Origin of the sequence: Shewanella sp. SR43-4 (genome assembly GCF_014163845.1) — a bacterium.
Classification (GTDB): domain Bacteria; phylum Pseudomonadota; class Gammaproteobacteria; order Enterobacterales; family Shewanellaceae; genus Shewanella; species Shewanella vesiculosa.
Map to the genome: position 1 here is coordinate 115,344 of NZ_JACJEB010000001.1, position 100,417 is coordinate 215,760.

A 100,417-nucleotide genomic window follows, 5' to 3' on the forward strand; every position below is an offset into this window, starting at 1 on the left:
TAAGCGCAGGAAAGGTAATAAAGCTTCCTCCGCCTGCAATTGAATTAAGAACACCGCCAAAAACACCTGCTAAGAAGAGAAAAACCATTTCAAATAACATACTTAATAACAATCCCTTGAGCATTAAATTGGCTAGACGATAACACATTTTCATTGAGTCAAATAGGGACTAAGATAAGCCTTGAGAAGGCTCGACTCTTCATCGAAACGAACAAGCTTTGCAGCAAACACAAGTTAGGGTTCTTAACGTTAAAATGTATAAACTCGACTCAGAGCTTAAGGCCGTTGAAAAATAACATCAACGACCAATAAGCATTCAAGGGAAACGCCCCCCTTGAAAACGTTAGCACTTTCATTGTGGAATAAAATAAGCTGAAGCTGATTTTTAAGCGACGTTAAACCCTAGATTAATTTCCATCGTAATCTTGTCGAAGTGAATGTGGTTAGCTTGGAAATAACACGGTATTACCGACATCATTAAGCCAACCGAAAGGCAAACCCACTCAAAATTTTTAGCTAATAGCGTCGATAACAGTAAAAAACCATCAATTTAGCAAGGCAAAGGCTCTGAGCCTACTATCCTATCGACGAGTAATACGGATTTTTTTATTGGCATCTTTTAAGCACTCGATATGACATCGATTGATAAACTTTATCAAGTCGTGAATGTTCAAGCTGACTCTTATGCAACCACAAGCAATCAATGTAAAAAACACCTATCAGCGGTATAGGAGCCAGTTCAGTTAGCTCGTTTTAGTCAGCTTTTGGGCTAATGCTGTCGCATTTCGGGCGACAAGGCCATAAATAGACAATTGAGGATTAGCCCCCAAACTGGTTGGAAATACCGAACCATCCATCACAGATAAGTTTTCCAGGTAATGTGAATTACCAAATGTATCAACCATTGACAGCGTTTTATCTTCACCCATAGCACAGCCGCCCATAACATGAGCCGACGCAACTATGGTTTTTAGTAAGCCTAAATCGACATCATTGATAGCCTGCTTTGCTTCACTCCATGAGTTTAAAAATGACAAGCCATCGTGCATTGGTAATACTTTTTTAGCACCTGCAGCAAATTGTAACTCAGCCATCGACAAAAATGCTCGACGAGCACCATCCCAGAAACCTTGGCCTAAAGGATAATCTAATGCAAAGCCGTTATCAGTTAACCGAACCTGACCACCAGGACATTGCTGATTGAAACCATCACGTATAAGCGCAATGGTCACCTGCATTTGGTTAAAGTTAGCCATTAACTGGGCGTGACTAACGCCATAACCAATGGTTTTTGACGCGATTAATACCGGATGAACAGGGGCAACTTCAAGTTTATAACCTAGCTCTCCAGCAGCGCCATCATGCCAGACAAATTCATCGGAATAGATAGATTGTGGCGCTCCACTGTGGCCATTAATTTGCTCATCAAATATCCCGCCTGACAACAATGAAGGGTGTAAGAAGGTTTTGCCTAATTGTTTGTGCGGATCGGGGGTATTAGAACGCATTAAAATAGTCGGGGTATGAATCGCACCGGCACTTAAAATATAATGCCTGGCACTGAAAGTGATGTTCACCGACGTGGGCTTTAAGCCTTGCGTTAAAGCCTGCGCGGTTAAGCCAACAACTTTATCACCTTTATGCTCAAGCTTAATCACTCTGGCGCGTGAAATTAGCGTAGCGCCTTTATCAAGCGCTGCGGGTATGGTGGTAACCAACATTGATTGCTTAGCATTAACAGGACAACCCATACCGCAATAACCAGTATTCCAACAGCCTTTAACATTACGTTTGATGACGGTGTAATCCCAACCTAATTTTTCGCAACCTTCTCGTAATGCACCGTTATTACGGTTAGGTTCATATTGCCATTGTTCAATATTGAGGCGTTTTTCCATTAACTCAAACCACGGCAGTAACACTTGCGAAGATAACCCTTTGACCGACTTTTCTTGTTCCCAAAAAGCCAATGTTTGTTCCGGCGTTCTAATCGCTGTAGTCCAATTGACTGTGGTTGAACCACCTACTGCACGACCTTGGAATATACCTATGCCTTTATCTGCCGTTTTCATCGCAGCAGCCTGCTGGTATAGATTAGGATAAGCGTGGCGCTCTTCCATATCAAAGTCTGTCGATGATTTGAGCGCACCGCCTTCAATCATAATCACTTTTAAGCCAGCTTCTGTGAGTATTTCTGCTGCAGTACCGCCACCCGCACCGGTTCCCACAATAACCACATCCGCGTCAAAGTGACGATCGATCTCTAAGGTGCTCGCATCGATATGATGCCAACCCGCGCTTAAACCAGTAATAATAGGATCAATAATGGCCAAGGTAATACTCCCTATAAGTAGGATTAATGCGCGTTAGGCACCAAGAAAGTGGGTTTTACATAACGTAAATTTCCCCAATGCTCTGGACAGGCGTAATAGCTTGCCATAATCAATTCACGTAATCCGCCATAAGCGGTGGTTAACATGTCTAAATAGTTATGACGCCAAAACTCTAGCATGTCGATCAATTGCTGAGGTTCTCGCATTAACAGCGGCGTCATACTGCCACTGAGTAGCAACAATCCTAAACGACCTTCGAGTAAATTTAATAACTCCATCAACTCTTGCTGCTGTTCAACAGGCAGGTGGGTAATTGATTGTGAGATAGCATCCAGAGTGCGATTAATAGCAAGCTCTCTCTGACTAGGAACCTCAGGTAATGCGCCATCTAGGAATACCGGGATCAACACACCAAATAATACGCGGTGATGAATATCCTCCGAAGAAGTTGTGATGTTTGGCAAATATAAATTAACGCCTAATGCTAATGCAGCCGTTCCAGCAAAAGCACCAGTGAGAAAGGTACGCCGCTTCATTTACTTCCCCTTGAGTTTATTGTTGTCTATATTTTTTATGTGGTAGAGTGGCATGAGTAACATTTAAACATACGTTTAAATTTTCACAAACAATTACAGAAATATTCCGTCTATGAAAACCTTGTTCACTCCGCCCTGGTGGGCTGCTAGCCCCCATGTGCAAACGATTCTACCATTCCTATTTAAAGTGGCCAAACCAATAACATTTCGGCAAAGGCAAGAGCTACCTGACGGCGATTTTGTCGACTTAGATTGGTTAGGACAAGCCCAGAATGGCCAGCCTATCTTAGTCATTATTCATGGTCTTGAAGGTAACACAGAATCTCACTATGTACGCAGAATGCTGATTGAAGCCAAAAAAGCCAAGCTGGCAGCTGTTGTCCATCATCATCGCGGTTGTTCAGGTGAGCCTAATCGCTTAGCTCGCAGTTATCATAGCGGCGATGTTAACGACTTAGCCTATACCCTAGGGCAACTCAAACACTATTATCCGGACTCACCGCTTTATGCTGTAGGTTACAGCTTGGGCGGTAATGTATTGGCAAAATATCAAGGTAGCACTCAGCAACATAGCTTACTCGAACGTGCTGTAGTGGTATCAGCACCGTTAACGTTAGGAGCTTGTGCCAAACGCTTGGAGAGTGGCTTTTCAACTCTCTATCAACGTTTTTTGATTAAACGTTTGCAGCAAAAAATGCTCGATAAAATTAATACTACAGATTTAACCGAACAAATGCCGATCACAAAAGAGCAGCTCAAAATGCTCAACACCTTTTATTTATTTGACGATAAAGTGACAGCACCATTACACGGTTTTACTGACGTTAATGACTACTATCAGCAAGCTAGCGGCCTAGGTTATTTACAGTATATAACTAAGCCCACACTGGTTATTCACGCTCAAGACGACCCTTTTATGACCGCTGAAGTGATCCCGACCCAAGATCAATTATCGCCAATGGTTGAATACGAGTTACATGAGTTTGGTGGTCATGTGGGATTTATTGCTGGCGGCTGGCCTTGGAAGCCACATTTTTATCTTGAGCAACGTGTCATCGCGTTTATTTTCTCTGAAGAAAATACGCTAACCGAGCCAGACGGATCATCTTCTCCACTAAGTCATTAATAGGAATACACCATGCTTGTGCCTTATGAAGCGTTACTCTCATTACCTCAAGAAGTACTTCAACGTATGATAAAAGAGTATCTATTATCACAACTTGAAGATGGCAGTTTTAGTGATGCCAACGAGCAACAATTAACCAGAGCAATAGAACAATGTAAGCTTGCGCTCAAAAAAGGCGAGTTAGTGGTTGAATTCAGTGAAGATGATGAGTCTATTGCCATTCGGCAACGGGAACACATTTCACGTCCGTCTTTCGACTAGATACAATACAAAAACACTGATTTTGCGACAAAATGATCACATTGTTACCCTTGAAGAATTGACCCACGGGTAAAGATTACCGTATAACTAGTGACTGGTTTTTTCGCGTCCACACATTACCTAGGCAAATAACATGTCAGCAAAACATCCTATTATTGCTGTAACCGGCTCTTCCGGTGCTGGCACAACCACAACTACAACTGCCTTCATTCATATTTTTAGACAGCTGGGTATTAATGCCGCATTTGTTGAAGGTGATAGTTTCCACAATTTCACTCGCGCTGAAATGGAAGTGTTAATTAGAAAATCACAGGCTGAAAATCGTAATCTGAGTTATTTTGGGCCCGAAGCAAATAATTTCAAAAAACTCGAAGAGTGTTTTACCAGCTACGGCAACACAGGTAATGGTCAAACTCGCAGTTACTTGCATACGTTTGACGAAGCCGTGCCATTTAATCAAATGCCGGGCACATTTACTCAATGGCGTGATTTACCTGCCAATACCGATATGCTCTATTACGAAGGTCTTCACGGTGGTGTAGTAACTGAAGATGCTGATGTGGCTAAACATGTCGATCTGCTGATTGGCATGGTACCGATTGTTAATTTAGAGTGGATCCAGAAGATCATTCGCGATACAAACGATAGAGGCCATAGCCGTGAAAAAGTCATGGGATCGATTGTGCGCAGTATGGATGATTATATTAAGCACATGACGCCACAATTTTCACGGACTCATATTAATTTTCAACGCGTGCCGACCGTGGACACCTCAAACCCCTTTAGCGCAAAAGACATACCCAGCCTAGATGAAAGCTTTTTAGTCATCCGCTTTCGCGGTATTAATAATGTTGATTTTCCTTATTATCTCAACATGATCCAAGGCTCATTTATGTCACGCGTCAACACACTGGTTGTTCCCGGTGGAAAAATGTCATTGGCAATGGAATTAATTTTGACGCCATTAGTGAAAGACTTAATGGATAAACGCTTAGAGCTGCAAAATCTTAATGATATCAAACTCGATTAAGTTTGATTTAAGTCAGAACCACTAAGATAGGCCCATCGTGATTTCAAGCGAAAGAACGGCAGTTGATGTGCTTGAAGAGCTAATTCCCCCTTTTTGATCTGTTAGTGCATTAAGCACATCAACGAAACCCAATAAAGCCGATAATCAAGCGCGAGATAAGCCCTTACCTATCCCGCGACAACAAGATAACCACTGGGTTTGGCTGGTGCGTTACATCAGTGGGATAACTTCTCGATAAGCCTGCTTATTTTTATACTGCTCCAAACGTAAAATAAACTCATCGCTGCGCACAATCTCAGGGTTATCTTTTAGTGCATCAATCGCTTTTTTCTGCGTATCTATCGCTGCAGTAAAATCGCCCAGTTCTGCATAGCCGGCCGCAAGGTTATCTAATACTGTGGGATCGTTTTTATTATTCTCAAGTAACTTTAGCGACATTGATACCGCACGTGAACCATCTCGATATTCTGCTTCTGGACACGTGGCTAATATCCACGCAACATTCCCCATTGAAACCGCATCACCTGCTGCCAAAAACTGCTCCATGGCTTTGCCACAATTTCGTGCCACGCCATCACCACCAGCAGAATAAATAAACCCTAAACGAAAATGAGCCCACTTATCACCTTGCTCAATCATTTTTAGGTACCATTTTTCTGCAAGCGCTAAATCACGCGGAAATAATTTATGCCCCTCAAAAGCTAAATCAGCTAAGGTTTGCTGCGCCTTGATGTGTTGCTGCTGTGCCGCAAGGTTAATCCAGTACAAACCTTGCTCTGTGTCTTGAATAACAAATCGCCCCGAGAGATACATTAAACCCAATAAAAATTGCGCATCTGCATTGCCCTGCTTAGCTTTAATTTGAATATTGACTAATTTAGTAGCGGCCTGAGACTGAATAGAAGGCGGGATAACAAATGCGTTCACGGGCAAACTTAGCCCACTCAATAACATAACACTGACAATAACCCCGATTTGACTCAGTTTTTTCACGCATACCTCGACAACTATTTATGATGCTGATTAGATAACACTAGCTAACTCATGGATCCAATACAATAGACACATGTATTTTGCAATAATTCAATAGTCGTGATGATTAAGACAAATTGGCCAAAAAAGTCGACCGCCATCACAAACAAAATAAATTTAATCTAAAATTTAACAAGTTAATATACACTACACACACTTCTAAATACGATCTCTATCAAAGTTTTCGCCGCACCAATAGCGTAGAATGCTTAATTAGACATTACTTACTTTCATTTTTAATCAATCGAGGAATATCGTATGGCTCTGATTGGTAAGCCAAAACCTGACCCAACATTAGAATGGTTTCTTTCACATTGTCACATTCATAAGTATCCAGCAAAGAGCACCTTAATCCATGCTGGTGAAGAATCTGATACTTTATATTACATAGTCAAAGGTTCTGTCGCAGTATTGATCAAAGATGAAGAAGGTAAAGAAATGATCCTGTCTTATCTTAATCAAGGCGACTTTATCGGTGAACTTGGATTGTTTGAAGAGCAATCTGAACGTACAGCATGGGTTCGTGCTAAGCAAGCATGTGAAATTGCGGAAATTTCTTATAAGAAATTTAAGCAACTTATCCAGGTTAATCCTGAAATCCTCATGAAACTTTCGGCGCAAATGGCCTATCGTTTACAAAGTACTAGCCAAAAAGTGGGCGACTTAGCATTCCTTGACGTCGCCGGCCGTATTGCACAAACACTATTACATCTTGCTAAGCAGCCTGATGCAATGACACATCCTGATGGCATGCAAATTAAAATTACCCGTCAAGAGATTGGTCAAATTGTAGGTTGTTCACGTGAAACGGTAGGCCGTATTTTAAAAATGCTTGAAGAACAAAGTTTGATTCAAGCACACGGTAAAACTATCGTCGTTTACGGCACACGCTAAACAACTAAGGTTTTATAGGGCTAAAACGCAATGTTTAAGCCTTAATCATATAAGCTTCAGCTTGATTTAAGCCAATATACTTAAAGTGGTGTTCATACTCTGAACGCCACTTTTTTTATTTTGGAGCGACCATGAATAGCTTGTTCTCCATAGCAATAAGCAGCTTAATGGCCATCACGATTAACCAGCAAGATATTCCCACAAAAGAACTCGCTCTGGATCATGATAACGTCCAAAAATTAGTATCTTCTGGTAATATAAGGTCATTAGATGATTACTTAGCTTGGATATCACAGTATTGTGATGGCCACTTAATCGATGCGCAACTATACCAATATCAGGATAAGTGGCGCTATGACCTGCAATTTAGGCTAAAACAAGGGCATGTTGTTAATCTGCAATTAGATGCAGCCAATGGCATGCAAGATCCATTGACTCAATTACCGAGCGAATGTACTAAACATGAAACTGTTACTCGTTGAAGATAACCCATTACTGGTTGCTGAACTTGAAAAACAACTCAAGCAAGCAGGTTATATTACGGACGTCACAGATAAGGCCATTGAAGCCGATTATTTGATGAAAGAAACAGATTATGACTGTGTCATTCTCGATATTGGCTTACCCGATGGCAATGGCTTGTCATTGGTGACTCAATGGCGTGAACGTGGCATCAGTACCCCAGTCATTATGCTAACGGCCCGCAGTCAGTGGCACGAAAAAGTGGAAGGTTTTAATGCTGGAGCTGATGATTACTTAGGTAAACCTTTTCACACTCAAGAGCTACTCGCAAGAATTCAGGCACTTATCCATCGAGCTCATGGACGGGTGAATTCATCATCAAAACAACTCTGCTACGCTGGGGTTAATCTCGACGAAAATGAGCAGAAAGTGACGGTGGGCGGACAAGAGTATGAGCTAACATCAATGGAATTTAGGTTACTGAAAATCTTCTTAATGTCGCCAAGAAAACTACTATCTAAACAGCAGCTTACAGACAAGCTTTACCAGTTTGATGATGAGAAAGAAAGTAACGTCGTTGAAGTATACGTGACTCATTTACGTAAAAAACTGGGTAAAACGGCTATCGAAACCCGTCGCGGTCAAGGTTATATCTTTCATGGCATCATTGAATGATGTCAATTCGCTTTAAATTAAGCTTATGGCTGAGTGGATTGATCATCATTGCCACTCTCATCGGCTTATTTTTGTTTGAATCTATGCTGCGAGATGCGTTTCATGACTCCATCATTAACCGTTTAGAAGAAGATTTAGAACATATTATCATTGCCACTCGGCTCGATGATGGCGAACTGGTTATCGACCAAAGCCAATTATCCAGTTTTTATCGCCCAGCTTATTCAGGCCGCTATTTCCAATTAAATTTACCTGACCGTACTATTCGTTCTCGATCCTTATGGGATGCAGAGCTGCAGATCGAACCCTTACAAGCGCAGCAAAAACGCGTATGGCAAGCTAAGGGGCCAAAAAATAATGATATGCAGCTGCTCTCTATTGGTATTGGCGCGCCTAACAGTCCCAACACGGCAACACTGACAGTAGCCCAAGATCTTAGTATTGGTCGCCGCGTTTTCAGTGAAGTCTTTGGCGCTAAACTGGCAATCAATATTGGCATGTTATTGGCGATGATCGCCGGTATCTTCATTATTTTACGCCAATCGTTTAAACCAGTGAATCAAATCCAAGGCGCACTGGCTAAATTGCGCGAAGGTGAGATAGCTTCGTTAACCATGTCGCAAATACCGGCGGAGATCCGTCCGCTAGCAGAAACCTATAATGAGCTATTAGACTACACCGCCAAACAAATTGAACGCAGTCGAAATAACCTAGGCAATTTAAGCCATGGCTTAAAAACACCATTAGCAGTGATGCAGCAACAAGTTGAAGCCCTCGGGCTCACCCACCCTGACGCCGCAATAGCAATGCAGCAGCAATTAGATTTAGTGCATAAAATGATTGAGCGTAAACTGGCTGCGGCGCGAATAACGGGTGACATGCTACCCGCTGCACAACTGGCTGTTCCAAAAGATTTCGATAGCTTAATTCAAACCTTACATAAGGTGCATCATCAGCGCGTCATTGAATGCCGAGTGATTAACGCACAACATATTAGTCGCATCCCCATTCATCGTGAAGATGGCATGGAGTTGTTTGGCAACCTGCTCGATAACGCCTTTAAATGGGCAAATTCACAGGTGAACATCAGCATAGTTGATTTGCCATCAGGAGAGATATTAATCCAAATAGAAGACGATGGCTGTGGTGTCATGCAAGAGCAAATTGCATTGTTAACCGCTCGTGGAACCCGCCTCGATGAAGCAACTACGGGTCACGGACTGGGCTTGTCGATTGTGAAAGAGATCTGTGAGCAATATGGGTTTATATTAAAATTTAATCGTAGTGAGACATTACAAGGGCTTAATGTCAGCATTTTGATCAATCCATAAGCTTCCATGCTGTCCTTTTACTGAACCAAGCCTTTGCGACGGCCAACAAAAAGACCTAATTGATAACTCAATTAGGTCTTTTTTAGTTGTACACAACATTACATCATTGAATTGGTACTTTCAAAAATCTTGTCTGCAGATGCTGCAACAAAACCAGTATAAAGCTGACCATTATCCATTGGGTAACGACGGGCGAATTCATAGAAACAACTTGGAATTTCTACATCGCCATCAGTGAAGTTAACCACGACTTTATCGGCCATGGTAGAAGACTGTTCTAGCAGTACTTCTGGCGAACCTTTAATCTCACCACCTGAACTATTTAATACAAAACCGGCCTGTTTTAAGGCTTGGTTTACATCTTCAATACGCTCAAACTCTGGCAGGTCATTAATTGATACTGTGAAGTGATTAGCGCGGTAACCTAACGCAGCGACCCAAGCGGCATATTCACTTTCAGCAAGTAAGGCTTGGTAAGTGGCTTTGTCTAGATCCCAATGACGACCTGAATAAATGAAATTATCGGCAGTCGTTGCTGTAACATCCACTTGGTCGATTAAACCGTGGATAGTTTTTTGCAGTTCAGGGCTAAACTCCTCGACTAACAGCTCAGAGATAAACACCTTTGGCTGTGTTGGATCAGGATGTTCAAAATGCTTGGCTATCAGTTTTTTCTGTACAAACTGATAATCGCCACAGTCGACATAACCGATAGAGGTGAAATGCTCAGCCAATACGCTTAAATTCACTTTGGCGATATTAAACGTACGCAACGCGATATGGTCATTGATGATAGGAGCACCATGACCTAATAGTTGATGAATTTTCGCCGCTGAAGGCGTCATCTTAATGTAGTCTTGCCATAGGGCAGCAAATAAAGCATTAACGTCAGTATGCATGGTTAAATCCTTCTAAAATAAGGCTGGCGAACACGTCACCAGCACGGATCATGCGATGAATTTATCAGTTAAATTGATAAACCAGGGCTTAAAGTTGCAGGTAAGCTTACTGAATCAGCTTCCATTGAAGCGACAGGGTAAGCGCAATAATCAGCAGCATAAAATGCACTTGCACGATGGTTACCCGATGCGCCAACGCCACCAAATGGTGCCGCACCTGATGCACCTGTGATTTGCTTATTCCAATTAACAATACCAGCACGAATGCGCGCGAGGAAGTAATCGTAATCTTCACGGCTGTCAGCGAGTAAACCGGCAGATAAACCATAACGAGTCGCATTCGCTAAATGGATAGCTTGGTCAAAATCACGGTAACGAACTAACTGTAATAATGGACCAAAATATTCTTCATCTGGTAACGCTGCCACTTGAGTAACGTCAATTAAACCTGGAGTCACTAAACCCGTTCCAGCTTCAACTTGCACTAACTCAACTAACGGAACGCCACCTAATGACTTGAGTGTTGCTTGTGCAGCAACCATACCAAGCGCTGCAGTTTCAGAAATCATTGAGCCCATAAAAGGTTGTGGTTGAGCGTTCCAAGCACCGACTTTGATTTGCTTAACAGCCTTGACTAGCTCGGCAATTAACGCATCGCCTTGCTCGCCCTCTTCAATGTATAAACGACGGGCACAAGTACAACGCTGACCAGAGGAAATATATGCAGACTGAATAATGTCATGGACAGCCGCTTTAGTATCAGTAACGCCTTTAACGATAAGCGGGTTATTACCACCCATTTCAAGGGCTAAAATTTTACCCGGAAGGCCGGCATATTGTTCATGTAAAATATGCCCAGTGCGAGAACTACCGGTAAAGAATAGTCCATCAATTTGCGGGTGTGATGCTAACGCTTTACCTGTGTCAACTTCGCCTTGCACTAGGTTAATCACACCTTGTGGCAAGCCGGCTTTGTCCCAGCACTTTAGCATTAACTCTGCCACTTTAGGCGTTAGTTCTGAAGGCTTAAACACCACTGTGTTACCGGCTAATAATGCAGGCACTATATGACCGTTAGGTAAATGTCCCGGAAAGTTATATGGACCAAATACAGCCACAACACCATGAGGCTTGTGACGTAATACCGCACGACCTGCTGGCAGATCATTGGTTTCAGTACCAGTACGTTTGTCGTGAGCTTTTGCTGACAAAGCGATTTTGCCAATCATGGCACCAACTTCAGTGGCGGTTTCCCATTGTGGCTTACCGGTTTCTTGAGCGATGGTTTCAGCTATCTCGGCTTTATTATTTTCTAGTTGTGCGCGATAAGCTTCAACAATGGCTAAACGGGCGTCATAACCCAGCATAAACCAATCAAATTGCGCCGCACGAGCGGCATCTACAGCTGCGTTCACTTGAGTAGCGGTTGCAGTGTTACCTTGCCAAATGACGTCACCGTTGGCTGGGTTTTTTGAGTTAATTTCATGACCTTCGCCAGCTAACCACTGACCTTGAATATATTGTGTCATTTCTTGCTCCTACATTGCTAAAACACGAATTTGCTCGCCTTCGCTGACCATAAGACCGGCAGCAATTTCAGTACTAAGCACCACATTATCGTGTTCATCAGAGACCAACAGTTTTGCCGCCGATGCGCGATAATCAGCTAGCAAGGTGTTGGAAATAATAAAATGGTGATCGGCATGTGGCATTTTACCAATGCTCACAGTAAGTAAACGGCTCTTTTTTACCGAGCGAATATCTCCGATTGAACATTCAACCGTTGGACCACCATCAAAAATATCGACATAATTTCGGAATTTAAATCCTTCCGCTTGCAGTAACCGCAGTGCTGGCTTAGTGTTTTTATGCACTTCACCAATCACTTTTTGGGCTTTTTTAGGCAGCATACAAACGTAAACAGGGTTACGTGGCATCATTTCAGCCATAAACGCTTTTTTACCTAAGCCTGATAAATAATCAGCCTCAACAAAGTCGATACCTAAAAAATGATGCTGCAGCCATTCGTAAAATGGTGATTCACCATGATCGTCACTGACCCCTCGCATTTCTGCGATAACAGTTTCACCAAAACGATGTTGATGCTGCGCTAAAAATAAAAAACGCGAACGCGACAACATGCGCCCGTTATTACCTTTGCGATAACCGTCTTTTAAAAACAAGGTGCACAGCTCAGCCGCTCCCGTATAGTCATGGCATAGAGTCAGGGTTTCAACTTCATTACGAACTGAGATTTGTTGAGAGTGATACACCTCAGTACCTAAACGGTAATGATAAAAAGCATCTTCCATGCCGACAGCAGCTTCAATACCACAAGTGCCGACAACTTCACCGGTTTTCATGTCTTCAAGCACCATTAAATAACCTTCGTCAAAAGGTTTATCAACATGCTTGGTAAAAGATGCTTCTGCCCTAGCAATCTTTGAACGCAGTAACTCTTCGTTAACTGGTAAAGATGTAAAACCGTGGCCTGACTCGACTGCAATACCATAAAGTGCATCGTAATCACTTGCACGGATAGGACGTATGATTAACATCTTAATCTCCTCATTGCGCCACAAATAAACTGCGCTGAAATACTTTTCGGCGCAATTTCACTTTGTTGGCGTACCCAAACAAAAAAGTGCAAGCTAGGCTCACACTTTTTGTTCATTAACCTGCAACCACTTTTGCTACCGCGCGATCAAAACGCAATAGACCTTCAGCGATATCAGCTTCAGGGATAACCAATGAAGGAGCAAAACGCACTACGTTTGCACCCGCCATCAAACTCATTAGACCTTCAGCAACAGATGCCACTAAAAAGTCACGACTACGGCCTTCATATTGCTCGTTTAATACAGCACCAAGTAATAATCCCTTGCCACGGATTTCACTGAATACGTTGTATTTAGCATTAATTGCCGCTAAACCATCACGGAATAACTGTTCACGATGTTTAACGCCATCAAGTACTTCTTTGGTATTAACCACGTCCATTACCGCATTACCAACTGCACAAGCAAGTGGGTTACCGCCATAAGTAGAACCATGAGTACCAATTTTTAAGTGAGCAGCAATTTTTGCAGTGGTTAGCATTGCAGCAATCGGGAAGCCACCGCCTAACGCTTTAGCGCTAGTTAAAATATCAGGCACTATGTCAGTACCCATGTAAGCAAATAACTCACCAGTACGGCCTACGCCTGTTTGTACTTCATCAAAAATAACCAATGCGTCATGCTTATCGGCTAAGCGACGTACTGCTTTTAAGAACTCAGGGTCACCATTGATAATACCGCCTTCACCTTGAAGAGGTTCAAGCATGATGGCACAGGTTTTGTCTGAAATAACCGCTTCAAGTGCAGCGATATCATTAAAAGGTACATGGGTAATACTTTGAGGCTTAGGGCCGAAACCATCTGAATATGCTGCTTGACCACCAACCGTAACAGTAAAGAATGTCCGGCCGTGGAATGCTTTATCAAAGGCGATGATTTGATCTTTGTCTGCACCATGGTTGTCTAGAGCATAACGGCGCGCTAATTTAAGTGCTGCTTCGTTCGCTTCTGCACCTGAGTTGGCAAAATAAATACGCTCAGCAAATGTGGCATTGACTAACTTTGTGGCTAATTCAAGTGCAGGCTCGTTAGTCATCACGTTAGATAAGTGCCATATTTTTTCACTCTGCTCTTTTAATGCAGACACTAATGCTGGGTGACAATGACCTAAACAATTTACTGCAATACCACCAGCGAAATCGATGAATTCCTTACCTTCTTGATCCCACACTCGGCTACCGGCTCCACGAACAGGTATAACGGCCGCAGGCGCATAATTAGGCACCATAACTTCATCGAATTGGGCACGGGTTAGGTTCATTTCTACACTCATTGCATTTTATCCTTCAGGTTGTAAACGGTTTTAAAGCCGCTGTTTCCGCTGTTTGCTTTATATTCTGTAAGTGCATTAGCGGAAGTTTGTATTATTTATGCGACATTATTAGCGAAAATGTGATCAAAATACCAGTTCAGTACAATTAACTTCTGCAGGCCAGATCAGCATTATGCATAAAGAATTAAAAATATGAATAAACAAAGCGTTTATTGGAGGTTATGAAGCATAACTAGTCATAAAAAAAGTTATTTGGCTCCATTTTGTGTAGCTATTCATCAAAAGTGAATAATTACACAGATTTAACATTTGCTCGAAACACAAAAAACAGCGTTAAAGTAAATTGAGTTTACGGAAATTTTTCCCTTTAAGACGAATTAATTCTTGAGCTGAAAATTGATAGTAATCGAACATAATTCTTTTTTCTTGTGGGTCGATTTGTTGCTGCTCTTCTAGCAAAAGCACTTTGGCGTAACAACTCGCTTTAGCCACAATTGCAGCGTCGACGGATAACTCGGTAAAGTGGTAATCGTGATCGAGTTCTTTTAGCACTTGAGTCATCGCTGAGTCATCAAATTGCAGTAAACTGAGTAGTTGCCAATTTAAGCTATGACTATGCTGCAACACTTGTTCTAAAACGGCCTCAGCAGGAAAATCTGTTGCCATAATAGCATCATAAACTTGTTTCTCTCGACTAAGGCTGGCTTCTCGTAGCCATGTCCCCCAAGTTTTATCAAATATATGCCCGCTTTGACTGAGAATGATCGAAGTAGCAAATTGATACATTAAGGCACAACAATAAGCCAAGCTGGGCTCTTTATTATGTAACTCAGCTAAGGTTTGCGCGGCAATGGCGCTCACCATGCTATATCGCCAAAGCTTGCGGGTTATCCACAATAAATTGGCATTACCTGTAGGTAGCCAATGGCGTAAACAAAAATAAGGGATCAATAAACGTAAATTTTCAATACCAATGTAATTGAGTACCAGCTTGATATCGGTCACTTGGACATCGGAGTTTTTGGGGCGGCGGTGGCCAGATGCAGGGCTGTTAATTAAATTAATTAAATCACGCGATAACCAACTAATACTTTCAATAATTGGTCGTAGTCGATTGATATTAAGATCTGGATCTAATAATAAATCAAGCAATAAAATTTGGCCTTCACCAATTGCTGATGCTTCTAATATCATTTGTGGATTAGCTAACTGATGCTCTATTGCATTATTAACCGTATGGGTTAGCAGTGCAGACACCTCAAGATATACTTGTTTCTCTTTTGCTTGCTTATCAATGCGCAGCTTTAATGCTTGACGCTCAATATCAAGCTTATTGGCGTTTTCTTCTAAGTCTTCGCTGATCTCATCTGGCATAGCATTAACTTTATGCTTGCCCACAATAAGCTGCTTATAGAGTCGGCGCTCAATTTCGATGACTTTTCCGGGCCTAACCCCACCTGCTATTGATATTGCCACTCACATTGCCTTTTATTGTGTTAGTCGCTTAATAATAAAAATTAAGGCTTCTCAAAGGAAGCCTTAATAAATATTTATTTGTCTTTTTGAACTTAGCGCTGACTATTTCAGCTCTTGTTCAAACAACTTATAAATACGACGATACTGATCTAACCAACTAGAAGGTTGCTTAAATCCATGTGGCTCAACAGGATAGATTGCTGTTTCAAACATCGGTTTTTCTAATTCAATTAGACGTTGCACCATGCGCACACTGTCTTGGAAAAATACGTTATCATCTAAGACACCACTCATGATCAGTAATGGTTTTTGTAAACCTTGAGCATGTTCTATCGGCGAACTACGCTCATAAGCGATAGGGTCAACGTCAGGCGTATTTAAAATATTAGAGGTATATGGCGCATTATAATGAGCCCAATCGGCTACAGGACGTAATGCGGCCCCTGCTTGGAATAAATCAGGTTCATTAAATAACGCCATAAAAGTAAGGAAGCCGCCGTATGAACCACCATAGGTACCTACACGTTGAGGATCCACATTAGCATTGCTTGCCATCCAAGCCACACCATCTTTTAGATCTTCCACTTCTGGATGGCCCATATTACGATAAACCGACGTACGCCAATCACGTCCATAACCTTTTGAACCGCGATAATCCATATCCATTACCACGTAACCTTGTTGGGTTAACAAGTTATTGAACATAAATTCACGGAAGTAACCCGAGAATCCATAATGAGCATTCTGTAAATAACCCGCGCCATGATTAAACATCACTGCCGGATATTTATCAGCCTGTTTAGGATCATAACCTTGCGGCAAATAAACCCGCGCATAAATGGGCTCTGCACCATGGGTTGAAGGTAACGCAACAACTTGCGGTACTTGCCATGGATATTGTTTAAATGCAGTGCTGGTATAGTCGGTTAATTGGCTAATCTCGCCACCAATAGGCTGAATATAGAGTTCATCGGGGTGAATAGCAGATGAAGCTGTTAATAACAGTGATTGGCCATCAGGGCTTAAGCTGTAATCCAATGTCCCTAACCACTGAGTCAGTTGTTCTGATTTTCCGCTGGCAATTTCTACACGGTAAACATTATAACTGCCCGGATGGTCCTTATTTGCACGGTAATAAAAGTATTTTGCATCTGGAGATAAGGTCACATTATCAACCACAAATTTACCCTTAGTTAATGCCGATACTTTACCTGCTGCTGTTTTGGTATATAACTGAGAGAATCCAGACTCTTCAGATAAGTAGTACATGGTATCTGTACCGGTTATCCAACCGAATTGATTAAAATTATAGTTAACCCAAGCATCATCATGTAACCGATGCTCAGTGGAGAGTTTGCCTTTTTGAAGATCGACGCTCGCGATCCAGCGATCTTTATTATCAACCGCTTCAAGCATCACTAATAATTTATCGCCAGAATCATTCCACTGAATAGCGCTTTGACTCCACTCCCAATCTTGCATTAACTGCATTAAACGCGGCGCTTTGTGGCCTTCGTAGGTTTTACCTTGGGCTTTTGCATTTTCAGCTTTAACGCTAGCAAGTACATCCTCATCAAAACCGGCTAGGCCTTCAATGGTAATATCTTTTTTACTGTGTTCAGTAAGGTCGAGTAATACTAAACGCTGACCAGGGAAAACATCTTCTGCCACACGAGCACGAGCAGGCACGGGATCAACATAACCTTCTTGCCCTAAATAATTGGGCATAATGTCGTGTTCTGCACGCCAACTATAATTTTTATCCGTTAACGCCAATAGAACGTAACGTCCATCTGGCGATAAACTCATTTCTGACACAACTTCCGCATCACCTAAATACCAAGGTTTTGCTGAAAAAGTCGGATCAGCTTTAGCCAATGATTCGCTATATTCATCACGCGTCAAACTGTTATCGTGTTGCATGGCAACATATTGGATTAATCTTTGCTGCTGTTTGGCCATAAAAGTACTGGGGGCTGGCGTTTCTTTAGGCTCATTTTCCATTAGGATTGCAGCCATTTGCTCCACAAGTCCACTAGATTGGTGTAAACGAAAAATATTATTACCTTGCCAAAATGCAAGATCACCGCCGCTCAAAAAACGAACGCCGCTAATCGGATCATTTTGGCGAGTCATTTGAGTAATATCGCCATTTGATAAATCTTTTACAAATACGTTACCTTGATAAATGTAAGCTTTTTGAGTTTTAGCTTGATTCAACACACCATTACGCTGATCCGCAAGGTGTAACTGATCCAATGCCAGTTTATTCGCTTCAGACTGGCCGATGGCTTGTTGATAAAAATCACGAATAGGCGACTGGTGTGCTTGGCGACTAAAATACACCGATTGGCTGTCATCACTCCAATAGGCTCCTTGGGCAAATATTCCCATCCAATCCGGATTAGCCATGATTTGATTAAGCGTTAATAACTGATCGGCTTTTGGAGGTTGGGCTAATGGCACCATCAATGATGTAGCGGTAGGCTTTGCGATAACCATCGTATCGTCATTTTTTGCTGTCGCAGCACAGCCACTGATCATCGCCAAAGAAATTGCGCTCACCGCAAAGTTTCGCATAAAGCTTGTCATGGTTATCCCTTTTATTATTTTTTAAGCGCTCTTTATAGCATAAATATACGCGAGAATTTAGCCAGATTGGTTGCAGAAGTTGTAACAGAATAAGTGATAATGAACTTAAATAGGTAGCCTTGATTACACTTTATAACTGTAAAAAGTTATTCAGCAATTCATGTCCTTGCTGGGTCAAAATAGACTCAGGATGAAACTGCACACTGTATATACGTAAATCAGCATAGCTCATCGCCATAATTTCACGCCCATGAACAGGGTCATCAAACCATGCGTCCAGCGTAAAATTCTTGGGAACATCATTGATCAACAATGAATGATAACGCGTCACTTGCAAAGGTAATGCTAACTGAGAAAATAATCCCTGTTGATTGTGCTCAATTAAGCTGGTTTTACCGTGCATAACACGCTTTGCACGTACAACATCAACACCAAACACTTGGGCGATGGCTTGGTGGCCGAGACAGACACCTAAAATTGGCAATCTCCCAGCAAAATATTCAATGGCGGCAAGCGAGATCCCTGCTTCGTTTGGAGTACATGGACCAGGAGAAATGATTAAATGAGTGGGCGCTAATGCTTCAATTTGTTCAATGGTGATTTCATCATTACGCTTGACGAGGATCTCTTGTCCAAGCGTTTGGAAATATTGCACTAAGTTGAACGTAAAAGAATCATAATTATCAATCATCAACAACATTTGGGGTTCCATTTGAGCGATAAAAAATGGTGATACTGCAATTTTAGCTTAAAAAAAACCAGCCTTGCGACTGGTTTTATGTCATGGTAACGGATCGTTACTTCACCACAGTTAAATGGTTTTTACGCTTAGCTTTGTCACCAGTAGTAGATTTAGGCGATGGCGGTAATGTCGAAGTATCATCAACAGATTTCATTGATGGTGGCACAGATGACAACTCATCCTGCTCACCTTCGATCATATAAGCATCTTCCATATCAAATACAGTGCCGGCACCGTTTTCACGAGCATAAATGGCCACAATTGAGGCCATTGGTAAATACACATTTTGTGGAACACCACCAAAACGGGCATTAAACTCGACGGAATCATTCGACATGTGAAGATTTGCCACAGCTCCAGTTGCAATATTCAAGACAATTTGACCGTCTTTAACAAATTGCTGTGGAACTTGTGTACCGTTAACAAATGCATCCACGACTACGTGTGGCGTCAAATGGTTATCCATCAACCACTCATAGTAAGCACGCAACAAATATGGACGATTAGCTGTTATTGGTTTCATCACATGCCCATGCGCATTTCGCGCTCAGCCTCAGTTAACGATGCTTTAAATGATTCACGTTCAAAAATACGTGTCATATAAGCACTGATATCTTTCGATGTACGCGGGTCTAAGTGAATACCTAATACCGGTAAGCGCCATAATAATGGGCCTAGGTAGCAATCAGATAAACCAAACTCTTCGCTCATGAAGTATGGCATTTCAGCAAATACTGGCGCTAAAGCGATTAGACTTTCCATTAACTCTTTACGCGCAGCATCAGCTTTTTCACCTTTACGGATACGCTCAACAAGCGCATACCAATCGGTGTCGATTCTGTGCATCATTAAACGGCTTTGGCCGCGAGATACTGGGTATACAGGCATTAGTGGAGGATGAGGAAAACGTTCATCCAAATATTCCATAATAATGCGAGATTCGTACAACACGAGTTCACGATCAACTAAAGTTGGTACCGAGTTGTATGGATTTACTTCAAGTAAATCTTCAGGCATCTCACTTGGGTCTACCTGTAAAACATCAACGGTAACCCCTTTTTCAGCCAATACGATACGTACTTGGTGACTATATAAATCATCGGCACCAGAAAAAAGTGTCATGATAGAGCGTTTGTTGGCAGCAACAGCCATTGATACCCTCCAGAATGTAGAAAAAACAAAACAAACGAGGGGCTAAGCCCCCCGTTTACAATATGCGGATAATGTATATTAACCGTTATTGATGGCTAGTGCACATCTTTCCAGTATTCTTTCTTCAACAAATAAGCAATGATGAAGAAAATAAACAAGAATCCGAGTACCCACCAACCTAAAGCTTCACGCTCTAACTGAACGGGTTCAGCCGAATAGACTAAGAAACCCGTGATATCACGAACTGCTTGGTCGTACTCTTCTGCACTCATTTTGCCACCAGTAGGAGGATTCATGCCGACCAACGTCATAGTTTCAACACCATCAATGACAGTCTTTTCATATTGAGGAGTTGCAACACCTTGTAAGTCTTGTAAAACGTGCGGCATAGCCACTAATGGAAACACGGTATTATTCACACCAAATGGACGCGTTTCATCAGCATAGAAACCTTTTAAGTATGAAAATACCCAATCAGCTCCACGTACACGAGCAACCAAGGTTAAGTCTGGAGGCGGAGCACCAAACCATTTAGCCGCATCAACAGGAGGAATAGCGTTTTCCATTAAATCACCGATTTTAGCATCAGTGAACATGTACTTATTACGCATATCATCGCCACTGATGTCTAAGTCAGTTGCTACACGCTCATAACGTTGGTACTTAGTGCTGTGACAACCTGAACAATATTGCTGGAATAAATCCAGACCACGTTCTAATGACGCTTTGTCATGCAAGTTAACGTTAGCGCTTTCTAAATGAACCTCGTTTCCACCTGCAGCCATAGCGAGAGATGGCAGTAGTGTAACTAATGCAATTAATAACTTTTTCATTAGTGTGTCACCCTCGTAGGAACTTCTTTTGTTTTCTCATTCTTACTGTAAACCCATAGGGCTACGAAGAAACCAAAGTAAGTGAAAGTGAATACACGTGCCGCAATAGTTAGCTCAGGCGTTGCAGGAACCACACCTAAATAGCCAAGAATAATGAACGACACAGTAAATTGTGCGATGTTAATTTTGTGAATCAAACTACGGTAACGGATAGATTTGACTTTACAACGGTCAAGCCAAGGCAGAACAAATAGCACTGCAATCGACAGACCCATAGCAACAACACCGATTAACTTGTCGGGAATTGCACGTAAAATCGCATAGAATGGTGTGAAATACCAAACCGGTGCAATATGCGCAGGAGTCTTCATTGGGTTAGCCGCTTCAAAGTTTGGCTTCTCAAGGAAGTATCCACCACCTTCAGGCATAAAGAACAGCACATAACAGAACACGATTAAGAAGCCTGCTACACCCATAATATCTTTTACAGTGTAATAAGGGTGGAATGGAATACCATCAATAGGCCATCCGTTCTCATCTTTGTTCTTTTTAATTTCAACACCATCAGGGTTGTTCGATCCCACTTCATGTAATGCGATTAGATGTAAGAACACCAACACAACCAATACAAGTGGCAGCGCAATAACGTGTAATGCGAAGAAACGGTTTAGTGTTGCACCGGAAATAACATAGTCACCACGGATCCACAATGTTAGGTCATCACCAATAACAGGAATAGCACCAAACAAAGAGATAATTACCTGTGCGCCCCAATAGGACATTTGTCCCCAAGGCAGTAAGTAACCCATAAATGCTTCAGCCATCAACACTAAAAATATCAACATACCAAACAGCCATAAAAGCTCTCTTGGTTTTTGATAAGAACCGTAAATTAATCCACGGAACATGTGCATATAAATGACAAAGAAGAACGCTGACGCACCTGTAGAGTGCATATAACGTAATAACCAGCCGTATTCAACATCACGCATTATGTATTCAACAGAAGCGAATGCACCTTCTGCTGTTGGTACGTAATTCATGGTTAACCAAATACCAGTCAGTAACTGGTTAACTAAAACTAATAATGCTAATGAGCCAAAGAAATACCAAAAGTTGAAATTCTTTGGTGTGGCATACTGACCCACATGACGGTTATACGTTGCCGTCATTGGGATGCGAGCATCAATCCAATCAATAATATTCTTAACCATTACGCCGCTCCTGTATCTACACCGATGATAACGTTAGCGTCATCGATATATTTGTGCGGTGGAACCACTAGGTTTAATGGTGCAGGAACACCCTGGAATACACGACCAGCCATGTCAAATTTAGAACCATGACAAGGACAGAAGAACCCAGATGTTACACCCTCAACCTGCTCACCGAATGAATCAGGTAGATAAGTTGGTGAACAACCTAAGTGGGTACAGATACCGACTGCTATGAAAAATTCAGGCTTGATAGAACGTGCAGGGTTAGTTGCATATTCTGGTTGCTGCATTTCTTCGGAAGCAGGATCACGTAATTGACTGTCTAATGTTTTAAGATTATTTAGCACAGTTTCTGTACGACGAACGACCCAAACCGGTTTTCCGCGCCATTCGACACGAATTAACTGACCTGGTTCAACTTTACTAATATTTACTTCAACCGGCGCACCTGCAGCTTTCGCTTTGGCGCTCGGATTCCATGACTTGATGAAAGGAACCGCTACAGCGACGGCACCAGCACCACCTACTACGGCGGTTGCAGCTGTCAGGAATCTGCGACGTCCGGTATCGACTGGCGCATTGCTCATCCACTTATCTCCCAGAGGGTGTTGGAATTTTTATATTTCAATACTTTAGCGATCACAAAGGGTGAAGCGCTAAAATCATACTTTGAGGCGGTGCTCATTATAGCGAAAAATTAGAACTAGATCATAGAGAAAACATACATCTAGAGTGAGGATATTAACATTTTTTTCAAAAACGCTTATAAATCAGCCAGATTATAACAATTAGTCGTCCCTTAATTAGTGTTTAAGGAGGTAATAAAGACATTTAAAACAAGCAATTATTAATAAAAAGTAATCAAAAACATAATAAAAAGTCTTCGTTATGATTTATGACCGTTTTTAGAAAAACTGAATTCATACTAATTAGATTAACTTTCAGCCACAAAAAAGCTCGGTAAAGACCGAGCTTTTTGAACTAAATGATATAAATGTTACTTACCGCTAGACGATTTCATGTATTTGAAGAAATCACCTTCAGGCTCTAACACCATAATGTCATTCTTACCGGCAAAACTTGCTTTGTAAGCTTCTAGACTACGTAAAAAGCTATAAAACTCAGCGTCTTTACTGTAGGCATCAGCATAAATTTTTGCCGACAATGCATCACCTTCACCACGAATGGTAAGCGCTTTACGTTCAGCTTCAGCAACCTTTACTGTCACATTGGCATCAATAGTCGCACGGATAATTTCAGCTTGTTCTTTACCTTGTGCACGGTGCTCTTTTGCCACAGCTTGACGTTCAGCACGCATACGTTGATAAATACTAGTACTGACATTAGCAGGTAAGTTAATTTGCTTTACGCGCACATCAACCACTTCAATACCAAGATTCTCAGCACTTTCAGAAGCGTTTTGTAATGCATCGGTTTGCAACTCATCACGCTTACCAGAAACAATCTCCTTGATAGTGCGACGACCAAATTCAGTACGTAAGTCGTTGCTGATTTTGGCTTGTAATAAGCTTTCTGCATTGGCTTTAATACCGCCATTGGTAGAAAGATAGTACTTTTCAAAATCACGAATACGCCACTTAACATAAGAGTCGACCATTAAGTCTTTCTTTTCAGAAGTCACAAAACGATCCGCGGCACCATCCAATGTCTGAATACGAGAATCCAGATATCGAACTTTATCTACCAAAGGAAATTTAAAGTGAAGGCCTGGTGCAAAGACGGTTGTTACGTCATCTTCTTTGAGCACCTTACCGAAACGTGCAACGATGGCACGTTCACCTTCGCTTACCACCATTAAAGAGGAAAAACTCACCCCTAAAATGATGACAAGAATGATCACTGCTAATCTACCCATTGTTAGTTCCTCCCTTGGCGAAGACGATCTTCGCGGCTGAGACGACCATCAGTCGGCATACTAGTAATCGGCGTATCAACACCACTACTAGAAACAGAGTTGATGTGACGTTCTACCTCAGGTTCTACTTGATTACGCTGACTCTTAGAAGAATCCATCAGCTTATCCAAAGGTAAGTACATCAGATTACCGCTACTTTTGGTGTCGACAAGTACTTTATTAGTATCCGCCAACACAGATTGCATTGCATCTATGTATAAACGATTTCGAGTTACATCTGGCGCAGCTTTATACTCAGGTAATAACTTCTCAAATCGAGCGACTTTACCTCTAGCTTCAAGAACTTCACGCTCTTTATAAGCACTAGCTTGTTGTGCCATACGTTCAACTTGTCCACGCGCTTTAGGTTCGATTTCGCGGGCATAAGCTTCAGCTTCACGAATAAAGCGCTGTTCATCTTCCTGAGCTGAAATTGCATCATCAAATGCATCTTTTACTTCTTCTGGAGGACGAGCGGGTAAAAAGTTAACGTCACGAATTTCTAAGCCTAGTTTATATGGCTCAATAATACGCTCTAACTCTGTCCAAGTATCACGACGAATAGCATCACGCCCGGTGGTTAAAATGTCATCCATACGATTGTGACCAATGACATAACGCAATGCACTGTCAGTCGCTTCACGTAAACTCGAGTTGGCATCAACAGCACTGTACAGATATGAATAAGCATCTGATACGCTGTATTGAACCACAAGCTCAACATTCACGATGTTTTCGTCAGATGTCAGCATTCTGCCTGACGCAGGGATCGAACGGAACGTTTCCACGTCAACCATTGTCACCTCATCAATAAAAGTGGCTTTCCAATGTAAACCGGAACTCACTTCACCAATGTGTTGACCAAAACGGAGTAACACACCACGCTCAGCTTCCTTAACTGTATATAAACCAGACAATGCCCAGATAATGACGGCAATAACGGCAAAAACAATCAATAAAGATGAATTAAATGGCTGACCAGAGGCGCCATTGCCCCCCTTGCCACCAAAACGTTTTGATAGGTTACGAAATACTTCGTCAAGATCTGGTGGCCCTTTATCGTTACCACCTTTATTTCCCCAAGGGTCTTTGTTCCCCTTGTTACCGGGCTCATTCCAAGCCATTTAGCACTCCATAATTGGATGAAATAAATGAGATTAACAAGAGATGTCTACTTCTGAATCGTCAAAAATAAATGTCTCTAATTCCCCTTGACTCTGTTTAGCTAATCGGCGCCAATCGGCATCCGATAAACGAACAGATAAAATACAGTTCCCCAGATCGTCATACTCTTTCTGCTGTATTGCATCCAGTCGATAAAACTGGCCAAGATAATGTCCTGCTGATGCAGGTATTTTCAATGTAAGCTCGCAAATAACTTGACCGATTAATTCGGTTATCGCTTTAAGCAGCAAATCAAATCCAATGCGTTTTTGCGCAGAGACCCAAACCCTTTCAGGTTTACCGTCTTCACCGTAATCGATACGAGGCGCGAAATCTTCAAGCAAATCAATTTTATTACACACGACTAATTGCGGGATTTCATCGGCATCGATTTCTTTAAGTACACTTTGTACTTGTTCAAAATTTTCAGCCATATTGTCATCGGCACAATCAACGATATGTAAAAGGATCTCTGCTTGTCGAGTTTCTTGTAATGTGGCTTTAAATGCTGCAACAAGGTCGTGAGGTAAATGACGAATGAAACCAACTGTGTCTGCTAAAATTACCGCACCGTCGGGTAAGGATAATTTACGCAGTGTTGGATCTAATGTTGCAAATAATTGATCTGCAGCATAAACGTCCGACGAAGTTAGCGCATTAAATAATGTCGATTTACCCGCATTGGTATAACCCACCAAAGACACTGTTGCTAAATCACTTCGCTTACGAGCTCGGCGGCTTTGCTCACGTTGTTTATCCACTTTATCAAGTCGACGATTAATGTTCTTAATCCGCCCTCTTAATAAACGTCGGTCTGTTTCAAGCTGGGTCTCACCCGGCCCTCGCATACCAATACCGCCTTTTTGTCGCTCTAAATGAGTCCAACCACGGATAAGGCGCGTCGACATGTGGCGCAATTGCGCTAGCTCCACTTGCAATTTACCTTCATGAGTCCTTGCTCTCTGAGCAAAAATATCAAGAATCAGCGTAGTTCTGTCTAAGACTCGGCACTGGCATACTAATTCAAGATTACGCTCTTGAGCAGGACTCAATGCATGATTAAAAATCACTACATTGGCCTCTGTAGCAGCTACCATTGCGGCTAGTTCTTCAGCTTTACCGGTACCGATAAAAAATTTACGATCTGGCGAGCGTCTACTGCCAGTAATCACTCCAACAGAGCGAGCACCAGCAGATTCAACTAATAGCTGTAACTCAGTGAGATCCTCTCGACGTTCGTCGTCGGAAAAATCTATGTGTACTAATACCGCTGTTTCACCCGCTTCATAACGATCAAACAAAAATTGTATTCCTTTTCAAATTATTCAGCATCGCTTTCTTCACCATGGGCAGTCCCTTGGTGAGCAGTAACATTAAATGGGCGTGCTGGTACGACTGTTGAAATAGCGTGTTTGTAAACCATTTGGCTTACAGTATTTTTCAACAAGATAACAAATTGATCGAATGACTCAACTTGGCCTTGTAATTTAATACCATTCACTAAATAGATAGAGACTGGTACACGCTCACGACGCAATGCGTTCAAAAATGGGTCTTGTAAAGATTGCCCCTTAGCCATTTGAATTTCCTTTTTTATTTTAAAATATGTTGAATTAAGTTTTATTGTTTAGTTTTAGTATTATACAGCAACGGCTAATAAGCTAGCGGCTTTGTCGCATAAGCGTAACTAAATTCCCTTCGACACCACTTTCAAGCCACTGTAATTCCGGCCAACTCCTCAACCATGTTAATTGACGTTTGGCCAATTGCCTAGTGGCTGCGGTAGCTTTTTCGACCATAGTCGCATGATCAAATTCTTTATCAAGGTATTGCCAGCACTGCCTGTAACCTACACAACGCATTGATGGCATGTCTAAATCTAAGTCACCACGCGCTTTTAAGCGTGACACCTCATCGATAAAGCCTTGCTCAAGCATGATATTAAATCGCTTAGCAATTAATTCATGTAATACACTTCGATCGTTAGGTGCAATAGCAAATTGCACTACATCATACGGCAAAGCGACTGATTTAGTTTGAGTCAATTCAGTCATTGTTTTGCCGCTGATCCGATAAACCTCTAATGCACGCGATAATCGTTGTGGATCGTTAGGATGAATTCTTGCTCCAGCAACCGGATCTATTTGACATAATTGTTGGTGTAATACGTCCCAACCGTCTGTTTGCGCTTGCGCCAATATTTGCTGCCGAATACCTTCATCTGCACTGGGTAGAGGAGATAGACCTTCTAACAGTGCTTTAAAGTACATCATGGTGCCACCCACGAGTAAAGGGGTCTTACCGCGACGAATAATGTCTTCGATAGCCAATAGTGCATCACGGCGAAAATCTGCCGCTGAATAACTTTCGCTAGGATCAAGTATATCAATTAACTTGTGCGGAGCCATTTGCAACTCTTTCGCCGTCGGTTTAGCTGAACCGATATCCATGTCACGATAGATAAGCGCTGAATCGACTGAAATAATCTCGCAATTATGTTTTGTTGCCATTTCAATGGCTAATGCCGTCTTGCCTGAGGCTGTAGGCCCCATTAAAAAAATGATTTTCGGCTTATCGACACTGTTCACGTTAATTATTTTTCATCCAATTTTGCCAAGGCAATACGTGCTCTTGGTCATAACAAGTTTGTTTCGTTTCATCGTCAAGTGCACAAAATTGCTGCCATAAGACTTGTACTGGCTCAAATTGCGATAAACTTTGTTGTGCAAGCCAACCCACAATAGCATTATCTGAAGGCTGCTCTATTTGTATCCATTGCAATAATTCAGGTATCACAACAGCAAGTTGGCTTTCCCTCAAATATGGGGGCACTTTTTTAATAATCAACTGCTGAAAGCGAATTGTTAATTCAATACCCATCTTACGCAGTAATTGATCACGCTTGGCTAAGGTTTCTGGCCAATCTAAATCTGCAGCTACTGATACTGGCATTAATAGCGGTTGTGACACTAAGCCATTAGCGAGTTTGATTTCAATTTGCTGCTTTCTCACTGCCAATTGCACCTTTTTTATAGGCAACAATGACAACTTATCATCTTTGCATATCACCCAATACTCACCCGCTAACAATGGGGGGATGGCCAACTCAGTCGCGACTTCATTAACATATGATATCGCGCTATTCATCGGGGTATGCAATAACTGTCCATAGCTAGCAATGGCAGATTTGGTCTGGGCAGCAGTTAATGGGCTAGCAGGCTTTTTATCATAACTAGGCTTAATTGCAGCTGAATACCCCCCAGATAAACTATTATTCTTTCCCGGAACATGCATTGAGCCGAACGCGCTAACACTATTAATCGCTTTAGTGGAGTCACGGTTAAGTGAAAATACGTCTTCAATGCTAGCGACGCTATTGGCATCATCCATCACAGTTGGATCTTGGGGCACCATTGCACAATTATCATGTTTATCTAGTGAATTAGATTCAGGTTCATGCTCAGATAAGGCTAACGCAGGCATTTGCACTAATGCCGATTGCACCGCTTGTAATATAAAATCATGCACATAGCGAGATTGATGAAAACGCACTTCATGCTTGGCTGGGTGCACGTTCACATCAACCTGGTGTGGATCAAGTGATAACATCAACACATATCCAGGTTGATGCTCAATACCGTACTCAGCAAAAGCTTGTTTAACAGCATGATTAACCAGTCGGTCTCTAATTAATCGTCCATTGACATAAAAGAAATTCGTCTCGGTGATGACTGTATCTTGTGGTGACTGTAAATAACCATTTAGAGATAAGCCTTCATGTTCACAAGCAATGCTTAAAGCTTGCTCCGCAAACGCTCGGCCACAAATTTGTGCTAAACGTTGCTGCGTTTGAATCTCGGTATTTGCAGGACGATAATGACGCACTAACTTACCATTGTGGGTCAGGGTAAAATGAATATCGCGGCGCACAATGGCAATCCGCTTTAACCACTCATCAATATGAGTGAATTCGGTTTTATCACTTTTTAAGAAGCGTCTTCTGGCGGGCGTATTAAAAAACAAGTCGACTACTTCAATGGTCGAGCCTTGTGGATGTGCAGCAGGGGTCACTTTGACATCCATTTGCGAGCCTTCAGCGTAGGCCTGCCAAGCTTCAGACTGTTCAACTGTTTTTGAGGTTAATGTTAGCCGTGACACTGAGCTAATACTGGCTAGCGCCTCACCACGAAAACCGAAGCTTAAAATAGCTTCGAGATCATCGAGCGTATGAACTTTTGATGTTGCATGACGCGACAGTGCTAATGCCAACTCATCCCTAGGAATACCCGCACCGTTATCGCGGATACGAATCAGCTTACTTCCGCCTTTATCGATATCAATATCAACTCTAGTCGCGCCGGCATCAAGACTGTTTTCAACCAGTTCTTTCACCACTGATGCAGGTCGCTCAACCACCTCGCCTGCTGCGATTTGGTTTGCAAGTTGTGGCGGTAACAGTTGAATAGCCATATTAAGCCCTTGGTATTACGAGTTTTTGACCAATACGTACTACATCACTCTTTAAATTATTGGCTTGCTTGATACTGCTTACAGAAACACTGTAACGCTGCGCAATAATTGATAACGACTCGCCACGCTTTACACTGTGTTTAACGTTTGACGTCTTGGCCATCAAAGAGTCAGCGGGCGGATTACCTTCAAAATAACGCAGCACACCTTTATAAATGGCATTAGCCAGCTTTTCTTGATGATTACCGTTAGACAACAACCGTTCTTCACCTGGGTTAGAGATAAAGCCAGTTTCAACTAAAATAGAGGGAATATCTGGTGATTTAAGTACAGCAAAACTGGCCGATTCTGGATTTCTTTTGTGAAGGTGAGTAATCGTATCTAAGTCACGAAGAATATCACCAGCTATAGAATGACTTATCGCCATCGAACTGTTCATCGACATATCGAGTAATGTCATGGCTAAATATTGTTCACTATCGGTATTTTGAATGATCTCGCCTGCACCACCTAACAACTCTGAGTGTTTCTCTTTTTGCTCTAACCAGCGACCAATTTCACTATTAGCTCTGCGCATTGATAACACCCAAACAGACGCGCCACTTGGCTGCGGTGAAGTGAAGGCATCAGCATGAATCGATATCAATAAATCAGCTTTACTGTTTCGTGCCAGTTCAGAGCGTTTATTCAAGTTAACAAAATAATCGCCAGTACGCGTCATCACCGCTCGCATGCCTGGAGTTGCATCCACTTTACGCGCCAAACGCTTGGCAATTTCAAGCACTACCCGTTTTTCATGCATGCCAGAAGGTCCAATAGACCCTGGATCTTCGCCGCCGTGGCCCGCATCAATGGCAACCACAATGTCTCGCGATGACTGATTAGCAGAGCGGCTAACGGTTTGACCTGTAGAGGATCCACCGTCAACATTTTCTAAGTCGACTACCAGACGGTTGCCATAAGGAGCTGTCGGAGGCAAAGTAAACAAACTGGACTTTACCGGTTTAGTTAAATCCATAACCAAACGCAATATGCCTTTTTTAGGCGGTGAGCTAAAACGTATCTTTTTGATAATTTTGCTGTTATTCGCTATTTTATCTAAATTAACTTTAGCGCCAGTATCCTGAATATCAACCACCAAACGATCTGGCCCCGTTAAGGTAAAACTGTCGTATTTAGGAGCTTGAGTTAAATCAAACACCACTCGAGTCGATTCTGGAGCAGCCCAAATACGCACGCTATCAAGTTGATTGGCTGCCCAAACTAAATTAGGCAAAAACAACAGCGTGATGATAATAGGAATAAAAAAAGTTTTTTTAAAAGTCATTATTATTTATATTAATTTTATTTAAAATTGCCTGCCCTGCAGGGGATATGGCTTGTAATTCAACCTGTCTTTGAGATTCTTTATAACGTAAATGCAAATGGATGTCAGCCTTAGGAAGTAATCCATGACCATTATCAGGCCATTCAACTAGACACACACTTCTGTCAGTGAAGTAATCACGGATCCCCATATACTCGAGCTCCTCTGGATCAGCTAATCGATACAGATCAAAATGATACACATCCATATCGTTAAATTCATAAGGCTCAACCAAGGTATAAGTCGGACTTTTCACCGCGCCTTGATGACCCAAACTTTGGATAATACCTCGACTAAACGTTGTTTTACCCGCGCCTAAGTCACCAGTAAGATAAATCGTTAATGGTGGCACAATCCACTGCGCAATTTGTTGCCCAAGAGCGACAGTAGCTTGTTCATTTTCAAGGGTTTTAAGCAGCGATGTCATGGGTAAAGTCAGCTTCCATAAAAAAGAGTTACAAGAATGCTAAATATAACAGAAGTTATAGGGGAACTCCCACAGTTATGGTGGTTATTTTTTGTTAATAAAAAAAGCCAGCTACTGGGAATAGCTGGCAAACTAACACTTCAGGAAGTTATGTCAAAATTTAATATGTCGTTTAGATATCATCCATACGAATTGTGCTGTGAACTAAACGTTTTTGTTGAGTTTGCGCCACTCTGACCAAATCCATTAATGCACTCTTAATTTCATCAGTAGGACTACTCATCGCTGTTTTTTCTAGCAGCGCGATTAAGCGATTTTCTAAATCAAGATGCAGCTCGAGTACTTGGTCTTCTTGCATATTGGCGGCTAATGAGGTTTCAAGACAACGTTTGCTAAAATCTTCGAAAGTAATGTCTTTATACCAAGTATTTAAGATTCTTGAAGGCGCATCTTCTATGTAACTTTCAAGTGTTTCGTATATATGTCTCTCATGCTGTTGGAAATAAGTTAGCATCATTTTTACTCTAGAGGAGTCTGCGTTTCGATCTAAACGCTTATATAATTTCTCCATATCGAGATGGCAATTAGCAACATAATCAAGTAGCTCACTCAGTTGTTGGATCCGCATAACACTCACCTCGTTTAAAGCCCTAACTTCTTAGGAAAATCTATCTTGAGTTGATTATCAGAGATAACACCAGTAAATGATTTGAACCAGATCATGTTTTACTTCAACAATATGCTCTTACTTTAGAGATCCATGAAGAAGTGAGTACTAGATCACTTGTTTGTTGATTGCAAAAACAATTTGCTCAAAGGTAGATGATGCAAATTTATTAAAATGACAACATTCGGGATGAGTTAGATTGCAGTGGTGAGCATAAGAAAATGTGAATTTAGCTTTGGTAAGCCTTATGCAAAAGTAAACACTTCACCAGTTTTGGAATAAACAAAATTTGGAGTGACTTTTTCTTTATAAACTAAGAAAGGTTCGAACAGATGACCTATACCTTGGCAAGGTATCGCATTTGCTAAAAATAGGATTTTTAATAGACGAAGTGATTTAGAGCGACTTTTTCTTTATAAACAAAGAGAGGTTCGAACAGATGACCGATACCTTAACAAGGTATCGCATTTTCTGAAAACGCAACTGAGTCTAGTGTTGTAATAGTAATTAATTGGATTTTTAACAGAGGAAGTGATTTTGAGTGACTTTTCTTTATAAACAAAGAGGGGTTCGAACCGATGACCTATACCTTGGCAAGGTATCGCATGTTCTAAAAATACGAATTTTAACAGACTAAGTGATTTGGAGCGACATATCGGGTTCGAACCGATGACCTATACCTTGGCAAGGTATCGCTCTACCAACTGAGCTAATGTCGCATACTGTTTGCTTCATTATAAAGTTAGCAAGGTATCGTCTTTCAACCTATGCCAACTACCTAATGTCGCATTTCAAATCATGTATAATTTACAGCGACCTTTCTTTGAAAATAAAGATAGGTTTTAACCGATGACCTATACCTTGGAGCAAGATGGTTATCGACTCTTGCGATTAACTCAACTGAGCTAATGTCGCATTTCAAAAATTTCATCTAGAAATTTGGAGCGACATATCGGGTTCGAACCGATGACCTATACCTTGGCAAGGTATCGCTCTACCAACTGAGCTAATGTCGCGTACTGTTTGCTTCATTATAAAGTTAGCAAGGTATCGTCTTTCAACCTATGCCAACTGAGCTAATGTCGCATTTCAAATCATCTAGAAATTTGGAGCGGCCTTTCTTTATAAATAAAGAGAGGTTCGAACCGATGACCTATACCTTGGAACAAGATGGGTATCGACTCTTGCGATTAACTCAACTGAGCTAATGTCGCATTTCAAAAATTGTATCTAGAAATTTGGAGCGACATATCGGGTTCGAACCGATGACCTATACCTTGGCAAGGTATCGCTCTACCAACTGAGCTAATGTCGCGTACTATTTGCTTCATTATAAAGTTAGCAAGGTATCGTCTTTCAACCTATGCCAACTCAACTAATGTCGCATACTTTCAAATTTCATGACAACTTCCTATGCCTCAGAGTTTGGCGCTCTGTAGAAAGTTGAGGCCGCATTATAGGTAAATTTTACTATGCTGCAACCCCCTTTTTGAAAAAAATTGTTCAATTGCTTAAATTTTAAATACTTCACTGCGATAAAACTGCATTTCGGCAATAGACTCTTTGATATCTTCTAATGCTTGGTGAGTATTTTTCTTGCTAAAGCCATTCATTGTTTCAGGGCTCCAACGACGAACCAACTCTTTGATGGTGCTCACATCAATGTTGCGATAATGAAAATACTCTTCAAGCTCTAACATGTATTTATTCAAAAAGCGGCGATCTTGACCAATGCTATTGCCACACATTGGTGATGCGCCTTTAGGCACGTACTGAGATAAAAAATCAATCGTTTGTGTTATCGCATCTTGTTCAGAACATTTACTGGCACGAACACGCTCAATTAATCCTGACTCTCCATGATGTTTTTGGTTCCAATCGTCCATCCCAGCTAACACATCATCTGTCTGATAAATGGCTAGAACAGGGCCTTGAGCAATGATATTGAGGTCTTGGTCAGTCACTAAAGTTGCAATTTCAATGACTCGATCAACAGCGGGTTCTAAGCCTGTCATTTCCAAATCAACCCAAATTAGATTATTCGCATCAACAGCCATTTATGCCGCCTTATATTATCTGTAGCCTAAATTCAGGCATTTTTATAAAAGAGTGTGTATCATACTGTTTTTTTGATACACAAAAAAACACCTATTTAATGAAGATAAGCCTGTGAGTAAAAAGAAACCCCTAAGTCAGGGCCAATTACGCCGAATGCGCGCCAATCAGACTAAACGATTAAAGCGTAATGACGATAATAGTCAACATGCCGAATTACAGGATAATTTGTTAGGTCCTGAACAAGCCGGTGTGGTGATTTCTCGTTTCGGTCAGCATGCCGATATTGAAACTACAGATGGCATGGTCTCGCGCTGTAATATTCGCCGAGCAGTGACCAGTTTAGTCACTGGTGATAAGGTCGTGGTAAGACTCGCGACTGAAGTTCAATCGGGCTCCAGTATTGGTGGTATTGTCGTCGCCGTTCACCCGCGAAAATCCTCTTTAACTCGACCAGATTTATACGATGGCGTCAAAATTATTGCCGCTAACATCGATCAAATCTTAATTGTGTCTTCAGTTTTACCTAGCTTTACCACCCAAATTATTGATCGATATCTAGTGGCTTCAGAAGACACAGATATTACGCCGATCATCATTCTCAATAAAATTGATTTATTGGATGACACTAATCGTGATGAAATCGAAACGGCATTAACGCGTTACCAAAATATTGGTTATCAAGTTTTCCGTGTCAGTAGTCACACTGGTGAGGGCGTTGAAGACCTCAAAGCATTACTCAATGACAGCGTCAGTGTTTTTGCCGGTCAGTCTGGTGTTGGCAAATCATCTTTGATCAATGCATTAATGCCAGAAGCTGAACTATTAATTGGAGATGTATCCGATAACTCAGGTTTAGGCCAACATACCACCACGACCGCAAAGTTACTCCATTTTGTTAGCGGTGGGGATTTAATCGATTCACCCGGTATACGTGAATTTGCCTTATGGCATTTAGACGCTATCAGGGTCGGTTGGTGCTTTATTGAATTTAGAGAATTTTTAGGTACCTGCAAGTTCCGTGATTGTAAACATGGTGACGACCCAGGATGTGCTTTACAACAAGCACTAGCTGATGGAAAAATAACTCAAGACCGCTTTAGCAATTATCAGCGTATTATTGCCAGTTTAGATGAACAACGTCATGCGCGACACTTTCGTGCAATTGATGAATTAGACTCCTAGAGTCAGTAACCTTTAGGAATACTATTCCTAGTTCAACCTGCTTAGAAAAAAAAGGGAAACACATTGGACTCAATTAAAATTGCCTTGCAATACATGTTGCCAAAACACTTTCTGTCGCGCTTAGTTGGTAAGTTTGCTGCTGCTGAAGCTGGAATGATTACCACGGCAGGGATCAAATGGTTTATCAAACAATATAAAATTGATATGTCTGAAGCACAGCAACCTGAGCCCGAAGCCTACAAAACCTTTAATGCATTTTTTACCCGAGCATTAAAACCTGAACTCAGACCGATAAACCAAGACAACAGCGTTATGGCACATCCGGTTGATGGAGCTGTGAGTCAATGTGGCCCAATTGAAGCTGGCAATATTTTTCAAGCCAAAGGGCACACTTATACCTCTGAAGCATTGTTAGGTGGTGATAAATCTGATGCGGCACGTTTTGACGGTGGCGATTTTGCAACCATTTATCTGGCGCCCAAAGATTACCATCGCATCCACATGCCTATCACTGGCACATTATCAAAAATGACTTACGTGCCAGGCGACTTATTTTCGGTTAACCCACTGACTGCGCAAAATGTACCCGGATTGTTTGCTCGCAATGAGCGCGTAGTTGCCATCTTTGAAACCGAAGCCGGTCCACTTGCAATGGTATTAGTCGGTGCAACAATTGTTGCTAGTATTGAAACGATATGGTCGGGTACTGTGACACCACCAGGTGGCAAACAAGTGTTTAGCTGGGATTATCCCACTACAGGTCCAGAAGCGGTTACGTTAGAAAAGGGCGCTGAAATGGGTCGCTTTAAATTAGGCAGTACTGTGGTGATGTTATTTGCACAAGACGCCATCGAAACATTTGCCGATGGGGTCGAGCCAGGTGAAACCACGCGTATGGGCCAACCGTTTGCTAAACTGACTCAAGCATAATCAATATAATTACCAGGATACTGACTCCAGTATCCTGGTGTTATCGCTACATCAAGCCGTACTGTTTTTAAGCAGTACGGCTTTATTTTATTGCCTCTCTCCATTTTCTTTTTACCTTGTGGGGTTGCAGAAATACCTCGCATAATCACCATTAACCACTAGTTAAATAATGATGAAAAGACGATTACAGCACACTTGAGATGCCTGAGCCTAATCAAATAGCAAAGCATAGTTGCTTATATTGGCCACTGACGTATTCCCTTTTATACTTAGCTCATCATGGCAATCATCATTGCACGGCTCATCAATCAATAAACATCATACCGCTTGCGGGTGAATAATTATTGTGGAATCAACTTTGCTTGAAACGATCTAAAGTCATCAAAAATATAGATTATAATCATTCAAATTTGCTACCATGTCCTGACTCCAATCTGGGCAAAGTATTATGTTACGTTTAGCGTGTTTATTCCTGTGTTTCCTTATAGTTAATACACTGTCAGATTCTGTATTTGCTAGCACTCCCCTAACCCTTGATAAACGATTGGGGCTAAATAGCCAAGCCGAAAATCAGCCACTTGATATACCATCGCAAATTGCCGAACTGCAAAGCAGTATTGAAAAACTGCAAATAGAACAGCAAACTTATACCAATATCGAACGCTCTAACAGTGAAACTAAGCTCTCATTGACAGGACAACTTCGTGAAGCACAAATCCCATTAAGCCTTGATGATGATATCGATCTGGATCAGCAGGCTTCAATGGCTTATTTCAATTTATCAGAATTAAAAGAGACTGAGTCGAGCCTCAATGAGCAATTACGAACTATTTCACAACGTCAAAGACAACTACCTGATTTAATTGTTCAAGCAGAAAATGCCTTAACTCAGCACAATAAAACCCAACAAGTACCGATTGAGACACCTTTAGGCCAACGGAACAAGCTTCAAACCGAACTGCTCACTCAGCATATTGCGACCTTACAGGCGGAACGATTAGCGAGTCCGAAACAACTCGAGATTACCCAGCTTCAACAGCAGCTCAACCGCTTGTTATTAAGCCAACAAGAAAGCTTTATTGAGCTTATCAACAAACACAATATTGAATCTCGTCAGCAAAAAACCGCTGATACTATAGCCAATAACTTAGTTGATGCCCAAGAGCTAGCCGATCCTTTATCTCAAGAGCTGAGTAGATCAAACCAACAATATGCTGAACAATTACAAACGCTCACCAGTAATATTAAATCAGCAATAGAGAAGCAACAGCGGGTTGAGAAACGCTATCAGTCTCAAAATGCACAGCTTTCAAACGTACTAGAACAAATTACTTGGGTAAAAACCAACTCGGCATTTGGCGACCGTTTTTTGCAAATGCTGCAATCATTACCTAAACCGCCCAACCTAGACAAACTGCAAACAGAATTAGCTGATGCACGGCTGGAGCGCTATCAATTAGAGCAACATCAAGCATTAAACAGTCAACAACTTGATGACAGTGAAATGTTTAATGAAACCCAGATAAAACTCTTACAGTCACAGCAAGTACTCATAGATCAACTATTACAAAGTTATGATCAATATTTAGCTGAGTTTGCCAAGTTACGTATTGGTTATGAGCAGCTAAACCAACTGCATAACACATTAAAAAACACCCTTAATGAACATTTATTTTGGGTACCTAATGCCCCCAGCATTGGTCCATTATGGCTCATCGATTTAAGTCACAGTAGTGTATGGTTACTGCAACCTAGCCAGTGGCAAGCGTTACAACAATCATGGTCTGAAAACAGCAATTATTGGGCTTGGTGGGGCATTTTATTATTATGCTGCTTGATGGCACATGACATGCTTACCCCTAAGTTTAATACCGCAATTAGTCGCTATGCGGTATTTGTTGGTAACGTGACGCAAGATAAATTTAAATACACCATCAAAACCCTCATCATCAGCTTAGTGTATGCCTTAATAAAGCCTTTACCGGTTATTGTGGCCGGTTTTATTTTCTCCCGTTCTGAGCAAAACATGGTTCATGCCGTGGGAGTCGGTATTTTAGCTATTGGTGTCAGTTATCTGATTTATCAATTCTTTTTCTTATTAACGGTAGAAAAAGGTATTTTAATCAGCCACTTCAGACGGCCGAAAAAAATAATCAAACAAGCGCAGCAAACCTTGGCTTCATTTGTGATCATTTCCGCACCCTTAATTGGCTTAATGGGCTTCACTGAAGCATTAGATACTTCATTAGTACGTAACAGTCTTGGCCGTGGGGCGTTTATCGTTTTCTGTGTTGTGCTGTTTCTCCTGTACAAAGATGTCATGTTATTGATTGGCCAATATCGCCAAAATAAGCCTAGCGCGACGAATATGGCGATCATTCAAAAAGCCCTATGGGCCATCTTGATTGTTACGCCTATTTTTAGCGCCATCTTGGCTGCGGTCGGCTACTACTTCACGGCTTTCCAGCTTCTGTTACAACTGCAAATATCAGTATTATTAGGCTTAGGCTTTTTACTAACTTACCAGCTTATTAAACGCTGGATGCTGATTGAGCGCCGTTTAATCGCATTCGATCGCGCTAAAGCCAAACGTGCAGAGCGACTTGCGCAACGTGAAAGAGGCGAGTTGCAAAACAATGAGCCAATAGAAACCTATGAAGAACCAATTGTTGATTTAGAAACCATCTCCAGTCAGTCGCTCGGCTTAGTGCGATCGATTTTATTTTTAGCCTTTTTTGCCAGTTTATTGGGTATTTTGTCGCAGACTCATACCGCAGTATTCTCATTTTTAGATGGCATCACCTTATGGACCACCAACAGCAATGTGAATGGTATTGAGCAGCAAGTACCAATCACATTAAAATCAATTTCATTCGGCATTATGTTAGTGGGCTTCTCGGTGGTGATTGCTAAAAACCTCCCAGGATTAATGGAACTGACGTTATTGCAAAGATTAGATTTATCGCCAGGTACCGGCTTTGCCATTACCACTGTGAGCAGTTATTTGGTGGTATTTTTTGGCATACTGTTTGGCTTTTCAACTCTTGGAATGGAGTGGTCTAAATTACAGTGGCTAGTTGCCGCATTATCAGTGGGTTTAGGTTTTGGCCTGCAAGAAATTTTTGCTAACTTTATTTCTGGTTTGATCATCCTATTTGAAAAACCCATTCGAATTGGCGATACCGTCACGATCCGCGACCTATCTGGAACGGTCAGTAAAATTCAAATCCGAGCCACCACGATTGTCGACTGGGATCACAAAGAAATTATTGTGCCCAACAAAGCCTTTATTACTGAACAACTGGTTAACTGGTCGCTATCCAACCCGATAACTCGCGTCATCGTCACGGTATCGGTATCTCGTGATGCCGACCCAACCAAAGTGGAAATGCTACTGCATCAAGCGGTTCGAGAATGTGAATTATCGCTAACCATGCCAGAACCAGAAGTATGGTTTGCCGGTTTTGGTCAGCACACTCAAGATTACGAAATTCGCTCTTATGCTAAAGACATGTCGGCTCGGTGGCCGCTACGCCATAGCCTGCATAAACTGATTAATAAAAAGCTCAAAGAAAACAATGTTGAACTTGCCTACCCACAAATGGAAGTTCATATTAATCATACCCCTAAAGAATCTACTGGATTATACAAAGGCTAAGCTAGCTATTGATTAAGGAGTGCTATGCTCGTTTTTGCTCACCGCGGCGCTAGCGGTTATGAACCTGAAAACACCTTAGTTGCGATGGATAAAGCACTCGACTTGGGTGCCAAAGCCATTGAATTAGATGTGCATTGCGTTGAGGGAGAATTAGTCGTGTTCCATGATCGCCGCTTAGAAGGCAAATCAACCGGAACTGGGCTGATCCACTTAACAACAAAAGCAGCACTGGCTCAGTTTACCGTTAGCGGGCAAGCTATTCCCACCCTATGGCAAGTTCTCGAACGAGTCAGCGTTAAAAGCAATGGCTTGTGCAGTGTTAACATCGAATTAAAAGGTGTTGGCTGCGTACAGCCCTTTATTGCCTTATATCCGCAACTCCTTAAACAGTTGAAGTATGCTCCAGAGCAGCTATTAATCTCATCATTTAATCACCCGTATTTAGCGGCGATAAAACACGCCTTTCCACACGCGATTATCGCGCCATTACTCGGCGGGATCCCGCTCGACTTGGCGAAAATAATGACCACTCTCAATGCCTATTCGATCAACCTAGATCTAAGTTTTGTTAGTCAAGCCATTGTTGATGATGCCCACCAGCGTGGTGGCAAAGTGTTTGTTTATACCGTAGATAATCCAAATGATATTCAAGCGTTAAAAGCCATGGGAGTAGATGGTGTTTTCAGTAACTACCCAGACAAAGCCATTGCAGCAACCATGATGCCGATAACAATGGATTACACAGGATGGTTTGAGTAAGTAAGCTGTTCTTTAATGCATGCTAACGGGGGGAATGTGGCACATAAACTATTATTGCTCACCAGAGAGAATGATCAATATCGGCAATTGCTGGCACAACAATCATTATTCGATCTAGAGATTGTCGAAGACATAACAGATCGCATTGGTGATCGCCCAGACAACAGTATTTCAGATAACATTCATCAGGCAGATATTTGGTTAGCTGAACCTCATTTAGCGGCTGCTATGCTGCCGCATGCAACTAAACTTAAATGGATACAATCTACTTTTGCAGGTGTCGATGCCTTGATGAAGTCTTCGTTACCACATGATTATTTACTTACTAATATTCGCGGTGTATTTGGCCCATTAATGAGTGAATATGTTTTTGGTTACCTATTAAGCCATTATCGACAGCACGCCCAATATACTCAACAGCAACATCTGCAACTTTGGCAGCCAGGTCAATACCGCACTTTACAAGGATTACAACTGCTGATACTTGGTACAGGTTCTATCGCTCAACACCTTGCTCGAACCGCTCATCATTTCGGTATGATTGTCAGCGGCCTCAATCGCCAAGGCGCGCTCGTTAATGACTTTGATCGTATCGATACCATAGATAAATTAGCAGATTACATACCTGCCGCTGATGTGATTGTGAGTGTATTGCCCAATACCCCACACACCACACATGTATTAAATGCTGCTAATCTGTGCTTATTAAAAGCAGATGCCATGCTGTTTAATATTGGCCGAGGCAACGCAATTGATTTGGCAGCGTTGCAAACTGAGTTAACACTATGCCCTCAGCGACGCGCGATTGTCGATGTATTCGAGCAAGAGCCTTTACCAGCTAATCATCCCCTGTGGCATTGCGATAACGTCACCATTACACCGCATATTGCTGCACCAAGCTTTCCTCAACAAGTGGTACAAATATTCACCGAAAATTATTGTCTTTGGCAGCAATCTAAACCATTACAATATATCGTCGACGCTAATCAAGGCTATTAAAAATAGCCGAGTTATCATGATTTGATCTTTGCTCTGTGAGTCAAAGATCAAATCATCATTCCAGTTCGACTAAGTAACTTAAATTCCCGCCACTTGATCGCACTTAATAATGACATTAATACACCTTGAGCAACAATCATCAAAACCCTAGATAATTGATTTAATTAATATTCAAGCATATTTTTCTCATGCCATCTCAATATCTCATCACAGCGTGCCATTTTGATAAAAAAGTGAAGCAGATCAAACTGTATTAAAAATAATCATTCTTTGTAAAAAAAGTTATTGCCAATGATAACTGTTTTCATTTAGAATTAGATTACTTTCTTAGCCCTGGTCCATTTTGAATGAAGAGGCTTTCTCTATGTACGTTTGTCTTTGTCATGCCATTACAGATACTCAAATTAAAGCTGCCGTTAGCTTAGGTGACAGTTCACTGGCTGACGTAAAGAAACGTCTTGGCGTTGCAGACCAATGTGGCAAATGTGCCCGTATGGCAACTCAAATTATTCAGACTCAACTAGAGTACGAACCTAATTTTTATGAAGTGGCCTAATCCCCCGTCCACTTTTGTATAAAAAAATGCTGCTCATATGAGCAGCATTTTTTTTATGCTTAAACGGGGTAATTTATTAACCGGGGAGCGGCTTAATGCTTTCATCCCCGATTAAGCTTATATGCCCAGATTATCGTCTTGAGCACTCTCGTCAAGCGGTCCCATCTCGACTTCAACACTGTCTACGCGCTGTAATCCTCGTGGTAATTTAGCCCCGCGACGGCCACGCTCACCACGATAATGCTCTAAATCACTTGGCTTCAAGGTTAGCTTGCGCTTACCAGCCCATAAGGTCACAGCCTTATCATGTGGTACTACATCAAGATGCAAGAGTAACTCTTCGCGATTTTTAGCACGATCGCTAGGAATACCAATAATTTTATTGCCTTTACCTTTTGATAACTGCGGTAAAGCATCCAAGCTAAACATCAGCATCCGACCTTCTGAGGTAATCGCTAACAAAGATTGATCGCCAGATTTATTAATTAACTTTGGCTGCATAACGCACGCATTTGATGGCAGGCTCAGCAGTGCCTTACCGGCCTTATTACGACTGACTAAATCTGGATAGGCACAAATAAAGCCGTAACCAGCGTCACTTGCTAATAAGAAAAATTGTTCATCCTCGCCCATCAATACATGCCGCATTGTCGCACTCGGTGCCATATTAAAGCGCGTCGTAATCGGCTCCCCTTGGCTACGGGCTGACGGCAACGTATGGCTGTCGGTAGCAAATGCGCGACCGGTAGAATCAATAAATACCGCCGCTTGATTACTCTTACCCATCACACTACACAGGTAACTGTCGCCAGACTTATACGATAATCCTTCTACATCGACATCATGGCCTTTAGCACAACGTACCCAGCCTTTATCAGACAAGACAACAGTGACTGACTCTGTTGGGGTTAACTCCTGTTCAGTTAGTGCTTTGGCATCAATACGCTCAATAATTGGTGAACGACGATTGTCACCATAAGTCTCACCATCTTGAACTAACTCTTTTTTCACTAAGGTTTTTAAACGACGATCTGAGCTTAGCAATAACTCTAACTTATCGCGTTCTGCTGCCAGTTCGTTTTGCTCTGCAGTGATTTTAAATTCTTCAAGCTTGGCTAAATGGCGTAACTTTAATTCTAAAATTGATTCGGCTTGTTTATCTGACAAGCTAAAGCGAGACATCAGCTCAGCTTTAGGCTCATCGTTAAAACGAATAATCTCGATCACTTCGTCAATGTTTAAAAACGCAATCATTAACGCTTCTAAAATGTGCAAGCGCGCTAACACTTTATCGAGACGATACTGTAAGCGGCGGGTAACTGTGGTGATACGGAACTCTAACCATTCCGTTAACAGCGTTTTTAACCCTTTCACTTTAGGACGGCCATCGAGCCCCAACACATTTAAGTTAACTCGGAAGCTTTTCTCCAGATCCGTAGTCGCAAATAAATGGGTCATTAACTGATCGCAGTCGACACGATTTGAACGCGGTACAATAATTAATCGCACTGGGTTTTCATGATCAGACTCATCACGTAAATCAGACACCATCGGCAACTTTTTCGCCTGCATTTGATTAGCGATTTGCTCTAAAATCTTGCCACTACTGGCTTGATGCGGCAATGAAGTAATGACAATCTCGCCCTGCTCTTCACTGTAAACCGCACGCGCTCTAATTGAACCACGGCCCGTATCATAAATCCGCTCAATATCCGCTCTAGGAGTGATAATTTCAGCTTCGGTTGGATAATCAGGACCAGGGACTAACTCCATTAACCGTGCTAATTCGGTTTTAGGGTTATCGATAAGCTCAATACAAGCTGCGACTAATTCGCGCACGTTGTGCGGCGGAATATCGGTTGCCATGCCCACAGCAATACCGGTAATACCATTTAATAATATATGCGGTAATCGAGCTGGTAAGGTTAATGGCTCTTTCATGGTGCCATCAAAGTTAGCCCCCCATTCGACAGTACCTTGACCTAACTCCGACAGTAATACTTCAGAAAACTTTGATAATCTGGCTTCGGTATAACGCATTGCAGCAAATGACTTAGGGTCATCTGGCGCGCCCCAGTTACCTTGACCATCAACCAATGGATATCGATACGAAAATGGCTGAGCCATTAACACCATTGCTTCGTAACACGCACTATCACCATGGGGATGATACTTACCTAAAACGTCACCCACAGTACGGGCTGATTTTTTGTGTTTAGATTGCGCTGATAATCCTAATTCACTCATCGCATAAATAATACGACGCTGTACAGGCTTGAGACCATCACCAATATGCGGCAAGGCGCGATCCATAATCACGTACATGGAATAATTTAAATAAGCCCCTTCAGTAAAGCGCCTCAGCGGCATCTGCTCTACACCATCAAGGCTTAATTCAATCGCATCACTCATTATTTCATTTCCTGTGATTGTTCGGGTGCGTTATAAAACAAGCGGTAAATATTACCTTTTAGATCATCTGAAATGTACATGGCACCATCGGGCGCATTAATTACATCAAATGGACGTGCCACCGGAAATTCTCCATCCAAAAAACTCACCACGGTTTCACGTTTACTGACTTTGCCATCTGTAATATCAAGCATCACAATTTGATAACCGACTTTACTTGACCGATTCCACGAACCATTTTCAGCAACAAACAGCTGATTACGATAGCGCGGAGGGAATTGCTTGCCGCGGTAAAAACTTAATCCGGTTGCCGCTACGTGAGCGGGTAATTCAAATACTGGCAAGGTGATATTTAAATTTTCCGGCTTGTCATAGGCGGGTTCAACTACATCTGAGCCATGTAAATAAGGAAAACCAAAATGGCTGCCTTTAACGTCTAAACGGTTTATCTCATCAGCGGGAAGATTATCACCCATCCAATCTCGACCTAAATCGGCAAACCATAATTTGTTGGTATCGGGTGACCAATCAAAACCAATAACACTGCGAAGACCAGAAGCAATTTGTTCACTGGCTCCGGTATCGACATTAATCGCCAAAATACTGCCAAAGGGTGAAGCGGCTTCACACACATTGCATGGCGAACCAATGGATATATATAAACGTCCATCGGGTCCAAAATGCATTGAGCGAGAATACTTTTTATCTAAGCTTGGCAAGTTCGCATACACTTCACGCGCACGGCTTGGACGGCGCAAACGGGATTCAATTTCTTCAAAGCGAATAATGCGATCGTCTTCTGTGACATATAGCGCACCATCATGAAAGGCTAACGCTTCCGGATAGTCCAAACCTCTGGCAATCAAATAACGTTTATCCACTTGGCCATTTTGGTCACTATCAACTAGAGCATACACTGTGCCACTTTTTTGCGAACCGACAAAAAGAGTACCTTCATCGCCGACAGTTAATTGTTTAATATCACCTAAATCAGAAGCATATAGACTTAAACCAAAGCCCTTAGTGACTGTGATCATTACCGATTGTGCCGCAGAGGCAGCAGTAGAAAATAGGGTGAAAAATAGCACCCCAATGAAGGCTAACCGCCCACTAAAATTGGAGTAAGAGCGTAATCTAATATAATGCATGTTAATTATCTTTCGCCTTATGTTATTTATTATTGGCATTAAGAAACACGACTAAAGTAACGCTAAGTCACCTTTAGTTTCTAACCAGCTCTTTCGATCAGGAGCACGCTTTTTAGCAAGTAACATGTCCATTAATGCCACGGTTTCATCCGCATCATCTATGGTTAATTGCACCAAGCGTCTAGTATTAGGATCCATCGTAGTTTCACGCAATTGCAACGGGTTCATTTCACCCAGACCTTTAAATCGAGTGACTTGTACTTTGCCTTTTTTATTCTCGGCAGCGATACGGTCTAAAATTGCTGTTTTTTCTTCCTCATCAAGGGCGTAAAAAACTTCTTTACCAATATCAATACGAAATAGCGGTGGCATTGCAATGTACACATGACCATTATCGACTAACACACGATAATGCTTTAAAAATAAAGCACACAATAAGGTGGCAATATGCAGTCCATCAGAGTCGGCATCCGCTAAAATACAAATTTTACCATAACGTAATTCTGAAATATCATCGCTGTCGGGATCGCAACCTATAGCAATCGAAATATTATGAACCTCTTGCGACGCTAACACTTGTCCAGAATCGACTTCCCAAGTATTTAATATCTTGCCTCTTAACGGCATGATAGCTTGAAATTCACGGTCTCGAGCTTGTTTAGCACTACCACCAGCAGAATCACCTTCTACAAGAAATAACTCACCTCGCATTGGGTCTTGACCACTGCAATCGGTTAACTTACCTGGGAGTGCTGGACCAGACGTGACCTTTTTACGTGCCACTTTCTTAGCCGCTTTCAAACGACGCAGAGCATTACCAATACACAATTCTGCTAGTTGTTCAGCTAACTCAGTATTGGAATTTAACCATAAAGAAAACGCATCTCTAGCGATACCCGCAACAAATGCAGAGCTTTGACGACTCGATAATTTCTCTTTAGTTTGCCCAGCAAATTGTGGGTCTTGCATTTTTATCGACAGGATAAATGCGGCACGATCCCAAATATCTTCGGGCGACAGCTTAATGCCTCGGGGCACAAGATTGCGAAACTCACAAAACTCGCGCATTGACTCAAGTAAACCTTGCCTAAAGCCATTGACATGGGTTCCGCCAAGTGGGGTAGGAATTAAGTTAACATAACTTTCACTTAAACTGTCGCCACCTTCTGGCAGCCAAGTAATGGCCCACTCAGCAGCCTCTAATTTACCTTTAAAACTGCCTACAAACGGCTCTTCAGGTAGCAAAATAGAGTCTTTAATCGCTTCTTTGAGGTAATCGGTTAGGCCACTTTCGTAGAACCATTCGTGCACTTCACCATTGTGTTTATTAGTGAACTTAATACGTAAACCGGGGCACAATACTGCTTTGGCTCTGAGTATATAAATTAACTTGCTGACCGAAAAATTAGGTGAATCAAAATAACTCACATCGGGCCAAAAATGGACTCGAGTACCAGTATTGCGTCGCCCACAAGTACCGGTTACAACAAGCTCTTCAACCTTAAAGCCATTTTCAAAGGCCATTTCATATATCTGTGCATCACGGCGAACGCTAATTTCAACTCGAGTGGATAAGGCGTTAACAACAGAAATACCCACCCCATGTAAACCACCCGAAAACTGGTAGTTTTTGTTGGAAAACTTACCACCTGCGTGCAACTTGGTCAGAATGAGTTCAACCCCAGGCATGCCTTCTTCAGGGTGAATATCCACCGGCATACCACGTCCATCGTCGGTCACTTCAAGGGAGTTATCGTTATGGAGTACAACTTCAATTTTAGTCGCGTGCCCCGCCAGAGCTTCATCAACACTGTTATCAATGACTTCTTGCCCGAGGTGATTAGGTCTAGAGGTGTCGGTATACATACCTGGACGGCGTTTTACCGGGTCAAGTCCATTAAGGACCTCAATAGCGTCAGAAGTATATTGGTTGCTCATAGTCCACACATTTGGAGTTAAATAGAGCCAAAGTTAGCTCAAATTGATCATTGTATGTAACGGTATTACGTTACAACTGAATAAATTTACATATTTTATCTAATTGTTGTTCATAGCCGACAAAACTGTGGTCGCCATCAGGCTCTAAATGTAATTCACTGCTATGGTACTTATGCAGTGCTTGTCGATAATCTAACACTTCGTCACCAGTTTGCAACAGCACCAGGAAACGATCGGGGTGACGGATCACGTGAGTATTATACAAGGCAACATCATCTTGATGCTGCGGTAACACCTGATAATGCTCATTGGTGTAGGGATTATATTGAGGCCCGATAAACTCTTCAAATAATTCGAACGGTTTTACCGCCGGATTAATCAATACCGCTCTGCCACCATAGGTTTCGGCCAAATAACTGGCAAAATAGCCACCTAACGACGAGCCAATAAAGCGCAACACCTGACCTTGCTGTTTAGCTTGCTCAGTGATGTTGCACAGTAACATCATTGCGGCTGTGGGTGATGACGGTAATTGTGGTTGCTGAAAATCGACTTGTGGATAATGTTGCTGAATATACAGTGCGGTTTGCATGGCCTTGTCTGACCGCGGGGAACTATTAAAACCATGTATATAGAGCAGCATATTCCCTCGCGAGACGGTTAATGAGTACTAAGCGCCTCCTATTTTACATAAGATGACGCAGTAAACTAGTATCCGCTGGCCTCATTGTCTGGCGCAAAACGATTACCAGGCACGCGATATACGTTAGTACGAATGCTACCATCGCCTGCCAACTCCAGCAAACGATAACCAGGTTGAAGATGATCTAAGGCGAAATAGGATGACAATGGCTTAAATTGTATACACGTTGATGGTGTCGCCATCAATGGAATATGGCCATGAGGCCCAAGATGAGTTCTATCGACTTGCTGATGAACATGTCCCCACAGAATGCCTTTTACCTGCGGGTAACGGCTTGTACGTTGCAAAAAGTCTGCTCCATTCATCATGCAATGCTGATCTAACCAGGCGCACTGCATTAAAATAGGATTATGATGCATCACTAACAGTACATGCTTATTCGGTTCAGCCTTGATAGCTGCGTCGATTAAGGCAAACTGCTGCTCGCCCATATAACCACCAGGCTTACCTGAAACAGTGGAGTCGAGCATAAGTATCAGCCAGTTGCCAATGATAATTCTTTGCTGACCAAACACTTTTTCACCTTGCATGCGCAAGCTCATTAAGCGAGGGTCATCATGATTACCAGGTAAATAATGGCAAGGCAGATCTAACATCTCAATCTTATGCACAAAATGCTGATAAGATTCAGGTGAATAATCTTGGCTAATATCACCCGTAGCCAATAAAAGATGGGCTGGATATTGAGTGGCGATAAAGGTATTTAACACGGCTTGAAGGCTTTGCGCCGTGTTAACGCCCAATAATTGACCTTCAGGATCAGCAAAAAGATGCGGATCAGTAACTTGTACTAATCGCACAGGCTCATTTTCAGCAACAGAATAATGCACTGCGTCTTTAAGCACAAAAGATTCCTAACATGGTAAAAAGAATAAAAAAGCTATGATTGGAAACTCACTCTCCTAGACCCAATCTTCAACAGCTCCTCAAGGAATGCATTCACTTGAAATTTTTCATCGCTATGATGCATATGTAGATTAGGATAATCATACACTGGCTTTAAACGATAAATCTGTTGGCTAGTTAACACTTCTGCTAATTGCGCATCATGATAGATACGAACAATGGCTTTTGGAGATTTAAAAAAATGTCCATTTGGTATCGGGCGCGAAATTTCGATTAACTGAGTATACTTAGTATTTTCAATAAGATTAATCGATAAAGTGCCAAACTCACCGTCAACCTGCCACGGCACATTGACGTTAATTTGTTCAGGTAACCACTTTAAAATATGTGCATAATTTCGACCACAGACTGCTAAAAAAGCACTGATGTTGGGTTGATATTTTTGCTTTTTTTTGAGGTTAAACTCTGCCACTCGATCGTTCCTATCTTGATCATTATCACGTTCAATAACTAAAGTGCCTGACGAATTCTTTGGTAGTTGAGCATCAACCATTGGATACCTAATACCGTCGAAGCATTGTCAATACGACCATTATTAACCCACTCATAAGCTTGTTCGCGACTGACAACATGGACTCGAATATCTTCATTTTCACACTCAAGACCGTGTATACCGCTAGCTTTGGTTGTATCAACATGCCCCCAGAACAAATGAAAACGCTCAGAAGTGCCACCAGGACTGACTAAATAACTGTTTATAGGTGTTAACCCTAATAAACTTAATCCGGCTTCTTCGGCTAATTCACGTTCAGCGACTTGTTCTGGTAATTCGCCAGGCTCAATCATACCTGCCACTAACTCAAGAAGCCAGATTGATTTAGTGGTTGCTAATGCAGGAACCCTAATTTGTTCAATCAGTACAATTTCATCACGAACAGGATCATATGGCAGTACCACCACCGCATGACCTCGTTCAAACACTTCACGGGTAACTTCACCGCTCCAACCACCTTTAAACAACTTATGTTTGAAGGTGTATTCGTCTAACTGAAAAAAACCTTTATACAATACTTTTTTAGATATAAGACTAAAACCTGACTCTGCGTCAAAGCTTGGGACCACGGGTTGCTCGAACATATTTATCCTTGCCTATCAAAACGTAAACAGTCTTATCATTTTGACAGTTTAAATTAACATAATTAATAACTAAGCATTTAAGCTTGCCTAAGCAAAAATAGGCCGAATTAAAATAAAATCTGTTACACTTCAAATTTGACTTGAAAATGAAAAAATCACTACTATTAAGTAGTACACAATTAGTCGTGAGCATAGTAGTGCACAATTATTAACTAGTGCACAATATGTCGATAATCAGCATATCGCGAACAACATATTGTGAACATTAATAATGAGCAATAAATCTCGATATTGAACCACGATATCTTTAGCAAATTATTGTACATAACCATAAAACAAGTCAGTTAACGCAGATTGCCGCGTTAAGGATGAATGATGTTAACTCATTCACTTAATGAAGGGCATGACCAAATTTATAAGTTACTTAACACCTCAGCATACCGAGGCATTGTCTAAAAAGGGCAGCAAATGAAATTCAAAATTGGTTCATTATACGCAGCATTAGCATTTGCTATCGCAGCACCAGCAGCACAAGCTGATGATTTACTTCAAATATATCAGCAAGCACTTACTAGCGACCCTATCGTTTTACAAGCCAAAGCACAGCGTGATGCGTTATACGAAACCATTCAAGAGAATCGTGCACCGTTATTACCAAAAATAAGTGCAAACGTTGGCTATGCTAAAGCGTGGAATGACCCTTTAGAAGACACCGACGGTTTAACCGGTGGTGTTAGTTTAACTCAAGTTATCTACGATCACAGTGCATGGGTTGGTTTAGACCTTGCTGAAATGGCAGCATCTCAAGCAGATTCTGCTTATGCATCAACATTACAATCACTCATTACCCGTGTCACGAAAGCGTATTTTGATGTTTTAACCGCTAAAGACAACTATGAATTCCAAGGTGCTGAGAAAGCGGCAATTGAACGTCAACTTGAGCAAACTAAACAACGCTTTGCCGTAGGTCTAACCGCCATTACCGATGTTCATGAAGCACAAGCACAGTATGACTTAGCTTCAGCATTGGAAATTCAAGCGCAAAACACCTTAGACAACAGCTATGAAGCATTACGTGAAATTACTGGTATAGATCACAAATCAATTAATATTCTTGATACTAGCCGTTTTTCAGCAGGTTCTCCTGCCCCAGCAGCATCTGCTGGTTGGTTAAAAATGGCTGAAACAAATAGCATCGATTTAATGACTCAGCGTATTGCTAAAGATATCGCCAACGAAACCATTAAATTGTACAAAGCGGGTCATATGCCGTCATTGAACTTAAATGCTGGTTACAACAAAGGTGTTGATCAAACGCCAGGCCCAGATTACGACAATGCTAATATTGGTGTGACCTTGAGCATTCCACTTTTCGAAGGTTTTAAAGTGACTTCGCAAGTGAAACAAGCTCAATTCAGATATGTTGAAGCTAGCGAGAAACTAGAACAAACTCATCGCAGCGTGACTAAAAACGTGCGTAATAACTTTAACAACGTTACCGCTTCTATCAGTTCAATTAAAGCGTATGAGCAATCTGTGATTTCGTCTGAAAGTGCACTGAAAGCGACTCAAGCGGGTTTTGAAGTCGGTACTCGTACAATTGTTGATGTACTGAACCGTACACGTGACTTATATGATTCAAAGCGCCAACTATCTCAAGCACGTTATGGTTATATTAACTCAATACTAGCCCTTAAACAGGCTGCTGGTACGTTGAACGAAGATGATGTTATCTCGATTAACAGCGGACTGATTGCTCAGTAGCCATTAACCGCACATAAAAAAACCGCCTATTGGCGGTTTTTTTATTGGCATAATATTGTTAATCAATTTTATGCTGATTCCCTAGTACGGTTTAACGCTATGCCGAATTAAAAAACTAATTCTACACCAGCAAATGCGCCACTAAACTGAGTATTTTGTGACACACCAGAGAAGTTATTCACATCAAAATTAAACTCGCGGTAACCAACACGAACAGAAGTATCAACAGCTAAACCGTCAAACTGCCATCCTAAACCAGCGCCGTAGTCATACACATTAGATTCATCTAAACCTAACATCACATCAGCAAAGCCAAATAAGCCTAAGCCAATCATACCGACTTGTGCACTGGCGTATCCCATTACAATACCACTGTCGATATTGACTTCTTCAGGGTGGCCAGCATCACTAATGCGTAATGAACCATTCATTAATTTATAGGCAGCGCCTAAATCAACAGACACTAAATCGTTATCAAGAATTTCGTAATACAACACAAAGTCAGTATTACTTAAGTCATTAGTAACAGATGTTGCACCAGTAAAATTGTGACCGTTAAAGTTAAAATCGGCATTGGCAATACCAGCGCTCGACTCAAGACGATTTTCACGAATTTTAACATTCGGCACAAACGGTAATGGATGCTCAACGGCAATCCACACGCTACCTTGTGATGAATCATCATTAAAGCTGTGAGCAACACCACTATCATCATTAAATGTGTTTGTGGTGTCAGCCTGCCAGTAATCAGCGCCTACTTTAAAACCCAATACAGTTGCCGCATGCGCCGATGACACACTTAATAGGCCCACTACTGCTGTGGCAAGAAGAGTCTTTTTCATCATTATCCTTGTGAGAGTAAGTTAGTTAAATCAATTACCGCGGCATTTGCACGCGAAATATAATTAGCCATCACCAACGAGTGATTAGCCACTAAACCAAAACCATTTCCATTAAGAACCAAAGGGCTCCAAACTGTTTGCTGAGTTGCTTCAAGTTCACGAATAATTTGACGTAAACTGACCTCAGCATTTTTCTTTTCTAATACGTCGGCAAAATCCACTTCAATGGCGCGCATAAAGTTCAATAATGCCCAAGCTGAACCACGACTTTCATAAAATACGTCATCAATTTTCCACCAACTGGTTTTAACTTCATTACTTGTTAAACCAGGAGTCGATTGACGAGCAGAGATATCACCTGCTAAATCAGTATTTAATCGCTCTTGACCCACACTGGCAGATAAATTTTGTGACATGCTGCCTAAGCGTTTCTGAACTTCTTTAAGCCATTCGTTCAAGTTGTCTGCACGGGCATAAAACTGGGCATTATTGTTATCTGCATCGCTGATTTTAGCGCGATAAAGTTTCAGCAATTTGATTGCATCACGATATTCACCTTCGGCACTAGGCACTAACCAGCTGGTGTTGTCGATGTTTAATTTCGAATGTGCCGCTAATAAATCACTATCTGCAGAAGACTGCGACTGTGAGCGACTAAACTCTTTACGCATTATAAGCGCTAAATCGCGCACTTGCTCTAATGCACCAAATTCAAATGCAGGCATATTATCCATCATTACCGACGGAGGCATAATATCATTAGATAGCCAACCACCTGGTTTATCCAGCAAGGTTTCCATGGTGGCAATTAATGACGTTGTTGTAGCATAGCCCACAATTAACTTGCCACTATCTGTTTGCTGCGATGCCGGTTTAATCGGATCTGGTTCAATACTCCACCATACACTGACAAAATAAAGTACTAAACCAATCACACCAACAACGGCTAAAATCTTATTCCTTGTTACTTGCATCAATATAACTCCTTAATGATGGTGATGATGTTCAACAGTCTCGTCATGTTGAGTCGCGGCTTGTTTAAGCACGGGAAGCTCAATCATAAGTTGCTGACCATCTTCAAAAATTAATTCTAAAGCCACATTATCATTTACGGCCAAAGGCGCAATTAACGACAACAACATCACATGGTCACCAGTAGGTTGCAAGGTTAACGCCCCGTGAGACGGTATGGTAAACCCTTCAACCTGGCGCATTTTAATCATGCCATCTTCTTTTAGAATTGTGTGTAACTGTGCCACTTTTGCCGCACTTGTCTTCACGCCAACAAGCTTAACATCGCTATTGTTGTGATTTTCTAAGGTAAAATAAGCAGCGGTGTTAGGCACACTCGCAGGCATGGCTCTAACATACCCATCAACTAACATTACGTTAGCTGTGGCTGCGAATGATATTGATGATAACACTAAAAAGTTAAACAGATGTTTGAATATTGCTTTCAATGTCTTAAACTCCATGCAATTCCACTCGCGTTCATTAAAGGAAACTACGAATGAATCATATTCAGGTAAGAGATGATCAAGGCGTACGTATCATCAGTTTTAATCGTCCAGAAAAGCGCAATGCCTTTAATCTAGAAATGTATCAGCAATTTACAGAATACCTGATCCAAGGTGAAGCAGACAATGATATTCGTGCCTTTATGTTTCATGGTACAGAAAACTGTTTTACCTCTGGTAATGATATCGTAGATTTCCTCCAAAGTGGCGCCTTAGATGATAATCATCCAACCGTTAAATTCTTGTTTTGTTTATTAGATCTTAAAAAACCTGTGGTCGCTGCGGTAACGGGGGCGGCGGTGGGAATTGGTACAACTTTGCTGCTGCATTGTGACTTAGTGTACGCCGATAATAATGCTAAATTTCAAATGCCTTTTGTTCATTTAGCCTTGGTACCAGAAGCCGCTTCGAGCATATTATTACCATTAATTGTTGGCCAACAAAAAGCAGCCGAACTCATTTTACTTGGCGAAGCCTTCGATGCACAAACTGCGGCGGATTTAAATATTATTAACCGCGTGGTGGCCCAAGACGAGCTGATTAGCTTCAGTTTAGCCCAGGCAAAAAAATTGGCCGCACTGCCACCCTTATCTATGCAAGCATCAAAACGGCTTTTACGTCATAACCAGGCTGAAGTTAAAGCCCAGATGAAATTAGAATTAGTTGAGTTTGCAGAGCGTCTACAAAGCGATGAAGCAAAACAGCGCTTCCAAGCTTTCTTAAAAAAATAAATCCATTGACACTATAATCTCTCTGCGGGGAAGTTAATATCCCCGCTTACCCAACACTGGGTAAGCCTTAAAATCGAGATATTTTTTGACTCATTACCACTGCAATCACAAAGTACGCTAACAAACTAATACTTGGGTTTGTTAATACTAATCCTATCGTTACGACTCGGGTCCAAAGTAATGACCAGCCATATTGTTTCGCTAACTTAGCCGAGACCCCACACACAATTCGGGTTTCATCTCGTAATCTATTGATTAAACGGTTCATATTATCCTCACGTATTGAACAAAGTTTATTGTTGTAAGCCATGACTTATCGGTTAAGCTTGGTCATTAATGCTTGGCCACAACAGCCAGCTGACTAACGTCGCACACAGTGCAAAACTGATAACTGGCAATAACAATAACGACATTAATGGCAGCACCAAGCCTATATTTATCAGCCAATCCATTACTTATTCTCAGCAGCAACAGTGGCACTAACTTTTGGCTGTTCAAAACTAGCAAACTCTAATGCCGAATTAATTTCATAAACTTGTTCAGCAATTTGGGTTTGTAACGACAGCATTAACTCTTGCTTCACATTTGAAATCATCTCCTGGCTTACTTGAGTCATATTTTGCTCTAGCACTGCAACCGTGTTAGAAATTGAAATTTCATCAGCTTGTGCCGAAGCACTGGCAGTGACAAGTAATGCTGCAGCAATTGATAATTGAACACTACGGCGAATCACGTTGGTTAAAGTAAACATAATGGCATCCTTTCTTGTGTTGGTTTGTTGCAACTAAACACCCGCTTAGTTGATTACACAATAGGTATTACAAACGCCGTGCCAACTTTTAAACATAGTCATAAGTATATAATTTTAAAAACAAATAAATTAATTATTATTTAATCAACTGAACTAAATCCGTGAGCAAAAAACCAACAGGTAGTAAAATTAACCAGATAGTTAGTAAAAATGACCACCGATATTTATTCGCCGTGATACACGCCATAACGTGTGGTAATAAATGTTCAGATATCTGCGAGGGTTACTGTGGCAACAATCCATTAATTAATGAGTAGTGGCCGCTTAAGGGTGAGAGGATTATTGAGAGTCATGCTAAAAATAGCACTAATAATCATCACCTTAAGTGAAGGGTTTATTGCCACGATGTTACTTAAAGGAACAAACCAAAAAGCGCCTAACAATAGGCGCTTTTTCTCTGATAATAGCAGTTTTCAACATGTACGTTTGGGCGTTTATTTCACCACATATTCTTGTGAAATAACCAAAGCGATATCAAATAGCTTGGTCACTGCTAAGGGCTTCAGCATCAACAAACTCAGCAGCGGTTAACACAACCCCAATATCAGCATTAGGTTTATGAGCATTCTCACTTAAATGACGACGCCAGCCACGGGAACCCGGTAACCCTTGGAATAAACCAATCATGTGACGGGTAATATGGTTTAAACGACCGCCCTGGGCTAAATGAGCCTCAATATACGGCAACATTTGCTCAATCACTTGCTGACGAGTAATCACTGGTGTATCGAGTCCACACAACTGCTGATCCACTTGCGCCAATATATAAGGATTTTGATAAGCTTCACGCCCCACCATCACTCCATCTAGCTGGGCTAAATGCAGCTTAGATTCTTCAAGGGTTTTAATGCCACCGTTAATGCTAATGTTTAAGTGTGGATAATCACGCTTTAACTGATAAACCCGTTCATAATCTAACGGCGGAATTTCACGGTTTTCTTTCGGGCTTAACCCTTGTAACCAGGCTTTACGCGCATGAATCGTAAATGCACTACAGCCTCGTGCGCTGACAATTTCAATAAAATCAGTTAAAAACTGATAACTGTCTTGCTCGTCAATTCCAATACGGGTTTTTACCGTGATCGGAATATCGGTGACTTGCTTCATGGCATCAACACATTGCGCAACTAACTCAGGCTCGGCCATTAAACACGCACCAAAGCGACCATTCTGCACTCTATCAGATGGACAGCCTACATTGAGGTTTACTTCATCATAACCGCGCTCAGCAGCTAACTTAGCACACGCTGCCAAATCTACCGCGTTAGAGCCCCCCAACTGTAATGCCACTGGATGCTCTTGCTCGTTATAAGCTAAATAGTCGCCCTTACCTTGTAATATGGCACCCGTGGTGATCATCTCGGTATACAGCAACGCCTTGCTCGACATTAAGCGGGCAAAGTAGCGATAGTGGCGATCAGTCCAATCCAGCATCGGCGCTATGGAAAAGGTGCGATCAAGCGTATCTGTTGGTATGACTAGCTTTGGCGTTGTATTCACTGAATTTTTTACACTCATAATTTGCGGTATTGATGCACGTTTTTAGATGCACTTAGTTAATCGGTTATGCACAAGGAGCCAGTAAGAAAGTTATAAATTAAGCAAATACAACTAGGCAGCCCTAAATAATGGCTAATTATATCATTAACCCGTCATTGAGTAACAAGTGTCTACGGATTTAGGTTTAGGAAAAGATAAAGGTGCGATCTAGCGTATACGTTAGTATGACTAGCTTTTTCGTTGTATTTAAAGAATTAACGGCTCTCACATTTTGAGTTTATTTTAGACGTTTTTAGACGCCAAGGAACCCTAATACATTGGAAAAATGGAAATGGAGAACCCGAAGTGATGACGTCTTATAGCATTCAAAAAAGTGACAAAGCTAATGGTGCAAGTAAGTATCGTTGCTTAATTCGCAAAAAAGCTACCTGTTAGTAGCAACGGTTATTGTTTAGTTTGTTTAGTTTATAATTGTTTTAATTCAGATCTAAGCGCAGATATTTGACGGTCTATGGATTCGACTTCTGTACTTCCCTGTTGCATCACAGCAGTCATTTCTTGCGCTAAACTTTGCTGCCAAGTTGCCCCTGCTAAATTATTATTAGCTCGCTTACCTGTTGTACGCAATTGCTCGATCTTGTCATCACGATCTTTGAACGCTTTTTTCCTTTCTTTTTCAAGGTTTCTAATTTCCCGTTCAATTTTTTGTTTACGTAAGTATTGAGCGATTTCAGCTTTTTTATCACGCGGATTAACACTAGTATCCTGCAGCCTTGCATCTGTAGTCTCGTTAGTTAGGTTTTCAGGATAACCTCTTGATGGTGCAACTACGCTACCTACATTACTTAAATCTAACGGTTCGCTTTGGTCGTCGCACGGGTCAGCTTGATATTTACCATCCGCACACTTATATACTTCTGCGGAAGCAGAAGCAGACACCATGATTAAAATAACGATTAATGATTTTCCATCCATAGAACACCTCTTATTTAGTTATTTTTATTGTACAACGGTATGATTTCTGAACAAAACTAAATTGAAATTTATGAAACCTAATCCAAAACAATAGTTTAAGGTTGCAAAAACAGAGAAAACGAAGGTTTATCTTCTTACCACTTTTTCAAGACGGCAGTTTTCACGATAGCACTTTTGCTTAACCAAATAGAAAAGCTCTCGCCTACGGGCACTTAACCCAGTCTCACGCGACCTATCTTTATTTGTTATATACCGTTTGGTTGCTCGATACTATGCTCAGTTGGTTGCGGTGTTATGGTCATGACTTTAACACCTTTTGGTGATTCAAAACGGTGCCAAACATCTTTGGGGATAACCAACATTTGCCCCGTCGATAAAAGGTTACGTTGCTCTACGTTACCATCCAAAAGGATTAATGTAGTTTCTCCGCCTAAAACCTGAACAAACTCATCACCTTTTGGATGCTTTTCCCACTCACTAAACCCAGAATAATGAGCGATATATACTCCACCATCGCTATACTCAGATAACAGTGCAAAAGCATTTTTTGCTTGTTCATTAGTGGTTTCTGGCGTTCTATCTTTGAGAAACTCAACTCGTGAAAATTGATCGTTTATGGTGATTGCTACAGATTTCGACACTTGCTTGATCCTTGTGCTACATAACGTTCTAGTATTTGTGTACTGCGCTGTTTGCAAAGCATAAATCACTTATTGGACTTAGCCATTGCCGAGTTCAGATTAGTTGGTACGCTTTATACTGTAGGAGTTTTGTTTTTTGAGCGCGGTCTCACGCTTACAAAGCAGGTTTGAATAGATTGATACTGACAAGTGTTTAAGTCTTTCATTGAAATCCCTTTTTTATTGCTGTGTTCCATCACACTGTTTTTAGTTTAGCTGATTCAATGAGGATAATACACTCAATTGAAGCTCCATTTAGCTCAGCGCAGCAGCTTAGTTCAACGCGGTAATGAGGTGTGAGCAACGCCAGCACCGAAACTATTACACCGTAAACATAAAACCCAGTCTTTAGCTGATAATGCCAAATGTTAGGAACCATTCTTAAATGCTTTATTAGCATTCTGGTTTAAAGTGGTAATCCTGAAGCTTTTGAAGCCCTTTACCCATCAAAACTATGACAACAGAACCGACTAATACAGGGGTAACCAAAAACAACCATCCTTGCCCTGAAAGCATAATTAGAATTGGATTTGCTCCAGCAGGTGGGTGGGTTGTTTTGCAAACCAACATACTGGTAACACCTAACCCCGTCGCTATTGCGACTGTAACCGGAGTTACGCCTATGTATTGGTAGAAAAACACTCCGATAAATGCCGTTATCAAATGTCCAAAAATAACATTTTTTGGCTGAGCCAATGGACTACTTGGCACACCAAATACAAGCACTGCAGTAGCTCCAAATGGAGCCATAATTAATACAGCATTATCCATGTTAGCTTCAATTAATGACAATAAACCAATGGTAAATGACGCCCCGATCCCAGCAATTACAGCTAACAAATAACGATTCATATAAACACCCAAAAAGTAGAACGACTTGTCTACCGGCAATTGTAGACAAGTCGTTCTACTTTTGTCAATATAAGGACAACTAGTTTTATGGAAATCATGATGAGCAAGAAACGTGAGCTACTGTTAAACACAGCGCTAGATCTTTTTTACCGACAAGGTATTAACTCAATTGGAATTAACGAAGTCATTAAGGTATCAGGAGTAGCTAAAAAAACTCTATACAATCACTTTAACGGCAAAGACGATTTGATCATGGCTGCGTTAAACCAAAGACATCAAATCTTCATGAACTGGCTAGAGCGTAAGCTAGGACAAACAACAAGCGACCATGAGTTAATCGATGTTCTATTCCAATCGTTACACAGTTGGTTTAGTGGAAATGAAGCTGAACTAGGTGGTTTTAGAGGATGCTTTTTCATCAATACGTCAGCAGAATTTAGTAACCCAGAAAGCGATATTTCTCGCTATTGCTGTTACCACAAAGAACAAGTACGCCAGCTTATTCAAAACAAACTAAACAATGCTTCACCGGATCTCATAAATGCTATCTGTTTACTTAAAGAAGGCGCCATCACGACTGCATATATGACAGGGAAAAGTGCTGAAATAGTCCAGAGTAGTGTAAATATTTTGCATCGCCTTGAGTGCTAACGGCTTATGTAAGGGACGTTTTGATAACCTCTGGCCGTTTAACACCATACCAAACAGCTCAAACTCTTTATCTGTGATTAATTTAATAAAGAGTACATCTCAAGTGTTTGGGCGGGTTTCACACTTGAGATAAGAACGCCACTTCGCGCGGCCTATCCTTATTTGTTAAACGAAGATTTGCTGCTGTCCAATCTCTTGAGCAAAACCACCGACCAACACCTTGAGAGTCGCTAATTCATTTGACTCAACTGAAGCTGTAATGATTGAAACACAGTTCATTGCCCTACCTTGCTCGAAAGTAAAGTCAGTCATATGTTCACTACTAAGGTATTTACTTAGGTAGCATGCTAATGCTCCGCTAGCACTCCCTGTAGCTGATTCCTCTGGTATGCCAAACAAAGGCGCAAAGTTACGACAACTCGCTGTCAGGCCGCTTTTTCCCTCGCACAATTCAAAAGCATGCAGACCAACTAAATCATGTTTTTTACAGAATTCACTGAGTAAATGTTCATTTACCTGGATTTTATCAAGATACCCAAATGGCACTGGAACCATAATATCAGGCAGGCCTGTTGAAATAACCTCGATTGGTAATTGAGTTGACGCTAACGTTTTCACGTCAATGCCAATTAACTCTGATATAGCCTCGTACCCAAAAACCCCAAGATATTTAGGTAGCTTTTGCTCCATCACTATTTGACCATTAGACGCTATTGTAACAGCAAGTAAACCGACTTTAGTCCTTTGGACATATCGCCCTGCGGTGATGATTCCTTTTTTATACATTATTGAGAATGCAGCTAAGGTAGCGTGCCCACAGAAGTCAACTTCACCCGTTATGGTAAAAAAAGACAAGCCAAAGTCGACTTCGTCATCTTGAGATACAAAAGCAGTTTCTGAATAACCAACAACCTGTGCTATTGCTAACTTTTGTTCGTTAGACAAATTATCTGCCTGCAATACTACGCCTGCAGGGTTTCCTCCGCTTCCATTGGCAGTAAAGGAATTAACCAAAAAAGCGTCAACTTTCATCAATCTCTATTTCTCCGTATTAAGCTGATTGAACGGCTCGAGCGATAAGTTAACCCGCTTAAGCTATTGATTTATCTCATCCTAGATTGACCATATTATTGATACAAAACGATTAAATTATCAACAAGATAGGCTTAAGAAATCAGTAATGTAAATACATTATCAATGTGTAAATCTCTCAATTTCAACTTAATATTTGTTTTTGCAACTGACGTCTCTTTCAATTTCATTTTTGTGTTCTAAGCTTGAAGCTGTATTCCATTTTGCTGATATAGTAAGCATTTATAAAAATCAGTAACTATGATGGTTTATCATGATAGGGTCGTGTAACGTGATGTTCTGTCTATTCTCTGCCTATGACCTATCGCCAATTTTTGAATCTAGAAGGATCGCTTAGCCTATGAACGTTGAATTCATTAACCCATTCCTTGTTTCTTTAATCAATGTTATCTCAACCATGGCAACTATTGAGTTAACGCCTGGTAAGCCACAATTGAAAAATCATGATATTGCAAAAGGTGACGTATCAGGCTTAATGGGCATGATAAGTCCTAAAACCCGCGGCTCACTGTCGATTACCTTCGAACAGTCATTAATTCTTGAAATAATGAACAATATGCTAGGGGAAAAACCAGAATCCATTAACGAGGACATAACCGATTTAGTCGGTGAAATAACCAATATGGTGACGGGTGGAGCTAAAAATTTATTAAGTGAAAAAGGGTATGATTTTGATATGGCCACTCCGGCCGTCGTCTCTGGCAAAAATCATACTATTTCCCACAAAGCCCGCGGCAAAAAAATTATGATGCCCTTTAGTCATAAGCACGGCAATGTGTTTATCGAAATTTGTTTTGAAGATGTATAAGCTTGTAAAGACGAATAATATTTCAGCTAAAATGGTGCCGCATAAACTAAAATGCCCAAGACGCAACAGCGTATTGGGCAAAACGCAGCATGGTTACGTTGCTAGTCAAGTAACTCAACCACTACCCGTGGGGTTAATTTAGTCACTAACTCATAAGCAATAGTGCCAATATGCTCAGCTACTTCCTCTACCGCGAGGGTTTTACCCCAAAGCTGCACGCTGTCACCGACTTTATCTTGCGCATCTGCGCCCAGATCTACCGTTAGCATATCCATCGATACTCGGCCAACAATTGGCACCCTGCGGCCATTAATCCACACCGGTGTACCTTCTGGCGCATTACGCGGATATCCATCACCGTAACCCATAGCCACCACACCTAAGCGGGTATCTTGTTTCGCGGTCCACACGGCACCGTAGCCCACGCTATCACCGGCTTTATGCTCACGAACAGCAATTAAATTAGACACCAGTTCCATAGCCGGAATCAGTTGATGGTTAATCCCTTTGTCGCCAACAACTGGAGATATACCATAAAGTGCGATGCCTGGTCTTATCCAATCTGCTTGGCTTAATGGCCAAAATAATGTTCCGGCTGAATTGGCTAAAGTACGATCGCCATCTAAGTGACTTGTCAGTTGTTCAAAGGCATCCATCTGCTTTTGAGTCAGCTGATTATCAGGTTCGTCTGCACAGGCAAAATGGGTCATCAAATGGATCGGTTTAGCCACTTGTGGGCAAGCCATTAAACGCTGATATATGCCGGAAAACTGCTCTAAACTAAAGCCGATACGATGCATACCGGTATCGATTTTTATCCATACGGTGACCGGATTATCGAGCTTAATGGTTTCAAGCATTTGCAGTTGTGATTCATGATGCACAACAGTGTCGATATTATGGGTGACCAACAACGGCAAGTCAGACTGGCGGAAAAAACCTTCTAATAATAGAAGCTTACCTTTTACGCCACCGTCTCTGAGCTCCAATGCTTCTTCCAGCCTTGCTAAACCAAAGCCATCGGCGCCGCCGTAATATTTACCTGCACTTTCTATAAAATTTAATATGCCAACACTTTCTGCAACGTTTAGCAGACCATGGCCGTAACCATTGGCTTTAACCACAGCCATAATTTTGCTATCTGGTGCAATAAGACGCAGTTGTGCTAGGTTACTTTGTAATGCGTAACGACTGATTTCTGCACGAGGAAAAGGTTTCAATAGATTGCCTTAATTAACAATAAATAATATGGCGCGGCTTGCTGCCTGTTAGGAGGTTTAATGCCATAAAGAACCCCTCACTAACAGAAATAAACTCGTATCATAAATAACGATACTAAAAACACAAATACAATCTAATCAATGATTAATCTTCTTCGAATTGCGGCCCAGCATAATTATCAAAACGAGAGAACTGACCTTGGAATACCAGTCGAATTCGCCCAATTGGCCCGTTACGCTGTTTACCAATAATGATTTCAGCGGTGCCTTTATCTTCTGAGCTGTCGTTATACACTTCGTCACGATAGATAAACATGATCAAATCGGCATCTTGCTCAATAGCACCCGATTCACGCAAGTCAGAGTTAATTGGGCGCTTATCGGCACGTTGCTCTAGCGAGCGGTTAAGCTGTGATAAAGCAATAACAGGCACTTCTAACTCTTTGGCTAAAGCTTTTAATGAACGAGAGATTTCTGAAATTTCTAAAGTACGATTATCTTTTAACGCTGGCACCTGCATTAACTGCAGGTAATCGATCATGATCATTGATAAGCCGCCATGCTCACGCGCAATCCGTCTGGCACGACTGCGAACTTCTGTCGGGGTTAACCCTGAGCCATCATCGATGTACATTTTACCTTGCTCAAGCATAATTCCCATGGTTGATGACACGCGAGCCCAATCTTCATCATCTAATTGACCTGTACGAATTTTGGTTTGATCAACCCGGCCGAGTGAGGCTAGCATACGCATCATGATCTGTTCTGATGGCATCTCGAGACTAAAAATAAGCACTGGTTTATCTTCATTCATGGCGGCTTGTTCGCACAAGTTCATCGCGAAGGTGGTTTTACCCATTGAAGGACGTGCGGCAACAATAATTAGGTCGCCAGACTGAAACCCGGCGGTCATTTTATCTAAGTCATTAAAACCACTTGAAACGCCGGTAACCCCGTTATGAGGATTGTTATAAAGCTGTTCAATCCTATCGACGGTTTTTTCAAGAATACTTTTAATGTTTTCCGGGCCTTCATTGGCATTGGTTCGCATTTCAGCAATTTTAAAGACTTTGGTTTCGGCTAAATCTAATAATGCACCAGAATCACGCCCTTCAGGATTGTAACCTGCATCAGCAATTTCATGAGCTACAGCAATCATGTCTCGCACCACGGCACGTTCGCGCACGATATCCGCATAAGATAAAATATTACCGGCACTGGGAGTATTTTTGGCAATTTCGCCTAAGTAAGCAAAGCCGCCGGCATCATCTAATTGATCTTCAATTTCGAGTTGTTCAGACACGGTAATCAAATCCAGCGGTTGGCCAGATTCCATTAAACGTTGCATTGCCGTAAAAATCATTCGATGAGAACGAGAATAAAAATCTTCTGGCACAACCGCTTCAGAAACACGATCCCACGCTTCAGCATCTAGCATCAACCCACCTAAGACGGATTGTTCAGCTTCAATAGAGTGAGGAGGCAATTTTAAGGCATTAACTTCTACATCTCTCTGCCTGTTTCTTGCTTTAAAAGCACCTTGCTGTGACATTAACACTCCCAATTTACAACGACTTTATAAAATATGGTATAACACCGTGGTGTAGCTTATTTCGCTGTCATTACGAATTCAAATGACAACTTCGTCAAACGCAAATAATCATTTAAGGAAAAATACATGCGTATCATACTCGTTGCAGCACTGGTGCTGACATCTGGCCTAGCTTTGGCCGATGAAGGCCAATGGCAGCCATATCAAATGCCATCCATTGCAGACAAACTTCAGCAACGTGGTATTGATATTCCCGCATCACAACTGGCCGACTTAGGGCAGTACCCAATGAATGCAGTCGTCAGTTTGGGCTATTGTACCGCCAGTTTTGTATCCCCCCAAGGCCTAGTTGTCACAAACCATCATTGTGCTTATCGCGGCATACAATATAACAGTAAAAAAGAACATAATTACCTCGCAAATGGCTTTTTAGCAAACACCCAAGCAGAGGAACCTTCCGCAGGGCCAAATGAACGTTTATACATTACCCAAGCAGTCACCAATGTGACCGATGAAGTAATGACTAACTTAAGCACCGAACCGATGGCTCGCTTTGAAGGCATAGAAACTAACAGTAAAGCCTTAATTAAACTCTGTGAAGCAGATGACAACTATCGATGTTCGGTTAACAGCTTTCATCATGGATTAGAATATTATCTGACAAAACAGTTAATTATTCGAGACGTGCGTTTGGTGTATGCACCACCCAAGAGTGTTGGCGGATTTGGCGGCGACATCGACAACTATGAATACCCTCGTCATTCTGGCGATTTTACTTTTTTACGCGCCTATGTGGGTAAAGACGGTAAGCCAGCAACGTTTAATAAAAATAACGTGCCATACCGGCCTAAAAGCTATTTAAAAATTAATGCCGATGGAGTAAAAGCTGGCGATGGTATCTTTGTTGCCGGTTTTCCAGGTTCTACCAGCCGTTACAATTTAACCAGTGAACTACAATTTGCCAGTGATTGGATATACCCAACTTACGCAAAACGCTACCAATTACAAATTGACACCATCACTTTAATGGGTGATGTCGATAACGATATCGCGCTTAAATATGCCGGTACAATCGCCTCTATGGCTAACCGGATGAAGAAACTCAATGGCTTATTAGATGGTTTCAGCGCCACCGATATTGTCGGCATTAAGCAGCAACGTGAAAATGACTTTCTCGCTTGGCTTAAAAAAGATCATGGCGCTAACCAAGAGTTAATCAATAACCTTGAAGCGTTACTCGCCGAACAACATCAACAAATGCAAACTACTTATTTCTTTAAAAATGCCCAATCTAGCGAAATGCTCCACGCCGCGAGCAAGCTTTACCGTTTAGCTCAAGAAAGAAAGAAACCCAATGATCAACGTGAATCTGGGTTTCAGCTTCGTGATATGAAAATGTTTAAAGCGGCACTTAAACGTATCGATAGTAGCTTTGATCCGGTGGTTGATAAAATCTTGTGGTTACAAGACTTACAAGCCTATATCAGCCAACCACTTAAAAACGAAGTGTTTGATAATGCCTTAAGCATTTCAGATGATTTTGAAGAGCTAGAGTCAAAGGTTGAAGGCTTATATGCACTCACTGAGCTCACTGATCAGGCTAAACGCCTTGCATGGATGAGTAAAACAGCAGAGGAGTTTGAAGTTAGCGGAGACCCATTTATTCGATTAGCTGTGGCTATTTACGATACCAATATGGCTATGGAAAAGAGCGAAAAATTACTTTACGGTAAGCTTTCATCTGTTCGTCCGGAATACATGAAGGCGATTATTGACTATTACAAATCAAATAACTGGCCTGTATATCCTGATGCTAACCGTACCCTACGCATAACTTATGGCATGGTTGATGGTTACCAATCTAAAGATGCGTTATACAAGCAGCCATTTACTCGTTTAGCAGGCATTCTAGCTAAAAACACCGGTGAAGCTCCCTACAATGCCCCGACTAAGCTGTTAGATGCAATTAAAGCTGACGACTTAGGCAAACATCGCGTCACTTCAGTCTATAAACAGCAAAGCAGTTGTCAGTTTATGTCTTGTTTAGATAAGCCTGCTGATTTTAACTCTGTACCGGTTAATTTTTTATCTAGCGCCGACACCACTGGCGGCAACTCTGGCTCACCGGTATTTAATGGTAAAGGTGAATTAGTTGGGCTTAACTTCGACTCAACTTATGAAGCGATCACTAAAGACTGGTTCTTTAACCCCACGATCACTCGCGCCGTGCATGTCGATATTCGTTATATTTTGTGGATGATGGATAAAGTCGATCACGCTGATAACTTGATAAAAGAATTAACCTTAGTGACTAATACAGCAGGAGAAACCGAGATACCAGCAGATACAGCAACTGAGGCCACTATCGAAGCGAATACCAATTTAGAGAATGACACAGTCACTGAGTCAGTACCTGAATTAACCACCACAGCAGATACTGAAGATAAAGCTGAGTTCTCTGACCAAGCAATTGAAGCCGCGACAGAAGCACAAGTAACAACTGATCTCAGTGATGAATCAGCACCTGAATTAGTCCCTACAGAAGATACTGAAGATCAACTTGAGTTATCTAACCAAGCGCCAACTGAAGCCGCTGCTGGGGTCGTAAATGAAGCCGCAAATGAACCTCAAGCAGCAAGTGAAGCCGTCAACGAAGCAACTGATGAAGCAGAGGCTGCAACAGAACTCGCGATTGAATCTGAACTCTCGAGTGAATCAGCACCTAAATTGGTCCCTACCGTAGATATTGAAGATAAAGCTGAGTTACCTAACCAAGCGACAACTGAAGCCGCTGCTGGGGTCGCAAATAAAGCCGCCAATAAACCTCAAGCAGCAAGTGAAGTAGAAGCTGAAGTCATCAACGAAGCAACTAATGAAGCACAAGCAGAATCTGAACTCTCGAGTGAATCAGTACCTAAATTGGTCCCTACAGTAGATATTGAAGATAAAGCTGAGTTACCTAACCAAGTGACAACTGCAGCCGCTGCTGGGGTCGTAAATAAAGCCGCCAATAAATCTCCAGCAGCAAGTGAAGTAGAAGCTGAAGTCATCAACGAAGCAACTAATGAAGTACAAGCAGAAGCTGAACTCGCAACTGGATCAGTAACTGAAGCCGTCACTGACATACCAGAAAAGAAACCGACTGTGGTGGATTGAGCTTAAATAAACCATAACCAAGTGAACCTTATAGCAATGTTTACTTGGTTAACATTCATTAAATAGCACATTTAAACGACCGCGATATAACCAGATAGTGCATGGAAGTGTTGTTGGAAGTGGATGAGTATTAAATGATACCCATAAAAAAACACCGCCCGGAGGCGGTGTTTTTTATGGAGCTAAAACGTAATTAAGCTTCTGCAACGATAGAAATCTTAACAACAGCTTTAACTTCAGTGTGTACTTGAACTTCAACTTCGAAGTTACCAGTAGTGCGTAAAGCACCTAAAGGTAAACGAACTTCAGATTTAGCAAGTGCTACGCCAGCTGCAGTAACTGCATCAGCGATATCACGGTTGCCAATTGAGCCGAATAATTTACCTTCATCACCTGCTTTAGAAGCAATAACAACAGCTTCTAATGCAGTTAATTTTTCAGCACGAACTGTCGCAGCAGCTAATTCAGCAGCTACTTTAGCTTCTAATTCAGCACGACGAGTTTCAAATACTTCAGTGTTTGCTGCGTTTGCTACAACTGCTTTACCATAAGGTAAAAGGAAGTTACGAGCATAACCAGCTTTAACAGAAACTTGATCGCCTAGGCTACCTAAGTTTGCAACTTTATCTAGCAAAATAACATTCATTATCAAATCCTCTATATTCTATTAGGAATTAATACTGCAATATTACTGATGTAAATCAGTATATGGCAGTAGAGAAAGATAACGAGCACGCTTGATAGCGCGAGCTAGTTGGCGTTGATATCTAGCACTGGTACCAGTGATACGGCTAGGAACAATCTTGCCGCTTTCAGTGATGTAGTTCTTTAAAGTAACGATATCTTTATAATCAATCTCCACAACACCTTCAGCGGTGAAGCGGCAGAACTTGCGACGACGGAAATAACGTGCCATTTTGACAGTCTCCTAAGTTTTCAATTCGACATTTTCAGCATGCAAGACTAAACGGTTTTGTCCATTTCGCCCTTGTTGTAGTGAAAGAAACCCTTCAACATCAACTTGCACACCTGCTTGTAATTTATTTGCTACGCTATTAAAGCGCGGACCACTTAATATCACTTGGATCAAACAGTAGACGTTTCTCAACATTTCTACTTCTTGCCGCTGTGATTTATGCTCTACCGTTATCACCACATGGGCAATCCCGCTTGGGCTATCTAATCGTCTTGTACGAGTTATCGTGCCAGACAACACTAAGTGATTATTCAAAAAAAATTATTCAGCGTTTTCTTCAGCGCTTTCTTCTGCATTACGGTCATCAGAAGGTGAACGACGTGAATCACGTTCGTCTCTTGCTTTTGCCATAGGAGAAGCTTCAGTAACGGCCACTTTAGTGCGCATTACCATGTTACGCAGAACAGCGTCGTTGAAACGGAAAGCTGTTTCTAGTTCTTCGATAGACTCTGCAGATGCTTCTACGTTCAAAAGAACATAGTGAGCTTTATGTAGGTCTTGGATCGGGTAAGCCAATTGACGACGGCCCCAATCTTCTAAACGGTGGATTGTACCATTAGCAGCGGTGATAACACCGGTGTAACGCTCAATCATACCTGGGACTTGTTCACTTTGATCTGGGTGAACCATAAATACGATTTCATAATGACGCATTTATTGCTCCTTACGGTTAAGTAGCCTCTTTTCTGGCTCAGTCAGACCAATGTGGAGGCAAGGAACGAATTAAAGTGACTGATTTGAGCGCGCGATGATACATAAAGTGTACGATAAACTCAAGCACTAACTCACTCTTTTCAGCAATCTTGATTACAGGTATGATGGCCGCAGTCCGAAATACCGCGTTTACGCCATCAAGAATAAAACACTTTAATGATGACCATGAAAAACATAGTAACAACATGCTGCCTCTTTTTATTGTCTGCTCCGGCATGGGCCTTAGTTCCACCTGATTATCAGGAACCACCCAGCAGTTTTAATGCTGAGGTAGAAGCTGGCTTGCAATTAAATAGCGGTAACAACGAAACTAAAAACTTCAACGGTCGAACTTATTTAACTTATGATTCGAAGAACACTAAGCAAGAAGCAACATTAAAGGCTTATTATGCTGCTGATGGTAATGAGTCTACTGCTGAGCGTTACGAATTATACTTACAGTCTAACTACAAGCTAGAGCGCGGTTATATATTTGGCCGTGGTGAATTTACTTGGGATCAATTTGGTTCGTACACTCGAATATCTACTATTTCAACAGGTTATGGTTTTGATTTAATTAAGAACAATAGAACAAAACTGAGCCTTGAAGCTGGTCCGGGTTATCGTTACGACCAACCACAAGGCAGTGTTGCAGAACCCGATCCTGATGCAAACCGCGATATTATTTTACGTTCGGCGGCTAAATACACAGTTAAACTGCAAGAATACACTAGCTTTAATGCTGATGTGACAGCTGAAACAGGTCAGACTAATAATACCTTAACCCTTGATATGAGTTATAAAAACACCTTTATTCAAGATTGGGCATTTAAAATAGGTATGAATATCAAGTACACTGAAGTGGTTCCTGATGACAGTAAAAATACTGACACCATCACCACATTCAACTTGTTGTATACGTTTCAATAATTATTGACCTTAAATGAAGCGAAACAAGACCATTAATCAATGAGGCAAACGAGGCCTTACTGAAAAAATAAAGGCCAAGTTATGGACAGCCCGCTACGCAGTTTTGCCTCATTATATAGCACCACCTTTTTGATGGTGCTTGCTGCAGGTCTACTGACCACATACTTAGGCCTAAGTCTCACCACAATGCAGGTGCCACAAATATGGATTGGTGGCATGATGTCAGCTTACTATATTGGCCTAGTCTGCGGCTCTAAAGTTGGCCATAAACTGATTGCGCAAGTCGGTCATATTCGTGCTTTTGTTGCCTGTGCGGGCATAGTGACTGCCTCTGCATTGGGTCATGCCCTCATCGATAATTTAGCCATTTGGCTAGTATTGCGCCTCGCAGTGGGTATGGGAATGATGTGCCAATATATGGTGTTAGAAAGCTGGCTCAACGAGCAGGCAGAAAACAACCAACGTGGTACTGTTTTTGCGAGCTACATGATCGTATCTTATTTAGCGCTAATGGCTGGGCAAGGAGCTATTAGTTTATATCCCGATTTAGGCTTAGAGCCACTGTTGTTGATTGCCATCTGTTTTGCCTTATGTATCGTACCTATTTCGATCACGCGCAGAATTCACCCCGAACCGTTAACACCTGCCCCATTACAAATGGGACTCTATTGGAAAAGAGCGCCCCAAGCTCTGACAACCATAGCCTTAGGGAGCATGATAGTCGGCTGTTTTTATGGTTTGGCTCCCTCTTATGCCACGGCTAAAGGTATTGATCCTGAGCACGTTGCACTCTATATGTCGTGTACCATTTTTGCAGGATTGCTAGCCCAATGGCCAATGGGTAAATTATCCGATGTCATCTCTCGTAGCTTATTAATTCGAATTAACTGCGCTTTATTAGGCGTCATAGTGTTGATCATTACGATAATCCCATTCCACGCAGTATCTTCGTTAATATTAACCAGCTTATTTGGTATTTTAGCGTTTACCTTGTATCCATTAGCAACTGCATTAGCCAATTCGCGCGTTGAACAACATGAGCGGGTAGGGCTATCTGCCACAATCTTAGTCACCTTTGGTATTGGCGCAAGTATTGGTCCTTTAGTCGCTTCTGGCTTAATGCAAGCATTAGGTGATCAAATGCTATATGGATTTATGGCGATGTGCTCATTCACCTTATTGGCAAGGCTACTGTGGATTAATGTGCGTCAAAAAGCTGAGCAAACAAGTACTGGAGATTACATGATGGCAGGGGGCGACTTAGTCAGCTCACCATTAGCAGCATCATTTGATCCACGTGTTGACATTGAAATGGTCAACGAACAAATGATCAATCCCGCTGAAGATGCATTCGATGCCCAACCGGAATCAACCAATGATGAGTTTGATGATGCTGATGAGCAAGCTGAATATAATACCTCTTATGCCAGTGTGAGCGAAGAAACCTTGATACCAGAGGAGTTAGATGACGAGGATGTCGATAACGAAATTGGCAGACGCTAATGTTTTTTCTGGCTTTGATTGTAAAAGCTAAAGACTGACACCCATCAATAACCTAACACAAACTAAACTCGAGATAATAAAAAACGGCGATAAATATCGCCGTTTTTTTATGTCGTTCTACTGCAGGCAATAATTAACCTAAACGCTGCCTGACGGCTTCAAATAAGCACACCCCAGTGGCAACGGACACGTTAAGGCTCGACACACTGCCAGCCATTGGGATCGAAACCAACGAATCGCAGCCTTCGCGTGACAAACGACGCAAACCTTTATCTTCAGCACCCATAGCAATCGCTAGAGGCCCCTTAAGGTCCGCTTGGTATACATTACCATCTGCTTCGCCTGCTGTGCCGACAATCCAGACACCTTTGTCTTGAAGATGACGCATGGTACGAGCAAGATTGGTCACTTGGAATAACGGTACCGTTTCTGCTGCGCCACAAGCCACTTTGCTGACGGTTGAGGTTAATCCAACTGAATTATCTTTAGGTACAATAACCGCATGTACCCCAGCGGCATCGGCATTACGTAAGCAAGCACCAAGATTATGTGGGTCGGTTACACCGTCTAAAATGAGTAAAAAAGGCACTTCTGTTTTATCAAGTAATGCGTCTAAATCAGTTTCTGTCAAAGGTTTTACCGCTTTTACACGCGCGACAATACCTTGGTGTTGTGAGCTACCCGCTTTGTCGTCTAACACTTTACGTGCAGCACGTTGCAATGTAGTACCAAACGTTGATGCGATATTAATCAATGGCGTTAAGCGTTCGTCATCACGGCCTTGTAACAGCCAAAGTTCAATCACACGTTCAGGGCTATGATTTAATAATGCTTCAACGGCATGAATGCCAAAAATGGTATCTTGTTTTTTCATTTAATTACTTTCTCTTGCTGCGCTTGGCAGGGGTTTTCTTAACGCTAGAATTCGGTTTTGTGGTATCAGCTTTTTGCTCTGCCGCGGTGGACTTCTTAGCCGCCACTGGCTTGCTCGCAGGCGATGACGCTTTATTGCTTGAGCGACGTTTACTGGCCTTAGGCTTATCCGACTTAGATTTGTCTGACTTAGGTTTATCTGTCGACTTACCTTTACGTGCGGCTTTAGCCCCTTCAACATTCACTCGTTCACGAGCCGTTGAAGGCTTGCTGCCTTTACGTGCCGATTTGCCTGCGCCTTTACTATTGTCACCCACCATCAACAAGTCAATTTGACGATCATCAAGATTAACCGCAGCAACCTTAACAGTAACAGCATCACCCACTTGATACACTTGGCGAGTGTTTTCACCAACCAGTCGTTGACGCATTGGATCGAATTGGTAGTAGTCGCTGGCAAGGCTTGATATGTGTACTAAGCCATCAATAAATAATTCGTTTAATCTAACAAACAGACCAAAGCTAGTGACTGAAGCAATGACGGCATCAAAGGTATCACCGACGTGATCTTGCATGTATTCACATTTTAACCAATCACTGACATCGCGAGTGGCTTCATCTGCGCGGCGCTCAGTGGTTGAACATTCTTCACCTAATAGATCTAACTCTTCAAGCTGATAAAGATAACCGCCATCTTGAGTCCACTTGTCGGTGACATCGCCCTGCTCTTTTGCGAGTAAATACTTAATCACTCGATGTAAAATCAAATCAGGGTAACGACGAATTGGCGAAGTGAAATGCGAATACGCTTCTAATGCTAAACCAAAATGACCTTCGTTATCTGGGCTGTAAACAGCTTGGCGCATTGAGCGCAATAACATCACCTGAATTAACTCAAAGTCAGGACGGTCAGCAATTTTTAACATCAGATTTTGATAGTCAGTCGGGGTTGGCTCTAAGCCACCATCCATGCTTAAGCCGCGCTCAGCAAGAAACTCTTTAAAGTTAGCCAGTTTTTGTTCTGACGGCGCTTCATGCACACGATACAGCACCTCACCTTTGTGTTTTTTGACAAACTTTGCCGAAGCCACGTTGGCTAAAATCATACATTCTTCAATGATTTTATGCGCTTGGTTGCGGCCTCGTGGGACGATTTTGTCAATTTTACGCTGCTCATTAAAGATAAACTGCGTTTCTAAGGTTTCAAATGCAATAGCACCACGTTCAGCACGACGCTCATCTAAGGTGAGATATAACGACTGCAAACATAATAAATGTGGGAATAGCGCTTCATGCTCAGGGGCTATTGGGCCACCTTCTAGCATGTCAGCAACTTGGGTATAGGTAAAACGAGCATGAGAATGCATTACTGCTGGATAAAACTTGGTGCCCGATAACTTACCCGCTGCAGAAATTGTCATCTCAGCAACCATACATAAACGGTCGACTTTTGGCATTAATGAACACAAGCCATTAGATATTTTCTCAGGCAGCATAGGAATAACTTGCGACGGGAAATACACCGAATTACCACGTGCGCGCGCTTCAGTATCTAATGCTGAATCAGTACGTACATAATGGCTCACATCAGCTATCGCCACCCATAAACGCCAGCCGCCACTTGGTTTTGCTTCAGCATATACCGCATCATCAAAATCACGGGCATCTTCGCCATCAATAGTGACCAAGGGTAAATGGCGTAAATCGACGCGACCTAATTTATCTTCTTCGGTGACTTCGTCAGGAATACGTTTGAGTTTTTTCTCAATAATCGCTGACCAAGTGTGGGGTAAATCATAATTACGTAAGGCAATTTCAATTTCCATACCCGGTGCCATGGTCTTACCCAGGACTTCGGTCACTTTCGCTGCCGCTTTAACAAAACGACCAGGGCGACGGGTTAACTCAACCACCACCACATCACCGGCGCGGGCGCCTAGGGTATCTTCGCTGGCGATTAATATTTCTTGGGTGATGCGTCTGTCATCTGCAATCACAAAGCCCATACCGGCGTCGACGTGGTAACGGCCAACTAAGGCAGCGGTTCGCTCATGAACTAAGCGCACAATTCGAGCTTCACGACGACCACGACGATCAGTACCCGCTTTTTGTGCTAGCACTTTATCGCCATGGAAATACATCAGCATATCGCGATTACTGATAAATAAGTCATCACCGCCTTCATCAGGCTTAAAGAAGCCAAATCCATCGCGGTGGCCTAAAACGGTACCAGACAATAAATCCATACGCTCAGGTAAGCCATAGCTTTGCCCGCGAGTAAAGACTAACTGGCCATCACGTTCCATCGCACGTAAACGACGACGAAGTGCTTCTAATGGCACTTCATCGGTAATGGATAATGCTTCAGCTATTTTATCGCGGGTAACAGGAGACTTTTGGGCACGCAAGTATTCTAAAATATACTCACGGCTAGGAATAGGATTGTCGTACTTGTCTTGTTCTCTCTCAAAATGAGGATCGTTGATCATTCAATTTCCAAATAATTCGCTCCATATTGTGGAGCCTTTAACGTGTGTACAGCTGTGGCTGCTGTGCCCTGGCCACTATACTGGCAGGCATTTTTGCAGCGAGCATCTGTAATAAAGACGAAGCTTTTTTCTGTTGAGCATCGTCATCAAATATACTGTTATATAACCAATGATAGCCAAGTTCATAATCGGCAGGACTTCCATAGCCTTCACCAAATAAACGAACTAATGTCATTCTTGCGGTTAAATCCCCATTAGCTGCCGCAGGCAACACATATTGCACTGCACGATTGGGATCTTTAACCACTAGTTTACCGCGATAATAATAATCTGCCAATTTTACCATCGCTTCAGCACTGCCTTGCTCGGCAGAAGTTTGCAGCAATGCCATACCGCGTGAAGGATGAGCCTTAACACACACACCGTTATTAAGCATTTCACCCCATAAAAACTGATACATGGGTTGCTGTAATACTTCAGCACGGGCTTCAATATCTTGAACCAACTGACAGTCGTCTGCTTTGACGCGTTGTAAATATTGATTTGAGCGGATGAGCGAAATCAATTGTTGATCGCTATAGATATCGACGGCTTCTGTCACCGCAAATACATTGATGGAAACGACACTCAATAACAATAAACAGATACGCAACATAAGGATTCTCGCTGACACTTTCATGGTTTATCCATCGGCAGTATAGCGTATTTCTTGAGTAGAAACTGTTACAAGCGTTAATTAGGCTCATTAAAAAGGCCGCTTATCGCGGCCTCTTTAGTTTACTTGAACGGACTAACCAAAATCATGGTTTCATTTCTGTCCGGCCCAGTAGAGATAATATCAATAGGCGTCTCTAATAACTCTTCAAGACGTTTGATATAGTTCATTGCCGCGGTAGGCAACTGCTCGATTGATGTAGCACCAAAAGTGTTTTCACTCCAACCAGGCATAGTTTCGTATATTGGCGTAACTAAATCATAACCTTCTGCAGCCAAAGGAGTTACCTTAGAAACTGTTCCATCAGGATATTGATAGCCAACACAGATTTTAACTTCTTTTAGACCGTCTAAAACGTCTAATTTAGTTAAACAAAAACCACTAACGCTATTGATTTGAACCGCACGGCGCATGGCCACTGCATCCAACCAACCTGGACGACGTTTACGACCAGTCGTTGCACCAAACTCTTGGCCTTTCTCACCAATATAATCGCCAATTTCGTTGGCTAATTCTGTTGGGAATGGACCAGCACCGACGCGAGTCGTGTAAGCTTTCATGATGCCTAAAACATAGTCTAAATGACGAGGACCAAAACCTGAACCTGTCGCTACACCGCCAGCTGTTGTGTTTGATGACGTCACGAATGGATAAGTACCGTGGTCGATATCCAATAATGTGCCTTGAGCGCCTTCAAATAGAATCGGCTCACCCGCTTTACGCGCAGCATCAAGCATTTCACTGACATCAGTACACATGCTTTTCAGATAATCAGCAATCGCTAATGCATCATCAAGTGTTTGCTGATAATCAACAGCTTCAACTTTGTAATACTCAGTTAGCATGAAGTTATGATATTTCATCACTTCTTTTAACTTAGTTGCGAAAAGTTCTGCATTAAACAAATCACCGATGCGTAAACCGCGACGAGAAACTTTGTCTTCATATGCAGGACCAATACCACGTCCAGTTGTACCAATGGCTTGATTACCGCGCGCTTTCTCGCGAGCAATATCCAATGCACAATGGAACGGAAGGATAAGCGGACATGCTTCAGAAATTAATAAACGCTCTTCTACAGGTACGCCACGTCCTTTGAGCATGTTGATTTCTTTCATCAACGCATCAGGAGCAACAACCACACCATTACCGATAATGCATTTTACGTTATCACGTAAAATCCCAGACGGAATAAGATGAAGAACGGTTTTTTCACCATCAATTACCAAAGTGTGACCAGCATTATGGCCGCCTTGGTAACGAACTACGTATTTTGCCTGTTCTGTTAAAAGGTCGACAATCTTACCTTTGCCTTCGTCACCCCATTGAGTGCCGAGTACGACTACATTTTTGCCCATTATTAGCTGCAACGTCTTGTGGTATAAAATAGAATTTTAACAGGTTTTAGGGGGTTATAGGCAAGTATTTTATTGAAAAATGATCAATAAAACGGCTCCTGTTGTTACTAAGCAGCCACCTAAGCGTCTGAGAACATTTTGCTTTTGTGTCGAAAGCTCTAATAAATATTTTTGCCACTTGTTAGGAAAAAGTAATGGACCTAGCCCTTCAAGGATTAAAACTAACCCAAATGCACTCATTAATAACGGTATATTCATGTTTTAGCCTCTCTTTTATTGAGCCTTATTATATTCAATATCTGCTTGATTAGCCTAAGAAGACGTTAAGCATGATTGGCAACTGCGTTTAATCTGCCTTATAAATACATTACCTTAATACGCCAAGTCCCCTGCTGTCTTAAATCAAAACGTTCAATCTAGTGAGCACTATTAGTAGTACATCTTTATTCAATGCATTTCGACCTTATAAGTCACAAGCTTGTAAACCTCATGCCTAATACCTAATGCCAAAAAAGTTAACCTGAACGGGAAATAAGCGCTGATATAAGAGATGAAACTAAGTAAGGTAAAATAACCACTTTCGGCCTATGTCATATCAAACTTGCCATTTGCTTTTACGGGTAAGGAGAAGTGACTTATTCCAGGCTAGGTTAATATCCAGTTTATTAAGAGCTGAACTCGCAGGACAAAAGAGCGCTTGATGGCTGCTGATGAATAAAATTGCTGCAGTGTAAAGTGATAAAATTTAGGCAATAAAAAACCCAGCATAAGCTGGGTTTTTTGAATCCAAAAAACGAATTAACGCTTAGAGAATTGTGGCTTACGACGTGCTTTACGTAGACCAACTTTCTTACGTTCAACTTTACGAGCATCACGGGTAACAAAACCAGCGGTACGTAGAGTAGGACGTAAAGCTTCGTCTAGTTGCAATAGTGCACGGGTAATACCGTGACGAATTGCACCAGCTTGGCCAGTAGTACCACCGCCCTTAACTGTTACATAGATGTCTAATTTATCAGTCATTTCAACTAATTCTAATGGTTGACGAACAACCATACGAGCAGTTTCACGACCAAAATAAACATCCAAAGGACGTTGGTTTACAACGATATTGCCACTACCTGCTTTAGCGAAAACGCGAGCTGTAGATGTTTTGCGACGGCCAGTGCCGTAGTACTGAGTTGCAGACATTTGCTTACTCCTCCCGTTTAGATATCAAGAACTTGTGGTTGTTGTGCAGCGTGGTTATGTTCTGTGCCAGCATAAACTTTAAGTTTACGGAACATGGCACGGCCCAAAGGACCTTTTGGTAACATACCCTTAACTGCTTTCTCGATGATCATTTCAGGCTTATGAGCTTGAAGCTTCTCAAAGCTGATTTGCTTAATGCCACCAATGAAGCCTGAATGAGAGTAGTAGATCTTACCGGCTGCTTTATTACCAGTTACAGTCACTTTTTCAGCATTGATAACGATGATGTAATCACCGGTGTCAACGTGTGGAGTGTATTCTGGCTTATGCTTGCCACGTAAGCGAGTTGCGATTTCAGTTGCGATACGGCCTAAAGTTTTGCCTTCAGCGTCAACAACAAACCAGTCACGAGTTACAGTTTCTGGTGTAGCAGTAAAAGTCTTCATTATTACAAAAACCCAAAGTTAATTTTCTGTCTCACATGCCGACTGCAGGTTGCAATCAACACAAAATTACCGATTCTTGCCCCTTCGAACATGAATATTGGCTTACAACTTCCGCCCAAATTGGCGGATTAACGCGGGCAGGTCGCAGATTATACGCAAAGCCACAGCAAAGATCACCTGATTTCTGATAATATTTTAAATAAACTGCTCTATTTCGGCTGAATAATTAACCGCCTGCTTTTTTTAAAAATCTCACGGCTAGCCTATGGTAAATGTTCCAGCGCCAGATACTCTCTCGATTGCATTTCAATCAGTCTTGAGCGACAACGTCTGAACTCAAACGTTAACTGGCCATCGGTATAAATCTGCTCTAATTCCACTTGCGCAGAAATAATCAATTTCACATTTCGCTCGTAAAACTCATCAACCATGGCTAAAAAGCGTCTGGCAATATCATCACCAGTTTGCTGTGAACCCATTTGCTCTAATCCACTCAATAACACAGTATGATAAAGGCATGCCATTTCCATGTAATCTCGCTGTGAACGAGGGCCATCGCAGAGATCACGAAAATTAATTAACAGTACACCTTGTGACTGTTGACGAATGCGAATGGCACGGCCATCAATTTCTATCGGTGCAGTAAGTCTTTCTGATTCGGTCGCGAGTTGATCAAAGTAATGCAACAAGTTGATGTCTGCTTGTTCATCGAGTGGATGATGATAAATCTCAGCCTGCTCTAAGGTGCGAAGACGGTAATCGATACCTGAATCGACATTGAGAATTTCACATTGTTGATTAATCAACGCAATCGCAGGTAAAAAACGCGCTCGCTGTAAACCGTTTTTATATAATTCATCGGGGATGATGTTTGAGGTAGCAACGAGTGCAACCCCTTCTTTGAACAATGCTTGAAATAGAGTCCCCAATAACATGGCATCGGTAATATCAGAGACAAAAAACTCATCAAAACAAATAATTTTATATTGCGACGCCATCTTCTTGGCTATAGACAATAGCGGATCTTGTACACCTTTTAACTCGCCTAAGTCATGATGGATTTGATGCATAAACCGATGAAAATGAGCTCGTAATTTTTGCTCAATAGGCAATGAGTCAAAAAAAGTATCCATTAAATAGGTTTTACCGCGACCAACGCCGCCCCATAAATACAAGCCTTTTACCGCTGCAGGTGTTGATTTAACCCCAACGGCAGCAAACAATTTATTAATACCAGATATCGGTTTAGCCGCGACCATTAATTCATCGTAAACGCGTTGTAATGATTTTACCGCTTTTTCTTGTGCGGCATCATGTGAAAAATCTTCTCGGGTAAGGTCTTGCTGATAATGCTGCCAAGGGGTTAACTGCGACACGATTACGACTCTCTTACATCAAATAATTGCTGCGAATAATAACATTAAACAACAAGTACGAGTAATGGCTTCAAAGGATCAAATTAACCTTTGTTAATAAAAATGCAACTAACCAGATGAGCACTACTCTGATTGATTATCGTCAACTGACTTATTTTTTACTTACTTGTTATTGCAAACGAACTGATTAGCTCACCATTTCAAAACGGGCTCGCAACAGCACTAATATAAATGATTAACGATATTTAACTTTAAAATAATGCCCTCAAGCCACATATTTTATGTCATCAAACCACATATTTTAATGTCATAAAGCTTGAATGCATACAGGAGCTATCCATAGATGAAAACCAAATTAAGTTTACTTTCTGCTGCGTTATTAACGGCATCGTTAGCCATAGCACCAACACTATCGCTCGCTGCCATTCCACAAGCGGTTGACGGCCAAGCTATTCCTAGTTTAGCGCCAATGCTAGAACGCACTACACCTGCGGTGGTATCAGTAGCAGTATCTGGTACTCAAGTATCAAAACAACGCGTCCCTGATGTATTTCGCTACTTCTTTGGTCCAAACGCTCCACAAGAACAAGTTCAAGAACGTCCTTTTAGAGGGTTAGGTTCAGGGGTCATTATCGATGCTGATAAAGGCTATATCATTACTAATAACCACGTTATTAACGGTGCAGACGATATTAAAGTCGGTTTACATGATGGTCGCGAAGTCACGGCTAAACTCATTGGCGCAGATAAAGAGTCTGATATTGCCCTGCTGCAAATTGAAGCGAAAAACTTAGTCGCGATTAAGCAAACTGATTCTGACGACATCCGCGTTGGTGATTTTGCAGTTGCCATCGGTAACCCATTTGGGCTTGGACAAACTGTAACGTCAGGAATAGTCAGCGCACTCGGCCGCAGTGGTTTAGGCATTGAAATGCTAGAAAACTTTATCCAAACTGATGCCGCGATAAATAGTGGTAACTCTGGCGGTGCATTAGTTAACTTAAAAGGTGAACTCATCGGTATTAATACCGCGATTGTCGCCCCAAATGGCGGTAACGTTGGTATTGGTTTCGCTATCCCAGCCAATATGGTTAACAACCTTGTTGAACAGATTATTGAGCACGGTGAAGTACGACGCGGCGTATTAGGGGTATCAGGTCGCGATCTTGATAATGAACTTGCCAAAGCGTTTGGTTTAGATACCCAGCACGGCGGTTTCGTTAATGAAGTGATGCCAAAAAGTGCTGCTGATAAAGCAGGATTAAAAGCGGGTGATATTATTGTCAGCCTCAATGGGCGGAGTATTAAAACCTTCCAGGAATTACGCGCAAAAGTAGCCACTATGGGTGCTGGTGCCGAGGTTGAATTCGGAATTATTCGTGACGGCGATACGAAGAAGATTAAAGCGACACTAGGTGAAGCAGACAAAGTTGAGGCTGAAGCCGGTAGCGTACATCCTATGTTACAAGGCGCAACACTTGAGGACAGTAAAAAAGGTATTGAGATCACTGATATTGCTCAAGGTTCACCAGCAGCAATGAGTGGCTTAGTCAAAGGTGACTTAATTGTGGGGCTTAATCGCAGTAAAGTGACCAGCCTTAAAGCATTAAAAGAAATGCTAAAAGACAATAAAAACTCTGTGGCACTGAAGATATTACGTGACAATAACTTACTCTACCTTGTTTTACGCTAATGCAGTTGACGCTAACATAGTTGACACTTAATTTACCTCATCACAGCTATAAGAATCATCAGGTTATAGTCTGTGATACCCGTTCAAGAATGAAGCATCGGCCAACTTTTGGTCGGTGCTTATTTATTTGAGCTATGTTAATATAACAGCCATTTTTTTTAACAATTATTCAAGCCATGAACCTAAAAGACACTTGCATCTATATAACTAAAGCTGTGGTATTTGGTCTAATTATGGCTGCTGTTTTTTTAGCCATAACAGCGTTAATGCAAAATTCCTCATTCAACAATAGCCTCACAAATGTCAGCAATAGTGGCTCAGAATTATCTTTCGCTAAAGCCGTTCGTCGAGCCGCACCTGCAGTAGCCAATATTTATAGCCTTAGCATTGATCAACGTAATCCGCTCAATTCAAGCTCACTTCAAGGCCTTGGCTCTGGCGTGATAATGAGTAAAGAAGGCTATGTGCTCACAAATTATCATGTGATAAAAAAAGCCGACGAGATTGTTATTGCGCTACAAGATGGGCGTAAATTTACTGCTGAAGTAGTTGGTTCTGATCAAGAGACAGATTTAGCAGTACTTAAAATTGAAGGCGATAATTTACCTATAGTACCGATTAATCTCGATAAACTAGCCCAAGTAGGCGATGTGGTGCTAGCCATTGGTAATCCATACAATATTGGCCAAACAATTACTCAGGGAATTATTAGTGCAACAGGACGTAATGGCTTAAGTTCAGGTTACCTCGACTTTTTGCAAACAGACGCAGCCATTAATGCTGGTAACTCAGGCGGAGCACTAATCGATACCGGCGGTGAATTAATCGGTATCAATACCGCGGCATTCCAAGTGGGTAATGATAGTGGCGGTAATGGGATTAGTTTCGCTATCCCCATTAAGTTAGCCCACAGCATTATGGATAAATTGATTAAACATGGCCGAGTTATCCGTGGTGCCTTAGGTATTTCAGGTGAACCACTTAATCCGGTAATGGCACAGATACTCAACCTACCCGATTTAAAAGGTGTGTTAGTGACGGGTATCGATCCTGACGGACCAGCGGCTCGTGCACGCTTAACGCCAAGAGATGTCATTACCCAATATAATGATGAAGATGTCCCGGGAGTTGAAATGTTGATGGACAGAATTGCAGAGACCCCCCCAGGAACTAAAGTCAACATGACCATTATACGTGAGGGTAAGCGTCAAATACTGCCAGTCATTATTGCAGAAAAAGCCACAGCGCCTGAGTAAGACCTATTACTAATTAAATCAACGTTATAAAAAAGCCATTCATTTGAATGGCTTTTTTATGAGGTATTTTCTGCTCAGCGAGATAAACCTAAGAGTTCTTCACGCGAACAACTTCAGCACCTAAACCTTGAAACTTGGCTTCAATATGCTCGTAACCACGGTCAAGGTGATATATACGATCGACTGTAGTTAAGCCATCAGCCATTAAGCCTGCAATCACTAAGCTGGCAGAGGCGCGTAAATCTGTCGCCATCACTTGGGCACCGTTTAAACGCTCAGTACCATGGATGATACAAGTATTACCTTCTTGCTCTATATCTGCGCCCATGCGGCTTAATTCAGGAACGTGCATGAAGCGATTCTCAAAGATAGTCTCAGTAACACGACCTGTGCCTTGAGCAAGTGCATTCAACACACAAAATTGCGCTTGCATATCGGTTGGAAACGCAGGATAAGGTGCGGTTTTAATATTAACAGACTTTGGACGTTGGCCTTTCATGTCAAGCTCAATCCAATCTTCGCCAGTTGTGATCTCAGCACCGGCATCTTCAAGCTTAGATAATACCGCTTCTAAGGTTTTAGGATCGGCTGATACACAACGAATCTTACCGCGAGTAACGGCTGCGGCAACCAAGAATGAACCGGTTTCGATACGATCTGGCATGACGCGGTATTCACAACCCGATAGACGTTCCACACCTTCAATCGTCAACGTGGCAGAACCAACACCAGTGATTTTTGCTCCCATGGCAATTAAGCAATGAGCTAAGTCAGTCACTTCAGGTTCACGGGCCGCATTTTCAATGACTGTCGTGCCATCAGCTAATGCTGCAGCCATCAGCAAGTTTTCTGTTGCGCCGACACTGACCATATCCATAAAGATATGAGCGCCTTTTAAACGGCCATCAACACGCGCTTTAATGTAGCCTTCCTTGACTTCAATTTTGGCACCCATTAACTCTAAGCCATGTAAATGCAGGTTCACCGGACGAGCACCAATGGCACAACCGCCAGGTAAAGAAACATCTGCAGTACCATAACGGGCAAGCAGCGGGCCTAAAATAAGAATCGATGCACGCATTGTTTTGACTAAATCATAAGGCGCGCAATATTCATTTAAGTTAGAGGTAGAAATACGAATGCGGCTACCGCCGAGGTCTTCAACTTCGGCACCTAAACAACGTAATAATTCACAACTGGTGATCACGTCGCGTAAGTTGGGAACATTTGAGACAATAAAATCTGTTTCGGCTAATACGCCAGCCATTAAAATGGGGAGTGCCGCATTTTTTGCACCAGAGATCACGACTTCACCAGCTAAAGGCTTGCTGGCTTTAATAGTTAATTTATCCACTGTGAATCTCTGTTGTTACATATTGAAAAGTTTTTCACGCTTCCACTGAGTCGGCGTAAAAGTTTTAATTGTTAACGCATGCAATTCACCACTGGCAATCTGCTCAGCTAAAGGACTGTAAATTGCTTGCTGTTGTTTTACCCGGCTCATACCATCAAAACACTCACCTACGGCGACGACTTTGTAGTGACTGCCATCCGAGGTAACGTGCGCTTCAGTGAGCGACAACGCCTCAGTTAAAATTTGTTCTATAACATTGCATTCCATGGAATCAATTACCTTTACTATTCGTTTCTATTTTTGGCTGAAAAAAGCATCTAAATCATAAAGCTCAATCATTTTTTTGAGCTGTTCACTTGGATTAATCAACTGATGTATCACACTTGTTTCTTGGCTACTTGTCGCATGTAGTTTGATTAACGCTAATAACAGTGCAACACCCGCACTGTCGACGTATTCTAATGCTGATAAGTCTACCACTTGAGTTGATGCAGTAAACAATTCATGGCGTTTTGGCCACAATTGTTTTACTTCATCTTGGGTTAAGCGACCGCTGACGATGCAACGTTGATCTTGTTGATTAAAGGTAATCACGCAGCTGCAGCTTCTTTTGCTGGTTGGCGATCAATAGTCTGTTGGGTTTTATCATTCAGCATGGTAATCACCGCTTCAATACCTTGCTGGCGGATTAAATTAGAGATTTCAGACTGTTTCGAAGCCAATAAACTCACACCTTCTGCCACTAAATCGAACGCTTTCCACGTATCGTCTTTTAAACGACGCGCTTTAAATTGAATTTTAATCGGTGGACGACCTTGCTCAAGGATTTGAACATTCACTTCAACTATTTTTTCATTGCTGAAATCACTCGGCGGGTCAAAAGCCACTTTTTGATCAGTATATTCGGTTAATGCTTGTGCATAGGTTGCCACTAAATAACCTTCAAAGGCATCCACAAAACGATTACGTTGATCGACGGTCGTATCACTTAAATACTGCCCCATCACTTTATAAGCAGCATATTTATAATCGACGTAAGGCATAAGCTCTTCACGAACAATAACTTTTAAATGACTTAAATCATCATTAATTAAGGCTTTATCTGCTTTAAAACGATCAAAAGTCATATTGGCGACTTGTTTGATCATCTCATAAGGATCACGGGTATTGACCTCATCATTAGCAGCCATTGCACCTTGGCTGATAACCGCACTGCCTATTAGGCATAGCGCCATAACATGATTAAAAAATGTTTTCATAATTGGGATCCTATTTATCTTTAGATGACATGCTATATAAAAGCTGACCAATTAAATCTTCTAAAATCAATGCACCACGTGTGTCATGTACTTTATCGCCATCGGCAAGCATCGAAATATCATCGTCCATAAACCCAGGCGTTAAACCAATAAATTGCTCGCCAAGGAGTCCTGAAGTCAAAATAGCTAAGCTGCTTGTTTCCGGAAATTGATCAAAGCGCTTATCCATTGTTAATGTCACTATTGGCACCAACTTATGGGTATCGAGAGTAATATTGGTTACACGACCAACCACCACACCACCCACTTTTACTGGCGAACGTACTTTTAAGCCGCCAATATTATTAAATTCAGCGACCAAGTTATAAGTCTGGTCATTAGATTTGACTTGAACATTAGCAACATTGAATACTAAGATGCAAAAAGCCAACAAACCTGACAATAAAAACACGCCTACCAATAACTCTATTTTCCGTGTCAACATACTATTAAACCACTTAAATTAATCTAAACAATGAAAAAATCTTAATTTCCAAACATGATTGCCGTAAGCAAAAAGTCCAGCGCTAGAACAGCTAAGCTTGCCTGCACAACAGTTGAAGTTGTCGCACGGCTGATACCTTCTGGATTAGGTTGGACTTCATAACCTCTGTACAAGGCAATCCATGTCACCACCACACCAAAAATAGTACTTTTAATCAAACAATTAACTATGTCTTGTCGCCATTCAACCGATGCTTGAAGAATAGACCAAAATGCACCACTATCAATGCCTTTCCATTCTACACCGACTAAATGACCACCAAAAATACCGACTAAACTAAACATTAACGCTAGCAATGGCATGCTGATGACGCCTGCCCAAAAACGCGGTGCAATAATTTGTCTTAACGGATCTATCGCCATCATTTCTAGACTCGACAACTGCTCAGTCGATTTCATTAAGCCAATTTCAGCCGTTAAAGCAGAACCTGCTCGGCCAGCAAATAATAACGCGGCAACCACTGGCCCGAGTTCACGTAATAAGCTTAGTGCCACCATAGGACCTAAACTTTCTTCAGTACCAAACCCAACAAGAATATTGTATCCCTGTAGCGCTAATACCATGCCAATGAACAAGCCAGACACTAAAATGATCACCATGGAACGGACACCAAGCACATAAACTTGTCTAACCAGAAGTGGCATGCCTTTTTTAAAATTAGGCACACGTACAATCGCGCGCCATAACATAATGCCCGCTCGGCCATAGCCCAACACTATTTGCAGTGCATATTTGCCGATATCGGCAATATAATCAGTTGCGCCCACGAAGTAGCTCCTCTTGATAATCCTCTGCAGGATAATGGAATGGCACTGGGCCATCTGGCGCGCCTTGAATAAACTGAACTAGTTGTGGATTATCAGATTGACGTAATTGCTCTGGTGTACCATGAGCAATGACTTTTTTGTCTGCAATCACATAAACATAATCTGCTATACCCAATACTTCATCAACATCGTGAGACACAACCACCGAAGTGAGTTTTAATGAGTCCGACAACTCACGAATAAGTTTAACTAACATACCCATGGAAATGGGGTCTTGTCCTGCAAATGGCTCATCATACATCACCATTTCAGGTTCAAGTGCAATCGCCCGAGCTAATGCGGCTCTTCGCTGCATGCCACCAGATAACTCGTTTGGCATCATATATGCTGCGCCGCGAAGACCGACAGCTTGCAGCTTCATCAATACAATTGAACGGATAACATCTTCTGGAAGTCCAGAATGTTCTCTCAAGGCAAAGGCCACATTATCGAATACGTTGAGATCGGTAAATAATGCACCACTTTGAAATAGCATGCTCATGCGCTTTCGCAGTTGAAAAAGATCCTTACGCTTAAGCTGATGTATATCATGGCCATCGAACAATACTTGCCCGCTATCGGGAATTAGCTGCCCACCAATTAATTTTAATAGGGTCGTTTTACCAATACCACTAGGCCCCATGATTGCTGTTACTTTACCTTTGGGGATCGACAAAGAAATATCTTCATAGATAACGCGCGAACCATGACTAAAGGCCAAATGGTTAACTTCGACCAAAGGTTTATTATTCGATTTACTCATATCAGACATTGGCGTTGAGGAGATAACAGCCTTCCTTGCATTAAGTTTAAGCGCAAATTGTACTGTAATTGTCGATTAAGCGACAACTATATCCATATAAGCACATATGATTGTCAGTACAATTACTGGGCAATGCTTTCAATTTGATACAAATCCAGCGAAAATGCTCGTCAATTAATTACCACTATCGGAATCACATGCTAGTTAATATCCTAATGTTAGTCGTCGGCCTTGCAGTTTTAGTCTGGAGTGCGGATAGATTTGTTTATGGCGCTGCCGCATTTGCGCGTAATTTAGGCTTACCTCCCATGTTAATTGGACTCACTATTGTTGCGATGGGGAGTTCTGCTCCTGAAATGTTTGTTGCTGCCACAGCCTCAATGGATGGCATGCGTGACACCGCGATTGGTAACGTCCTAGGTTCTAACATAGCTAACATTACCTTAATTTTAGGATTAACCGCATTACTGGGTGCGATTAGCGTAGGCTCACAAACCTTAAAACGTGAAATACCTATTATGCTCGCAGCTACTGTATTTGCAGGCTTTACCTTGCATGATAATGTATTAACACGAGTAGAAGGTATCATGCTGCTTGTAACCCTTTTAGGGTTAATGGGATATTTTATTTGGCAAGCAACTCATGATAAAACCACCGACAGCTTAGATACTGAAATGGACTCTGAGATCCCTAAAGATGTACCAACCTTTCATGCTATCATTTGGCTTACAGTCGGTATTATATTACTCCCGCTATCAGCTGGTTGGATGGTTGATGGTGCCGTGGGTATTGCAAAGTTTTATGGTTTGTCCGATCTTGTCATCGGTTTAACCATTATTGCAGTAGGGACAAGCCTACCAGAATTAGCAGCCTGCATTGCTGGCGTGTTAAAAAAAGAACACGATCTTGTCATTGGTAATATCGTTGGATCGAACTTATTTAATATTCTTGCTGTGTTGGCATTGCCAGGGTTAATTTCCCCCGGGGAAATCGATACATCGGCCAGCGGCAGAGACTTCTACATGGTATTAGGCACCAGTGCAGCATTAGCCGTTTTAGTATTATCAAGTGGCGCTAAGCAACAACTGACTCGTTGGCATGGCACACTATTATTAATCACCTTTATTGCGTACCAAGTGATTGTATTTCAGTCTCACTAGATTGGGGCATGAAGGTAAAGTATTCAGCTAAAAGAGAGAACCGTATGGTAAATCAAACTCAATTTCGTCAGTGGGGCCGTAAAGTCATTGATATTGAAAAGGCTGCCCTAGATAATTTATATCAATATGTAGACTCAGTTGAGTTTGGTCAAGCATGTGAACTCATCTTGCAGTGCAAAGGCAAAGTGATTGTTATGGGCATGGGGAAATCGGGGCATATTGGTAATAAAATATCCGCGACCTTTGCCAGCACAGGTACACCGGCATTTTTTGTTCATCCAGGTGAAGCAAGTCATGGTGATTTAGGCGCATTGGCTAAAAACGATATTGTGCTTGCCATTTCTAATTCAGGTGAATCGAGTGAAATACTGACATTAATGCCAGTAATACAGCGAATGGGCGTACCGGTTATCGCAGTAACAGGTAAACCAGACTCTAATATGGCGCGTTTATCTAAAATCCATTTGTGCATTGAAGTACAAGAAGAAGCATGCCCGTTAGGGTTGGCACCAACCTCGAGTACCACAGCAACTTTAGCAATGGGTGATGCATTAGCCATTGCCTTATTGCAAGCCAAAGGCTTTACTCGAGATGATTTTGCTTTGTCACACCCTGGTGGATCTCTGGGGCGAAAATTATTATTAAAAGTCGATGATGTTATGCATAAAGGCGATGATTTACCCATAGTGCATAATGATATTTGTATTACTGAAACGCTGTATGAAATATCCAAAAAAGGCCTTGGTATGACAGCTGTTGTCGACAGCGAAACAACACTGGTTGGTATTTTTACTGATGGCGATTTGCGCCGAGTTATCGACGCCGAAGTCAACCTTCGCACCACTCCGATAGCTCAGGTAATGACCCAGAATTGTGTCACCTGCCCTAGCGGTATTCTAGCGGCACAAGCACTGCAAATTATGGATGAGAAAAGTATTAACGGACTGATTGTAGTCAATGAAAAACATCAACCGATCGGGGCATTAAATATGCTCGATATGGTTAAAGCGGGAGTCATTTAATCATGTCAGAATCAACCACCAGCCACCAAGGATTTTACGGCCCTATCAGCAATGATATTTGGCAACGCGCTCAAAAAATCAAACTGTTAATCTGTGATGTCGATGGGGTATTTTCAGATGGCCGTATTTATCTCAGTAACGCTGGCGAAGAACTCAAAGCGTTTCATACTCGCGATGGTTATGGTGTTCGATCTATCCTGACAAGCGGAATGCACGTTGCCGTCATTACTGGCCGCAAATCAAAGATTGTCGAAACTCGCATGACCGCGTTAGGTATTAAACATATTTATCAAGGTATTGATAACAAGTTTGAGCCATTTGAACAACTCCTATCACTGTATAATGTCAGCGCAGACGAAGTCGCTTATATTGGCGATGATATGGTAGATCTCCCAGTTATGAAAGCAGTTGGTCTTGCCGTGTGTGTCGGTGACGGGCACCCATTTGTTAAGCAACATTGCCATATGACCACCTCTCTTAATGGTGGCCATGGCGCGTTACGAGAACTCACTGATTTACTGCTTTTAAGCCAAGATAAATTTGCCAGTGCTCATGGTATGAGTATATGAATAGAATCACTCTAGGTATTGTGGCTTTTTTTGGACTTGCTTTTTTCCTCTACTGGCAAGCGCAAATAAAACGCAGTGAAATGGATGCTGTGAAAGTTCGTGGTATTGAACGTCCAGACTTTGTAGCGGATAACCTACGCACCACAGAATTTAATAAACTCGGTTTAATTGCTAGTCGAGTCAGTGCCGAACACATGGAGCATTACGCCTCAAGTGACATTACTCACTTTACTAAACCTGTTTACCTCATTTACCCTGAAAACGGCCAAGCGCAATGGCAATTAAGCGCAGATAGAGGCCAATTGAATAAAAATACCAGCCAAGTCATATTAGAAAATAATGTTATTATTGATGCCATTAATATAGAAGAACCCCTGCAGTCACTCAGTACCCAAGCTGTTTCGGTGGATTTAACCACTATGATCGGCACCTCACAAGAGATGGTGTACATCAAAGGTAAAGGGTTTATTATTCAAGGTTTAGGTCTACATGCTGACTTGAATTCGCAAAAATTATCGCTACTCAGCCAGGTAGAAGGAACATATGAGCCACATTAATCGCCTCAACACTCACGCCAATGTTATGTTATTTGGCAGCATATTTTGCCTGCTGAGTTTACCTACCATAGCGAAACAAGGTGATCTTCAACAAGAGTTGAAAATTGCCTCAGTAAGCCAGTCTGCTGACATTAAAAATAACCAAATTGTTTTTAATGGTCCTGTTACCGTTACTCAAGGCACTATTAACATTAATGCTGATGAGTTACGGGCGTTTACTCCCGAAAACAGCACCAGTAAAAAACTCATCGCTATAGGCAACCCTGCAACGTTTTCACAAGAGTTAGACGACGGTCAAATTGGTACCGCCAGTGCCAACGAAATAAGCTATGATCTTGCTACCACTACACTGACATTGACAGGTAATGCCAAACTGGATCAATCTGGTAGCCAAGTAACCGGTAACCGTATTAAGTACAACATTAACGCTCAAGAGCTGATTGCTGAAAGTACTGGTACAGGGAAAGATCGCGTTATTACTATTATTCAACCTGAGAATTTCCAAGACGAGACTGCACCAAAGCAAAAGCTCCCTGAAATTCCTGTTAAAAAGCAGATCAAACCATGACCCAAATAACCCTAACGGCTGAAAATCTAGCTAAAAGCTATAAAACTCGTCAGGTTGTTAAAGATGTGAGTTTAACCGTTAAAACAGGCCAAATTGTTGGTCTTTTAGGCCCCAATGGTGCAGGTAAAACAACCACGTTTTATATGGTTGTCGGCTTAGTGCAAAGCGATAAAGGTCGGATCTTAATTGATGATGACGACTTAACCGCCGACCCAATGCATCTTAGAGCTCGCAAAGGGATTGGTTACTTGCCGCAAGAAGCCAGTATTTTTCGCAAACTGACCGTATACGACAATATTATGGCCGTATTGCAGACTCGCAAAGAACTCACTACCGACCAACGGATTGAGCAGGTAGAGCATTTATTAGAAGAATTCCATATCACTCATATTCGCGACAGCCAAGGCATGTCGTTGTCTGGTGGGGAACGTCGTCGAGTAGAGATAGCGCGCGCGCTGGCCGCTAATCCTAAATTTATTTTGCTCGATGAGCCTTTTGCGGGGGTTGACCCTATTTCTGTCATCGACATAAAAAAAATCATTCAACAGCTTAAAAACCGCGGCTTAGGGGTATTAATTACCGATCATAACGTACGTGAAACCTTAGACGTCTGTGAGCGCGCTTATATTGTCAGCCAGGGCAATTTAATTGCCGAAGGCACACCTGATGAGATATTGAGTAATCAACAAGTTCGGGCTGTGTACTTAGGTGAACAATTCAAGCTATAGTTACTTTACTGGCCTTTTAGTCTATCTAACTCATTTCATTGAACGATATCTAAATAGCGTTAAATGTCATTGATGTATGTGACAATCGATTACAGTTTTCGAGATTGTCATTTTTATGGAAATCATCTAGGGATAAGCGGTAAATGAAAGCGTCACTCCAACTCAAAATGGGTCAACACTTAACCATGACCCCTCAATTGCAGCAAGCGATCCGCTTACTGCAATTATCGTCATTGGAGCTACAGCAAGAAATCCAACAAGCATTGGACTCAAACCCATTGCTTGAAATAGAAGATGAGTTTTCTCAAGCAAAAGACTCAGTAAAAGAAAGTCGCGACCAATCGGACACCGACTTTAGTGACAACAGCGTGGTCAATATAGAAAAAGACACCTCAACAGTCGACACAGCAGAATCCATGACCAAAGAAACCATGGACGATTTAGCTATGGATACCACATGGGATGAAGTGTACACCGCCTCACCAATGTCAGGTTCAGGCAGCGCTAGCATGCGCGATGATGATATGCCATTCCAAGGTGAAACGACTGAAGGCTTATATGAGCATTTAGAGTGGCAAAAAAATCTCACACCATTTTCTGACACAGATCGAGCGATTGCTACCGCGATCATTGATGCCATTGATGAACGCGGTTACTTAACCCAAAGCACTGAAGATATTCTCGAAGCCATGGGTGATGAAAGTGTCGAACTAGATGAAGTTGAAGCGGTATTAAAACGTATTCAACACTTTGATCCCGTTGGTGTTGCCGCACGAGATTTAAGCGAATGTTTATTCATTCAATTAGCCCAATATGCCGACACAACCCCACATATAGACAATGCCCGTCTGCTCATTAAAGACTATTTAGATTTAATTGCTGGGCGCGATTTTAGATTATTGATGCGCAAAACCAAGCTCAAAGAAAACGAGTTGCGTGACGCGATCACCTTAATCCAGTCACTTAACCCTCGCCCGGGCTTGTTAGTCACCGCTATTGATGACGAATATGTTATTCCTGATGTAACCGTACTAAAGAAGAATGGCCGTTGGGTTGTAGAGTTAAACCCAGACAATATGCCTAAAATTGGCGTTAATCAACAATATGCAGCCATGGCTAGAAGCAGTAAAAACTCTGCCGATAGCCAATTTATTCGCGGTCATTTACAAGAAGCTAAATGGTTCATCAAGAGTATCGAAAGCCGCAATGAGACCTTATTGAAAGTCGCCAATTGTATTGTGCAATTTCAGCAAGGTTTCTTTGAATATGGTGAAGAAGCCATGAAACCTATGGTACTCAATGATATTGCTGAAGCAGTAGAAATGCATGAATCGACTATTTCACGGGTTACCACTCAAAAATATATGCACACACCACGTGGGCTATTTGAATTAAAGTACTTTTTCTCTAGCCATGTCAGCACCGACGATGGCGGAGAATGCTCATCTACCGCTATTCGTGCTTTTATCAAAAAACTGGTTGCAGCAGAAAACCAGCAAAAGCCATTAAGTGACAGCAAAATGGCCCAACTGCTGGCAGATCAGGGGATCAACGTTGCGCGTCGTACGATTGCAAAATATCGCGAAGCGATGCTCATTCCGCCCTCAAACCAACGTAAGAGTTTATAACCTACAAAGCAACGGAGGATTTTTATGCTTATCAATATGACAGGTAGAAATATCGACATTACCGAATCTTTACGTGAATACGTTCAAGGTAAATTTTCAAAGCTTGAACGACACTTCGATCAGATCAATAATGTACACGTTGTGCTCAATGTAGAAAAATTACAACAAAAAGCAGAAGCTAAAATCAACCTTAATGGTGCAGAGATTTTTGCCATGTCAGAAAGCACTGATATGTATGCTGCAATAGACGCCCTGATCGATAAACTCGACCGTCAGGTAATTAAACACAAAGAGAAGTATACAAAACACTAACGATGGAACTTTGTACCATTCTGCAGCCGGAATGCACTACCTGTGCCACACCGGGCAGTAAGAAAAAAGTACTGGAACTCATCAGCAATTTAGTCGCTGCCCAGTACCCACCCCTATCTTCGCAAGAGGTTTTTGAAAGCCTATTAGCGAGAGAGAAAATGGGTAGCACAGGTATAGGAAATGGCATTGCGATACCTCATGGTAGATTAACGGCCATAGAACATCCGATCGCAATATTTATTAAATGTGAAGAAGCCATTGCCTTTGATGCAATCGATAAACAGCCCGTGGATATTTTATTTGCTTTGTTAGTACCTGCAGATCAGTGCCAACAGCATTTAAGCACGCTATCAAGCGTGGCTCAAAAATTAAGCGATAAGCAAATATTGAAACAGCTTCGTAAAACTCACGACTCAACAGAACTTTATCGGGTTATTACTGCATGAAACTTGTCATAGTATCGGGACGTTCAGGCTCAGGAAAATCTGTTGCTCTAAGAGTATTAGAAGATCTAGGGTATTATTGTGTTGATAATTTGCCTTTACCACTGATTGGCATATTACTGGCTCAGCTCAAAGGTAATAATGATCTAGTGGCAATTAGTGTTGATGTACGCAACATTGCCGAGCAAGGTAAAGTCCTTCAAGATCAACTTGCCTTACTTGAACATGACACTGAAATTATTAGCTTCTTTTTGAATTCTAATGATAAAGTGCTACTCAAACGCTATAGCGAAACGCGTCGATTACACCCGTTATCTAAAAATCATATTTCACTGCAAGAAGCGATCATATTAGAAGGCCGTTTACTTGAGCCTATCGCAAAAATTGTTGATCATTATATTGACACCTCTGCCCTGAATATTTACGAATTAAGCGACCAAGTCAGGCAAATATTGTTAGGTAGTGTCGATAAAGAGTTAGTGATTAACTTTGAGTCTTTTGGCTTTAAGCACGGTATGCCAACAGAAGCTGACTTTATGTTTGATGTGCGCTTTTTACCTAATCCGCACTGGGAAATAGCACTACGACCACTCACAGGTTTAGACGAACCGGTACAAGAGTTTTTAGGTCGGCAACCTCTAGTGAATAAGTTTATCTGGCAAATTGAAAACTTATTTGAAACCTGGATGCCGCATTTAGAACGTAATAACCGCAGCTATCTGACTATCGCCATTGGTTGCACCGGTGGCCAACATCGCTCGGTATATATAGCCGATCAATTAGCAAAAAGGTTTAGACATGGCAGTAAACATACAGTTAATGCTCGCCACAGAGAATTAAATTTAACTGATACTGACAGCTAACTGAGCATAGGATCGCGCCAATGATCAAACTTGAACGCCAAGTAACCATTTCAAATAAATTAGGGTTACATGCTCGAGCTGCAACAAAACTTGCTGTTTTAGCGGGTGATTTTGATGCCAGTATCACGTTAACTCAAGGCGATAAAAACGCCAGTGCAGCAAGTGTACTTGGGTTATTAATGCTTGAAAGTGGCATAGGTAAAATGATCACAGTAACAGCCCAAGGCCCAGATGCTGAAGTGGCATTAAATGCCGTATGTGATCTGATTAATGCTAAATTTGATGAGTCTTGCTAAATTATTTAGTGATACTTTCACTAATTACTGATCGTTAAGCCATCATCACTTATTTATTTCCATCTTTAAATGAAGTCGTCATACTAACCAAACTGCCACGATATTGCTGTTCGAAGGTTAACGATCAGTTCCTCGATAATATTAGCCTTTATATTGAAAACGCGCGGCGGATCCCCAGCTGATTAAGTATTCGTTCTCCTAAGAGATATTAGCGTTGTAGCCAATTTCAATCACGGTTCTCGCTTGACCAAACACCGATGTAATCGGACGTTAATTTTTGTGTAAAGCAACATCAGCAGTTCAGACTTTCGTTCGGCGCAAGTCACTCAACGATTTTATTGCTGCATTTCATTTCTTGCCCGCAGATAACAATTCTTGCATCAATATGCCAAACAGAGAAACTGAAACTGCCCAAAATCATTACATACAGAATCATATTCGTATGACAAATAGGAAGTTGATATATGGGTAAAGAGTACCTAGATAATGAAATAACAGAACAACGACTCAATCAACTCGCTCAAGCGTTAGACAGTGGATTGTTTGTTCATGCTCGCAATATGTTACATGCAATGTCACCCAACGATGTCGCCCTCATTCTCGAATCATCACCACCAAAAAATCGACAAGTCTTATGGCAATTAATTGATCAACAATATGCTGGTGAGATCCTGGATGAATTAGGTGAAGAACTGAAAGATTCGCTCATCAGCAGCATGACACCAGAGAAACTCGCCCAGGCCACGATAGGAATGGACACCGATGATCTTGCTTATATTCTTCGCAGCTTGCCCGATGCGGTTTATAAGAAAGTACTCAAGTCAATGCGAAGCCAAGACAGAGATAGAGTAGAACAAGCACTGCGCTACCCGGATGATACTGCCGGCAGCATAATGAACACAGATACGGTTACCCTAAGACCCGATGTTAATATCGAAGTAGTGTTACGCTATTTACGTCAACGCGGTAATTTACCAGATACCACTGATACATTATATGTTGTCGATCGCCATGACCATGTTTTAGGTGGCGTCAGATTAGTCGACTTACTCACATGCGATCCGAGCGTCACAGTTCGCAGCATTATGGACACCGAACTAGAAAGTATTCCGGTTGAGATGTCTGATAAAGATGTTGCGCAAAAATTTGAACGACTCGATTGGATATCTGCCCCAGTCGTAGACAGCCAAGCAAAATTACTAGGACGAATAACCATTGATGACGTTATCGATGTGATCCGTGAAGATGCCGAGCATTCCATGATGGGGATGGCAGGCATGGATGATGATGAAGATACCTTCGGCCCAGTGCTTAAAAGTACTCTGAGACGCTCTCTATGGCTAACCATCAATCTATTTGCAGCATTACTAGCATCATCTGTCAGTAATATGTTTGAAGGCACCTTAGAGCAATTTGCTACCATCGCAATTTTAATGACCATTGTGCCAAGCATGGGCGGCGTTGCCGGTAATCAAACCTTAGCGCTGGTGATCCGCGGTATTGCACTTGGTCATATTGGCCAAAGTAATTCACGTTGGTTAATAGGCAAAGAACTCGGCATTGGATTATTAAACGGCATTATGTGGTCTGTGTTGGTCTTTTTTGCTGTGTGGCTGTGGAAAGACGACATTGCGTTAGGCGGATTAATTGGCAGTGCTATGCTAATTAACATGACAGTTGCCGGCTTTGCTGGTGCCACTATTCCAATCATGCTCAAAAAGCTCAATATCGACCCAGCTCTTGCTGGAGGAATGGTATTAACCACAGTCACTGATGTGGTTGGTCTATTTGCATTTTTAGGCTTAGCGACGCTGTATTTAATGCACTAGAGTATTGCTCTTATCTCTTAACCCGAGTTGGGTTAAATAATATGCCGTCTATAAAACTGTCTACTTTAGGACTCTTTTATGGGCGGCGGACTCTCAAATGGTCACGCTAGCCACAGATTGTCAGTCTGTTAACTCAGCACTCACCTCCCCCTTCTGATCATGTTCAAATCATCCATGTAAATATTAAATTCAATATAACGCCATCTTTATTTTGTCATTGAGGTCACCTTTTTCTGCCATATTTGTCATCTAAACTGCGACCTAGCGATAAGTTTGATAGCGATTCATCTGCAGAACTTATTCACCAAGTTAGTGCAATTGCACCAAACTAATCTGTCGGTAAAAAGTACCTAGGTTAAAGGTTTTAAATAAGACACTGATAAATAACAGATAAAAATATTTATCAAAGTTGGCACAAGCTTTCCATATAAGAACACATACCCACTAAGTGATAGTGTGATTTTACAAGTAGTCCTTGGTAGATGTAGGAGATAGCAATGAATAAAATAACCGGAAGTCGTAGCATTAAGTCAATAAATGTCATGGTAAATAATATCATTTCACAATGCCGCCAGAACATTTTTTTCTTAGCACATCTCGGTTGTAGCCAGTGGGATGAAGTGGAAACTCGCTCTAGTAAACATAAGTAAATTGGCAGGAGATTATTTCATGAATATGTCAAATACGAGACAGTACCCAGTGGACTTACAAAAAGAAGTGATTAATGAAGTCAAAAATAATCAAAGATTATTATCTGACGTAGCAAAACAATATGGTGTATCGGCAAAAACCGTATACCAGTGGGTCAGAAGTAACCAAGTTCGCCAGACAGAAAGTAAGGGCGCAATCGTATCAGAAATAGCCTATTTGCAACAAAAGATTGCCCAGTTAAATCAGCAACTACATGCTATAGCAAGCTAAGGATCCATGTTTAAGAAAGTGTTGGAACGATCTTAAACAATAATTGAAATTCAGTTAACCGTTTTGGCAAGGATGTTTGACCATGCTAACAACTCGTCCCCCAGCAAGTTGTTAACACAGCAACAATCATTCTAATAATAAGCGCAAAATACTTGCATCCTTGCCGCTTTATTGTTTCACCGTTAGCCCTTAAGGACATTGGCTAACATTACAGTTAAGGCGTTATTGGGTCCCCAGACTCTATTATCCAATAACGTCATTTTTATCCAGGTTTTTAGCTTTCGCCATTGACGGCGCTTCTGCAACCATTAGCAGAGCTAACGATCAA

At 41.7% G+C, this 100,417-nt stretch carries 99 protein-coding genes, 3 tRNA genes and 1 pseudogene (1 of these 103 running past the window's edge); 35 read left to right on the forward strand and 68 right to left on the reverse strand.

Annotated elements, in window-relative coordinates; translation table 11 throughout:
• From H5123_RS00515 to H5123_RS00525, 3 genes are all read right to left on the reverse strand, one after another.
• A protein-coding gene (locus H5123_RS00515) for a sulfite exporter TauE/SafE family protein (RefSeq protein WP_182696694.1) crosses the window boundary here: on the reverse strand, window positions 1-100 show its 5' end (the start). Its footprint begins 686 nt before the window's first position; 100 of the gene's 786 nt are visible here — the first part of the coding sequence; it begins with the start codon at window positions 98-100; the stop codon falls past the left edge of the window.
• A gap of 643 nt (window positions 101-743) precedes the next feature.
• On the reverse strand, window positions 744-2,333 hold the full coding sequence (locus tag H5123_RS00520; protein ID WP_182696695.1) for a GMC family oxidoreductase: 1,590 nt from the start codon (window positions 2,331-2,333) through the stop codon (window positions 744-746).
• A 23-nt stretch (window positions 2,334-2,356) separates the two neighbouring features.
• Window positions 2,357-2,869: a TAT leader-containing periplasmic protein gene (locus H5123_RS00525; protein WP_124018333.1), complete on the reverse strand. Its 513-nt coding sequence runs from the start codon at window positions 2,867-2,869 to the stop codon at window positions 2,357-2,359.
• 112 nt (window positions 2,870-2,981) lie between these two features.
• Between H5123_RS00525 and H5123_RS00530 the strand changes: the two genes are divergently transcribed.
• The 3 genes from H5123_RS00530 (at window position 2,982) to H5123_RS00540 (ending at window position 5,286) form a co-directional block, all read left to right on the forward strand.
• Window positions 2,982-3,995 carry a hydrolase gene (locus H5123_RS00530; protein ID WP_182696696.1) on the forward strand — a complete coding sequence of 338 codons (1,014 nt, stop codon included), beginning with the start codon at window positions 2,982-2,984 and terminating at the stop codon, window positions 3,993-3,995.
• Between the two features lie 12 nt (window positions 3,996-4,007).
• Entirely contained in the window at window positions 4,008-4,256 is a 249-nt protein-coding gene (locus H5123_RS00535; RefSeq protein WP_124018331.1) for a YheU family protein, read from the forward strand.
• Between the two features lie 133 nt (window positions 4,257-4,389).
• Entirely contained in the window at window positions 4,390-5,286 is an 897-nt protein-coding gene (locus tag H5123_RS00540; protein ID WP_124018330.1) for a phosphoribulokinase, read from the forward strand.
• 210 nt (window positions 5,287-5,496) lie between these two features.
• Here H5123_RS00540 and H5123_RS00545 read toward each other — a convergent pair whose 3' ends face one another.
• Entirely contained in the window at window positions 5,497-6,240 is a 744-nt protein-coding gene (locus H5123_RS00545) for a tetratricopeptide repeat protein (protein ID WP_124018347.1), read from the reverse strand.
• 336 nt (window positions 6,241-6,576) lie between these two features.
• On the opposite strand from H5123_RS00545, the gene crp reads away from it, so the two are divergent.
• From crp to H5123_RS00565, 4 genes are all read left to right on the forward strand, one after another.
• Window positions 6,577-7,212 (forward strand): cAMP-activated global transcriptional regulator CRP, encoded by a 636-nt coding sequence (crp, locus tag H5123_RS00550; RefSeq protein WP_124018329.1) that lies wholly within the window; start codon window positions 6,577-6,579, stop codon window positions 7,210-7,212.
• 131 nt (window positions 7,213-7,343) lie between these two features.
• Window positions 7,344-7,694 (forward strand): PepSY domain-containing protein, encoded by a 351-nt coding sequence (locus tag H5123_RS00555; RefSeq protein ID WP_124018328.1) that lies wholly within the window; start codon window positions 7,344-7,346, stop codon window positions 7,692-7,694.
• Window positions 7,675-8,349: a response regulator transcription factor gene (locus tag H5123_RS00560; RefSeq protein WP_124018327.1), complete on the forward strand. Its 675-nt coding sequence runs from the start codon at window positions 7,675-7,677 to the stop codon at window positions 8,347-8,349. Before H5123_RS00555 ends, H5123_RS00560 begins: the two co-directional genes overlap by 20 nt.
• Entirely contained in the window at window positions 8,346-9,680 is a 1,335-nt protein-coding gene (locus H5123_RS00565) for a sensor histidine kinase (protein WP_182696697.1), read from the forward strand. The genes H5123_RS00560 and H5123_RS00565 overlap by 4 nt, the downstream gene beginning before the upstream one ends.
• A 98-nt stretch (window positions 9,681-9,778) precedes the next feature.
• On the opposite strand, the gene H5123_RS00570 is transcribed toward H5123_RS00565, so the two are convergent.
• From H5123_RS00570 to orn, 25 genes are all read right to left on the reverse strand, one after another.
• Entirely contained in the window at window positions 9,779-10,579 is an 801-nt protein-coding gene (locus H5123_RS00570) for a DUF1338 domain-containing protein (RefSeq protein ID WP_182696698.1), read from the reverse strand.
• Between the two features lie 68 nt (window positions 10,580-10,647).
• On the reverse strand, window positions 10,648-12,108 hold the full coding sequence (gene astD, locus H5123_RS00575) for a succinylglutamate-semialdehyde dehydrogenase (RefSeq protein WP_124018324.1): 1,461 nt from the start codon (window positions 12,106-12,108) through the stop codon (window positions 10,648-10,650).
• A gap of 9 nt (window positions 12,109-12,117) precedes the next feature.
• Entirely contained in the window at window positions 12,118-13,137 is a 1,020-nt protein-coding gene (gene astA, locus H5123_RS00580; RefSeq protein WP_182696699.1) for an arginine N-succinyltransferase, read from the reverse strand.
• A gap of 115 nt (window positions 13,138-13,252) precedes the next feature.
• Window positions 13,253-14,470 carry an aspartate aminotransferase family protein gene (locus tag H5123_RS00585; protein WP_124018322.1) on the reverse strand — a complete coding sequence of 406 codons (1,218 nt, stop codon included), beginning with the start codon at window positions 14,468-14,470 and terminating at the stop codon, window positions 13,253-13,255.
• A 333-nt stretch (window positions 14,471-14,803) separates the two neighbouring features.
• Window positions 14,804-15,946 (reverse strand): HDOD domain-containing protein, encoded by a 1,143-nt coding sequence (locus H5123_RS00590; protein ID WP_182696700.1) that lies wholly within the window; start codon window positions 15,944-15,946, stop codon window positions 14,804-14,806.
• 102 nt (window positions 15,947-16,048) lie between these two features.
• The gene (locus H5123_RS00595) at window positions 16,049-18,538 is read right to left on the reverse strand and encodes a prolyl oligopeptidase family serine peptidase (protein WP_182696701.1); all 2,490 of its coding nucleotides are present in this window, start codon (window positions 18,536-18,538) and stop codon (window positions 16,049-16,051) included.
• 130 nt (window positions 18,539-18,668) lie between these two features.
• Window positions 18,669-19,238, reverse strand: a complete 570-nt coding sequence (locus tag H5123_RS00600) for an aminodeoxychorismate/anthranilate synthase component II (protein WP_182696702.1) — start codon at window positions 19,236-19,238, stop codon at window positions 18,669-18,671.
• A 97-nt stretch (window positions 19,239-19,335) separates the two neighbouring features.
• A complete protein-coding gene (locus H5123_RS00605; RefSeq protein WP_124018318.1) occupies window positions 19,336-19,803 on the reverse strand; it encodes a ClpXP protease specificity-enhancing factor in 468 nt (155 codons plus the stop codon).
• Window positions 19,803-20,432: a stringent starvation protein SspA gene (sspA, locus tag H5123_RS00610; RefSeq protein WP_011638743.1), complete on the reverse strand. Its 630-nt coding sequence runs from the start codon at window positions 20,430-20,432 to the stop codon at window positions 19,803-19,805. Before sspA ends, H5123_RS00605 begins: the two co-directional genes overlap by 1 nt.
• 95 nt (window positions 20,433-20,527) lie before the next feature.
• Window positions 20,528-21,265 (reverse strand): cytochrome c1, encoded by a 738-nt coding sequence (locus H5123_RS00615; RefSeq protein ID WP_124018317.1) that lies wholly within the window; start codon window positions 21,263-21,265, stop codon window positions 20,528-20,530.
• Window positions 21,265-22,479, reverse strand: coding sequence for a cytochrome bc complex cytochrome b subunit (locus H5123_RS00620; protein WP_124018316.1), 1,215 nt, complete (start codon window positions 22,477-22,479; stop codon window positions 21,265-21,267). Before H5123_RS00620 ends, H5123_RS00615 begins: the two co-directional genes overlap by 1 nt.
• On the reverse strand, window positions 22,479-23,069 hold the full coding sequence (gene petA / locus H5123_RS00625; RefSeq protein ID WP_124018315.1) for a ubiquinol-cytochrome c reductase iron-sulfur subunit: 591 nt from the start codon (window positions 23,067-23,069) through the stop codon (window positions 22,479-22,481). Before petA ends, H5123_RS00620 begins: the two co-directional genes overlap by 1 nt.
• A gap of 410 nt (window positions 23,070-23,479) precedes the next feature.
• Window positions 23,480-24,358 carry a protease modulator HflC gene (gene hflC / locus H5123_RS00630; protein WP_124018314.1) on the reverse strand — a complete coding sequence of 293 codons (879 nt, stop codon included), beginning with the start codon at window positions 24,356-24,358 and terminating at the stop codon, window positions 23,480-23,482.
• Window positions 24,359-24,360: 2 nt separating this feature from the next.
• Window positions 24,361-25,521: an FtsH protease activity modulator HflK gene (gene hflK / locus H5123_RS00635; protein ID WP_124018313.1), complete on the reverse strand. Its 1,161-nt coding sequence runs from the start codon at window positions 25,519-25,521 to the stop codon at window positions 24,361-24,363.
• A gap of 33 nt (window positions 25,522-25,554) precedes the next feature.
• Window positions 25,555-26,862 (reverse strand): ribosome rescue GTPase HflX, encoded by a 1,308-nt coding sequence (gene hflX / locus H5123_RS00640; protein ID WP_124018312.1) that lies wholly within the window; start codon window positions 26,860-26,862, stop codon window positions 25,555-25,557.
• Window positions 26,863-26,882: 20 nt separating this feature from the next.
• On the reverse strand, window positions 26,883-27,140 hold the full coding sequence (gene hfq, locus H5123_RS00645) for an RNA chaperone Hfq (protein WP_124018311.1): 258 nt from the start codon (window positions 27,138-27,140) through the stop codon (window positions 26,883-26,885).
• Window positions 27,141-27,222: 82 nt separating this feature from the next.
• Window positions 27,223-28,149: a tRNA (adenosine(37)-N6)-dimethylallyltransferase MiaA gene (gene miaA / locus H5123_RS00650; RefSeq protein ID WP_182696703.1), complete on the reverse strand. Its 927-nt coding sequence runs from the start codon at window positions 28,147-28,149 to the stop codon at window positions 27,223-27,225.
• 1 nt (window position 28,150) lies between these two features.
• On the reverse strand, window positions 28,151-30,031 hold the full coding sequence (gene mutL, locus H5123_RS00655) for a DNA mismatch repair endonuclease MutL (protein ID WP_182696704.1): 1,881 nt from the start codon (window positions 30,029-30,031) through the stop codon (window positions 28,151-28,153).
• 1 nt (window position 30,032) lies between these two features.
• Window positions 30,033-31,358: an N-acetylmuramoyl-L-alanine amidase gene (locus tag H5123_RS00660; RefSeq protein ID WP_124018308.1), complete on the reverse strand. Its 1,326-nt coding sequence runs from the start codon at window positions 31,356-31,358 to the stop codon at window positions 30,033-30,035.
• Window positions 31,348-31,824: a tRNA (adenosine(37)-N6)-threonylcarbamoyltransferase complex ATPase subunit type 1 TsaE gene (gene tsaE, locus H5123_RS00665; protein ID WP_124018307.1), complete on the reverse strand. Its 477-nt coding sequence runs from the start codon at window positions 31,822-31,824 to the stop codon at window positions 31,348-31,350. The genes H5123_RS00660 and tsaE overlap by 11 nt, the downstream gene beginning before the upstream one ends.
• 172 nt (window positions 31,825-31,996) lie before the next feature.
• Complete coding sequence (locus tag H5123_RS00670) at window positions 31,997-32,452, reverse strand: hypothetical protein (protein ID WP_124018306.1); 456 nt, start codon at window positions 32,450-32,452, stop codon at window positions 31,997-31,999.
• A gap of 682 nt (window positions 32,453-33,134) precedes the next feature.
• Window positions 33,135-33,210, reverse strand: a tRNA-Gly gene (locus tag H5123_RS00675).
• Between the two features lie 221 nt (window positions 33,211-33,431).
• Window positions 33,432-33,507, reverse strand: a tRNA-Gly gene (locus tag H5123_RS00680).
• Between the two features lie 223 nt (window positions 33,508-33,730).
• Window positions 33,731-33,806: transfer RNA gene (locus H5123_RS00685), tRNA-Gly, on the reverse strand.
• A 196-nt stretch (window positions 33,807-34,002) separates the two neighbouring features.
• The gene (gene orn / locus H5123_RS00690) at window positions 34,003-34,548 is read right to left on the reverse strand and encodes an oligoribonuclease (RefSeq protein WP_124018305.1); all 546 of its coding nucleotides are present in this window, start codon (window positions 34,546-34,548) and stop codon (window positions 34,003-34,005) included.
• A gap of 112 nt (window positions 34,549-34,660) precedes the next feature.
• On the opposite strand from orn, the gene rsgA reads away from it, so the two are divergent.
• From rsgA to H5123_RS00720, 6 genes are all read left to right on the forward strand, one after another.
• A complete protein-coding gene (rsgA, locus tag H5123_RS00695) occupies window positions 34,661-35,731 on the forward strand; it encodes a small ribosomal subunit biogenesis GTPase RsgA (protein ID WP_124018304.1) in 1,071 nt (356 codons plus the stop codon).
• A gap of 63 nt (window positions 35,732-35,794) precedes the next feature.
• A complete protein-coding gene (asd, locus tag H5123_RS00700; protein WP_124018303.1) occupies window positions 35,795-36,661 on the forward strand; it encodes an archaetidylserine decarboxylase in 867 nt (288 codons plus the stop codon).
• Window positions 36,662-37,109: 448 nt separating this feature from the next.
• Complete coding sequence (locus H5123_RS00705; RefSeq protein WP_182696705.1) at window positions 37,110-40,319, forward strand: mechanosensitive ion channel domain-containing protein; 3,210 nt, start codon at window positions 37,110-37,112, stop codon at window positions 40,317-40,319.
• Window positions 40,320-40,343: 24 nt separating this feature from the next.
• Window positions 40,344-41,078, forward strand: a complete 735-nt coding sequence (locus H5123_RS00710; protein ID WP_124018301.1) for a glycerophosphodiester phosphodiesterase — start codon at window positions 40,344-40,346, stop codon at window positions 41,076-41,078.
• Window positions 41,079-41,114: 36 nt separating this feature from the next.
• Entirely contained in the window at window positions 41,115-42,077 is a 963-nt protein-coding gene (locus H5123_RS00715; protein WP_182696706.1) for a D-2-hydroxyacid dehydrogenase, read from the forward strand.
• Window positions 42,078-42,441: 364 nt separating this feature from the next.
• Window positions 42,442-42,633, forward strand: a complete 192-nt coding sequence (locus H5123_RS00720; protein ID WP_124018299.1) for a bacterioferritin-associated ferredoxin — start codon at window positions 42,442-42,444, stop codon at window positions 42,631-42,633.
• A gap of 117 nt (window positions 42,634-42,750) precedes the next feature.
• Here the strand turns inward: H5123_RS00720 and parC are convergent, their stop codons facing one another.
• The 7 genes from parC to nudF all read right to left on the reverse strand — a co-directional run bounded on the left by parC (window position 42,751) and on the right by nudF (window position 50,817).
• Window positions 42,751-45,045 carry a DNA topoisomerase IV subunit A gene (parC, locus tag H5123_RS00725; protein WP_124018298.1) on the reverse strand — a complete coding sequence of 765 codons (2,295 nt, stop codon included), beginning with the start codon at window positions 45,043-45,045 and terminating at the stop codon, window positions 42,751-42,753.
• Window positions 45,045-46,082, reverse strand: coding sequence for a sorbosone dehydrogenase family protein (locus H5123_RS00730; protein WP_235781984.1), 1,038 nt, complete (start codon window positions 46,080-46,082; stop codon window positions 45,045-45,047). The genes parC and H5123_RS00730 overlap by 1 nt, the downstream gene beginning before the upstream one ends.
• Window positions 46,083-46,244: 162 nt before the next feature.
• Entirely contained in the window at window positions 46,245-48,131 is a 1,887-nt protein-coding gene (gene parE, locus H5123_RS00735) for a DNA topoisomerase IV subunit B (protein ID WP_124018297.1), read from the reverse strand.
• Window positions 48,132-48,201: 70 nt separating this feature from the next.
• Entirely contained in the window at window positions 48,202-48,774 is a 573-nt protein-coding gene (locus H5123_RS00740) for a YqiA/YcfP family alpha/beta fold hydrolase (protein WP_182696707.1), read from the reverse strand.
• A gap of 65 nt (window positions 48,775-48,839) precedes the next feature.
• On the reverse strand, window positions 48,840-49,679 hold the full coding sequence (gene cpdA / locus H5123_RS00745; protein WP_124018295.1) for a 3',5'-cyclic-AMP phosphodiesterase: 840 nt from the start codon (window positions 49,677-49,679) through the stop codon (window positions 48,840-48,842).
• 35 nt (window positions 49,680-49,714) lie between these two features.
• Window positions 49,715-50,152 (reverse strand): DUF1249 domain-containing protein, encoded by a 438-nt coding sequence (locus H5123_RS00750; protein WP_124018294.1) that lies wholly within the window; start codon window positions 50,150-50,152, stop codon window positions 49,715-49,717.
• A 38-nt stretch (window positions 50,153-50,190) separates the two neighbouring features.
• Window positions 50,191-50,817, reverse strand: a complete 627-nt coding sequence (gene nudF, locus H5123_RS00755; protein WP_124018293.1) for an ADP-ribose diphosphatase — start codon at window positions 50,815-50,817, stop codon at window positions 50,191-50,193.
• A gap of 468 nt (window positions 50,818-51,285) precedes the next feature.
• Between nudF and tolC the strand changes: the two genes are divergently transcribed.
• On the forward strand, window positions 51,286-52,581 hold the full coding sequence (tolC, locus tag H5123_RS00760) for an outer membrane channel protein TolC (protein WP_124018292.1): 1,296 nt from the start codon (window positions 51,286-51,288) through the stop codon (window positions 52,579-52,581).
• Window positions 52,582-52,688: 107 nt separating this feature from the next.
• Here tolC and H5123_RS00765 read toward each other — a convergent pair whose 3' ends face one another.
• Genes H5123_RS00765 through H5123_RS00775 form a run of 3 tightly spaced genes read right to left on the reverse strand, consistent with a single transcriptional unit; the run spans window position 52,689 to window position 54,898 of the window.
• Window positions 52,689-53,423, reverse strand: a complete 735-nt coding sequence (locus H5123_RS00765) for a TIGR04219 family outer membrane beta-barrel protein (protein WP_124018291.1) — start codon at window positions 53,421-53,423, stop codon at window positions 52,689-52,691.
• Between the two features lie 2 nt (window positions 53,424-53,425).
• Entirely contained in the window at window positions 53,426-54,397 is a 972-nt protein-coding gene (locus H5123_RS00770) for a DUF2333 family protein (protein WP_124018290.1), read from the reverse strand.
• A gap of 12 nt (window positions 54,398-54,409) precedes the next feature.
• Entirely contained in the window at window positions 54,410-54,898 is a 489-nt protein-coding gene (locus H5123_RS00775; RefSeq protein WP_182696708.1) for a copper chaperone PCu(A)C, read from the reverse strand.
• Window positions 54,899-54,933: 35 nt separating this feature from the next.
• Here H5123_RS00775 and H5123_RS00780 point away from each other — a divergent pair, with 35 nt between their 5' ends.
• Complete coding sequence (locus tag H5123_RS00780; protein WP_182696709.1) at window positions 54,934-55,671, forward strand: enoyl-CoA hydratase-related protein; 738 nt, start codon at window positions 54,934-54,936, stop codon at window positions 55,669-55,671.
• Window positions 55,672-55,738: 67 nt separating this feature from the next.
• Here H5123_RS00780 and H5123_RS00785 read toward each other — a convergent pair whose 3' ends face one another.
• The 7 genes from H5123_RS00785 to H5123_RS00810 all read right to left on the reverse strand — a co-directional run bounded on the left by H5123_RS00785 (window position 55,739) and on the right by H5123_RS00810 (window position 60,489).
• Window positions 55,739-55,939, reverse strand: coding sequence for a PspC domain-containing protein (locus tag H5123_RS00785; protein WP_182696710.1), 201 nt, complete (start codon window positions 55,937-55,939; stop codon window positions 55,739-55,741).
• Between the two features lie 52 nt (window positions 55,940-55,991).
• A complete protein-coding gene (locus H5123_RS20535) occupies window positions 55,992-56,123 on the reverse strand; it encodes a hypothetical protein (RefSeq protein WP_259395234.1) in 132 nt (43 codons plus the stop codon).
• Entirely contained in the window at window positions 56,123-56,422 is a 300-nt protein-coding gene (locus tag H5123_RS00790) for a hypothetical protein (RefSeq protein WP_124018286.1), read from the reverse strand. Before H5123_RS00790 ends, H5123_RS20535 begins: the two co-directional genes overlap by 1 nt.
• 534 nt (window positions 56,423-56,956) lie before the next feature.
• Entirely contained in the window at window positions 56,957-58,000 is a 1,044-nt protein-coding gene (gene dusA, locus H5123_RS00795) for a tRNA dihydrouridine(20/20a) synthase DusA (RefSeq protein ID WP_182696711.1), read from the reverse strand.
• Between the two features lie 447 nt (window positions 58,001-58,447).
• On the reverse strand, window positions 58,448-58,957 hold the full coding sequence (locus H5123_RS00800) for a hypothetical protein (RefSeq protein ID WP_182696712.1): 510 nt from the start codon (window positions 58,955-58,957) through the stop codon (window positions 58,448-58,450).
• A 245-nt stretch (window positions 58,958-59,202) separates the two neighbouring features.
• Window positions 59,203-59,598, reverse strand: coding sequence for a cupin domain-containing protein (locus H5123_RS00805; protein WP_182696713.1), 396 nt, complete (start codon window positions 59,596-59,598; stop codon window positions 59,203-59,205).
• Between the two features lie 432 nt (window positions 59,599-60,030).
• Entirely contained in the window at window positions 60,031-60,489 is a 459-nt protein-coding gene (locus tag H5123_RS00810) for an HPP family protein (protein WP_124015045.1), read from the reverse strand.
• A 99-nt stretch (window positions 60,490-60,588) separates the two neighbouring features.
• Here H5123_RS00810 and H5123_RS00815 point away from each other — a divergent pair, with 99 nt between their 5' ends.
• Window positions 60,589-61,140 carry a TetR/AcrR family transcriptional regulator gene (locus H5123_RS00815; protein WP_182696714.1) on the forward strand — a complete coding sequence of 184 codons (552 nt, stop codon included), beginning with the start codon at window positions 60,589-60,591 and terminating at the stop codon, window positions 61,138-61,140.
• Between the two features lie 165 nt (window positions 61,141-61,305).
• Here the strand turns inward: H5123_RS00815 and H5123_RS00820 are convergent, their stop codons facing one another.
• Complete coding sequence (locus H5123_RS00820) at window positions 61,306-62,172, reverse strand: PhzF family phenazine biosynthesis protein (protein ID WP_182696715.1); 867 nt, start codon at window positions 62,170-62,172, stop codon at window positions 61,306-61,308.
• Window positions 62,173-62,572: 400 nt separating this feature from the next.
• Here H5123_RS00820 and H5123_RS00825 point away from each other — a divergent pair, with 400 nt between their 5' ends.
• Window positions 62,573-63,040 carry a chemotaxis protein CheX gene (locus tag H5123_RS00825; protein WP_124015047.1) on the forward strand — a complete coding sequence of 156 codons (468 nt, stop codon included), beginning with the start codon at window positions 62,573-62,575 and terminating at the stop codon, window positions 63,038-63,040.
• A 101-nt stretch (window positions 63,041-63,141) separates the two neighbouring features.
• On the opposite strand, the gene alr is transcribed toward H5123_RS00825, so the two are convergent.
• Window positions 63,142-64,260 carry an alanine racemase gene (alr, locus tag H5123_RS00830; RefSeq protein WP_124015048.1) on the reverse strand — a complete coding sequence of 373 codons (1,119 nt, stop codon included), beginning with the start codon at window positions 64,258-64,260 and terminating at the stop codon, window positions 63,142-63,144.
• Window positions 64,261-64,405: 145 nt separating this feature from the next.
• Window positions 64,406-65,812 carry a replicative DNA helicase gene (gene dnaB, locus H5123_RS00835; protein ID WP_124015049.1) on the reverse strand — a complete coding sequence of 469 codons (1,407 nt, stop codon included), beginning with the start codon at window positions 65,810-65,812 and terminating at the stop codon, window positions 64,406-64,408.
• 126 nt (window positions 65,813-65,938) lie between these two features.
• On the opposite strand from dnaB, the pseudogene H5123_RS00840 reads away from it, so the two are divergent.
• Window positions 65,939-68,128: pseudogene (locus H5123_RS00840) on the forward strand (S46 family peptidase); the annotation flags it as partial.
• A 1,033-nt stretch (window positions 68,129-69,161) separates the two neighbouring features.
• On the opposite strand, the gene rplI reads toward H5123_RS00840, so the two are convergent.
• From rplI to rpsF, 4 genes are read right to left on the reverse strand one after another with little or no spacing between them, the layout of a single operon-like run.
• Window positions 69,162-69,614, reverse strand: a complete 453-nt coding sequence (gene rplI / locus H5123_RS00845; protein ID WP_182696717.1) for a 50S ribosomal protein L9 — start codon at window positions 69,612-69,614, stop codon at window positions 69,162-69,164.
• 42 nt (window positions 69,615-69,656) lie between these two features.
• Window positions 69,657-69,884, reverse strand: coding sequence for a 30S ribosomal protein S18 (rpsR, locus tag H5123_RS00850; RefSeq protein WP_101085203.1), 228 nt, complete (start codon window positions 69,882-69,884; stop codon window positions 69,657-69,659).
• A gap of 12 nt (window positions 69,885-69,896) precedes the next feature.
• On the reverse strand, window positions 69,897-70,199 hold the full coding sequence (gene priB, locus H5123_RS00855; RefSeq protein WP_124732151.1) for a primosomal replication protein N: 303 nt from the start codon (window positions 70,197-70,199) through the stop codon (window positions 69,897-69,899).
• A 6-nt stretch (window positions 70,200-70,205) separates the two neighbouring features.
• Entirely contained in the window at window positions 70,206-70,598 is a 393-nt protein-coding gene (gene rpsF, locus H5123_RS00860) for a 30S ribosomal protein S6 (RefSeq protein ID WP_124015053.1), read from the reverse strand.
• A gap of 216 nt (window positions 70,599-70,814) precedes the next feature.
• Between rpsF and H5123_RS00865 the strand changes: the two genes are divergently transcribed.
• Window positions 70,815-71,567 carry a YdiY family protein gene (locus H5123_RS00865; protein ID WP_124015054.1) on the forward strand — a complete coding sequence of 251 codons (753 nt, stop codon included), beginning with the start codon at window positions 70,815-70,817 and terminating at the stop codon, window positions 71,565-71,567.
• Between the two features lie 81 nt (window positions 71,568-71,648).
• The gene (locus H5123_RS00870; RefSeq protein ID WP_182696718.1) at window positions 71,649-73,070 is read left to right on the forward strand and encodes an MFS transporter; all 1,422 of its coding nucleotides are present in this window, start codon (window positions 71,649-71,651) and stop codon (window positions 73,068-73,070) included.
• A gap of 133 nt (window positions 73,071-73,203) precedes the next feature.
• On the opposite strand, the gene rlmB is transcribed toward H5123_RS00870, so the two are convergent.
• The 8 genes from rlmB to zapE form a co-directional block, all read right to left on the reverse strand.
• Complete coding sequence (rlmB, locus tag H5123_RS00875) at window positions 73,204-73,944, reverse strand: 23S rRNA (guanosine(2251)-2'-O)-methyltransferase RlmB (RefSeq protein WP_124015056.1); 741 nt, start codon at window positions 73,942-73,944, stop codon at window positions 73,204-73,206.
• 4 nt (window positions 73,945-73,948) lie between these two features.
• Window positions 73,949-76,432, reverse strand: coding sequence for a ribonuclease R (gene rnr / locus H5123_RS00880; protein WP_182696719.1), 2,484 nt, complete (start codon window positions 76,430-76,432; stop codon window positions 73,949-73,951).
• A 37-nt stretch (window positions 76,433-76,469) separates the two neighbouring features.
• Window positions 76,470-77,087 (reverse strand): SEL1-like repeat protein, encoded by a 618-nt coding sequence (locus H5123_RS00885; protein WP_165870045.1) that lies wholly within the window; start codon window positions 77,085-77,087, stop codon window positions 76,470-76,472.
• Between the two features lie 122 nt (window positions 77,088-77,209).
• Window positions 77,210-78,505, reverse strand: coding sequence for an adenylosuccinate synthase (locus tag H5123_RS00890; RefSeq protein ID WP_124015059.1), 1,296 nt, complete (start codon window positions 78,503-78,505; stop codon window positions 77,210-77,212).
• A gap of 69 nt (window positions 78,506-78,574) precedes the next feature.
• Entirely contained in the window at window positions 78,575-78,763 is a 189-nt protein-coding gene (locus H5123_RS00895) for a DUF2065 domain-containing protein (RefSeq protein ID WP_124015060.1), read from the reverse strand.
• A 540-nt stretch (window positions 78,764-79,303) separates the two neighbouring features.
• Window positions 79,304-79,696: a 30S ribosomal protein S9 gene (gene rpsI / locus H5123_RS00900; RefSeq protein WP_124015061.1), complete on the reverse strand. Its 393-nt coding sequence runs from the start codon at window positions 79,694-79,696 to the stop codon at window positions 79,304-79,306.
• Window positions 79,697-79,713: 17 nt separating this feature from the next.
• On the reverse strand, window positions 79,714-80,142 hold the full coding sequence (rplM, locus tag H5123_RS00905) for a 50S ribosomal protein L13 (protein ID WP_011638797.1): 429 nt from the start codon (window positions 80,140-80,142) through the stop codon (window positions 79,714-79,716).
• 263 nt (window positions 80,143-80,405) lie between these two features.
• Window positions 80,406-81,518 carry a cell division protein ZapE gene (gene zapE / locus H5123_RS00910; RefSeq protein ID WP_182696720.1) on the reverse strand — a complete coding sequence of 371 codons (1,113 nt, stop codon included), beginning with the start codon at window positions 81,516-81,518 and terminating at the stop codon, window positions 80,406-80,408.
• Window positions 81,519-81,861: 343 nt separating this feature from the next.
• On the opposite strand from zapE, the gene degQ reads away from it, so the two are divergent.
• Window positions 81,862-83,211: a Do family serine endopeptidase DegQ gene (degQ, locus tag H5123_RS00915; protein ID WP_124015063.1), complete on the forward strand. Its 1,350-nt coding sequence runs from the start codon at window positions 81,862-81,864 to the stop codon at window positions 83,209-83,211.
• Window positions 83,212-83,387: 176 nt separating this feature from the next.
• Window positions 83,388-84,467, forward strand: coding sequence for an outer membrane-stress sensor serine endopeptidase DegS (gene degS / locus H5123_RS00920; RefSeq protein ID WP_124015064.1), 1,080 nt, complete (start codon window positions 83,388-83,390; stop codon window positions 84,465-84,467).
• 88 nt (window positions 84,468-84,555) lie between these two features.
• On the opposite strand, the gene murA is transcribed toward degS, so the two are convergent.
• From murA to H5123_RS00955, 7 genes are read right to left on the reverse strand one after another with little or no spacing between them, the layout of a single operon-like run.
• A complete protein-coding gene (murA, locus tag H5123_RS00925; RefSeq protein ID WP_124015065.1) occupies window positions 84,556-85,821 on the reverse strand; it encodes a UDP-N-acetylglucosamine 1-carboxyvinyltransferase in 1,266 nt (421 codons plus the stop codon).
• A gap of 15 nt (window positions 85,822-85,836) precedes the next feature.
• A complete protein-coding gene (locus H5123_RS00930; RefSeq protein WP_124015066.1) occupies window positions 85,837-86,088 on the reverse strand; it encodes a BolA family protein in 252 nt (83 codons plus the stop codon).
• Window positions 86,089-86,115: 27 nt separating this feature from the next.
• Entirely contained in the window at window positions 86,116-86,415 is a 300-nt protein-coding gene (locus H5123_RS00935; protein ID WP_182696721.1) for a lipid asymmetry maintenance protein MlaB, read from the reverse strand.
• Window positions 86,412-87,056: a phospholipid-binding protein MlaC gene (locus H5123_RS00940; protein ID WP_124015360.1), complete on the reverse strand. Its 645-nt coding sequence runs from the start codon at window positions 87,054-87,056 to the stop codon at window positions 86,412-86,414. The genes H5123_RS00935 and H5123_RS00940 overlap by 4 nt, the downstream gene beginning before the upstream one ends.
• A gap of 34 nt (window positions 87,057-87,090) precedes the next feature.
• A complete protein-coding gene (mlaD, locus tag H5123_RS00945; RefSeq protein ID WP_124015068.1) occupies window positions 87,091-87,564 on the reverse strand; it encodes an outer membrane lipid asymmetry maintenance protein MlaD in 474 nt (157 codons plus the stop codon).
• 41 nt (window positions 87,565-87,605) lie between these two features.
• A complete protein-coding gene (gene mlaE / locus H5123_RS00950) occupies window positions 87,606-88,391 on the reverse strand; it encodes a lipid asymmetry maintenance ABC transporter permease subunit MlaE (protein WP_124015069.1) in 786 nt (261 codons plus the stop codon).
• Window positions 88,378-89,202: an ATP-binding cassette domain-containing protein gene (locus H5123_RS00955; protein WP_124015070.1), complete on the reverse strand. Its 825-nt coding sequence runs from the start codon at window positions 89,200-89,202 to the stop codon at window positions 88,378-88,380. Before H5123_RS00955 ends, mlaE begins: the two co-directional genes overlap by 14 nt.
• Before the next feature lie 188 nt (window positions 89,203-89,390).
• Here H5123_RS00955 and H5123_RS00960 point away from each other — a divergent pair, with 188 nt between their 5' ends.
• The 13 genes from H5123_RS00960 (at window position 89,391) to H5123_RS01020 (ending at window position 100,089) form a co-directional block, all read left to right on the forward strand.
• Window positions 89,391-90,353 (forward strand): calcium/sodium antiporter, encoded by a 963-nt coding sequence (locus H5123_RS00960; protein WP_124015071.1) that lies wholly within the window; start codon window positions 89,391-89,393, stop codon window positions 90,351-90,353.
• A gap of 44 nt (window positions 90,354-90,397) precedes the next feature.
• Window positions 90,398-91,375 carry a KpsF/GutQ family sugar-phosphate isomerase gene (locus H5123_RS00965; protein WP_124015072.1) on the forward strand — a complete coding sequence of 326 codons (978 nt, stop codon included), beginning with the start codon at window positions 90,398-90,400 and terminating at the stop codon, window positions 91,373-91,375.
• Between the two features lie 2 nt (window positions 91,376-91,377).
• Entirely contained in the window at window positions 91,378-91,944 is a 567-nt protein-coding gene (kdsC, locus tag H5123_RS00970) for a 3-deoxy-manno-octulosonate-8-phosphatase KdsC (RefSeq protein WP_124015073.1), read from the forward strand.
• The gene (gene lptC, locus H5123_RS00975) at window positions 91,941-92,501 is read left to right on the forward strand and encodes an LPS export ABC transporter periplasmic protein LptC (RefSeq protein ID WP_124015074.1); all 561 of its coding nucleotides are present in this window, start codon (window positions 91,941-91,943) and stop codon (window positions 92,499-92,501) included. Before kdsC ends, lptC begins: the two co-directional genes overlap by 4 nt.
• Window positions 92,488-93,069: a lipopolysaccharide transport periplasmic protein LptA gene (gene lptA / locus H5123_RS00980; RefSeq protein WP_124015075.1), complete on the forward strand. Its 582-nt coding sequence runs from the start codon at window positions 92,488-92,490 to the stop codon at window positions 93,067-93,069. Before lptC ends, lptA begins: the two co-directional genes overlap by 14 nt.
• Window positions 93,066-93,797, forward strand: coding sequence for an LPS export ABC transporter ATP-binding protein (gene lptB / locus H5123_RS00985; protein ID WP_124015076.1), 732 nt, complete (start codon window positions 93,066-93,068; stop codon window positions 93,795-93,797). Before lptA ends, lptB begins: the two co-directional genes overlap by 4 nt.
• Before the next feature lie 143 nt (window positions 93,798-93,940).
• The gene (locus tag H5123_RS00990) at window positions 93,941-95,425 is read left to right on the forward strand and encodes an RNA polymerase factor sigma-54 (RefSeq protein ID WP_124015077.1); all 1,485 of its coding nucleotides are present in this window, start codon (window positions 93,941-93,943) and stop codon (window positions 95,423-95,425) included.
• Between the two features lie 24 nt (window positions 95,426-95,449).
• A complete protein-coding gene (hpf, locus tag H5123_RS00995) occupies window positions 95,450-95,737 on the forward strand; it encodes a ribosome hibernation promoting factor (RefSeq protein ID WP_124015078.1) in 288 nt (95 codons plus the stop codon).
• Window positions 95,738-95,739: 2 nt separating this feature from the next.
• A complete protein-coding gene (gene ptsN / locus H5123_RS01000) occupies window positions 95,740-96,183 on the forward strand; it encodes a PTS IIA-like nitrogen regulatory protein PtsN (protein WP_182696722.1) in 444 nt (147 codons plus the stop codon).
• Window positions 96,180-97,043: an RNase adapter RapZ gene (rapZ, locus tag H5123_RS01005; protein ID WP_182696723.1), complete on the forward strand. Its 864-nt coding sequence runs from the start codon at window positions 96,180-96,182 to the stop codon at window positions 97,041-97,043. Before ptsN ends, rapZ begins: the two co-directional genes overlap by 4 nt.
• A gap of 20 nt (window positions 97,044-97,063) precedes the next feature.
• On the forward strand, window positions 97,064-97,339 hold the full coding sequence (locus H5123_RS01010) for an HPr family phosphocarrier protein (protein ID WP_124015081.1): 276 nt from the start codon (window positions 97,064-97,066) through the stop codon (window positions 97,337-97,339).
• A gap of 464 nt (window positions 97,340-97,803) precedes the next feature.
• Window positions 97,804-99,168, forward strand: coding sequence for a magnesium transporter (mgtE, locus tag H5123_RS01015; protein ID WP_182696724.1), 1,365 nt, complete (start codon window positions 97,804-97,806; stop codon window positions 99,166-99,168).
• Window positions 99,169-99,837: 669 nt separating this feature from the next.
• The gene (locus tag H5123_RS01020) at window positions 99,838-100,089 is read left to right on the forward strand and encodes a transposase (RefSeq protein WP_124015083.1); all 252 of its coding nucleotides are present in this window, start codon (window positions 99,838-99,840) and stop codon (window positions 100,087-100,089) included.
• Window positions 100,090-100,417: the final 328 nt, after the last annotated feature.

Coding starts and splice junctions, on each gene's coding strand:
- H5123_RS00525 (WP_124018333.1), bottom strand. CDS start 2,869: ATGAAGCGGCGTACCTTTCTCACTGGTGCTTTTGCTGGAACGGCTGCA.
- H5123_RS00530 (WP_182696696.1), top strand. CDS start 2,982: ATGAAAACCTTGTTCACTCCGCCCTGGTGGGCTGCTAGCCCCCATGTG.
- H5123_RS00535 (WP_124018331.1), top strand. CDS start 4,008: ATGCTTGTGCCTTATGAAGCGTTACTCTCATTACCTCAAGAAGTACTT.
- H5123_RS00540 (WP_124018330.1), top strand. CDS start 4,390: ATGTCAGCAAAACATCCTATTATTGCTGTAACCGGCTCTTCCGGTGCT.
- H5123_RS00545 (WP_124018347.1), bottom strand. CDS start 6,240: ATGTTATTGAGTGGGCTAAGTTTGCCCGTGAACGCATTTGTTATCCCG.
- crp (WP_124018329.1), top strand. CDS start 6,577: ATGGCTCTGATTGGTAAGCCAAAACCTGACCCAACATTAGAATGGTTT.
- H5123_RS00555 (WP_124018328.1), top strand. CDS start 7,344: ATGAATAGCTTGTTCTCCATAGCAATAAGCAGCTTAATGGCCATCACG.
- H5123_RS00560 (WP_124018327.1), top strand. CDS start 7,675: ATGAAACTGTTACTCGTTGAAGATAACCCATTACTGGTTGCTGAACTT.
- H5123_RS00565 (WP_182696697.1), top strand. CDS start 8,346: ATGATGTCAATTCGCTTTAAATTAAGCTTATGGCTGAGTGGATTGATC.
- H5123_RS00570 (WP_182696698.1), bottom strand. CDS start 10,579: ATGCATACTGACGTTAATGCTTTATTTGCTGCCCTATGGCAAGACTAC.
- astD (WP_124018324.1), bottom strand. CDS start 12,108: ATGACACAATATATTCAAGGTCAGTGGTTAGCTGGCGAAGGTCATGAA.
- astA (WP_182696699.1), bottom strand. CDS start 13,137: ATGTTAATCATACGTCCTATCCGTGCAAGTGATTACGATGCACTTTAT.
- H5123_RS00585 (WP_124018322.1), bottom strand. CDS start 14,470: ATGAGTGTAGAAATGAACCTAACCCGTGCCCAATTCGATGAAGTTATG.
- H5123_RS00595 (WP_182696701.1), bottom strand. CDS start 18,538: ATGACAAGCTTTATGCGAAACTTTGCGGTGAGCGCAATTTCTTTGGCG.
- H5123_RS00600 (WP_182696702.1), bottom strand. CDS start 19,238: ATGTTGTTGATGATTGATAATTATGATTCTTTTACGTTCAACTTAGTG.
- H5123_RS00605 (WP_124018318.1), bottom strand. CDS start 19,803: ATGAAACCAATAACAGCTAATCGTCCATATTTGTTGCGTGCTTACTAT.
- sspA (WP_011638743.1), bottom strand. CDS start 20,432: ATGGCTGTTGCTGCCAACAAACGCTCTATCATGACACTTTTTTCTGGT.
- H5123_RS00615 (WP_124018317.1), bottom strand. CDS start 21,265: ATGAAAAAGTTATTAATTGCATTAGTTACACTACTGCCATCTCTCGCT.
- H5123_RS00620 (WP_124018316.1), bottom strand. CDS start 22,479: ATGGTTAAGAATATTATTGATTGGATTGATGCTCGCATCCCAATGACG.
- petA (WP_124018315.1), bottom strand. CDS start 23,069: ATGAGCAATGCGCCAGTCGATACCGGACGTCGCAGATTCCTGACAGCT.
- hflC (WP_124018314.1), bottom strand. CDS start 24,358: ATGGGTAGATTAGCAGTGATCATTCTTGTCATCATTTTAGGGGTGAGT.
- hflK (WP_124018313.1), bottom strand. CDS start 25,521: ATGGCTTGGAATGAGCCCGGTAACAAGGGGAACAAAGACCCTTGGGGA.
- hfq (WP_124018311.1), bottom strand. CDS start 27,140: ATGGCTAAGGGGCAATCTTTACAAGACCCATTTTTGAACGCATTGCGT.
- mutL (WP_182696704.1), bottom strand. CDS start 30,031: ATGGCTATTCAACTGTTACCGCCACAACTTGCAAACCAAATCGCAGCA.
- H5123_RS00660 (WP_124018308.1), bottom strand. CDS start 31,358: ATGACTTTTAAAAAAACTTTTTTTATTCCTATTATCATCACGCTGTTG.
- tsaE (WP_124018307.1), bottom strand. CDS start 31,824: ATGACATCGCTGCTTAAAACCCTTGAAAATGAACAAGCTACTGTCGCT.
- H5123_RS00670 (WP_124018306.1), bottom strand. CDS start 32,452: ATGCGGATCCAACAACTGAGTGAGCTACTTGATTATGTTGCTAATTGC.
- orn (WP_124018305.1), bottom strand. CDS start 34,548: ATGGCTGTTGATGCGAATAATCTAATTTGGGTTGATTTGGAAATGACA.
- H5123_RS00705 (WP_182696705.1), top strand. CDS start 37,110: ATGTTACGTTTAGCGTGTTTATTCCTGTGTTTCCTTATAGTTAATACA.
- H5123_RS00710 (WP_124018301.1), top strand. CDS start 40,344: ATGCTCGTTTTTGCTCACCGCGGCGCTAGCGGTTATGAACCTGAAAAC.
- H5123_RS00720 (WP_124018299.1), top strand. CDS start 42,442: ATGTACGTTTGTCTTTGTCATGCCATTACAGATACTCAAATTAAAGCT.
- parC (WP_124018298.1), bottom strand. CDS start 45,045: ATGAGTGATGCGATTGAATTAAGCCTTGATGGTGTAGAGCAGATGCCG.
- H5123_RS00730 (WP_235781984.1), bottom strand. CDS start 46,082: ATGATCACAGTCACTAAGGGCTTTGGTTTAAGTCTATATGCTTCTGAT.
- parE (WP_124018297.1), bottom strand. CDS start 48,131: ATGAGCAACCAATATACTTCTGACGCTATTGAGGTCCTTAATGGACTT.
- H5123_RS00740 (WP_182696707.1), bottom strand. CDS start 48,774: ATGCTGCTCTATATACATGGTTTTAATAGTTCCCCGCGGTCAGACAAG.
- nudF (WP_124018293.1), bottom strand. CDS start 50,817: ATGTTCGAGCAACCCGTGGTCCCAAGCTTTGACGCAGAGTCAGGTTTT.
- tolC (WP_124018292.1), top strand. CDS start 51,286: ATGAAATTCAAAATTGGTTCATTATACGCAGCATTAGCATTTGCTATC.
- H5123_RS00765 (WP_124018291.1), bottom strand. CDS start 53,423: ATGAAAAAGACTCTTCTTGCCACAGCAGTAGTGGGCCTATTAAGTGTG.
- H5123_RS00770 (WP_124018290.1), bottom strand. CDS start 54,397: ATGCAAGTAACAAGGAATAAGATTTTAGCCGTTGTTGGTGTGATTGGT.
- H5123_RS00775 (WP_182696708.1), bottom strand. CDS start 54,898: ATGGAGTTTAAGACATTGAAAGCAATATTCAAACATCTGTTTAACTTT.
- H5123_RS00780 (WP_182696709.1), top strand. CDS start 54,934: ATGAATCATATTCAGGTAAGAGATGATCAAGGCGTACGTATCATCAGT.
- H5123_RS00785 (WP_182696710.1), bottom strand. CDS start 55,939: ATGAACCGTTTAATCAATAGATTACGAGATGAAACCCGAATTGTGTGT.
- H5123_RS20535 (WP_259395234.1), bottom strand. CDS start 56,123: ATGGATTGGCTGATAAATATAGGCTTGGTGCTGCCATTAATGTCGTTA.
- H5123_RS00790 (WP_124018286.1), bottom strand. CDS start 56,422: ATGTTTACTTTAACCAACGTGATTCGCCGTAGTGTTCAATTATCAATT.
- dusA (WP_182696711.1), bottom strand. CDS start 58,000: ATGAGTGTAAAAAATTCAGTGAATACAACGCCAAAGCTAGTCATACCA.
- H5123_RS00800 (WP_182696712.1), bottom strand. CDS start 58,957: ATGGATGGAAAATCATTAATCGTTATTTTAATCATGGTGTCTGCTTCT.
- H5123_RS00810 (WP_124015045.1), bottom strand. CDS start 60,489: ATGAATCGTTATTTGTTAGCTGTAATTGCTGGGATCGGGGCGTCATTT.
- H5123_RS00815 (WP_182696714.1), top strand. CDS start 60,589: ATGAGCAAGAAACGTGAGCTACTGTTAAACACAGCGCTAGATCTTTTT.
- H5123_RS00820 (WP_182696715.1), bottom strand. CDS start 62,172: ATGAAAGTTGACGCTTTTTTGGTTAATTCCTTTACTGCCAATGGAAGC.
- H5123_RS00825 (WP_124015047.1), top strand. CDS start 62,573: ATGAACGTTGAATTCATTAACCCATTCCTTGTTTCTTTAATCAATGTT.
- dnaB (WP_124015049.1), bottom strand. CDS start 65,812: ATGTCACAGCAAGGTGCTTTTAAAGCAAGAAACAGGCAGAGAGATGTA.
- rplI (WP_182696717.1), bottom strand. CDS start 69,614: ATGAATGTTATTTTGCTAGATAAAGTTGCAAACTTAGGTAGCCTAGGC.
- rpsR (WP_101085203.1), bottom strand. CDS start 69,884: ATGGCACGTTATTTCCGTCGTCGCAAGTTCTGCCGCTTCACCGCTGAA.
- rpsF (WP_124015053.1), bottom strand. CDS start 70,598: ATGCGTCATTATGAAATCGTATTTATGGTTCACCCAGATCAAAGTGAA.
- H5123_RS00865 (WP_124015054.1), top strand. CDS start 70,815: ATGATGACCATGAAAAACATAGTAACAACATGCTGCCTCTTTTTATTG.
- H5123_RS00870 (WP_182696718.1), top strand. CDS start 71,649: ATGGACAGCCCGCTACGCAGTTTTGCCTCATTATATAGCACCACCTTT.
- rlmB (WP_124015056.1), bottom strand. CDS start 73,944: ATGAAAAAACAAGATACCATTTTTGGCATTCATGCCGTTGAAGCATTA.
- rnr (WP_182696719.1), bottom strand. CDS start 76,432: ATGATCAACGATCCTCATTTTGAGAGAGAACAAGACAAGTACGACAAT.
- H5123_RS00885 (WP_165870045.1), bottom strand. CDS start 77,087: ATGTTGCGTATCTGTTTATTGTTATTGAGTGTCGTTTCCATCAATGTA.
- H5123_RS00890 (WP_124015059.1), bottom strand. CDS start 78,505: ATGGGCAAAAATGTAGTCGTACTCGGCACTCAATGGGGTGACGAAGGC.
- H5123_RS00895 (WP_124015060.1), bottom strand. CDS start 78,763: ATGAATATACCGTTATTAATGAGTGCATTTGGGTTAGTTTTAATCCTT.
- rpsI (WP_124015061.1), bottom strand. CDS start 79,696: ATGTCTGCAACTCAGTACTACGGCACTGGCCGTCGCAAAACATCTACA.
- rplM (WP_011638797.1), bottom strand. CDS start 80,142: ATGAAGACTTTTACTGCTACACCAGAAACTGTAACTCGTGACTGGTTT.
- degQ (WP_124015063.1), top strand. CDS start 81,862: ATGAAAACCAAATTAAGTTTACTTTCTGCTGCGTTATTAACGGCATCG.
- degS (WP_124015064.1), top strand. CDS start 83,388: ATGAACCTAAAAGACACTTGCATCTATATAACTAAAGCTGTGGTATTT.
- H5123_RS00930 (WP_124015066.1), bottom strand. CDS start 86,088: ATGGAATGCAATGTTATAGAACAAATTTTAACTGAGGCGTTGTCGCTC.
- H5123_RS00940 (WP_124015360.1), bottom strand. CDS start 87,056: ATGGCGCTATGCCTAATAGGCAGTGCGGTTATCAGCCAAGGTGCAATG.
- mlaD (WP_124015068.1), bottom strand. CDS start 87,564: ATGTTGACACGGAAAATAGAGTTATTGGTAGGCGTGTTTTTATTGTCA.
- H5123_RS00955 (WP_124015070.1), bottom strand. CDS start 89,202: ATGTCTGATATGAGTAAATCGAATAATAAACCTTTGGTCGAAGTTAAC.
- H5123_RS00960 (WP_124015071.1), top strand. CDS start 89,391: ATGCTAGTTAATATCCTAATGTTAGTCGTCGGCCTTGCAGTTTTAGTC.
- H5123_RS00965 (WP_124015072.1), top strand. CDS start 90,398: ATGGTAAATCAAACTCAATTTCGTCAGTGGGGCCGTAAAGTCATTGAT.
- kdsC (WP_124015073.1), top strand. CDS start 91,378: ATGTCAGAATCAACCACCAGCCACCAAGGATTTTACGGCCCTATCAGC.
- lptC (WP_124015074.1), top strand. CDS start 91,941: ATGAATAGAATCACTCTAGGTATTGTGGCTTTTTTTGGACTTGCTTTT.
- lptA (WP_124015075.1), top strand. CDS start 92,488: ATGAGCCACATTAATCGCCTCAACACTCACGCCAATGTTATGTTATTT.
- lptB (WP_124015076.1), top strand. CDS start 93,066: ATGACCCAAATAACCCTAACGGCTGAAAATCTAGCTAAAAGCTATAAA.
- H5123_RS00990 (WP_124015077.1), top strand. CDS start 93,941: ATGAAAGCGTCACTCCAACTCAAAATGGGTCAACACTTAACCATGACC.
- hpf (WP_124015078.1), top strand. CDS start 95,450: ATGCTTATCAATATGACAGGTAGAAATATCGACATTACCGAATCTTTA.
- ptsN (WP_182696722.1), top strand. CDS start 95,740: ATGGAACTTTGTACCATTCTGCAGCCGGAATGCACTACCTGTGCCACA.
- rapZ (WP_182696723.1), top strand. CDS start 96,180: ATGAAACTTGTCATAGTATCGGGACGTTCAGGCTCAGGAAAATCTGTT.
- H5123_RS01010 (WP_124015081.1), top strand. CDS start 97,064: ATGATCAAACTTGAACGCCAAGTAACCATTTCAAATAAATTAGGGTTA.
- mgtE (WP_182696724.1), top strand. CDS start 97,804: ATGGGTAAAGAGTACCTAGATAATGAAATAACAGAACAACGACTCAAT.
- H5123_RS01020 (WP_124015083.1), top strand. CDS start 99,838: ATGAATATGTCAAATACGAGACAGTACCCAGTGGACTTACAAAAAGAA.